The following is a 113,346-nucleotide window of genomic DNA, read 5'->3' on the forward strand; positions in this document are numbered from 1 at the left end:
CCCCCGGCCCCCCCCCCCCCCCCCCCCCCCCCCCCCCCCGCCGGCGGCCCGGCCCCCCCTCAATCAGGACGTGGCCTCGGAGCGGGCTGTCCGGAGTCCGTCGTCTGCCGGCGTGCCGAGGTTACGGCTGCGGACAATGGCCCCGGCGGCGCTGACGCCGCACGCCGCCGCGGACACGGCAAAGGCCAGCCCGAAGCCGGACACTTCAATGAGGGCCCCGGTCAGGGCTGCCCCGGCGGCCTGCCCCAGGATGAGGCTGATGAACAGGGCCGATGTGCCGGCGGCACTGCTGCTCGCCGTGGCGGTGGCCCAAATAATAAGGACCGACGTCGCGGCGGTGTAGGCCAGCCCGAACAGTGCGGCCGTGGCGAAGGAGATCCCGGTGCTCCCCGGTGCGAGTGCCATAACACCGGTGGCCGCCGCCGTGGCCAGCACCGTAACCGGCCAAGTGAGGCGGATCGAGTGCCGGGCCAGCCAGGGGGCGGTCAGGACTGCGGCCGCGCCGCCGACACCAAGGGCAATCCAGGCTCCGGCAGACAGTGCGACGGGCATGCCGCCCTGATCCTCGAGCAGGGTGCGTCCGTAGACCCAGACCGCGGCGCAGCCGATGCCGTAGATGAAGGCTGCAGCGAGCGGCCATTTCAACGCGCCCAGGCCCAGCCCCCGCTGCCGGCTTCCGTCGCGCTGGGGGCGCCCGGCGTCGTCGTTCCCGCCCGCGCCTGCTGTGCCGCCCGTGCCTCCTGCACTCCCGCGGACGCGCGAGACGTCCCCCAGGAGCACCCCGACCACGCCCGCCACCGCGATCACCGCGATCAGCATCCACGCCAGCCGCCACGAGGACCCCAGCAGCAGGGCCAGCAGTCCGGCTGCGACTACCCCGAAGCCGGTGCCGGAGTTCACCACCGACTGCCGCTTCGCCGCCCGGAACGGCTTCGTGTTGCGCTGCACCAGTTCCACGAGGGCAGGGGAGGCGAACCCTGCACCCATCCCGGCCAGCAGCACGGCCGCGGCGAAGAACCCCGTGGACGTCGCCGCGGCGATACCGGCTGAGCCGAGTGCCGCCGTCGAACCGGCCAGAATCGTCATCAGCCGCGGACGCCGCGGCGCGTAGACAAACCCCAGCCCGGCCGAGACGCAGTAGATCACCGAGGCGCCGGAGGAGAGCAGTCCGCCGACGGCCGGAGTCAGCTCAAAGGAGGCGGAAAAGGCGGGCAGGAACAGGCCGTAGCCCAGCCGCGCCAGGCCGTAGGTCGCTGCGATAAGTGTCACCGCGGCGACCGCGAAGAGCGGGCCGGCGGTCGGAGCGGAAGGCTGTAACGGTCGTTTCATTGAAACGTACGTTATATGCTGGCCGCATGGTTCTACAACCCAGTGCACGGAACCGGCTGCTCGACGCCGCCGAGGAACTCGCCTTCATGCAGGGCGTCGCGGCGACGCCGGTGGACCGGATCCTGCAGCGCGCCAACGTTGCCCCGGCGACCCTGTACGCGCACTTCGGCAACAAGGAGGGCCTGATTGCGGAGGCGCTGCGCCGCCGGCTGCAGAACTGGGACGCGGCCTGGCAACGGGAAATCGACGCCGCCGCCACGGACCGGGACCGGCTCCTGGCGGTCTTTCCCGCCCTGACCAGCTACCGGTCGGGCGCGTCCGCCGCGCGCTGGTGTGCCGCGCTTGGCGTCGCTGCCGAAACCGTTGACCCGGGCCAGCACCTCGCTGAAACCCTGTCGCAGGATACGCAGCTGCTCACCGACCGCTTCCGCGAACTTGCGGTGCCCGTCGTCGGATCGGACGACGCCGACGCGCTGGCGGCCCACCTGCTGCTGATCTTCACCGGCGTGCTGGGCATGCTGCTCCGCGGTGCCTCCCCGGAGGAAGCGGCGGCCACAGGCCGCGCCACCGCGGGCTTCGTTATCGACGGGTTCGGGTCCTCCCACCCGGCCCCGTAGTCCCCGACGACGGCCGCGAAGTCCCGGACGACGACGGCGGGGGCCGTTTGCGGGTCGAGGCTTCACCCGGGCTGAGGTACTGGACGTCGCGGCGGCCGTCCGTGAGGATCCGCAGGTCCTCGTCCAGGTTTCGCCGCAACTCCATCAGCGCGAACTGGTAGCTCCCCGGATCTGCGGCAACATCGCGCAGGTAGCGGTTGCTGGCGGCGGACATCCGCATCAATACCTCGGTGGCACCGGATCCGGGTGTGAGGTGTGCGAGCGTCTCCATGACGTTTTCGCGCAGATCCTGCACGGCGGACCGGTGCCGGGCTTCCAGCGGTCCGCCTTGTGCCGGCTGTGGATCGATTGGGGCCAGCGTCCGTTTCAGGTGCAGGTAGGTGACCAGCTCGTTGAGCGCCCGGGACTCGTGCCGCCGGTCCAGGCTCCGCTTGGTTAGCCAGCCTGCACCGAAGCCGATCAGCAGGATGGGCCAGAGAACGTTCCAGATCCACTCCATCGCAACCTCCAGGGGACGTGCAGAGAGGCTACGGCCCCGTCCGGGCGTCGGCTAGAGAACCGACGTCGGACCGGACTACTTGGTGTCCGTTCCGTCTGGTAATTGCTCCTCCGCAAGTCCTGTAGCCTTTGGGTCGATGCATTCGCATCCATATTCAACTGTCTTGTCCATGGGGGACCCTTGTCTTTTCAGCCACCTGCCCAGCCCGCGCCTGCCCGGCGCAAGTCAGTTCGCTCCACTTGGGTGGTGGGGGGACTCCTACTGTTGTTTCTAATTCCATGCCTGACTTCGGGTGACGGCGGCTTTGGAGTGTGGCTGTTCCTGACGGCTCTCGTTGTGCTCGTCTCGGCGCTATATGCCTTGGTGTTCCGCCGCCCATCGTGGGTGCGACTCACTTCTCCCGTTTCCCGGAAACGTACATTGGGCATAGCCGGTGCAATGGCGATTGTCGGACTCGTCGTCACCGGTATGACTGCTCCGGCTGCCGAGAAATCGGTGGAAGTCGTAGCTGAAAAGTCGCCGTCACCGTCGCCGTCGCCGACAAAAACGACCGCTTCGCCGACGCCGACCCCCACACAGATCGCCAACAAGGCCTGCAAGACCGCCGGTGCCACCCAGACGCAGAAGCAAGCTGCAACCGCCAGCATTACTCCCTCGCCGTCGGCATCCACCAAATCCGCCAAGGCCACGCCGTCGCCATCCCCATCGACAACGACGGCTTCGCCGTCAGCTACCCCGACGTCCCAGTCCGTGGTCTATGTCTGCACTGAGAATGACAACGGCAAGCTCGTGTGGATGGACGAAGACAAGTCCAAAAAACTAGTTGCAGACCGAAAAGCCGAAGAGGACAAGAAGGTCGCAGCGGACAAGGAAGCTGCTGATCAGGCCGCTGCCGCGGAAGAGGCAGAGCAAAAGCGGGTAGCCGACGAAGCAGCTGCGGAAGCGCAGCGGCAGGCCGACGAACAAGCCCGCCAGCAGCAAGTTGTTCCCGCTCCTGTACCGGTTGCTCCCGCCCCAGTTGCGCCTGCCCCTGCACCGGCCCCTGCGCCCGCCCCGGCTCCTGGACCCGCGGTCGTGCACCCGGGTTCATTCTGTAGCAATGGAGGTGCGGTAGGGGTCACTTCCAAGGGAACCCCCATGGTTTGTGCTCCCGGTTCGGATGGACGGCTCCGGTGGCGCTCCGCCTAGACCACTGCTAGTCGGGGTCACTTTGCTGAACCCCTAGAAGTTGCCCTTGGACCCGCCTAGCGTGGTTCCAAGGGCAGCATCCTTTAACGGCTCCGGTATCAGGACCGGTCAGGGTTGTTGCCGCATCAGAAGCCGGCCGCGGTCCGCGGATCGGGGGAGACCGGCCCGGTTCCACAGCGCTGAGGCATCATGTCGCACGAATCAACACCGGCAGCAGCTCGCTTCGATGCGTCCGTGCCGCAGCGAAGTCCCGGTCTCGGAAATCCCCGCTCAGCCTGGTTAGTCCTCGGCCTGGCGGCCGGGTTGCTCTGGGTTGCGGCACTGCAGGGGAGTCTCGGCGTCATCGTGTGGCTGCTCGCCACCGGATCGCTGTTGGTGCTCACAGCGCTGTACGCGCTGGGCTTCCGACGCCGCAGCTGGGCCAATCTGGACACGCTTGAACAGCGGAAGTTCGCCCTGTCGCTCGGGGCCGTGGTGCTGGTGGTCGGTATGGTCGCAGGAGTCGTCTCCACGCCCGATCCCGTTCCAAGTTCACTTTCCGCGGATGCCGAAGGCCTTCGGCCGCGGCCCGATCTTTTCGCCCTGCCGACGACGACGCCGCCGCCTGGGTCCGTGCTGAACCTGCCGCTCCCGTCGGGTTTGGAGGACGCCATCGACGATTCGACAGACGAGCCGGGCGACGTTGCCGTACTTGCGGATGCTTTGGTGCAGGAGCCGGTTCAGCAGGTGTCCCTTCGAAACAGCCCGTGCGCCAACGAAGGGGACGCGCGCACGGAACGCCAGGTTGAGTACCGCTGCACGCGCAATCCGGCCGGGGATCTCGTGTGGCTGGACAGTGCATCCGCGTCCCAGCAGCAGGCCGAGCAGGAGGAAAAGGCACGCCAGGCCGAAGCGGAAAGGGCGCGCCAGGCGGAGGTGGACCAGCGGGAACAGGCACAGCAACGGGTAGCCGAAGAACGCGCACGTGCTGAGGAAGCCGCCCGGAACCCCCAGCCACTGCCTCAGCAGCCACCGGTGAATCCGCCGGGCAATTCGCCACAGCCCCCGCCGATTGAACCGCCTGTTGGACCGCCGACCGACCCGGGCGAGCCGCCTACGGAGCCACCGACGGAACCTCCCACCGAACCCCCGACCTCTCCGCCGAGCCCGGACCCGACGGCACCACCCCCGGCACCGCCCACACCGCCGGGACCGCCTGAGCCGCCGGAGCCGGGAACGCCGGACCCGGACATTCCGGTCATTCCACCGGAATTCCCGTTCCCGCCCAACCCGCCGTCGCCGCCGCGGCCAACCCCGCCGCCGTCGTCGTTCGCGCCGCCGTCAGACGCAGCAGACGCACCGGACTCAACCGAGGCGGCCATCGAAGCAGTGCTGCCTGCCGCCCGGTAACCCGGACCGCCTACCGGAACGCGGCAATCCCCGTGATGTGCTGGCCCAAGATCAGGGTGTGCACCTCGTCGGTGCCCTCGTAGGTGCGGACCGATTCGAGGTTGTTCGCATGCCGCAGTGGTGAATAGTCCAAGGTGATGCCGTTGCCGCCCAGGATGGCGCGGGCCTCCCGGCAGATCGCGATCGCTTCGCGCACATTGTTCAGCTTGCCCACGGAGATCTGCACCGGTTCCAGCGTGCCCGCATCTTTGAGGCGGCCGGTGTGAATCGCCAGCAGCACGCCCTTGGAGATTTCCAGCAGCATGTTCACCAGCTTCTCCTGGGTGATCTGGTAGGCGGCCAGCGGCTTGTCGAACTGCAGCCGTTCCAGCGAGTACTTCAGCGCCTCCTCGTAGCTGTCCCGGGCAGCGCCCATCGAACCCCAGAGGATTCCGTAGCGGGCCTCGTTCAGGCAGGAGAACGGCCCGCGCAGGCCCTTGGCGCCGGGCAGCAGTGCAGAGTCGGGCAGCCGGACATCCGCCAGGAACACATCGCACTGGATGGAAGCACGCATGGAGAGCTTCGGTTCGATCGGGACGGCGGAGAAACCCGGGGTGTCCGTGGGGACGAGGAAGCCGCGGACGCCGTCGCCGGTCTGCGCCCAGATCACCGCGACGTCGGCAATGGAGGCCAGCCCGATCCACCGCTTGGCGCCGCTCAGAACCCAGCCGTCGCCGTCGTGCACGGCATGCGTGCTCATGCTCGACGGGTCGGAACCGGCGGTGGGTTCGGTGAGGCCGAAGCAGCCGATCAGTTCGCCGCGGGCCATGCCGGGAAGGTACCGGTTCTTCTGTTCCTCCGAGCCCCATTTATGGATGGCGGTCATGGCCAGCGAGCCCTGCACGGAGACGAAGGTGCGCAGGCCCGAATCGCCCGCCTCCAGTTCCATCGCGGCGATCCCGTATTCGACGGCGGAGCGCCCGGGGCAGCCGTAGCCCTCCAGATGCATGCCGAGCACGCCGAGGTCACCCAGCTCCCGGACAATCTCCACCGGGAAGACCGCGTCCTCGTACCAGTCCTTGATGTTCGGCCGGATGCGCTCGTCCACGAAGGCGCGGACCTTGGCGCGTAAGGCCAGTTCATCCTCGGTGAGGAGTCCGTCCAGGCCGAGGACGTCCGACGCCGAGCGGAGGGCCTCGAGGTCCGGCGCGGCAGGGGCGGGGGAGGCCGGGGCGGTAGACGGCGTCGTGGGCGTGCTCATGGTTCCTCCTGCGGCCGCAGCGCTGCGGCCCGAACTTGGTGTCTCACCGGGATCGGCGGCGTGTTGTCCAAGTCACATTACTATTTCGGGCGCAGTACTATTTCCAGCATGACTGAGGCTTATCTGGTGTCCGGCGTCCGCACTCCCGTCGGCCGCTACGGCGGTGCCCTCTCGAGCGTCCGCCCCGACGATCTCGCGGCCCTGGTGCTTTCCGAGGCGGTGGCCCGTGCAGGGGTGAACCCGGCTGACGTCGACGAGGTGCTGCTGGGCAACACGAACCAGGCCGGCGAGGACAACCGGAACGTGGCACGGATGGCGGCCCTGCTCGCCGGGTTCCCCGACACCGTGCCGGCGATGACCGTGAACCGGCTCTGCGCCTCCGGGCTCAGCGCGATCATCACGGCCTCGCAGATGATTAAGTCCGGTGCCGCGGACATTGTGGTGGCCGGGGGAGTGGAGTCGATGTCGCGGGCGCCGTGGGTGCTGGCGAAACCGGAGAAGGCCTTCGCGAAACCGGGGGAGCTGGCCGATTCCGCGATCGGTGCCCGGTTCACCAATCCTCGGTTCTACGACCTGCCCGGCACCACCTACTCCATGCCCGAAACCGCCGAGGAGCTGGCCGCCCGTGACGGGATCTCGCGCGAGGATTCCGACGCCTTCGCGCTGCGCTCGCATCAGCGCGCTCTCGCGGCAATTGACGAGGGGCGGTTCGCGGACGAGATCGTGCCGGTGGAGACGAAAAAGGGCGTGGTGAAGACCGACGAGGGGCCACGCCGGGAAACCAGCATCGAGGCGCTGGCGAAGCTGCGGCCCATCGTCCGGTCCGGCGGCGTGGTGACCGCCGGGAACTCGAGCTCGCTGAACGACGGCGCGTCCGCCGTCGTCGTCGCCAGCGCCGACGCCGTCCGTCGGCTCGGGTTGAACGCCCGGGCCCGGATTGTCGACGGCGCTTCCGCCGGGGTGGCGCCCGCCGTGATGGGCATCGGGCCGGTCCCTGCGACGCAGAAGGTACTGGACCGGGCCGGCTGGACGCTCGGCGACATCGAGGCTGTGGAGCTGAACGAGGCTTTCGCTGCGCAGTCGCTGGCGTGCATACGCGCCCTGAACCTGGACGAGTCCATTGTGAACCGCGACGGCGGCGCCATCGCCCTCGGGCATGCGCTGGGGTCCTCGGGGTCGCGGCTTACCGTGACGATGCTGAACCGGATGGAACGCGAGGGTGCGTCGAAGGCCCTGGTGACCATGTGTGTGGGGCTGGGTCAGGGTGTGTCGATGCTGCTGGAGCGGGTGTAGGCGCCGGCTGATAGCCGCCTACACGGAAGTAGGCGTCGGCGAGCCTGGCGCGGCCGCATGGACAGCAGGTAGCGGCTAGATTTTTGCCGTTGCCGACCCGGATGGAACGCGGGAAGCATGGACCATTCGCATATTCCTACGGGATAGGCTTTGGCAGATAATCGGTCTGTGGATATGGGGGAAGAATGCACAAGGGAAGTATTGCCGGGCTGCTGCTTATAGGTTCTCTGGGATTAGCTGGATGCTCATCCGAAGCAGCCAAACAACCCGTTTCCGCAGCTTCCCCGAGCGTATCGGCGTCGGCCAAGACCACCCCGGCCCCGTCCTCCACCGGGACAGCGTCCCCGGCCACGACACCGGCGCCTGCCCCGAAAACGTCCGCTCCCGTCGCCGACGCTGCGCTGCCGGTGACCGCGATAACCGTTGCCCAACGCCTGCAGGCAGCGGTACCGACCATCACATCCGTCATTGAAGTGACGGAAGCCAATGATTCAACCGGGTCTATCGGCCAGCCCGGCAAGTACACGTCTGCTGCGTGGATTGCCGACACCGGTGCTGCCGCGACTGAGAACAGCGTCGTGGGCGGAGCCGTGGTGGAGGTATTTGCGAGCGAAGCAGAAGCCCAGGCCCGCTTGTCCGCCCTGCAGCAGCACATCGCGCTGGGCCCGGCCTTCAACGCTGAGTACCACTATCTGCAGGGAACGGTGCTCCTAAGGGTGTCGGGAGCACTAACTCCCGAACAGGCGGCTCTCTACGAGCAGGCCTTCGCCGGCGCCACTCTCGAATAGCCGGCTTCGAATAAATCGGTCGCGAATAATTCAGTCTCAATCAGGGGGAATCGCAATGCCGTTGTTCAGCACCAAACCGATAGTGGAAAAGAAGGAACAGTGGACCGCGGCCCAGCCGCCGCAGGCCGTCCTGGACGCGTTGGCCTCGGCCTTCTCGGCCCACGGAGAGGACGTCCGGCGGGAAAAGTCCTCGCTGGAGGTGCATATTGGGTCAAACGCGTTGTACCGGACGTGGGGCAACATGACCGCTGAAGGCCGTGCGAATTTGCCGGTCGCCTTGACCTTCACTGCGTCCGAATCCGGAACCGGTGCTGCCATCGAAGTGCATGCGTTCGACACCTTCGGTTTCCGGATCGGCAGCGGAAAGTCCTTCGGTGTCCCCGAGACGTTCAACCGGCGGCTGGAGGAATTCCTCAGCTATGCAGCAGGGGTGATCGGCATCGACCGGCCCGTCAGCGGGCCTGTGCCTTCTCCGCCCCGCTTCAACTTCTAGGCGTTTCATATGTCCGGCAGGGGTGGTCGAGGTAGCGTTGCCGATGATATCCGGCATAGCGGTCAGAAAGCCCGAGGCAAGTATTTCCGGACTGCTCGTAATCGGCTGATCTTGGTTCAACCAGTCACAAACAAAAGGGGTTTATTGTGGGGCTTTTCAGCGCTGCACCGATTGTGGAGAAGAGGGAACAATGGACCACGGGGCAACCGCCGCATGCGGTTATGGCTGCGCTGACGGGTGCCTTCACATCCCATGGTGAGGACGTCAGCCGGGACGAGTCCCGGCTGGTTGTGCACGTCGGCTCGTACTGGACGTACCGGATGCTGGGCACCTTCTTCGCCGCAGGCCGTGCCAGCGTGCCGCTGACCCTGGCGTTCAGCATCTCCCCGTCCGGCTCCGGAACGGCCATCGACGTCCACGGCTACGATACGTACGGGTTCCGGATGGGCAACGGAACCCTCTTCGACGTCCCGGTGCTGTTTAACTACCGGTTGGAGGAATTCCTCAGCTATGCAGCGGGGGTGGTAGGCATTCGCCGGCCCGTTTCAGGTGCCGTTCCCGTCCCGCCGTTCCACCTTTAGGCCCGCACCAGCCCCAGCATCCGCCGGACAATTTCTTCCCCGGCCAGAATCCCGCGTGCCTCGGTGACCTGCAGGTGCGCATCGAAGTAGCCGGCGTCGTCCAGTTCGCCGTGCGCGGGACGGAAGGCGACGTCGGCGCACTCGAGCATCGGCCGGTCAAGCAGGGAATCCCCGGCCGCGATGATGCGGTCCGCACCGATCCGGCGGGCGACCTCGGCCACGGCCTGCTGCTTCGTGACCGGTGTGGGTACGCAGTAGAGCTTGCGGCCTTGCAGCGATACCGTCCAGCCGCGCGCATCGCACCAGTCCTCCAGAGCCAGCAGGAACTCGCCGGGGAGGGCATCCCGGTCCACAATCGCGTACGCGAACAGGTCCTCAGCCGAACGAAGCTTCAGAATCCACTCATGGAACTCAGGACGGCCCAGATAAGCCTCGATCTCGGCCAGCGGCGCGCACCCGGACGTGACGAGGCCGCGCACGGAGGCCTGCCAGTCGGCGTCGGGTACTCCGTGGTGCAGGATGACGCCGCCGTTGGTGGTGACGGCGTATTCCGGCGTAGGCCCGGGCAACTGGATGCGGCGGTACTGGGCCACGGTCCGCGTGGTGACGGGGACAAACACGGAGACCTCCGCGGCGGAGACGAGCAGCGCCTCGGCGGCACGGGTCATGAAGGACAGCGGCTTACCCTCATAGACTTCGGCCACCACCATGGCCGGAGCCAGGGCGTCCTCGGTGTTCAGGAACAGGGCATTCGCGGAGTAGATCAGGGTGCGGTCCAGGTCGGACGCGAGCATCGTCTTCACGCGTCGGCCCCCGGAACGGCAGCAGCGGCACCGGCGGCAGCAACCGCCCGGCCGTCCGCGCCCACGGCGCCGGCGGTGAACCGGGGGTGGATCAGGCCCACGCAGCTGAACGGCAGGTCCGGCACTTCCTCCACGGGCACGCCGCGCTGTTCGGCCAGCAGCAGCACATGCGCCACGTCTTCCAGCGCCCCGGGATGGACCAGGACCTTCCACGGCACCCGGCGCAGCAGCACGCGGGTGGTCTCGCCGACGCCGGGCTTCACCAGATTCACGTTGTGGATGCCGTATTCCTCGCTCAGGCGCTCCACTGCCTGCCACCCCACCCAGGTGGGGGTCCGGTCCGCAGCTGCGAGCGACACCGCAGCAGCCTCCGCTTCGGGGCGTACGTCGTCGAAGTGCCGTTCGATCGCCGCCAGGAAATCCCGGGACACATCGGCGCCGGCGAGATGGGCGTAGAACTTCGCGCCGTGGAAATCCTCCGGCGCAATCAGGTCCTTGTTGAAGACCGTGCGGGACACCAGCCCGGAGACGGTCGAGTTCAGGCAGGCCGACGGAATCAGGTAATCCTCCCGCGTGCCGAACAGCTCTACGGAATGGCCGGGGTCGGCCAGCACCGCAAGCTCGGAGGAGAACCGGACGCCGTCGGTTGCTTCGAACTTATCCAGCGCCGCGGTCAGCTCCCGCGTGATGGCGCCCTTGCCGGTCCAGCCGTCCACGAACAGGATCCGCTCGGGGGAGTAGGTCCGCGCCAGGTAACGCAGCGCCGTTTCGTCCATTCCCACGCCGCGCACAATGCTCATCGTGTAGTGCGGCAGGTCCAGCCCGTGCATCCTCTGCGCCCAACGGCGCATGAGGATGCCGATGGGCGTCCCGGCCCGGGCGAGCGAGACCAGCACCGGCTCGCGGTTCCGGGCGGCCAGCGCCAGTTCGGTCACGGTGCCGACAGCGGACGCGACCCGGGGCGCGGAACGGCGCAGCGCCTCCTCATACAGGTCCTGGTACTGCGCCGAGGGCAGGTACTCCATCGGCAGCGACTCGGCGTAGTTCGCCCCGCCGGACTGGATGGCGGCCTCCCGCTCGGCGGTGGGGGCCTCCAGCTTGGCGTCGCGCAGGTCCTTCAGCAGCCAGGTCACGTCCTCGGGCGCGTAGGACCCGAACTCCGGGCCGGTCAGCGGCACAGCCGCAGCAACGGAACCGGTCCAGTCCTCGGGTGCGGGGACATCGGCCGGCAACAGTACGACGACGACGGCGCCGGTCACCGTGCGCAGCGCCTCGGTCACGCTGCCCGGGCCGGTGATGGCTGCCGGGTCGGTGCCGGGTTCGGGCAGGAGCACAATGCTGTCGAAGCCGGTGTTCGAGGCGTTGCCGTCGACGGCTCGGCGGGGTCCGACGTTGTAAGCGTGCCGCGGGCCGGGACCGTCCTCGGTGACATCGTGGCTGGCGAAGTCCACGGCATTGGCAATGGCGTAGTCCGGCCGGTCAATCGGCACGATGGGGGAGCGGGTGGTGGTGGAGAACCGGACCGAGGCGCCCGGCAGGGCCTCGGCCACGGCGTTGGCGATGGTCAGCGGCACGTGGATGAATTCCTCGCAGCCCAGCACCAGCACCGATTCCGCCGAAGCGGGCAGCGCGACGGAGACGCGGGAGGCAACGAGTGCCAGGCTCTCAGCCGAGACTGCTCCGGGCAGGGCATCCGGCAGGGTGCCGAGGTATTCGGAGGAGATGCCGGCACGGTTGCCGAAGCGGTCACTGCGCAGGCTGCGTGCGGCACTGGAGTAATCCAGCACGGTCACGGTGCCGGGTTCGGAAACGGCAGCGGACAACGCGGCCGACTCAGCGCCGGCCGGCTCGTGGGTGGACAGCCCGCCGATCAGTTCCTCGGCCCGGGCCAGGATGTCCTCGCCGAGTTCGATGCTGCCGGTCCCCAGCGCGACCACGCGGATGCTGCAGCCCAGCGCGTCCGCCAGCTCGTCGAAGCGGGCACGGTCCGCGTCGGAACGCAGGTCGATCAGCGAGGCCACCACGTAGAGCGGATGCGGTGCGGCGGCATGCAGTTCGGTGATGGTGTTGATGACGGTCGCGCCGGTGCTGAGCTCGTCGTCGACCAGCACCACGGGGGCGGGGCTGTTCAGCAGGGCGGGATCCACGGGCAGCAGCCGGTGCGAGGTGGCGTGTGAATGGGCTTCCTCGAAGGCGCCGTAAGCCACCGCACCCTCCGGTGCGTGCCGGGTGGAATGGATGTAGTAGGAGCCCAGCATGTCGGCGACGAGCCGGCCCAGACCGGTGGCGGTCTCCGCGTAGCCGATGGTCACCACCTCGGGATGGGAGACCGGCAGGTCCCACAGGCGTTCGCGGGCATACTGCAGCCGGGTGCGCGGTGGGCGGGGCGCGGCGTGCCGGCCGCCGTCGTCGTTCGCCCGCCTGGACCCGGCCGTACCGTCGCCGTCCTCGAGCACCGCCGAAAGGTCGGCTGCGACGCCGCGCAGCACGGCGTCGTCCACCTTGCTGCCGAGTGCCGCTCCGGCCAGTGCGCCGAGCAGCTCTCCGGCCGCCAGGACGAGCGCCGGTTCGGTGGGTACATGTTTGGCCAGCACGCGGGACACGAGCAGGTGCGCGCGGCGGGGGTTGCGGCGCAATGCCAGTCCCACCAGGTCCTCTACCGGCAACAGTGCTGCAGGATCAGAGGTGATCCGCACTCCCAGGGCCTCGTTCACAAATCCGCCGGTCCAGGGGTGGTGCTTCAATTCATGCTCGCTTCCAGAAGGTCTACATAGGTGATGTCGGGGGCTGCGACGCCGAAGGCAGCGGCCCGGACGAGGGTGGAAGCTGCCCACGCCTGATGCGGTTTCATTTCGTTCATCTTGTTGCGGTAGGGCGACGCCGCGGCGCCGCCCCCGGCCTCGCCGGAGATGTGGAGGGCATCCAGGTACGCCTCGTGGCTGATCACGGACATGGCATGGACCAGGGGAACGTGCGAGGGGTGGATGACGGTCTTGCCGAGCAGTCCGTTGGCCTGGTCCAGTTCGATTTCGCGGATCAGTCCGTCCAGGTTTGCCGTCAGCAGCCGCTGGCGCAGGCCCAGCTCGTCGGCGTCCGCGAAGGGGGAGGACCGAAGCATCGGACGCAGCAGCCGCTCGCCGGAGCTGTAGTGTTCCCAGACCGGGCCGCTGATGACAAAGCCCCCCGGCCTGCCGAGCATGTTGACGATGTCCCCGATCACCGCGGAGACCACCTTGACGTCGTAAATGGTGAGGTCCCGGGAACGGCGCAGCCCGTAGGCGCTGGACATGTCCGTGGCGCCGATCCGTACGGACAGGATGTCCGGCCGGTTCGCTTCCAGCACCTCGAAGATGCCGCCGAGGGTATGCGTGCGGGTCTCGGCGTGGATCATCAGCGGTGACTCGAGGATCGGCATGATCCGCAGCGGCCGGGCACCGGGATCGGCGGCCCACCGGGCGTCGTTCACGTTGTGCAGGGCGTCGAGGAAGCGCTGGGCGGTGCCGGAGGTGTTCTCGAACTTCGGAATCACGAACCCGGTGAGGACGTCCAGCGTTTGTCCGCCGCGCTCGGCAAGGCTCAGCAGCTGTTCGGGCGTGCGGACCCGGATGAAGAGCATCAGGTCTTCGGGGTCGCCGGCTTTCCGGATGCCGGCAGCGTGCAGTTCGGCGAGGGCTTCCACCACGTTGGTCTCTGCGGCCGGCACCTCGGCGTCGGCAATGGAATCCTCCAGGCAGACGACCATGCTGACGGCTCCGCGGGCAGCCTGCTTGCGGATGTCCTTGACCAGGTCCGGCCGGGTTGCGGGGCAGTAAAGCGTGGCCCCGAGCGCGGTCGCCAGCAGGCGGGCGTCGGAATCGAGGGTCAGTTCCTGCGGTGCGAGGTGGAACAGGCGGGCAGTTTCCCGCTCGCTGAGGTAGGAGAAATGGCGCACCGGTTACCGCCCCTGGTAGGGGAGGCGGGTGGTCATGGTGAAGCCGAAGGCCTCCCAGATGGCTTTGAACTCCATGCCGTACGGCAGTTCCTCGGCCCGGAGTTCAAGCACGTCGTCAATGCGGATCACGGAGAGCGCGTAATAGCTGCGGTGGCCGGCCTGCGCCGGGATGGTCACCGACTTGCCGTTGTAGACCCCCACGCTCATGGGCTGCTTCGGCTTCGGGAAGAACAGTGCCCGGCGCAGCATTCGAACATGGCGCAGCGGGACCAGTGCGAGGTCATCTTCATAGCCGACCAGCGGCCGGTTGCCCGGAGCCTGGACCTGGACGCCGTCCAGGTCTTCGGGCCGGAACTCGCCGGCGGAAATGGAGCCGGTGCTGTATCCCGGGCCTTCCCACACCGCACGCACGGTGCCGGCAACCACGAGGCTGCCCACGGCGGATTCCATGGGGGTCAGGCGTACTACCGGGTTCTGCCGGTCCAGGCTGCGCAGCTCGCCCATGCCCGGTGCGGGGAAGAGCCTGTTGTGCAGGGGCTCCACCCGTACCGGTTCGGAAGTGCGGGGCGACGACGTCGGCCGTGGCGCTGCGGGGGCAGCGGCACGGCTGCTGGCCGCCTCCGCATTGGGGGACAGGCCCAGCGAAAGCGACGGGGAGACCGACGGAGCGGGCTGCTGCCGCGGCGGCGGAGACAGTGAAAGGGACCCCGGAGCCGGAGCCGGACTAGCCGGGGTGGCCGGCCGGGCGGCGGGCGCGGAAGAGTGCGGCGCGGAAGTTCGCGGCGCGGAAGCTCGCGGCGCTGCGGCAGGTGCCGGCGTCGTTCGGGGTGCGGGGGCAGTCTGGGGTGCAACCGGAGCCGCAGCGCGCGGCTTGACCCGGCGGCTCAGGAAGGGAAGGTCGGTGCGGACGGCAGACGAGCGGTTGACGGCCATCGCCTAGAGATCGAATCCGAAGTCGGCAGCCAGTCCGCGCAGGCCGGTAGTGTACCCCTGGCCCAGGGCGCGGAACTTCCAGTCGCTGCGGTGCCGGTATAGCTCGCCGAACATCATGGCGGTGATGCTGTCCCGGTTCGCCGAGGGCAGGTCGAACCGGACCAGTTCCCCGCCGTTGGGCCGTGCCACCCGGATGTAGGCGCTGCGCACGGCGGCGAAGGTGCCGGGTCCGCGCATCTCCGGGTCGGCGTACACGGCGAAGACAATCTTGGAGACCGCATCCGGCACCCGGGACAGGTCGACGTCGATCTGCTCGGTGTCGTCGTCGCCCTCGAACACGACGGAACCCTCCGGGCTGGCGATCTGGTTGAAGAAGACCAGGTGCTCGTCGGAGAGGACCCGGCCGTCGGAGCCGCACAGCAGGGTCAGCGGAACGAGTTCGGCTGCGGGCCCGCGGCTGGGGATCACATCCCAGCCCAGTCCCACCAGGACGGAGCTGAGGCCGGGGTTTTCGGCGGTGAGGGCGGCGTTGGCGCCGGCTACCAGGGTTCCCATCAGCGGTCCCCGAAGGTCAGGGAGGAGGGGGAGAACTTGTCATCGAGGAACCGTCCGTGGGTGGACAGTTCGGCAATGGCGCCGGTGCGGACCTGGTTCTCCAGGTCCCGGGCAATGCCTTCCAGGATGGTGAGTTGGTCAACGAGCAATGTGGTGGCCTCTGAACTCTCGGTCCGCTCCCGGTCGCTGAGGGCCACGTAGGCACGCAGGGGAGTAGGGAGGTAATTGGTAATGATGGCGTTGAGCAGCACGCGCTGCTCGGTGGAGGCGCCGTGGCTGCCCACGTATTCCACCAAAGGCGCCAGGATGTCGTCGATCTGCCGGACCATGGAGGACACCAGGGTCGGCAGGGCGGCGCCGGCCCTGCGCACGGCCCTGCGCAGGTTTTCCAGGGACTTCACGGTCTCCTGGTGTTCGGCGTCAGGGCCCGACGGCGTGGCCGCGGACAGCGCCGGTGGCGGTTCCGGCTCCGGCGAGTTGCCGAAGAGGGAACCGAAGAACCTGCCTACTGCCATGGCCGGCTCCTACCCACCGGTGCTGTCCTGCCCGGCATTTAGCGGGACTCGCTCTGGCGGGAGCGCTCGAGGTACGGCTTGGCCTGCGTGATGGTGGATTCCAGGGACTTCACGGTCCCTTCCATGTTGCGGGCTGCTTCCGAACGGAACGTGTCGATCGCGTCCATGGTCTGGTACACGTTGTCGAACGCCTTCTGCAGGGTTTCCACGCTCACGCCGGAGCTGGAGGCCTGCTGGTGGATCCGGGCGGTCTGGTCCTTGAGCATTTCGCTGGTGCTCAGGATCATGTTGTTCGTGGTGGTGTTCACCGCGTCGATCTGGTCCAGCACCATCTTCTGGTTGGCCAGGGCCTGGGCCACGATCACTGCGGTGCGCAGCGCGGAAATGGTGGTGGTGCGTGCCCGCTCCACGCCCTTGATCAGTTCCACGTTGTTCTTGCGGATCAGGTCCATGGCGAGGTAGCCCTGCACGGACACGGCCAGCTGGGTGAGGATGTCCTGGCGGCGCTGGCGGATGGGGAAGAGCACATCCGCTTCCAGGGCGTTGGCCTGCTCAATCTGCCCGGAGTTCTTGAGCTTGTCCACCTTTTCGACGCAGGCCGCATCCAGGGACTCGGCGAGCACGGAGTATTCGCTCAGGGTCTGCATGGTCTTCCACAGCTCCACCTTTTCCCCGGCGAGGGAGGCGTTGTCCTTGAGCAGTTCATCCTGGCCGGCCATCAGGGCCTTGATGATCTTGTCCAGCTGGACCTGCGCGGACTCGTACTTCTGGAAGTACTTGGCCAGCTTGTTGCCGCCGGGGATGATGCCGAGGATCTTGCGTCCGGTGCCCAGGTTCGCCTGGTTCGGGGTGAGGTCCTCGACGGTGCTGCGCAGGTCGCCCAGGGTGACGGCGACCTTCTTCTGCGCGTCATTGCCGGACTTCTTCGCCCCGGCCACGGAGGTGGAGGAACGGTCCAGCAGACGGGTGGAGTATCCGGCGGACTGCACCATTTCCGCACCGGCCAGCTTGTTGATGGAATCCACCTGGGCGGTGAACTCCGGGCTGCGGGCGTCCAGCTTGGAGACTTCCTCCATGAAGGACTTGGCCTGGGCGGCGATTTCGACGCGGCGTTCCTCCGGCACCGGAACCATGCCCGGAGCGCTCTCGGGAGCGACCGGAGCGGGCGGTTCCGGAGCTTTCAGCACCAGGGCGGCTTCGGTGGCGTCCGGGGGAGTCAACGGTGTGGTCATGGTCCAGCCTTTTCTTGTGAGCTGCGTATACGGATGCGGGGAGTGTCCCGGCCTGCGGAACACTCCCCGCAGGGTGTAACTGAAAAAGCGAGTCTAGCTGAGCTGCACGCCGAAATCGGTGGCGATGCCGGCCAGGCCGGTGGCGTAGCCCTGGCCGACGGCCTTGAACTTCCACTCGCCGTTGTTGCGGTACACCTCGGCGAAGATCATGGAGGTCTCCGGCGCGGCGTCCTCGCTCAGATCGAAGCGGACAATTTCGCTGTCGTTGTCCTGGTTGATGACGCGGCAGTACGCTCCGCGGACCTGGCCGAAGTTCTGGTTACGAGCCTCCGCCTGGTCGATGGAAACGACAATGACCACGCGGTCGACGTCGGCGGCCATCTGCGTCAGGTCGATCAGGATCTGCTCGTCGTCACCTTCGCCGGCGCCGGAACGGTTGTCGCCCAGGTGGGTGACGGAGCCGTCCTTGGCAGCGGGCTGGTTGTAGAAGATGAAGTCGTCGGAGGAGCGCACCTTGCCGTTGGCTGCGATCATCAGCGCCGAGGCATCCAGGTCGAAGGGTTCACCCGTGGTGGTGCGCGGGTCCCAGCCCAGGCCGACTACGGCTTTCTGGAGTCCGGGATCGGTTTTGGTGAGGGAAAGGTTGTTGCCCTTGGTGAGGGTCAGTCCTGCCATGCTGTTCAGCTCCTTGTAGACGTGGGGATTAGTCGAGGGCGATGCCGAAGTCGGTGGCAACCCCGTACAGCCCGGACGCGTAGCCCTGGCCGATGGCGCGGAACTTCCACTCTCCGCGGTTGCGGTAAATCTCGGCGAAAATCATGCAGGTTTCCGCTGCGGCGTCCTCACTGAGGTCGTAGCGGACCACCTCTGCGTCGGTGTCCTGGTTGACCACCCGGCAGTACGCATCGCGCACCTGCCCGAAGTTCTGGTGCCGCGCTTCGGCCTGGTCGATGGAGACCACAATGACCACGCGGTCGACGTCGTCGGTCAGGATGCTGAGGTCAATCAGGATCTGCTCGTCGTCGCCGTCGCCCTGGCCGGTGCGGTTATCGCCCAGGTGGACCACCGAGCCGTCCTTGGCGGACAGCTGGTTGTAGAAAATGAAGTCGTCCTGGGAGCGCACCTTGCCGTCGGCTCCGAGCAGCAGTGCGGAGGCGTCCAGATCGAACGGATCTCCGCTGGTGGTGCGCGGATCCCAGCCCAGGCCGATCAGGGCCCGTTCCAGGCCCGGGTCAGCCTTGGTGAGGGAAAGGTTGCTTCCTTTGGAAAGTGTCAGGCCGGACAAGGTGCTCTCCTTACGGACGGGCGGGTGGTTAGAGCGAGCGGGCTGCGGTGGGAATCAGGTCCATTACGGTACGGCCCTGGGCGCGTTCGCCGATGGCCTTGAAGCTCCAGCCGGAACCTTCGCGGCCCACCTTGGCCATAACCATGGCCGTGTGGGTGCCGGCGTCGGTCAGCTGGTAGCGGGCGATTTCCGGGCTGCCGGGCGTGGAGTCGTCGATCAGGCGGCAGAAGGCATTCTGCACCTGGTCGAAGGTCTGCCGGCTGTAGCTGGAGATCACGAACACGATGTTCTGCACAGCGGGGGAGACGGCTGCCAGGTTCACCAGGATGACCTCGTCGTCGCCCTCGCCGGCGCCGGTGAGGTTGTCGCCGGTGTGCTTGGTGGAGCCGTCCTTGCTGGCGAGCTGGCCGTACCAGACCTGGTCAACAGCGTTGCCGTTGGCGTCGAAGAAAATGGCCGAGGCATCGAGGTCCACTTCCGCGGTCTTCTTGCCGCCGAACAGGCCGCGCTTGACCGGGGCAGCGGAATCCCAGCCCAGTCCCAGACGGGTCTTGCTCAGCGCTCCGCCATCCTTCTTCGTCAGTGACAGCGACTGACCTTTTTCCAGGCTCAGGCCCATGATTCTCCCTCGTTAGTTTGTGTAGACAGGATCTTTTGATGCACCGGCGGACTTCGCTGCGCGCTTGTTGCGCACAATCGAGGAGGTCAGCGACGCGAGGATGAAGACCACGCCGATCAGGCCGGTGATGACCTCGTTGATTTCGATCTCGATGGTGAGCAGGAGGATGGTCGCCAAGGCGCCGATGGCCCAGTGGGCACCGTGGTCCAGGTAAACGAACTCGTCCAGGGTGCCCTGCTTCACGAGGAACACGGTCAGGGACCGGACGAAGATCGCACCGATGAGGCCAAGGCCCAGGGCAATGATGATCGGGTCCGAGGTGATGGCGAAGGCGCCGATGACGCCGTCGAAGGAGAAGGACGCGTCAATGACTTCCAGGTAGAGGAAGAGCATGAAGGCGGCCTTGCCGGTGGCCTTCACCAGGGCGCCGTTGCCGGACTTCGGGGCACGTGCCTCGACGTCGTCGGCATCGAAGTCCCCGTCGCCGTCGACGTCGAACATGTCACCCAGGCCGGTAACCAGCAGGTAGGTGATCAGGCCGGCGGCGCCGGCGACGAAGACGTCAGTGGTGTGGGAGGGGTCCGAGAGGGCACCGGCGGCCAGCAGGGCACCGAGGCCGACGATCAGGGAGGCGCCGTTGATCTTGCCGACCTTGGCGAACGGGGTTTCCAGCCAGCGCAGCCAGCGGATGTCGCGGTCTTCGAACATGAAGTCCAGGAAGATCATCAGCAGGAACAGGCCGCCGAAGGAGGCGATCTGCGGGTGGGCTTCATGCAGGAGGTAGCCGTAGCTGCCGGGCTCGTCCGGATCGCCCTTTTCGAGGGCCAGCTGCAGGGCTTCGATCGGGTTGATGCTGGCGGTGACGCCCACAATCACCAGCGGGAAGACGATGCGCATACCAACGACGGCGATGAGGATGCCCACGGTGAGGAACATCTTCTGCCAGAAGGGGCTCATTTTTTCGAGGATGCGCGCGTTGACCACGGCATTATCGAAGCTAAGGCTGATTTCGAGAACGCCCAGGATGGCGCAGAGGATAAGTGCCTCTACCCCGCCGTAGAAGAACGCCGTTACCAGCGCGGCGGCCGTTATTACAAACGACCAACCGAAAGTTTTGAAAAACACTCTGCTTGCAGCTCCTTCAGTTCCTGCGCGCAGCCGGTGGGGGCGGAAAGGGCAAAAACTAGGTAGAGGATGGCTTCATCCGAATCGAATTAGGCTTCAGTATGTCGCACCCCGGACACCGCGGGCAACTACCGGCGGTGACGTTCGCGGAGAGGGTAGAGCCAGGGGAGTGCAGGGCGCCAGAGCGGCGGCCGACTGCGGCAGTGGGTTGAGTCCCTTGACGAGGCGGCGGCGATTGGGCGGCGGCCCTCGTGGTCTGAAAGAATAATGGAAAGCCTGCTTACTCAGGCACCCATTTGAAGGAGGACTGCATGCAGGACGAAAAGTTTGGGAACGGAAATCCGGAACCGGTTATGAACATTCCGGCAGCAGACGTCGTCAACGGCGGCGCATCCGCCGCCCCGCCCGCGCAGGTGGACCCCGCCGAGGTTGCCATCCTTGCCGAGGCCGAAGATCCGGGCACCGACCCGCTCCGGCTGCAGGAACTGGCCACCGACTATCCGCTGGCCCGCCCCGCGGTGGCCGCCAACCCCGCTGCCGGCCCGGAGCTGCTTTCCTGGCTCGGCGCACTTGGCGACGCCGGCGTGAACGAAGCACTGGCGCGCCGCGGCGGCCGCTAGCCTCCACTCCACTCGGAACGTCCCGCTGCACGAAGTCGATGCGGCGGGACGTTCCGTTTAAAGGGCAAGCCTAGATCTCGGCGACGGCCACCAGCGGGAACGTGGGCGTGGCGGACCCGCCCGCAGGCTCAACCGTCAGGGCCACGGCTCCGGCCTTGGCGACGTCGCCGCTGAGCCAGACGCTGACGTCCCCTCCGGAAAAGTGCGTATCCGGAATGGGAGTCTCGCCCTCGAGCAGCCAGAGCTGGTACTCCCGTCCCTCGCCGGGATCGGGCAGGGTGTCCGCGACGAACAAGGCGGCATCCTCCTCCCGCGAAACAACCAGGGTGGCCGGTTGGCCGTTGACGTCGACGCGCTGCGTGGCGACATCCGGTGCGGCCAGCAGCCGGGTTTCCCGGTCCTGTTCCTGAGCTGCCTGCTGTTCCTGCTCGCGCTGCTCCGACTGGACCCCCAGGTTCCAGCCGGCCAGGCCGATTCCGGGGAGCAGGACGGCAGCCGCTGCGGCGGCCAGGAGCCGACGCCCGCGCCGTCGTCGTCGTTCGTCCAGCGAGACGACGACGGCGGCCGGCCCCGTCCGGGGGCCAGGCAGCGGCTGGGTGCCGTGGATGGAAGACAGCACGGAGCTGCGCAGGGCAGGCGGGGGAGTCTGGGCCGTCTCCGCAGCAAGGCCGGCGGTGACTTCGGCATATTCGGCGACCTCCGCCTGGCAGCGGGGGCAGTCCGCCAGATGCTGTTCGAATTCTTCGCGCTCGGCCGGCTCCAGGGCGTCCACGGCATACAGCGGGGCGAGCTCATGGAGGTCCCCGGCGTTCTGGCTGTGCTGGTTCATGACTGTCCCCCCAATGCCGAGCGAAGCTTCTTCAACCCGTCACGGATCCGTGCTTTGGCTGTGCCCAACGGGATATCCAGGCGCCGGGCAACCTCCTGATAGGTGAATCCCTGGTAGTAGGCCAAGGCAACGGCTTCGCGTTGGAGCGGGGTGAGGGTGCTCAACCCGTTCTGCACCTCGTGGGTTTTCATCCCCTGCTCCACTTCCTGCCATGTCTGGTCCACTGGCGTTCCCGTCCGTTGGTCCTCGTAGGTCTGTTCCCGCTCCCGTTCACGGGCCACCTGGCGCACCCGGTCCACTGCCCTGCGGTGGGCAAGGGTGCATAACCATGCCAGCACTGTCCCGCGCGTCGGGTCGAAACGTGCGGACTGCTGCCAGGCCATCAGATAGACCTCCTGGACAACTTCGGCCGCGATTTCCGGAGACCTGGTCACCCGCACCGCCAGCCCGTAAACCTTTGCAGAGGTGGCGTCATACAGGGCGGCGAAACTGGTTTCGTCACCTTCGCCGCAGCGGCGCACCAGATCGGCGAGCCCGACCCCTCGGTCCTCCTGCCAGTCTTCCGTCGCAGGCCGAGCGGTGAAATCCGTCGGGCCGGTTCCCGAGTCAGTCATGGGCTCCCACAGGTCATCCCTTCGACGACGGCCCCCGGCCGAGGCAACGGACGGGGAGATGTTCGCTGAGAACACTGTCATACTTTCGCACCGCGCAGATACCGAGTCTCCATACCCAGTGTTCGCAGCGGGGCCGCCGATGGATGGGTGATCCCCTCATCTCCCGGGACAAGTAGCCCGCGCAGATTTCAAAGTAATTTGCCTCACGACCCATCCGGGAACGGATCGGCTCCGAACCTTCCATGTCTAACGACCGATGCACGCACCTCGATGTGCACACCGACACGACGAAGGAACCGATCATGAACAAGAAGATGCGCCTGCTTGCCGTTCCCACCCTGGCCCTGGGTGCGCTGGCCCTTTCGACGGGTCCCGCCATGGCCCATGGCGAAGACTCCTGGTCGAGCCAGGCCACGCTGAACACCATGAATAATTCCGGCACCACCGGACAGGCCATGGTGGACGTCCACGGCACCGAAGCCAAGGTAACGGTCAACGTCTCCGGTGCGGCGGAGACCTTCATGGACGGTCCCTTCCCGCACGCCCAGCACATCCACATCGCCGCCCAGGGCGTCTGCCCGGGTCCCGACGCCGACACCGACGGCGACGGCGTCGTCAACACCACCGAGGGACACCCGTTCTACGGCCACATCGGCAACTCGCTTACCACCGAGGGTGACACCAGTGCGGACTCCGCACTGGCCGTCGATCGTTTCCCGGGCGGATCCGCGTACACCTACGAGCGCACCTTCGAACTGACTCCGGAGACCGCAGCATCCCTGAAGGACGGGTCCGCGGTAGTGGTAGTCCATGGCGTGGATCCCGCGTTGATGCCCGCCGCCGCAGCGGAGAAGATGTCCGACCTCGACGAGACGCTGCCTGCCGCAGCGACCCTTCCCGCGGCCTGCGGCACCCTCACCGGTTCGCAGATGGATGCGATGCCCGAAGGCGGAGCTGACACCGGGGTGGAGACAGTAGCCGGCAACGGCAACTCCGCCGGAATTGCCGTAGCCGGCGCCGGTGTCCTGGCCCTGGCCGGTGGGGCGATGGCTATCCGCCGTCGTGCCAACGCCTAAGACTGACCGTAGCTGAAGCGTCGATTCCCATGACGGCATCCCGCCCCGGCCGCCGCGCAGGACTGATGTCCTGCGCGGCGGCCCCGCCTCTCCACCTCACCGGCAGCAGCCGCCCCGCCTGCTCTCCGGATGCAGCGGCACGGCCGCCCCGGAGACCGGAGCACCGACAACCACCACAACGACGGCGGCTGCCCCGGCTTCTCCGGCCGCCGCGCCAAGCCAGCCTGCAGCCCCGCAGGCTGACGCTCCTCCGGTGCTTTCCCCCTCCGCGCCGGTGTCCTTATCTATCCCGGCCACCGGCACCGAATCCCGGCTCCTGCATCTTGGACTGCGGGAGGACGGTTCCCTCGAGGTTCCGCCGGAGGCTCCCGGTTCGCCGGCGAGCTGGTACACGGGCTCGCCCACCCCGGGGGAACGCGGCCCCGCCGTGCTGCTGGGGCATGTCAACGCCACCGGCGGCGGCGAGGGAGTCTTTGCCGGCCTGCGGAACCTGTCGCCCGGCGACCGGCTCGAAGTTACCCGGGAAGACGGGAGCACTGCGGTCTTCTCGGTAGACCGGGGCGAGCAATACGGCAAGGACGAGTTTCCTACGCTCGCGGTGTACGGCAATACCGCCGGTGCAGAGCTGCGCCTGATCACCTGCGACGGTTTTGACCCTGCCACCGGAACCTTCGACGACAACTACGTTGTGTACGCCAGTCTCAGCCGGTGAACCTGCCCCCAGCCTGACCCCTGCCCGTGCTAGGGTCTAGTGCCGTACGTATCTGTTGGCTCGGGGGGACCATCACTTACTCCTTCCGGGTCCTTGCTGACATCCTGGGGGAGTCTTGAAACACTGCACGTCCTGCGGCGCTGAACTGCAGCCGCATTGGAAATTCTGTACCAACTGCCAGGCACCTCAGCCGGCACAGTCGGGCGGCGAAAGCACCGCACCTCAGGGCACGGAAGCCGATGCGGCCTCGAATTCCGGAACGCACCGCGCTGACTCCCCGCAGGCAGCATCCCCGCAGGCAGCCTCCTCTCAGACCGTCGACGCCCAGAGCCCGGCCGAGGCCGACCAGGCGACGCAGCGGTTCGAGCAGGCTCCGGTTCAGACTCCGGCCCCGGCCGACCAGCCGACGCAGCGCTTCGAGCAGGCCCGGGCCCAGCAGCACAGCGAACAGCAGACTGCAGCCATGCGCGCTCCGGGTGCGCCGACTTCCGTGTTCGACCCACCCTTTGTCTCGCAAGCTGCGGCCCAGTCCGGATCCGGCCAGCCAGGCTACACCGGCCCCGCCGGCTCAGGTCCCGCCTCCGGTGGCCCCAATGACGGCGCCCCCACTGGTCCGCAGGGGCCCGCCGGACCGGGCGCGCCGTCGTCGGGCGGCAAGAAGCCGTCCCGCAAGCTGACGATCATCCTGGTCTCCGTGCTGGCACTCCTGGTCATCCTGGGGCTGGCCGCGTTCTTCATCGTGCAGAACATGGTCCGCGGAGGTGCCGGGTCCGCCGAAGGCGCTGCCGACAAGGTGGTGGAGGCCATCGAGTCCAAGGACATCATTGGGCTGGCTACCATGGTGCCGCCGGAGGAACGCGAACCGCTCCAGCGCATCCAGGAGCAGCTTGAGGACAAGGCCGAGGAATTCCGGTTGGAGGAAGCGATCAACAAGGTCTCTGACGAAGACTCGGAGATTGACGACGACCTGACTTTCGACGGCATGGACATCACCTTTGAGGGTGTGGATCCCAAGGTCACCGAGATCGATGACCACACCGCCCTGATTGAGTACACCTCCGGCGAAGCACGTTTCCAGATAGATCCGGCGAAGACTACCGGAACCATCCGCTCCGCGATCGAGGCCGGAGATCTTGAGGACGAGGAAAAGATCGACGAAACCGTCCAGCTTAACGAACTCGGACCGGACGGCTCGCCCCTGACCCTGCTGGCCACCGAACGCGACGGCCGCTGGTACGTGAGCCCGATGTACAGCATTGTCGAAATGATCAACAAGAGTGAAGGCTTTGACCGCGGCAGCGTTCCCGAATCGGCGGGCGGCAGCGACAGCCCGGCAGCAGCAGCGCAGGCGGCAGTAGAGGCGGTGCCGGAGGCGGTTTCCGAAGGAAGCCTGGAGCCGCTCGCCGGCACACTGTCCATCCATGAGGGCAGCATGCTCTACCTGTACCCGGACCTGTTCGATGACCTGATGGCCGGCGCCAGCGGCGAAGAGCTGAACATCAGCGACGTGCGGTTCACGGATGGTGACAAGGACGGCGACCGTGCCGTCGCCGTCGTCGAGAACATCACTGTTGAAAGCGAATACGGCGACAAGATCACCCTGACCAGCGATTGCATCGAGGGCGAGCGGGAGTCCGACAGCATCTGCTTCGGCGATTCCGGCTACTCCATTGAGCCCTCCGTGGAGATGCTGGGCGGTGCGAAGATCATGAGCCTGACCACCATCGAGGAGGACGGCAAGTGGCGGGTGAGCCTGGGGCACACCGTCGCGGATTGGATCATCAACTGGACCGATTCCCTGACCCGTGAGCAGGCCCTGGCTATGCTGCAGCTCGCGAATACCGAGGACGCCACCGGAGATATCAGCGTGGACGAATCCACCGAGGTGGAGTTCAACTCGGCCGGCTTCGCGGTCCTCAACCTGACGGTGGACGAGGAAATGGCCCTGGAAGCAGAAGACGGCGACTTCGGCGACATGCTGGTTTACTCCGAGGACGGCAAGGAGCAGATCGCGGACCTGGGATGGGGCGATGAGGTCGAGGCGGGCAACTACAAGCTCGTGGTCTTTGCCGGCCCGGAATGGCAGGAAGAGTTCGCCGAAAAGGGCAAGGACTTCGAGTACTCCGCCGACCTGACCCTGGTTGAGGGGAAGGGCTACGACTTCTCGGATTCCTCTTCGGATGATTCGGATTACTCTGACGAGTCACTGCCTTCCGGTTCGTACATCAGCAGCGATTACGGCGTGCTCTCCACCGGGGCCTCGTCAGAGTCCGCGAAGAGCCACACCCTGTCGGGCACCGACGCCGAAGCCGACCTGGAGATCAGCGCCCTCGGCTCGACGACTTCCAAGATCGTCATCGGGATCACGCTGGACGGTAAGGAAGAGAAAGTTGAAATCCCGGCAGGGGAGCGGACCGAATACTCCATCGCTTACCCCAACGACGGCAAGGACCACGAGCTGAAAGTCCAGATACTGTCTGCCACTCCGGAGACCGACTTCGCTCTTGTGAGCTACACGGTCGCGGTCAAGACGAAGTAGCAGACACCCGGCGGCAGGTCAGCCTGCCGCCGGGTATGCCGGATCGCCGGCGTCATCAATATTTTGAAGATCCAAGGAAGGCGTTATGAAATTCTGTCCCGAGTGTGGGAAACAACAAGAACCGGGGGGCCGGTTCTGTGCGGAGTGCGGGTATGCCATAGGTGCCGCGCCCGCTTCTGCAGCCTCCGCGCCGGGTACGGAACCTGCCGCCGAACCCGCAAGACCAACCACCGGATCGGTGGAAGACCGGCAGCTCGCCGCAGTCGGGGCAGGCCAGCCCGGCCAGGCCTACGGCCAAGGTGGGTATGGTCAGCCGACTCAGCAGCGTCAAGAGCAGCAGTATCCGGGTAACCCCGGCTACGGCCAGGCCCAGGCGCAGGCTTCCTCCGGCACCAAGCGTCCGTCACCCTTCGCCGGGGTTCCGATCAGCGACTACGTCCGGGACGGCATCGCGTTCCTGGCCCTGTTCGCCTCGCTTTTCATGACCTGGACCTTCAGTACGAGTAGCTACGACGACGCCACCAAAGCGGGTGCCCGCGTTGACGTACTCCTTATTACGCTCCTGAGCATCCTGTCCCTGGGCATCAGCTACCTGTGGCGCGGCGGCGTCTTCGGCCCGACAGTCGGCTACCGGAAAGTCCAGGACATCCGTCTTCTGGCCAACCTCCCGTACGTCATCCTGGTGCTGGTGTACTTCGTCCTGAGCCTGGTATCAGGCTTCGGCGACGACAGCTACCGCTACCTGGGCGGCGCCGTCGCCTTCGGACTTGCCGGTGCCCTTCTCGCGGCACAGCCCCGGAACGGCGAAATAGCCCCGGGCGACGTCGATCATGCCCGCCACCGGCGCTGGCTGTTCGTCATGCTGGGCATTGTGGGCTTTGCCGCCGTCGTCACCGTTGTGCAGATCATCCTGTTTGTTATGGACGCGCTGGACTACTACACAGGCGCGGACGGCTGGCTGTTCCTGATAGCACAAGTCCTTGCCGCGCTCCTTTCAGTGGGAGTCCTGGGACTTGTTGCGCTGAAGGTCTTCGGCGGCTCCGACGCCTGGCGCTTTGCCGGTGCGGCACTCGGTGCGGGCGCTGCTTTCCTCGCCGTGCTCGGACTCATGGGTGTGGATTCCCTTACGGAGGGCTTCTTCCCGGGAGTTGCCGGGTTCTCCACCTTCTTCTGGATGGCCTTCGGTGCTGCGGTTTCCGCTCCGTCCGTTGCCCGCACCACGCACCGGACCGCAGTTGCCCCCGCGGACCGGCTCACGGCCCTCCGCCCCGTGGTGCTGCTAACCCTGATCCTGGCGTCGGCCCTGGCCCTCTTCATGGTGGTCGGACTGGTGCAGACCCTGGTGGAGGACCACGACGGCGTCGCCACTTGGTCCGTTGGCCTGGTCCTCGCGTTGCTGCTGGTGGCCGCCACCATAGTGGTCCGGAAGCTTGCCGCCCGCGATGAGCGGTCCGCCTTCGTGATGGGCAGCGTCTATGCGGGTGCCCTGTTTGTCCTGTCGCTGATCCTTATGATCCTTTTCGAAGTCCAGGACTTGGACTCTTCGACGACGAGCGCCGCACCGTTGCCGGTCGGAACGGTCACGACCCTGATCATGCTGCTCACCTGGGTTATGCCGTTCGTGGTTCTGGCCGTACTTTGGCTGGACAAGGCTGCGCGGGCACACTTCAAGACGCTGCCGGCTTCCGGAAACACGGGCACCGGTTTCGCCTTCGAAGGGGCTCCGGCCCGTGCACAGGTTCCCGCCATTCCGACGCCGGCCACTTTCGTTGGGGCGCAGCAACACCAGGTTCCGCAGCAGGGCCAGCCCGCCGGCCAGCCCGTTCAGCAGCAGGTTCCGGTTCAGCAGCCGGTTCAGCCGCAGCAGCAGGCTCCCGTTCAGGCGCCCGTTCAGCCGCAGCAGCAGGTTCCGGTTCAGCCCCAGCACACAGCGCCCGTCCAGGAACCGGTGGTGGAGCAGACACCCGTCCAGGAACCCGTGCAGACCGCGGCAACTGAGTCGCCGGACCAGGCTACGGACCAGGACGAAGAAGTGTCCGAGGACACCGTTCGGCGTACGCCGGCCGCTGACCCGGATGCCGCGCTCCTGGCCGAAGCCGCCGATCCGGCCACACCCCTGGTCCGGCTCCAGGAGCTGGCTACCCACCCGCGGGCCCGGGTAGTCGTGGCAGCCAACCCGTCCACCTACCCGGCACTGCTGACCTGGCTGAGCCAGCTCGGAGATCCGGCCGTGAACGAGGCGCTGGGCCGCCGTCGGTAACCGGCCCTAAGTAATAGGTATGAAGCGGCGGCCGACGTCGTTGGTACGGGTTATCACCGCCAACGACGCCGGCCGCCGGCCTTTAACTTCCACCCGCTCAAGGATTCAGGGGGCGCTCATGAAAAACTCCGCATGCGCCGGCGCGAGGCGGCGTGCAGCAGCCGGCATCGCGGGGGCCGCAATACTGCTCTCCGGGTGCTCGACCGCCCCTGCCGCCGGACCGCCGTCGGACAGCACGACGACGGCGGCAGCGGCCAGCCCCGATCCGACCCCGACCTCGAGCCCAAGCCCAACCCCAACGCCGGAACAGCCCCGCCCCTCGGGCTGGCTCGCGGAGGTAACCGGCGACGTCGGACGCCTGGCCATCCTCGGCGACTCCTTCGCTGCGGGGGAGGGGGCCGGCGATTACCAGCCTGCAGTGTCCGGCGTCCGGGATTCCTGCCACCGCAGCCTCCACCCGCCCGCTGCGGAACTGTTTGCTCCGCAGAACATTGCCAACCTGGCGTGTTCCCGGGCCACCACGGGGCACCTGACCGCGCAGCAACGGCTGGCAGTAACGGATCCAGGAGCCGGACCGAATACCGACCCCGGCACGGTCCCGGCACAGCTGGAGCAGCTGCGCGGCTTCGAACCGACCCTGGTGGTGCTCTCAGTGGGCGGCAACAACCTCGACTTCGCCGGAATCCTGCAGGCCTGCCTGCTGGAAACCACTCCCTGCAGCGACGACCCGCAACTGGCCGCCCACGCGGCAGAGCAGCTGTCCGCCCTCGAGGCCGACCTCGTGGACGCCTACGCGGGCGTGGCGGCCGCGGTCTCCGCTCCGGTGCTGGTGCTTCCGTACCCCCAGCTTTTTGATGAGCCCGGCGGCGACTGCGGCCGGCTCAGCACCGCGGAACAACGCTTCGGCCGGGACCTCATCAATGACTTGAACGCCGTCATCCGGTCCGCCGTGGACAGCTCCTCCGCGCCGAACATCTACTACGTGGACGCCGTCGAACAGGCACTGGCCGGACACGGCGCCTGCAGCCCGGAACCGTTTGTCCATGCCGCGGATGTCTCCGGTCTGCTGAAGGCCGCCGATTCGTTTACCGCCAACCAGGAGCTGCTGCACCCCACCTCTGCGGGCTACCGTGCCATGACCGCGGAGCTGGTCCGCTGGGCCGCAGAGCACCCCGTGCCGCATTGAGCCGCATCACGGCAAAGCCCGGCGGCTGCGTAATACTAGGACTGCCGGCAAGGACGCCGGCCCGCAACGAGAGGACGGGCGCACCGTGACGGAACCCCCGCAGGAGCAGACCCAGGCATTCGCAGGATTTTCCACGCTCCGGGTGACCGAGGGAGCGGACCGGGTCCACGTCCAGCTGCACCGGCCCGAGGTCCGCAACGCCATTGACGCGGCCATGGTGAAGGAACTGCATGCCGTCTGCGCCGAACTGGAGCGGCAGCCGCGGGTCCTGATCCTCTCCGGCACCGAGGCCGGCGGAAAGGGGATCTTCGCCTCCGGGGCGGACATCACCGAGCTGCGCGAACGCCGCCGCGACGACGCCCTGGCCGGCATCAACTCCGGCCTCTTCACCCGGATAGCCGCGCTGCCGCTGCCGGTCATCGCCGCACTGGACGGATTTGCGCTGGGCGGCGGAGCGGAACTGGCCTACGCCGCGGACTTCCGGCTGGGCACACCACGGCTGAAGATCGGCCAGCCCGAAGCAGGGCTGGGAATCATGGCGGCTGCCGGAGCCACCTGGCGGCTGAAGGAGCTGGTGGGCGAGCCGCTGGCCAAGGACATGCTGCTGGCCGGACGGATCCTGTCCGGGGAGGAAGCCCTGGCCGTCCGGCTGATCACCGAACTCCACCACCCCGCCGGCCTGCTGGCCGCCGCCCACGCGCTCGCGGACCGCATCACCGCCTCCGATCCGCTGGCCCTGCGCCTGACCAAAGCTGCCTTCGCCGCCCCGCGTGACGCCCATCCGCTGATCGACAACCTCGCCCAGGGAATCCTCTTTGAATCCGAGGCGAAGTTGAACCGCATGCAGGCCTTCCTCGACCGCAAGGAGAATTCCCGTGGCCTTCGAGAGCGCTGACATCGGCACCGTCCCGGCACGGGTAGGGGTGCTGGGCGGCGGACGCATGGGAGCGGGCATAGCCCACGCCTTCCTTCTCGCCGGAGCGGAGGTGGTGGTGGTCGAACGGGACCGGGAAGCCGCCGACGCCGCCCGCACCCGGGTCACCGGGTCTCTCGGCAAAAGCGTGGAACGCGGGGACACGGATGAAAGCGCCCAAGAGCTCGCTGAGCGTGCCGCCTTCGCCGTGGATTATGGACAGTTTGCGGGCTGCGGCCTGGTGGTGGAAGCGGTGCCGGAGGACTTCGCGCTGAAGTCCGCGGCCCTGCGCGCTGTGGAGGAACAGCTCGACGACGGCGCCTGGCTGGCGACCAACACGTCCTCGCTGTCCGTGGACCGGCTGGCTGCGGGTTTGAAGCAGCCGGAGAACTTCTGCGGCCTGCACTTCTTCAATCCCGTGCCGGCTTCCCGCTTGGTGGAACTGGTCCTCGGCGCCCGGACGTCGGAGCAGCTGGCCGCCAGCGCACAGGAATGGATCGAAGCCCTGGGCAAGGCCGCCGTCGTCGTCCGCGATGCGCCTGGTTTTGCGTCCTCCAGGCTCGGCGTCGCCATTGCCCTGGAAGCCATGCGGATGGTCGAGGAGGGGGTGGCATCCGCCGAGGACATCGACGCCGCCATGACGCTGGGCTACCGCCATCCCACCGGCCCGCTGCGCACTACGGACCTGGTGGGACTGGACGTCCGGCTGGGCATTGCCGAGTACCTGCACTCGACACTGGGGGACCGCTTCGCGCCGCCGCAGATCCTCCGCGACAAGGTGGCCCGCGGCGAACTCGGACGGAAGACCGGGCAGGGCTTCTTCAGCTACGAATAGCCTCGCCCGGAGCCACCGTGTCCAGGAAAGTCCGGACCATGGCGGGGTGGTCCAGCGCCATGGCCACCGAAATCACCGGTGCCGGTGCAAGCAGCCCGTGCACCGCGTCCTCGCCGGCGATCCTCCGCCGGTCCACCAGGGTTTGCCCGCGGCTGTGCCCGGCAAGCTCCACCCGCACCGGGTAATCCTCGAGGACCACGGTTTCCGGTGCGGCGATCAGGCAGGCGGCACCGGCGTCGCCGATGGTCATGGGCTCGAGGGTGCCGTCGTTGGCGCTCACCGTGGGAAGCGGCTCCGCGCCCAGGACGCCTCCGGCCACCCGGGTCCGCGCGCCCAAAGCCAGCAGCGAGCCCACGAGCCGGGCACCGGGATCCGTGGAGGCTTCCAGCAACAGGTACTGCGGCGCATCGAGGGTCGCCAGCATAAAGACGTCCAGCCCGTACATAGTCACGGGCACGCCGCTCTCCAGCACCACGGCCAGCGCCTCCGGATCATGCCAGGCATTGAACTCGGCATGCGAGGTGGCATTGCCCATCCCGGCCGATCCGCCCATAAACACAATCCGCTCCAGCTTCCGGGCCGTGAGCGGGTAGGCACGCAGGAACACCGCCAGGTTGGTCAGCGGGCCGATGCCCAGCAAGGTCACCGGTTCCGGAGAGTCTTCGATGGTGCGGTGCAGCAGTTCGACGGCGGCCAGGGGCGAAGCCGATGCACTGGCGGCCGGCAGCTGCAGCCCGCCGATCCCGTTGGCGCCGTGGAAGGCGTGTGCGTTGCGGGGCTCGTTGATCAGCGGCCGCTCCGCCCCGCGGGCCACCGGCACGTCCGGCCGGCCGGCAAGGTCCAGCACGTCCAGGGTATTGCGCAGTACCTGGTCGACGTCGGTGTTCCCGGCCACGCAGGTCACTGCGCGCAGGTCGATGCGCGGGCTGCGGGCCAGGAAGGTCAGGGCCAGGGCATCGTCCACGCCGGTGTCGACGTCGGCAATCACCGGGATGCGGCGCGATTGATCGGGGGAGGAAGAAGAATGCACGGCGCCGTCTTTCGCTTAACCTGCTGGAAATTACCTGACAAGGTAACCAGAGAATTAAACCCTGCGGTACTTCAAGAAGGGGAAAGGCATGCCGAACACGCTTCCGCCGGATACCGTCGCCGTCCTGGGCGGCGGAGTGCTGGGACTTTCCACTGCGGTGCAGCTGCTGCGCGGCGGCGCGGACGTGCTGCTGGTGACGGAAGCGGAAGTGGGCAGCGGAGCCTCCGGGCGCTCGCTGTCCTGGCTGAACGCCGGCGGGAGTTACGGCGAAGATTACTACCGGCTGCGGATGGCAGGTATCGACCGGTACCGGACCCTGCTGGCGCAGAATCCCGGCATCGACTGGCTTGCCTTCGACGGCGGCCTGTACTGGGACGATGACCCGTTCGTTGTCGTTGAGCGGCACAACGAACAGACCCGGCAGGGCTACGAGGCCCGGATGCTGGAACGCGATGACGTTCCAGGCATGGTGCCCGGCGTGGACCCGGGGGTGCTGCCCCACCGGGTGCTGGTCAACCCGGGTGAAGGCTGGGTGTCGCTGCCGCACCTGGTCCGGTACCTGGCCGAGGAGTTCACGATGCGCGGCGGCACGATGATCGAACACACCGGAATGTGCACTCTTACCCGCGCGCTTCCGGGCGGCGCCGGGTCCGACGGCGGCATCAGGGCACGCGGGATCCGCACCGCCGGCGGGGAAGAATACGCGGCCGACGCCGTCGTCGTCGCCTGCGGAGCCGGCACGCCCGCAGTGCTGGCCGAGGCCGGCGTCCACCTGCCCGATGCCTCCGACCCGGCCATGCTGGTGATCAGCGAACCGGTGGACCACGGACTGCGGGCCGTGCTGAACACGCCGCGGATTTCGCTGCGCCCGCACCCCGGCGGGCGGCTCGCGATGGATTCCACCTGGTACCTGGACCGCGTGCAGTGCCTGGAGGACGGCAGCTGGAGTGTGGATTCCGAGGTGCCGGCCGAGCTGGCGGCCGAGGCGAGCCGGGTGCTGGCCGGGCATCCGGAGGTGGTGCCGCAGAGCCGGCAGCCGGGGTTGAAACCGGTGCCGGGGGACGGTGAACCGGTGCTCGGCGAGCTTGCCGCGCTGTCCGGCTGCTGGACCGCCTTCACGCACTCGGGGGCCACACTGGGCCTGATCGCAGGGGAGTTGGTGGCCGCGGAAATCCGCACCGGCCGGCGGCATCCGCTGCTGGAACCGTTCCGGCCCGAGCGGTTCAGTTTCGGCTGGGACTCCTAAGCCGGAAGGTTACTAAGCCGGCCGGTTCCTAGGCCGGGCGCGGCGCGGCCAGCACCGGAGCGAAGGCCAGCTCCGCGGCGCCGACCAGCAGCAGTTCCGAACGCAGCGCCGCCCGGCGCAGCTGTACCCGCCGGCCCAGGCCCGCGACCGCCTCGGCGGCAACGGCGTCGGTCAGCCGCTCGGGGTTGGAAGCGAACAGGGTGCCGAGGAAACCGCCCAGGACAATCGTGTCCGGATTGAAGATGTTCACGAAGTTCGTCAGCGCCACTGCCAGCTGATCCAGCTGCCGGTCCGCCTCGGCGCGCACTGCTGCGGTCTGCTGTTCGGCCATCGCCGCGTCCAGTGTGTCCTGGTCCGCGCGGTCCAAGCCCAGCACCTCCAGCAGGCCGGCCAGGTTCACTTCCGTTTCCAGGCAGCCGCGGCGGCCGCAGTGGCACCGCTCGCCGTCGCTGCGGACCAGCGTGTGCCCGAGCTCGCCCGCGTAGCCGTCCGCCCCTCGCAGCGGCCTGCCGGCGACGATGATCCCGCCGCCGATCCCGCTCGCGCTGCCGTTGAGGTACACGGCATTGTCGGTATCGACGGCGGCACCGAAGAGACTCTCGGCCACCGAACCCAGGGTGGCGTCGTTGCCGGCGAAGACCGGCAGGTCCAGCGCCTCGGCCAGGGGAGCGGCCAGCGGCTCGTTCCGCCAACCCAGGTGCGGTGCCAGCAGCACCTGGCCGTCGGAGGTGCGGGTGAGCCCCGGAACGGCCACGCCGACCCCGGTAATCCGGTCCATCCCGGCCAGGTCCGGAGCCATCCCGGCCAGCACGGCGCGGGTGATGCTTACGGTCTCGGCCACGCTCGGCCGCGAAACGGTGTCATGGCGGACCCGGCGGTGCACCCGCCCGCCCAGCCCCACCAGGCCTACGGTCACGGCGTCGACGTCGGGATGGACCACTACGGCGGCCACCCGCTCGTTGGGGTGGACCAGCGGGCTGGGCCGGCCGACCCGTCCGGCGGGCGGATCGGTCTCGTAAGCCAGCCCCATGCCGGCCAGTTCGCCCACCAGGGCACCGATGGTGGAGCGGTTGAAGCCGGTAAGCCGGGTCAGGTCCGCGCGGGAGAGCTGCCCGTTCCGGTGCAGCAGGGTCAGGATGCGGGAGAGGTTGGTGGACCGCAGGTTATCGGTGCCGCGGCCTGCCGGTGCAGGGGCGCTGATAATGCCGCTTTCCACGTCTTTGTTTCCTCTCCGGTTACTGGTCATCCTCCAGCCTACCTGTCGCCACTGCGATTTGGTTGGGGCCGGCAACAAAGTGCCTCCGAGCGGTCGCACCTCGTGAGAGACGGAAGCTTTTTCGTCCGGGAACCATTGACACGGGAGAGCCACCCGAATATGTTGTTGCTTCCAACTAATACTTGATCTGGAGCTATCGTGACAATGACGCCATCGCCTTCCGACCGCTTTACCTTCGGCCTCTGGACCATCGGCTGGACCGGAACCGACCCCTTCGGCACACCGACGCGGGCCGCATTGGATCCCATCAAGGGCATGCATAAGCTCGCTGAACTGGGCGCCTACGGGGTGACCTTCCACGACAATGACCTGGTTCCCTTCGACGCCACGGCGCAGGAGCGGGACATCATCATCAAGAACTTCACCAATGCCCTGGCCGAAACCGGCCTCAAGGCACCCATGGTGACCACCAACCTGTTCACGCACCCGGTGTTCAAGGACGGCGGCTTCACCTCCAATGACCGCTCCGTCCGCCGCTTCGCACTGCGCAAGGTGCTGCGGAACATCGACCTCGCGGCGGAGCTCGGCGCGGAAACCTTCGTGATGTGGGGCGGCCGCGAAGGCAGCGAATACGACGGTTCCAAGGACTTCTCCGCAGCCTTTGACCGCATGCGTGAAGGCATCGACACCGCTGCCGGCTACATCAAGGAGAAGGGCTACGGGCTGCGCATCGCCATCGAGCCCAAGCCCAACGAACCGCGCGGCGACATCTTCCTGCCGACCATCGGCCACGGCCTGGCATTCATTGCCCAGCTCGAGCACGGTGACATTGTCGGACTGAACCCGGAGACCGGGCACGAGCAGATGGCCGGGCTGAACTTCACCCACGGCATCGCCCAGGCCCTGTGGTCCGGCAAGCTGTTCCACATTGACCTCAACGGCCAGAAGTCCATCAAGTTCGACCAGGACCTCGTCTTCGGGCACGGCGACCTCACCAGCGCCTTCTTCACCGTGGACCTGCTGGAGAACGGTTTCCCCAACGGCGGACCGCGCTACGAAGGCCCGCGCCACTTCGACTACAAACCGTCCCGCACCGAGGGCTACGAGGGCGTCTGGGAATCCGCCAAGGCCAACATGGACATGTACCTGCTGCTCAAGGAACGTGCCCTGGCCTTCCGCGCTGATCCCGAGGTGCAGGAAGCCATGCAGTACGCCGGCATCACCGAGCTGGCACAGCCCACGCTGGCTGCCGGTGAATCCGTCACGGACCTGCTTTCCGACGCCGCGTCCTTCGAGGACTTCAACGCCGACGCCGCCGCGGACCGCGACTTCGGTTTCGTGAAGCTGAACCAGCTTGCGCTGGAACACCTGATGGGTGCCCGCTAGGCTACCTGCGCACGACGCGCAAACCATCACCGAATCGTGCTGCCGCCGGGCCCTGGGGGACCGGCGGCAGCACCCGTTGAAAGGCTCGACATGCCACTCGTTGCCGGAGTCGACAGCTCCACCCAGTCCTGCAAGGTAGTCATCCGCGATGCCCAGACCGGCGCGCTGCTGCGCGAAGGCACGGCCCGCCACCCGGCTGGTACCGAGGTGGACCCGGAAGCGTGGTGGGCAGCGTTCCGAGAAGCATCGGCGGCTGTCGGGGGACTGGACGACGTCGCCGCTGTCTCGGTAGGCGGGCAGCAGCACGGCATGGTCTGCCTGGACGAAACCGGTGCCGTGGTCCGCCCGGCCCTGCTCTGGAACGATGTCCGCTCCGCCGCCGCCGCGGACAAGCTCATTGCCGACGCCGGACCCGACGGCGCCCGGTACTGGGCCGACACCACGGGCTCCGTGCCGGTGGCCTCGTTCACCGCGACGAAACTGCGCTGGCTGGCCGAAAACGAACCGGAAAACGCTGCCCGCACCGCCGCCGTTTGCCTGCCGCACGACTGGCTGAGCTGGCGCCTGGCCGGTTACGGGCCGGGCAGCGGCGCGGAAGGGCTGGCCGCCCTGACCACCGACCGGTCCGATGCCTCCGGCACCGGCTACTGGTCCCCGTCCACCGGCGAGTACCTCCCCGAAATCCTGGAGCAGACCCTCGGCCACGTGCCGCAGCTGCCCCGCGTCCTGGGCCCGCTCGAAGCGGGCGCCCGCACCCCCGCCGGCGCGCTGATCGGACCCGGCGCCGGTGACAACGCCGCCGCCGGACTGGGCGTCGCTGCCGGGGTGGGGGACGTGGTGGTCTCCATCGGCACCTCAGGCACCGTGTTCGCCGTCGCCGACAATCCGACGTCGGACGCCACCGGACTTGTGGCCGGCTTTGCCGATGCGACCGGCCACTTCCTCCCGCTGACCGCCACCCTGAACGCCTCCCGCGTCCTGGACGCCACCGCTGCCCTGCTCGGGGTGGAACTGAACGAACTGACGCGGCTGGCCCTCTCCGCTCCGGCCGGTGCCGACGGCCTGGTGATGGTGCCCTACTTCGAAGGGGAACGCACCCCCAACCGGCCGGACGCCACCGGGTCCCTGCACGGCATGACGCTGCGGAACTTCACTCCCGCCAACCTGGCCCGGGCCGCCGTCGAGGCCGTGGCCTGCTCCCTCGCGGACGGCTTCGCGGCGCTGAAGAACACGGGAGTGTCCGCGCAGCGCGTGATCCTGGTGGGCGGAGCTGCCCGGTCCGAGGCGATCCAGCAGGTCATCGCCGCTGTCTTCGAACTTCCCGTCACCGTCCCGCGGCCGGGGGAGTACGTGGCCGACGGCGCCGCCCGGCAGGCCGCTGCCATTCTCACCGGTGCCTGGCCCGCGTGGAACGACGGCGCGTCCGTGGTGGTCACGGCCGATCCCACTCCGGGGGTGCTGCAGCGTTACCGGCAGGCGGCGGGAAGCCCTGCGCTGCCGGCTGCCGGATAGGATCGGGCCCATGACTTCCTCTTTCGGCCCCAACGGCCATCCCGTTTTCCTGGCCGCCGGGGATTACCGGGCCACCATCCTGCCGGTCGGTGCCACGCTCGCCGGGCTGACCTTCGGCGGCCGGGACGTGGTGCTGCCGCTTGCGGAAGACGAAATTCCGCAGGCCTTCACCGGCAAGGTGCTGATGCCCTGGCCCAACCGGATTGTCGGCGGCCGCTACACCTTCGACGGCACCGAGTACCAGGTGCCGGTCAACGAGCCCGAGACCGGCATGGCCCTGCACGGACTGGTTGCCTGGGATGCCTGGGACGTTGTCGAAACCTCGCCCGAGCGCGTGGTCCTGAAGCACCGGCTGATGGGACAGCCCGGCTATCCGTTCCAGCTGGAATTGCAGGCGGTCTATGCGCTTGATGCCGAAACCGGGCTAAGTGTGGAGTTGTCTGCCGCCAATGCGGGCACGTCGTCGGCACCGTACGGCGTTTCCGCCCACCCCTACCTCACTGCCGACCGGGTGCCGGTGGACCGCTGTGTGCTGGACGTTCCCGCCGCGCGGGTCCTCGGCGGTCCGGAGCAGTCCGGGAGCCCCCTGGACCTGAGCGAACTGCGGGACACCGAGGGAACCGTGCTCGCCTTCAACGCTCCGGAACCGATCGGCGCCCGCACTGCGGACCATGCCTTCACCGGCCTGCCCGACGGTGACTGGCAGGTAACGCTCACCGACCCGGAGACCGGCTTCGGTGCTGTCCTGTCCGCCACCGGCAAGGAGGCGCCGTGGCTGCAGGTCTATTCCGGCGAGAAGATGGACCGGCTGGGCGTGGGCGTAGAGCCAATGACCTGCCCGCCGGATGCCTTCAATTCCGGGGAGGGACTCATTGTGCTGGCGCCCGGCGAGGAGCACCGGCTGGCTTACCGGATCGCGGGGGCGTAAGCGGCCGCGGCTCTGTTGTCCTGCCGGCACCCGGCCTAAGCTTCCAGGCATGACCCAGGACCCAGTCCAGTCCAATCCGGACCACTACAAGGTGGTATTCGAAAACGAGCGGGTGCGTGTGCTCGAGTACCGGGATACGCCGGGGCACATCAGCAAACCGCACCGGCATCCGGACAGCGTGATGCTGACCGCCAGTCCGTTTCACCGGCGGCTGCACACGAGCGGCGGGCCGGGCGGTCCTGGCGGTCCGGGCGGTCCGGGACCGGGTGGCCCGGCACCGGGCGGACCGGGCGGGCCGACACCCGCTCCCGGCGGCGGAATGGACGTGGAACTGCCCGCCGGTGCCGTCCGTTGGCTTCCGGCCCAGGAGCACTACGGCGAAAACACTGGAGAGACGGAAACCCACGTGTTTTTCGTGGAACTCAAAGAGCCGAACCCGTCGGGCGCGGCGCCGGGCGGGCCGGGGCCGGCCGGCCCCTGACCTGCTCTTTCAGCCGCTGTAGACTTCCCGGATGCTGACCCTGGAAACGCCCCGGCTGACCCTGCGCCCTTACACTTCCGAAGACGCGGACTTCGTTCTGGACCTGTACTCCCGCATGGAGGTGCAGCGCTTTCTGGGCGCCAACCCTAAGTTGATGCGGGACCGGGCCGAGGCGCTCACCCTCATTGAGGCGTGGTCCCGCAGGGATGACGGAACCTGCGGCATCTGGGCGGTGCAGGAGAAGACGGTGCAGGACCAGGACACCGGGAACCTAACCGGAACGCTGCTGCTGAAGCCCATCCCGGCGTCGGGCCCGGAGCGGAAGCCTTCGGGCGACATCGAGATCGGCTGGCACTTCCATCCCGACAGCTGGGGCAAGGGGTACGCGTCGGAGGCCGGTGCCGCTGTGCTGGCACACGCGTTCGCGGCGGGCCTGCCGCAGGTTGTGGCCGTCACTAACCCTGCCAACACGGCATCGATGCGGGTCTGCGGGAAGATCGGGTTGCAGCACCAGAGCAGCACGGACCGGTACTACAACACCGTCTGCGAACTGTTCACCGCCGAGAACCCGAACTAACCCGCCAGCTGCTTCTGCAGGAACGCCAGCGCGGCGACGTCGTCCTCGATGGCCCCGGCTTCGTGCCCGTTGAACGGCCACACCGTCAGTTCCTTCGGACCGGCGTAGCTGTTGTACGCGGCGTAGACCGTGGACGGGGGAGTGATGGTGTCCATCAGCGCCACCGAGAACAGTGCAGGGGCGGTTGAGCGCGGAACCAGGTTCACGGCGTCGAAATAGGCCAGTGTCTCCATCACCGTCTCCGCCTGCCCACGCTGGACCGCAAGGTAGTCCCGGATCTCGCGGTACGGATAAGAATCGGTGACGGTCACGGCCCGCGGGAGATCGGACAGGAAAGGAACGAACGCGACGACGGCGGCCACGTCCGGGCAGAGCGCCGACGCCGCGAGGGCCAATGCCCCGCCCTGGCTCTGTCCGAGCACGGCCACCCGCGCCGGATCCACCTGCACCGACGACACCTCCGACAGGGAGCGCATCGCCTCCACCGCGCGGACCGCGTCGGTGAACAGCCGCCGGTAGTAATAGGTGTGCGGGTCGAGCACGCCGCGGGTCATCACGCCCGGGACCTGCGGTCCGGCGCTGCCGGCGGCGTCGGGCGTGGTGCCCTTGCTCCAGCCGGCTCCCTGCCCGCGGGTATCCATCTGCAGGTGCGCGAACCCGGCCGAGGCCCAGAACAGATTCTCGTGCGCATCCCCGCGTCCGCCGCCGTAACCGACAAACTGCACGACGCCGGGCATCGGACCGTCGCCGCCGATGCTCCGGGCCGGCAGCCGCAGCCAGGCCCGGATGGGTTCACCGCCGAAGCCCGGAAACACCACATCGTAGAGCTCCACGGTCCGCAGCCCGCTGGGGTAGGGGGTGGCCTCCACCGCCAGCGGGTGCTGCCGTGCCTCGTCCAGGGTGTCCGCCCAGAACCGGTCCAGGTCCTCCGGGGTACGGGTGCTGCCTCGATAGGCGGCCAGCTGGTCGGCGGGCAGGTCGGAGTACATGCTGTCTCCCGGGTTGAAGGAAAAGGAACTCAGCCCAGCGGTGCCACGTCCGCCGGGCAGTGCAGCCGCCGGGTGTGGTCCACTACCCGCACGGTTCCGGTCAGGCTAACACCGGCCGTACCGCGGATATCGGCGCTCGACGCCCCGAGCCGCAGCTCCAGGTCCCCGGGCTCCACAATGCGCTGCCCGTCCCGCCCGGTGAAGGACGCGGCGTCGGCCGGAACCGTGAACCGCACCTTCGCCGCTTCTCCGGAGCGCAGCGGGACCCGGGCAAAGCCGGCCAGCCGCTGTACCGGGCGCACTACCGAGGCCACCGGATCGTGCAGGTAGAGCTGGACGATCTCGACGCCGTCGCGCTCGCCGGTGTTGGCTACGGTCACGGAAACGGACGTTTCGCCGTCGACCCCGAACTCCGCCGGACCGTCCAGGGCGACGTTCGACCACTCGAAGCTGCTGTAGCCCAGCCCGTGGCCGAACGCGAAGGCAGGAGTCGGGTCGATGCTGGACACATCGCTCATCTGCGCGAGCGGAGCAGCCAGATAGGTGGACGGCTGCGCACCGGGGGACGCCGGAACGCTGACCGGCAGCCGGCCGCTGGGATTCACCCTGCCGCTCAGCACACCGGCGATTGCCGGACCGCCCTCTTCGCCGGGGAAAAACGCGTGCACAATGGCGGCGGCTTCCGAAGCGGCGCGGCCCAGGGCATAGGGGCGTCCGGTCAGCAGCACCAGCACCACGGGTTTGCCGGTGTCCAGCAGTTCATTGAGCAGCTGCTGCTGCACTCCGGGCAGGACCAGCGACTCGGTATCGCAGCCCTCGCCGCTGGTGCCGCGGCCGAACAGCCCGGACCGGTCACCCAGCACGGCCACGACGACGTCGGCCTCCCGGGCGGCGGACAACGCGTCGGCAAATCCGTCTGTCTCAGGTCCGTCCACGCTGCAGCCTGCGGTCACGGTCATCGCGCTGTCGGGGAATTCGCCGCGCAGCGATGCCGCCACGGTGGGCAGCTCGATTCCCGCTGCCACCTCCGGGTGCTGCACACCCACGTGGGCGGGGAAGGAGTAGCAGCCGAGGAACGCCATCGGGTTGTCAGCATTGGGTCCGACGACGGCGATGCGGCCCGGCGCTGCCAGCGGCAGGATTCCGTTGTTGGCGGTGAGGATCAGTGCTTGCTCGGCGACCTCGGCCGCCAGGGACCGGTTCTCCGGCCGGTCCAGATCCACCGAGCCCAGCACACCGGACGAGTCCGTAAGGTCCATACCGGCCAGGGCTGAGGGCACCGGCGACCAGTCCGGATCCAGCAGCCCGAGTTCGACCTTCTGCGTCAGGACCCGCAGCAGCGCGGTGTCGATCACGGATTCGTCCAGCCGCCCGGACTGCACCTCTTCGATGAGGTGTTCGCCGAACGCATCCACGGTGGGCAGTTCCACGTCCACGCCGGCGGTCAGCGCAGCCGCAGCTGCCTCGCCGAGCGAACCGGCCACGCGATGCAGTTCCTTGAGGAAGCCGATCCCGAAGTAGTCGGCCACCACCGTTCCGTCGAAACCCCATGTCTCGCGGAGGAGCCCGGTGAGGAGTGAGCGGTCCGCAGCGGAGGGGACGCCGTCGACGTCGGTATAGGCGTGCATCACCGAGCGCGCCCCGGATTCCCGCACTGCCATTTCGAAAGGCACCAGCAGTACGTCCGCGCGTTCGCGCGCACCGACGGAGACCGGGGCCAGATTGCGGCCGGCCTTGGATGCCGAGTAGCCGACAAAGTGCTTCAACGTGGCCACCACGCCCGCGCCTTCGAGCCCGCGGATGTAGGCCGAAGCGATGCTGCCCACCAGATAGGGGTCTTCGCCGATGGTCTCTTCCACCCGGCCCCAGCGGGCGTCACGGACGACGTCGAGCACTGGTGCGAGGCCCTGATGCACGCCGACCGAGCGCATGTCGGTGCCGATGGCCGCACCGATCCGGCCGATCAGTTCCGGGTTGAACGTGGCGCCCCAGGACAGCGGCACCGGGTACGCCGTTGCGCCCCAGGCCGCGAACCCGGCCAGGCATTCCTCATGCGCCATGGCCGGGATGCCGAACCGGTTGGACTCGGCGATCCGCTGCTGCGTGCGCATCAGGGACAGGGCGCCCATGCCGGCGTCGACCGGCAGGGTGCCGAACGGCCGGGTGAGCTGGCCCAGCCCGTTCGGCAGGAGATTCTCCAGCGGCACCGGTTTCTTCATGTCGTGCTGGTGGGGTGCCACCTGGCCGCCTTCGCTGGAGGCGCCCACCCAGACGCCGAAGAGCTGGGCGGCCTTTTCCTGCAGCGTCATCTGTTCCGCCAGCCGGGCGGCGCGCTCGCGGGCGGTCAGCGACGTGTCCCGCCAGGGGAGGTGCTGAACTGTTGTTTCTGTCATGTCTACTTTCCGCCAACGCCCATAAGGCCCTGGACCAGTGCGCGGCGCGCAAAGAGGTACACCAGCAGGACGGGAATCATGGAGAGCATCACCGCGGCGAGGATGCCCGGCACATTGATGCCGTACTGGGTTTGGAAGTTGAAGAGGCCAAGCGTGATCACCTTGGTGGATTCCGACTGGGTCAGGATCAGCGGCAGCAGGAACCCGTTCCAGCCCTGCAGTGCTGCGAACACCGCAATCGTGGACAGGCCGCCCTTGGACAGCGGCAGCACCAGGCGCAGGAAGGTGCGTGTGGTGGACGCTCCGTCTACCGACATCGCCTCGTAGAGTTCCGGCGTGATGTCCCGCATGGTCCCGGAAAGGATCAGCGTGCAGATCGGCAGCGCGAAGGCGGCGGTCGGCAGGATGATGCCCAGCAGGGTGTCATACAGGCCCACCGAGTTGATCAGGTAGAACATCGGCACAATCACTGCCTGGACCGGAATAGCCAGCCCGAGCAGGAAGAACCGGAAGATCAACGTGGTGGAGCGGGACTGGCTGCGCACAATGGCGTAGGACAACGGCGGCACCACCAGCAGGACAATGCCCACCACGCCGGCCGTGACAATGAAGGTGTTCAGGAAGTACTTGCCGAACCCGCTGTCAAAAACCATCAGGAAGTTTTCGAAGGTCAGGCTGGTGGGTACGGACAGCGGGCCGTTCGCGCTGAATTCGGGGCGGGTCTGCACGCTGGCGGCAATCATGACGTACAGCGGCAGGGCAACGATCAGGAGCCAGACGGTGACGGCAGCTCCGGCAATGTAATTGGGGCGGGTACGCATCAGACTCCCTCCATGGTGCTGCGCATTTTGTCGTAGCCGGAGGCCTTCACCATGATCAGCGAGACGGCGGTGGCCACGACCACCAGGACCAGGGCGATGGCGGAGCCCATGCCGAAGTTGTAGCGGCGGAAGGCTTCCTCATACATGTAGAAGGCGGTGATGGTGGTGTCCGTTCCGGGTCCGCCGTCGGTGAGGATCAGCACCGTCTCGAAGGTGGTCAGGCCGCCGACCACCATCAGGATCACGGAGGTGATGATGCTGTTGCGCATTTGCGGCAGCGTGATGGAGAAGAACTGGCGTGCCCGTCCGGCGCCGTCGATTTCCGCGGCCTGGTACAGCACCGGCGGAACGGATTTGGCAGCGCCTTGGTAGATCAGCGTGTGGAAGGGGGTGAACTGCCACATGCCTACGAAGATGATCACGCCGATGGCGGTGGACTGGTTGCCGAAGAGGTTGCCGTCCCCGAACAGCCACTTGAGCTGTGCCGGAACCCCGAAGTTCGGATCCAGCAGGGCCCGCCACAGTACGGAGATGGCCGCGGAGGAGAGCAGCAGCGGGAGGAAGAAGATGGCGCTGAGCACGGCGCGATTGCGCTGTGGTCCTGCTGCCCAGACACCCAGCAGAATGCTCACCGGAGTCTGGGTGGCAACACCAAGCACAATGAACAGCACACTGAGCCACAGGCTCTTGAGCATTACCGAATCCCCGGCAAGGGTTTCCCAGTTCTCCATGCCGACAAACTTCGGGTCGCCCAGCCCCGTCCAAGTCATAAAGGACAGAACGACGACGGCGATCAGCGGTACAACGGCGAACAGCAGGAAAAAGACGGTGGCGGGCAGGGTCCAGGCGACACCCGGACGGTTCAGCCGGGCCCGGCCGGCCCGCACCGGACGACCCTTGGCGGGGTTGTCCGGTGCGGCCGGGGGCCGAGGTGGAAGCAGAGTGGTCATGGTCTCGGCAATCGGTCCGGCTATTTCTTCAACGACTGCATGGCTTCAATGAAGCCGTCTTCGTCGATGCCTCCTGCGAAGAAGTCGGCAACAGCGCTGTGGATGGTGGGTGTTGCGGCCGGCGGGTAGGCCTGGTCCCAGGACAGCTGGAAGTTAGGCGCATCCTGCACAAGCCCGAACTGGAAGCGGGCGTAGTCCGGGTTGGTGGCCTGGTCCAGGAACTGTTCGGTGCTGGTGGTGGTGGGCAGGTTGCCGATGGCCATCTGCTCCTGAACGAACTCGTCCGAGTACATCAGCTTCAGGAAGTCACGTGCGGCTTCGGGATAGCGGGTGTCCTTGAGGACGGAGTAGTAGTTGTTGGTGTTGCCGACCAGGTTGGCAGGATCTCCCTTGCCGCCCTCGATCTCGGGGAATTCGCTCCAGCCCAGGCCGCTGGCTGCGAACTCGGGGTTGACGTCCTGGATGGTGGAGTACTCCCAGGAGCCCATGAGTTCGAAGCCTGCCTGGCCGCTGGAGAGCAGGGTGTGGGAGCCGCCGTCGGTGAACTTCACGGACTGGAAGTTGGTGCCGAAGGCCCCGGTGTCCACCAGTTCACGCAGCATGCCCAGCGATTCCCGGCTTTCTTCGGAATCCCAGACGTCGGTGTCGCCGTCTATGGCGGACTGGAAGAGTTCCGGCCCGGCTACGCGGTCATAGACGTAGGAGAACCACATCTGGGTGGGCCATTCGTCGCCGCCGCCGAGTGCGATCGGGGTCTTGCCTGCAGCCTTGAGCTTCTCGACGGCGTCGAGCAGTTCGTCCCAGGTCTGCGGTGCTTCCTCGATGCCTGCCGAGGCGAGCACTTCCTTGTTGTGGAAGAGCATTACGGGCTGGGTGCCGCGCATCGGCACTCCGTACGGGGTGTCATCCACCGTGGCGACGTCGAACACCGAGGGAAGGAAGGCGTCCTTCAGCTTCGGATCCTCCTCGATGAAGTCATCCAGCGGCATCAGCAGGTCTGCGTCCACGAAGTCGGAGATGCTGCCTCCGCCCCAGTTGAAGAAGATGTCCGGTGCTGCGTCGGTGCTCATGACGGTCTGCAGCTTCTGCTGGTATTCGGCACCGGGGATGGTGTCCAGCACCACCTTCACGTCGGAGGTCTCATTGAAGCGTTCGACCATGGCGGATTCGACGTCGTTGCTCGCGTCTCCGTAAACGAGGACATGGATCTCATTTTCGGGACGGTCCGAGGCAGCGGAGTCGCCGCCTCCACAGCCGGCCAGGGTGAGGCCGAGCGCCAGTATGCCGGCGGTGGCCAGGACCGGGGTCCGGGACGAGGGTTTGTTCATCGTTGAACACCTTCCGAAAGTTTCGGTATATTGGTCGAAAGTTACTAGACGCCGTCAGCATAAGATGTGCGTAATGTGATGCGCAACACTTTTCGATAAACTGTTGTCCGCGCTGGCTCGAACACCCGAAGGACTACCTATGCAGTCATCACTGCCGCAGCACCCGGTCACGCTGGCAGACCTGGCCTCCGAAGCCGAGGTTTCACTCTCGACAGTTTCGAAAGTTCTCAACGGCAGAACAGACGTTTCGCGGAAAACGCGGGCGAAAGTCGAGGCGTTGCTGGAGGAGCACGGCTATCGCCGTAAAGGCGGGGCCAAGTCGCGGCTGCTGGAACTGGTGTTCCACGAACTCGAAAGCGCCTGGGCGCTGGAGATCATCCGCGGAGTGGAGAACATTGCCCGGGAGAAGGGCCTGAGCGTGGTCCTGACGGAGAGCGGAACCCGGCACGCGCCGTCGCCCGAGTGGGTGGAAGGGGTCATCGCCCGGCGGCCCGTCGGCGTCGTTCTGGTCTTTTCCGACCTGGCGCAGGACTCGCGTCGGCAGCTCGAAGCGCGGTCGATTCCGTTTGTCATCATCGATCCTGCGGGGGATCCGGCTCCGGACGTGCCGTCCGTGGGGTCGGCAAACTGGTCCGGAGGCATGATGGCCACCCGCCACCTGATCGAGCTGGGGCACACCCGGATTGCTGCGATCACGGGGCCGGAGGACATGATGTGTTCGCTGGCGCGGATTGACGGCTACCGATCTGCGCTGAACAACGCCGCGCTGCCGCTCGACCGGGATCTGATCAGGTACGGAAACTTCCACGTTGACGGCGGCCGCGATCACGCGCTGGAGCTGCTGTCGCTTCCGGACCGGCCTACTGCCATCTTTGCCGGCAGCGACCTGCAGGCGCTGGGCGTGCTCGACGCCGCCCGGCAGCTGGGTATCAGTGTCCCGGACGAACTGTCGATTGTCGGATATGACGATCTACAGGTGGCGCAGTGGTCCAGTCCTGCGCTGACCACCGTGCACCAGCCGCTGATCGAGATGGCCGAAGAAGCTGCCCGCATGGCGGTCCGGTTGTTCGAGGGGGAGCGGCCGAACAACCTGCGTCTGGATCTGGCCACGTCGTTGGTGGTGCGGCAGAGCACTGCCCGGGTGCCTGCGGCCGTCAGTTCATAGGCACGGTGGGCTCCCGGTCGTGGCCCGAGGCGCCCGGGTTGCCCACTGCTGCCGGCGTGAGCCCGGTGAGTCCGTCCGCGGTGAGCCCGCGACGCCGCGAGCCGTGAGCCCTGACCCTGTGACCCTGTGACGCCGTGAGCCCGTGAGCCCGTGAGCCCGTGAGCCCGTGAGCCCGTGAGCCCGTGAGCCCGTGAGCCCGGGCCGACACACGGACTTCCGGTCCTTGTGCCCCGCTTTCCATTCCGCTCAAAACGGCGGCGCAGCCTGGTAGGCGCTATGTTCATGGTCTGTCTGCGCATGATCCTTCCTCAGACCGGGTGGCGGCTGCTTAGGATCCGTCCGCGGGTCCGTCGGCTGCTGAGAAACCAAATCGAGAAACGGCTCGGTCCGATAAACCCGGCCGGTAGGTGAAGTCCACTCGATCACCCCGGGTGTTGGCTGACAGGCCTTCCAGAACCCGAGGGTCTTGAACCGGTGATGCCGGCGGCACAGGTGCTCCAGATTTCCGTGGTCTGTGGGACCGCCACGTGCCCAGTCGACGGTGTGGTCAATGTCCGCATTGGCGGTACTGACCCGGCAGCCGGGGAACCTGCACGTTCCGTCCCGTGCGCGAAGCCAGCGTTTTAGCCCGGCCGGGACCTTTCGGCGTCTCCCGACCCCTAAAATTTCCCCGGTTTGTGGGTCCTGGGTTAGTCCGGTCAAACCTGCAGCATTCCTAGCCAGTCTCCGGGCTTCTTCGGCGCTGATGGGACCGTAACCGTGCAGCTCTGCGGGTTCGTCGTCGGCCCCGAAAAGGGTTTCCGCGCTGATCAGGACCATGATCTCCGCCCGCGGGACAATCCCCTCGTCCGGGCCGGTTGGGCGCAGGGCAGTCCCCTCCGGGACGTCACCCAAGCCGGTTCGTTCCTCGTCTTGGGTGGCTGCATCAGTGTCAGTGTCAGTGTCAGTGTCATTACCGATGCGCCCGGTGCCGCGTCGGACTTCTGTCGCGTCTCGGGTTCCGGCCACATCCGGGGTTCCGGGCGCGGTGAAGATACCCCTGCTGCCGCCCATGAGCAGCTGGGCCAGAATATCCGCACGCAGCTGATCCGTGGTCCGGAAATCCCCTCCCGCCTGCTCACCCCGCGCCGCAGTGCTGAGAGCGGTATAGATCTGCTGCGCTTCCGCAGCACGCAGATAGGCCGACAGGCAGGACATGCCGTCCTCTTCCCGGTCCAGGGTGACTTTGCGCTGCTCGAAAGCAGTCAGGTGCCGTTTGCTTATGGTTTCCGGGAATGTCTTTTCGCGCAGCCGCCGGGCCTTAGCTGAGAACTGCGTCCGCGTCTGACCCTCCGCAGCCTTCAGCAGGTCCGCTTCGAACCCGGGGAGTTTCTCCGCGGGAACGTTCTGGCACTGTTCCAGGACCACCTGCGCATGCTGGTACGAGAAGCGGCCCTCTTCCAGCCCGGCCAAGGTCGCGGTATGGGTGCCGCACAGCTGCCCGGCCTCGCTCAGCAGCCGCTGGCCGGTCACCTGCGGAACATTCAGGATGGCGGCGCATTCGGCCGCTGCGAGGCTGAAAGCGATCCCGGATTTATCCCGCTCCGACGGGTCGAAGAAGTTGTCCCGGAAGATTTGCTCCATCCGGTGCACCAGACGAGCCTCCAGCGCCTGCGTCCACGCGAGCAGGTGCGCCATCCGGCGGAGAGCCTCTCCGACCATGTGCTCGTCGAACGATTCAAGGTTCTGCAATGCAAGGATTCCGGTGAAACCGTCCGGGTAGGCCTCAACAGGATCGGCACCGGAACCCGCGGAGCCGAAGGTACGCTCGCCAGCGACCCCGGCAGACGCTCCGGCCGCAAGTTCCGCCCTATATACAGACAAACTGACCGGGGAGCAGGGCGCATCCGCTTCGCCAGCGTGCCCCTCCGGCTGCTGGTCTTTAGTGCCTGGCACTTCGTTTGTCGGTTCGGTATTCCCGAGCTGATCCATACCTCAGGATTTCATCCGGCACTGACATTTCCGGGCCCAAACCAGCCCCTAAATGGCCTCCCCGGAAATCAAAAATACCTGTCTTTTCTGCAGCACTACCTAGCCCGGGAACCTGGCTCCGGAAGGTGCCGCCGGGGGAGCCCCCAATGCCTCGGCACCGATATCTCAGCACCCAGGTTCGACGGCCCACCTGATCATCGCTAAGGTCAGCGGGACCGATACACCGGAGAGAGAGCCGCCCAGCTATGCCGCAAAGTGTTGAAGACGTCCGCGATGAAATCCTCTCGGCCGCTTCTGCCGTCCGAGCCGCAGCGAGAGTGGACGGCGACGAGTGGCGGAGTGGGGTGGCAAACCGGATTGAGCACATGTTTGCCGGCATTACTGAGGTTTCCGACCTGCGGGAGAGAGCCGCTGACTGCCTGCGCCTGTATGGAGGGATGGGCTCCTTTGCGGACGTCGGCACCGAGGCCATGGCTGGCGCGGTCAACAAGCTGCGCGTGCCTTTGGTCCGTGCGCGCACTTTCGCGTTAGACCAGACAGGCCCGCGCTGAGCCTGTCGGACCACCCGGCGACCCGGCGACCCTGCACCCGGCGGGCTCAGCCCGCAGGCGGTGAAAGGATTTCCACCCGGTTCCCGAAGGGGTCCCTGCAATGGAACCGCTCGTAACCCTCGAAGGTGTACCGGTCAGTCCAGGAGACCTCGAAGCCATGCAGCGAGAGCCTGGCCCCCAGTTCCTCCAGTGCATTCGCAGAATCCAGCAGCAGGGCAGGGTGCGCCTTCCTGGCAGGAACAAAGGGGGAGTCCACTCCCAGATGAATCTCCGCGACGACGGCGTCGCCGTCGAACGCCCGGAACCAGCAGCCTCCCCGGCCGGCGAGCGACGGCGGCTTGCCCACCTCAGTCAGTCCCAGTGCCTCACCGTAAAACCGGCGGGCCTGGTCCTCCCCGCCTGTGGGTATTGAAACCTGTACATGGTGCAGCCGCATGAATCCCCCCCCGAGTCCCGACTGATTGCAGTAACGAACCGAATTGTGCCAGAAGGTGCCGTTGACCGGCTCCGGGGCGGGTTCCAGACTGGGAGCAGCACGTTCGCTGTCCGCCACCGAGCCCCCGCCACCGAGCCCCCGCCACTGAGCCCCCGACCGAAGGCGCTTCCCATGGACCAGAACTTCCTGAATTACCCGGACTGGCAGGCCACCGCCGATACCCTGCACCTCTACCTGCAGGTGGCGGGCAAGGTGAAACTGGAGCGCAGCTACCCCGAACCGGAATGGGGCCACGTGCGGATGCCCCTCACCGTCCAGGGCATCGGAACCGGCATCATGCCGGGACCCGATACGAACTTCGAGATCTACTTCAACCTGCACCAGCATCATGTGGACGTGCAGAACACCAATCACATCCGCACCCGGATCGAACTCAGCGACGGCCTCAGCGTGGCGGACTTCTACCGTCAGCTGATGGGGGCGCTGGAATTCATCGGGGCGCCCACAGCCATCAACACCGACCCCCAGGAATTCTACGATCCGGTGCCTTTCGACGCCGACACCAAGCACTCCACCTATGACAAGCAGGCGGTGGAGGTTTTCCTGGACAACCTGCACTTCGCGCATCGAAGCCTTGGACAGTTTCTCGGCCCGGTGCGCGGAAAGGTCTTCGCGCCGTCGTACTGGTTCGGCACCATGGACCTTTCCGGAACAATCTTCAGCGGACAGTCGGAGCCGTACCCCGGAAACGGAGTGATTGCCGTGAACTGCTTTGATGAGCGGTTCTGCGAGTTCGGGTTTTGGCCCGGCGACCCGTCCTCCACGGAACCCGCGTTTTACGTGATGCCCTATCCCTTCCTCTCCAACATCGGCAGCTACGGCACCATGCTGGCTCCGGCAAAGGCAGAATTCCTCACTAAGTCCAGCGAATTCATCCTCACGCTCAAGGACGCCTTCTCCTATGACGATCCGCAGCAGGCAGTGGTGGACTTCTGCCGCACGAGCTTCGACATCCTGCAGCGGCTGGATCCGTGGGACGACATCGACTGGATCACCGAACCGCTGACCTACTGATGGTTGGGCCGGCTAGCGGGTGAACGGCGGCAGCGGCTGCCGAAGCGCACCCTCGCGCAGGAGCTTCAGCCGGATCTGCCGCGCGGTTTCCATGTGATCGCGGGCGATGCGGCGGGCGGCCTCCACGTCCTGGCTGTCGATGGCGCGGATCAACGCGGCGTGCTCGTCGAGAGCAACGTCCCAGCGCGAGTCCACGGACAGTGTGGACTGCGGCGCATGGACCAGGTGTGTGCTGAGCCGTTCCAGCAGGTCGGTCAGCACGGGATTGTGGGCGCACTCCCAGACCGCGGCATGGAATTCCAGGTTGGTGGTTATCCGGGTTGCATCGTCGGGATCCGTAAGCCGGCGGTCCCGCTCCAGCAAGGCTTCCAACCGCATCAGGTCCGTGAATTGGCGGGCCCGTGCCGCCTGTCCGGCTGCTTCTTCCTCGAGCAGGATGCGCATGTCGTAGATCTGGATGACCTGGGCAGGTTCAATCCGGGTCACCTGCAGGCCGCGGGCAGCTCGTTCGAGCAGCCGTTCCTGGAGCAGGCGGGAGAGCGCCTCCCGGATGGGTGTCCGGGAGACGCCGAATCGTTCGGCCAGGTTTACTTCCCGCATCGCCGTGCCGGGCCGGTGCACGCCGGAGAGGATCTCACTGCGCAGAGTTGCGAAGATCGACTCGCCGTCCATGCGTGCTGATGCTGCTTGCGCCACTTAGTGTCCTAGGAAATGATGCGGAAAACTGCCGAATTGTCGGTCCCCACAATACGGGAGCTCAGGCCAGGGAGCCTGCCCTGCGGCCGAAGACGCAGCCTGCCGCCAAGCCGGAACCGCCGGGATAGTTAACGCTGAACAGCCCGCCCAGCATCTCGCCGGCCGCGTATAGCCCCGGTATATGGTTGCCGTCCACGTCGAGCACGCGGCCGTGCGTATCGCCCTTGACCCCGCCGAAAGTAAACGTGATGCCGCAGGTGACGCCGTAGGCATAGAACGGGCCGGTTTCCAGGGGAACCGCCCAGTTGCTCTTCACCGGCTCTGTCTGGGCGGAACGGCCGTCCAGGATGTTGGGGTCAAAGTCGACGCCGCGATCCACCGAGGCGTTGAACGCGGTGACGGTCTTCTCCAGGGCCTCGGGGTCGATGCCGATTTTCGCCGCGAGTTCGGCAATGCTGTCCGCGGTTTCCACGGAGACGCCGGGCATGTCGTATTCCTCGGTCCGCAGCATGGGCCGCAGCGTGGCGTCGAAAATCTGCCAGGCGACCGAGCCCGGCTGGCGGAGGATTTCCCGTCCGTATTTGGCATAGGTGTAGTTGCGGAAATCTGCACCCTCATCCAGGAAGCGCTCGCCGTCACGGTTGACGATGATGCCCAACGGATAGCTCTGCCGCGTAAGGCGGTTGGTCAGCTCGCGGTTGCTCTCATTGTTTTCGGTGAAGGCATCCCACTGCACGCTGTGGCAGGTGTTCCAGTCGCCGCCGCGTGCAGCACCCGCTTCCAAGGCCGCGAGAATCATGTCTCCGGTGTTGCAGGGAGTGCCGCGCACCTTGGCGTTTTCCCACCCCTCGCCGAGGTGTTCCCGGCGCAGTTCGGGACTGGATTCGAAACCGCCGGCGGTGAGGATCACCGATTCGGCCGAGATCTCGTATTCGCCCTCGGGACCGGAAACAACGACGCCGGTGACCCGGCCGCCGTCGAGCACCAGCCGGGTCGCCGGGCTGCCGTAGCGGATGTCGATGCCGTGCTCCAGGGCCACGCGGGTGTGGTCCGCCATCATGCCCTCGCCGCCGCCCACATTGCCGACATGCAGCCCGCCCCAGAACAGGTAGCTTCCATCGGGCCGCTGGTAGGCCTGGCGCTCGTACATCAGCCGGTACTTCAAGCCCAGGCTGTTCAGCCAACGCAGCGTGGACTGGCTTTCGGCAATAAGCACCTCGGTGAGCCCGGGATCATTGCGTCCTTCGGTGACCTTGGCCAGATCTGAGGCGTAGTTCTCCGCCGTGTACGGCGGAACCACGGTGGAGGCATGCCGGTCATCGGGTTCGACCAGCCCGGCCAGGTCCTCCAGCCCGCCGTGGACAATCCGGGTGGCGCCGGCCGTGTAGAAGCTGTTGCCGCCGGAAAGCTCCTGAGTTCCCTTTTCCAGCAGGATGACCGAACGGCCCCTTTCAGCTGCGGCGTGGGCGGCGGTAAAGCCGGCATTGCCGCCGCCCACTACTACGACATCAGTGCGGACGGGACCGGGTTTCTCTGCCATCTTTATGCTCCTGTGATTCGGTGTATACGAGTGTATACAGTGCTCCGTGGAATGGCCACGAGTCTACGAGACTTCAGCACTTCGTCAAATAACCGGACCCTAATTCGTATTGTGACTTCGCGATGACGGGGCTTATTGTGGTGAGCTACGTCACTTCCGGTATATGTATTTGAGTGTGTACAAACGTCTCCACCACAACGAAGTAATGGAACGGGAAACATGAAAAAATCTCTCCGTACGGGAGCGTTTGCCCTCGTGGTCGCCGTGGTCACCCTTCTGGCGTTCTTCAATGCAGCTGCGTCCGGCGGGACCGCCACGGCCCGCAGCAAACTCACGCTCATCGCGCCGGCCGCCCCCGGCGGCGGCTGGGACGGGTTCGCCCGGGAAGCCCAGCAGGCCCTGCGCAGCAACGGGGTGGTGAATAACCCGCAGGTAGTCAACGTCCCCGGAGCCGGCGGCACCATCGGCCTCAGCCAGTTCGTCCAGACTCCCGGACGGGAGGACGCACTCCTGGTCACCGGCGGCGTCATGGTGGGAGCCATCGAACTGGCGGACAACCCGGAGTCGATGGCCGACGTCGTGCCGATTGCCCGCCTCGCTGACGATTACGCGGCGCTTGTGGTTCCGGCGGACTCCGAGTTCCAGACACTCGACGATTTCCTGACGGCGTGGAAGGCGGACCCGGGAGCCAATTCGATCGGCGGCGGCTCTCTCGGCTCCATCGACCATCTGCTCAGCGGGCTGCTCGCACAGAAGATCGGCATGGATCCGAGCACGGTGAACTACGTGGCCTACTCCGGCGGCGGCGAGGCGCTGACCTCCCTGCTTTCCCACACAACGGCCGTCGGCATGTCCGGGTACAACGAGGTGGCAGACCAGATAGAGTCCGGCACCCTGCGTGCGCTGGCCATCTCCTCCGCGGAACGCCTCGACGGGGTGGACGTGCCCACCTTTGTGGAGCAGGGGGTGGATGTGTCCATGTCCAACTGGCGCGGCGTCGTTGCAGCTCCGGGTATTTCGGAAGAGGCGAAGGCGGAGTTCATTTCCATCGTCACGGAAATGCGCGAATCCGATGATTGGAAGGACACCTTGGAACGCAACAGCTGGACGGACAGCTTCGCCACAGGGGAAGAATTCGAAGCCTTTATCGAAGAAGAAGTCTCCACGGCCCAATCAATTGTTAAGGAGCTCGGACTATGAGTCTTGCCCAGGACAAGCCGGCTCCGCTGCAGCGGACGGCGCCGCCGCGGCGCCCCGCCCTCGAAGGGCGCAGCGAACTGATCGTGGTGGCGGTTCTCTACGCCCTCGCCGTTTTCCTCACCGTCGGCACTGTCTCCATGAATGTGCAGGGCAGCGCAGTACCGGGACCGCAGTTCTTCCCGGTGCTGGTCTGCATCGCCCTCTACGTGGTGGCCACGGCGCTGGCGATCTCCGTCATCCGGCGTCCCAACATCCCGGATACCCGCATCCACCCCGGCCGCGGCAACTTCTCCGGCGCCATGCTCGACGACCTTTCGGGCGAGCACGAGTTCTCCACCCCGCACCCCGACGCCGCGGCCTCACCCACGTGGAAAACCTACTCGGACTGGCGGACCGTGAGCCTGGTGGTGGGCGGCGTGGTGGTCTTCACCGCCGCGCTCAACATCCTGGGCTGGATCATCAGCGCCGCGTTCCTGTTCTGGGTGGTCTGCTACGCCATGGGCAGCAAACGTCCCGGCTTTGATGTTGGCGTATCCCTGCTGTTCTCCTCCATTGTCCAGCTGGCCTTCGGCGCCGGCCTCGGCCTCAACCTGCCCTCCGGCTTCCTGGGAGGGATGTTCTGATGGATCAGCTCGGACTGCTTTTTGAAGGATTCGCACACGCCCTGACTCCGGTTAACCTGCTCTGGGTCCTGATCGGTGCGGTACTGGGCACGGCCGTGGGCGTGCTGCCCGGACTCGGCTCCGCCATGGCGGTGGCGCTGCTTCTTCCGGTCACCTTCTCGCTGGAACCCACTGCCGCTTTCATCATGTTCGCCGGCATCTACTTCGGCGGGTTGTTCGGTGACTCCACGGCCGGCATCCTGCTCAACACCCCGGGCAACTCCTCGGCCATTGCCTCCACCTTCGAGGGCCACCGCATGGCTAAGAACGGCCACGCCGCCAAGGCCCTGGCCACCGCAGCCATCGGTGCCTTCATCGGCGGACTGATTGCCACGACGCTGGTGGTGTTCTTCGCACCAACGCTGGTGCGCCTCGCCACCGTATTCGGCCCGGCAGAGTACTTTGCCCTGGCGGTCTTTGCCTTCCTGGCCATCTCGGCAGTTGTCTCCGAATCCGTAATCCGCGGGGTGGCCGCGCTGTGCATCGGCCTGGCCCTCGCGCTGGTCGGCATCGACGGGCCGAGCGGCACCGCCCGCTTCACCCTCGGCCTGCCGCAGCTGTTCGACGGCATCTCCATCATCGTGATCACGGTGGGACTGCTGGCACTGGGCGAAGTGTTCCATGTGGCCTCACGGATACACCGCGACCCGGTGGCCACCCGGATCCAGGCAGGCGGCAACGCCCGGATCAACTTCCGGGACTTCCGCAAGGCCCTTCCAGCCTGGCTGCGCGGCACCGCATTCGGAGCCCCTTTCGGCCTGATTCCGGCCGGCGGCGCAGAGGTGCCGACGTTCCTGGCCTACGGCACGGAAAAGCAGCTGGCCAAGCGCCGCGGAGATCCCGAGTTCGGCACCACCGGTTCCATCAAGGGACTGGCCGCACCGGAAGCGGCATCGAATGCCACGGCAGGAACCGCCATGGGTGCGCTGCTGGCGCTGGGCCTGCCGACGTCGGCCACGGCGGCAATCATGCTCGCCGCCTTCCAGCAATACGGCATGCAGCCGGGACCGCTGCTGTTCGAGCGCAGCGGAGACCTGGTCTGGGCGCTGCTGGCCTCGCTGTTCATCGGCCTGGTGATGCTCCTGATCATCAACCTCCCGTTCGCCAGCGTCTGGGCCAAGCTGCTGAGTATTCCCCGGCACTACCTCTACGCCGGGATCACGGTGTTCTCGGTGCTGGGTGTCTATGCGGTGAGCTCGTCGCTGATCGACTTGTGGCTGCTCATCGCAATCGGCCTGGTCGGCTTCATGATGCGCCGCTACAGCATTCCGCTGGCTCCGGTGCTGATCGCCGTCATCCTCGGTCCGATGGCCGAGACTGAACTGCGGCGGGCCTTGGCCGTATCCGAGGGGGACCTGGGCATTCTGGTGGGCAGCCCCATCACCATCACCCTCTACCTGGTGCTGGTTGTGGCACTGGTTGTCAGCGGCGTCCAGCACCTGCGGCACCGGCGGGCGGACCGGCAGACGGATGAACCGACACTGGCCCCGGTGAATTAGGCCGAGGGGTAAACAGTCCGGGACCCAGTCGGCCGTGGTTCGAACGAACTGCGGCCGACTGGATCTGCGGCTGGTTCCGCAGCATACTGCCGGAGATGGAAGAATCACCTGTGAGCAACCTCATTGGCGAGGGTGTGACAAGGGGGAAACAATGGATGCGCGGGATGAACAGGCGCTTGACGCGGTCAAGCTCTATTACGGAACCGGACTGTCGCAGGGCGAGGTTGCCCAGCGGCTGGGGCTGTCGCGTCCCACTGTTTCCAAGCTCATCCAGCACGGCAAGGACCGAGGGTACGTCTCCATCCAGATCCATGACCCGCGGGAGCAGGAATCCTCACTGGCTACGGAGCTGTGCAACGCCTTCGGCCTCTCCGACGTCCGCCTCGCCGTCGTGCCGGAAAACGGACCCGACCTGGTGGGGGAGCTCGGCAAGGTAGGCGCGGCGCTGCTGGCCGAGAACGTCGACGACGGCGATTCGGTGGGCGTCACCTGGGGCTCCACCATGTACGCCGTGGCACGTAACCTTCAGCGTCAGGAACGCCGCGGGGTGGAAATCATTCAGCTCAAAGGCGGGGTTTCCTACACCACCCGGGCCACCAATGACTTCGAGACCATCACCCTGTTCTGCAATGCCTTCGGTGCGTTTGCCCGGACCCTGCCGCTGCCGGTGATTTTCGACAGCGTAGAGGTCAAGCGGCTCGTGGAGGAGGAGGAGCACATCCGGCGGGTCATCGACATGGGCCGGGAGTCCGACGTCGCCGTCTTCACCGTGGGTGCAATCCGCCCGGACGCCATGCTGTTCAACCTTGGCTACCTCAGCGAGACGGAGGAGGCAGGCATTGCCGCGCACGCGGTGGGGGATATCTGCTCCCGCTTTTTCGACGACGACGGGAACCCCTGCGTCCCGCAGCTGGACGAGCGGACGGTCGGAATCACGCTGCAGGACCTGCGCAGGGTGCCCACCCGCCTCATGGTCGCCGGCGGCGAGCACAAGGCGACGGCTATCGAAGCCGCGCTGCGTGCCGGATATGCGACGCATCTGGTGATCGATCAGGACACCGCCCGGCAGGTATTGCGGACGACCCGCCAGCGAGCCGCTTCCTAGCAGTAACAGCGGAAACTATGTCAATAGTTGGTTTGACATGTGTTCCGAGCCACTTCTACAGTGAGTGAAAACCCTCAATGAGGAGGCTCACATGTCGAAGATTTCGCAGCTCATCGATCACACCCTGCTTGCCCCGACGGCAACAGCCACGCAGATCGACACCCTGGTCCAGGAGGCCGTTGAACACGGGTTCAAGACGGTTTGCGTCAACCCGGCCTGGGTCAGCCGGGCCCGCCGTGCCGTAGAAGGAACCCCGGTCGGTGTGTGCACCGTTGTCGGCTTCCCGCTCGGCGCGTCCACCACGGCCGTAAAGGTTTTCGAAACCACCGACGCCGTCACCAACGGTGCGCACGAGGTGGACATGGTCATCAATATCGGCTGGGCACTCGCCGGCCAGTGGGATGACATTGAAGCGGAAATCCGCGCCGTCGTCGACGCCGCCGGCTCCGATGCCCTGGTCAAGGTCATCCTCGAAACCTGCCTGCTGACTGCCGAACAGACAGCGGAAGCCTCGCGCCGCTCCGTCGCTGCGGGTGCGGACTTCGTGAAGACCTCCACCGGCTTCTCCAAGCACGGCGCCACCGTCGAAGCCGTGCAGCTGATGCGCAAGACAGTGGGACCCGACCTTGGCGTCAAGGCCTCCGGCGGTGTCCGCACGCCCGAGGATCTCGCCCGGATGGTGGAAGCCGGTGCCAGCCGCATCGGAGCCTCCGCCGGCGCAGCCATCCTGGCGGGGAGCACCATCTAATGCTCTTCAAGACTTCAGCCGTCCAGCAGCCGGACGGCTACCTCAGCCGTATCCCGTGGTTCCAGTTCCTTCTGATCTCCCTGTGCTTCCCCCTGTGGGGCGCCGCGGCCAGCCTGAACGACATCCTCATCACGCAGTTCAAGTCCGTGTTCACCCTTTCGGACCTGGCCACCGCCTTCGTCCAGTCGGCGTTCTACGGCGGCTACTTCGTCATCGCGATTCCCGCCTCCCGCATCATCCGCCGGTTCACGTACAAGACGGGCATCCTGATCGGCCTCGGCGTCTACATCGTCGGCTGCGCGGCATTCTTCCCCGCGTCGCACATGGCCACGTACAGCATGTTCCTGGTGGCCCTGTTCGCCATCGCCATCGGCCTGAGCTTCCTGGAAACGGCCGGCAACACGTACTCCACCATGCTTGGCCCGAAGCCCACCTCCACGCTCCGGCTCAATATCTCCCAGACCTTCACGCCGCTGGGTTCCATCCTGGGCATCCTGCTGGGCAAGTACCTTGTCTTTACCGACGGCGACACCCTGGACGCGCAGATGGCCGGCATGACCATGGAGGAGAAAACGGCCTTCAGCGCCGAAATGCTGCAGCGGACCCTGCTGCCGTACCGCTACATCATCATGATCCTGGTGGTGGTCTTCATCGTGGTGGCGCTGACCAAGTTCCCGCACTGCAAGCCGCTGGGTGACCGGACGCATTTGGCCACTGCCCGTGTGGGGGAGACCCTGGCGTATCTGGCCCGCAACAAGGAATTCCTGCGCGGCATCTTCGCCCAGTTCATGTACGTGGGTATGCAGACCGCGGTATGGTCCTTCACCATCCGGCTGGCGCTGAACCTGGATGATTCCATCAACGAACGCGATGCCACCAACTACATGGTGTTCGCCTTTGCCGCCTTCTTCCTCGGCAAGGTCGTCGCCAACTTCCTGATTGCCCGCTTTGACGTAAACGCCGTCCTGATGGGCTTTGCCGCCCTCGGCAGCCTGGCCCTGGTGTACGTCATGCTGGTTCCGAACATCACCGCGGTCTGGGCCGCAGTGCTGGTCTCGGGTCTATTCGGTCCCTGCTGGGCCACCATCTTCGGCCGCACGCTGGACACCATCACGGACAAGCGCCACCAGGAAACCGGCGGTGCCGTGCTGGTTATGGCCATTGTCGGCGGAGCAGTCATCCCCGTGGTCCAGGGCCTGGTCTCGGACGCAACCGGTTCCCTGCAGTTCTCCTTCGTTGTATCCCTGGTCTGCTTCGTGACGGTCCTGCTGCACTTCGGCCGTCAGCGCCGGATAACCGGGCGCACCATCAGCACGGAAAAGGAAGCCGAGTATGTTTCGCATTAATCTGGCCCGGTCCGCCTTCTCCGCGGTTCCGGTAACCCTGGCAGAATCGGACGAATTCACGGTCACGGGTATCCGGTACCCCTCCGGCGTCGAGTCCGTCACCGTGGCCAACGCCCGCGGCCGGGTGGAAGTCCTGCCGTTCCTGGGGCAGATGGTCTGGGATGCGGAGTTCGACGGCGTGAGCCTGCGGATGGATTCGCCCTTCCGGCAGCCCTATCCCGCCACTTTGATCGAAGACACCTACGGCTGCTTCGCCTTCCACTCCGGACTGCTCGCCGCCGGTTGCCCGTCGCCGGAGGATAACCACCCGCTGCACGGGGAGTTCCCGTGTGCGGTTTTCGACGAAGCCTGGCTCGAAATCGACGCCGACTCCGTGGCCGTCTCCGGGCGCCATGAATTCGTCAAGGGATTCGGTGACCACTACGAGGCCGTTCCCGCCGTCCGCCTCCGGGCTGGTTCGGCCATGTTCGACATCGACCTGTCCGTGACCAACCTGTCCGCAGTACGCACCATGCCGCTGCAGTACATGTGCCACATGAACTACGCCTACTCGGACGGGGCGCGGATGACGCAGTCCCTGCCCGACGGCGCGTTCAAACTGCGCGGGACCGTGCCGGCGCACGTCTTCCCGACGCCGGAGTGGACGGTCCTGAACGAGGCCATCCGCAGCGGGCAGGTCGCCGCGGACGTGCTGGATGCGGCCCAGGGGTATGACCCGGAAATCGTGTTCCTCGCTGATGACCTGCCGGCGTACGGGCAGGACCTGGAGTTCCGGCTCGAGCGCACCGACGGCATCACGTTCTGCACGCGCTTCTCCAGCACGGACTTCCCGGTGGCCACCCGGTGGCTGCTGCACAACCCGGATCAGCGGGTGGCGTCATTTGTCCTGCCCGGTACATCCCGGCCCGAAGGATTCCTCGCCGCGAAGGCAGCGGGAACGTTGATTGAACTGGCTCCCGGAGCGTCCCGCTCCTTCCACGTCAGTACCGGCATTACAGAGGAGGCGTAAGCCCGTTGGATATTGCAGTAATCGGCTCAAACATGGTGGACCTGGTGTCCTATCTCAGCCGCATGCCGGACGAAGGCGAAACGGTCGAAGCTTGGGACTTCTCTATGGGCTGCGGCGGCAAGGGAGCCAACCAGGCCATGGCTGCCGCCCGCATGGGCTCCTCGGTCCTGATGCTCACCCGGATCGGCAATGACGCGTTTGGCGAAACCACTCGGAGCAACTTCGAGGCCAACGGCATCGACACCACCTATGTCCTGGAGACTGAGGCCACCAGCGGCGTCGCGCCCATCTTCGTGGATGACAACTCACGCAACTCAATAGTCATCGCCAAGGGTGCCAACGCCTTCCTGACACCGGGGGACATCGAGGATGCAGCCGAGGCGATCTCCCAGTGCTCCCTGATCGTGCTGCAGCTGGAGGTCAACCTCGAGACCGTTTATGCGGCAATCGACTTCGGCAACCGGCACGGCATTCCCGTCCTGCTGAACCCCGCTCCGGCCACGCCGGAGCTGGACTTTGCCCAGGTGGCAAAGTGCGACTACTTTGTACCCAACGAAACCGAGCTGGCCCTGCTCACCGGGATGCCGGTGGAAACCCTTGACCAGGTGCAGGCCGCGGCCGGATCCATCCTGGACCACGGCGTCAAGAACGTCATTGTGACCATGGGATCGCGCGGGGTCCTGTGGCTCTCGGCCGCCGGCCCCGTCCTGATTGAAGGCCGGACCGTCCCCGCCCTGGATACAACGGGCGCCGGCGATGCGTTCATCGGCTGCTTCAGCCACTGCCTGGTGGAATCCGGAGACGTCCCCGAGTCGCTGGCCACGGCGAACGCCTACGCTGCGGATTCCGTCACCCGGCGCGGCACCCAGACCTCTTACGCCACGCGGGAGCAGTTCGAACGGAATACGGGCAGGGCACCGGGCGCCGCCGCCTGACCGGTCCGGCTTCGGCATGAGGCTGCTGTGACACGACTCCGACCCCGGGGGGCCATTGTGTCGCAGCAGCCTTTTTTGTTGCGTGCGGGGATTCACCCTTCCACTACAATCCTTGTCCGGAATCACTTTCTGAGGCAAAAATTTTGGGGGAAATAATGCCGTATAAAAAGCCGTCCGTCTTCCTGCCTGCCATGGCGCTGTCCGCAGCACTGCTGCTCAGCGGCTGCGGGGGAAGCGACTCCGACGCCGCCAACAGCAACGGCAGCGGAGGGGAATCGAAGGAAAGCGCCAAGGGGAAGAGCGAATCGGACTTCAAGCACCTGAGTATTTTTGACGTCGAGGCGGAAGTTCCCGAGGACGTGGAGCGGGTGCCGCTCGAATTTGCCGGAAGCCCGCGTGAGGAGATGAGCGCACACGACGGGAAACTGTTCACTTACGACAACAACTCCTTGTTTGTCGCCGACTATGCCACGGGTAAGCCTCCGGCCGGGTACCCAACCTCCGACGGAGAAGGTTCGCAACACGCTGCCCTCTATCGGGGAAAGGGATTCGTCGAGTTGTTCACCCTGCCGGTGGCAGCGGACGGTTACCTGTACTTCTCGGACCGGTCGGTGGAGGGAGAGCCCGACGACGGCGAACAAGAACTGGCCCGCTTCGATCTGGCAACGGGCCTGCCCGAAGTGCTGGCAACCACTACCGAATTCCCGCAGATTACGGTGCACGACGGCGTCCTCTACTACCTGGCGGACGGTTTGCTCACCGCATTGGACACCGGCACCGGCAATCAGCTCTGGCAGGTGGACTGCGATGTGGAATCGGCCCTCGATGTGGTGCTGGCCGTAAGTGATAACGCCGTCGGAGTGATGCACACCTATACGTTTGATGCGTTCAACCTCGAAGACGGCGAGCAGGTTGTAGACCGCGACGCCGAGACCTTCTTCTTGGGTCTCGCCGCCGGTCCCGACGACTTCTACCTGGCTGAGCGCACCGAGGAGACCCAGAGCAACTATTTCACCAGCGCTTCGAACGTTTACCGGATTAACGACACCAGCGGTGACGAGGAGAAAATCGCCACTACCCGGGAAACGGACTCACCGGAACTGACGAATCTGCAGATGGCCGTACATGACGGCACCATCGTGCTTAAGAGCGATTCAGAGGTCCACGCCGTAGATGAGGCTTCCGGAGAAACCCGCTGGATCGCATCGGTCCGCGATAAGCCGTTCGATCGAGAGTTTGAGCGGGATATCCCGTACGTGGACCTTTTCGCCGCCTTCGACGCGGACACGGTGTACATCTACGCCACCGGCGAAGCGGCACCGGATGACGAGGACAGCACGAGCCGGTTGCTGGTGCTGGACATCGCCAGCGGCGAAGTGCGTGCCGCCTACGACATCGATGCTCCCCGCCAGTCAGCCGGGCCGAAGATCGACGGCGGCAACCTTCTGATCCACCACGCAGGCAGCTCACAGGCGGATGATGAGGTGCTGGTCCTGCCCACGGTCCCCTAATCCTGCCAGGGAGGGGGATTCGCCTGAACCTGCGGCATGCTGACATACTGTTGGTAAACCCGAAATGAAGGCGGATCCCTCGATGTCACCCCGCAAACTGTTCCGCACCCTTGCCCTGGCCGAAGCTGTGACCTGGACCCTGCTCCTGATCGGCATGTTCGCCAAGTACGTGCTGCATTTTGAAGCCCTGACGCCCATCTTCGGCGGCCTGCACGGCTTCGTCTTCCTGGCCTACGGCGTGGTCACCCTCTTTGTCTGGGCCAACCAGAAATGGCCGGCGCGCACCGGCATCCTCGGCCTGGCCACCACGGTGATCCCGTGGGCCACCATCCCCTTCGAAAAGTCGGTGGACCGACGCGGCATGTTGAAAGGCGGCTGGCGGATGGCCCCCGGCGGCGAAGAGCCCACCAACGGCGTGGACCGGATCGCCGCCCTGGTGCTGCGCCGCCCCGTCGCCGCCGGGGCCGTAGCCTTGGTTGCCGTGGCAGTGGTCTTCGGCGTCCTGCTCTACCTCGGCCCGCCCGTACAACTGGGGTAAGCGTTCCGAAGGGTAAGCCCTAGGACTCCGTGGCCAGCGGGGCGCCCGGCTCAGCCGGGGCAGCACCCGGAGCGGCACCGCGACGCAGTCGCCGCCGGCCCGGACGGTTGGAGCCGCCGCCGCGGTACGCCGTCGTCGCCGTGGCCAGAATGAGGACGATCAGGGCGGCGCAGGCGATGATGACCGAGACCATGGCCATCGCCCCTCCGCCGAGAATGCCGACCAGCGGGCTGATGATTCCGGCCAGACCCACCTGGAGGGCACCGATCAGTGCCGCGGCACTGCCTGCCATGTGCCCGTAGTCGTTCAGGGCGAGTATGGAGGAGTTCGAAGCGATGAAGCCGTGCATGGCCAGGACCAGCCACAGTCCGGCGGTCAGGCCGGCGGCACCGCCGAGGCCGGTCAGCACGATCACCGGCAGCAGGACGGTCAGCCCCAGCAGCAGGATCACGGCCAGCCGCAGGATGCCCATGGGGGAGTAGCGGTGCACGAGCCACGCGTTCAGCTGCGCAGAGATAACCATGCCGACGCCGTTGATCGCGAACACTCCGGCGTACTGTGCCGGGCTGAGGCCGTATTCATCCTGGAAGACGAACGGCGAGCCCACTACGTAACTCATGATCACTGCCATGCCCAGGCCGGGAATGGTGGCCAGTGCCAGGAACTGCCGGTCCTTCAGCAGGACCCGGAAGCCGCTGAAGGTACTGGCGCCGCCCTTGGACCGGCGCCGTTCCGGCGGCAGCGTTTCAGGCATCCACTTCAATACGATCGCTCCGAGGACCACGCCGATCAGCGCCAGCGCCAGGAACACCGCCCGCCAGTTCCACAGGCCCGAAACGGCCTGCCCGATGCTGGGCGCCAGCAGCGGGGCGAGGCCGATGATCAGCATCAGCCGGGAGAGCATCGCTGCGGCGGAGGAACCGGTGAACCGGTCACGGACCACGGCGAGGGCCACCACGCCGGCGGCGGCGTTGAAGAAGCCCTGCAGCAGGCGCAGCACAATCAGCGCGCCGATGTTGGGAGCCAGGAAACACAGCAGCGAAACCACCACGTGCAGGGCAATGCCGATGATCAGCGGCAGCCGCCGGCCGAACCGGTCCGAGAACGGTCCGATGACCAGCTGGCCGACGGCGGCACCTAGCAGGGTGCCGGAAAGGGTGAACTGGGCGGCGGCGGCACTGGTGTGAAGGTCCTCGGCAACCTCCGGCAGCGCGGGAAGATACATGTCGGTGGTCACGGCCGGCAGTGCGGCCAGCGCACCGAGCATCAGGATGTACTTAATGCTGGTGCGGCGTGCGGTGCGGTTTCGTGTTCCGGTCTTGGGCGGGGTATCGCTCACGGGGCTCCTGGTGCAGGTACGGTTACAAAATCCTAAGGGTGCCGGACACCGGCTCCGGCCAAAACGGCCCGGTAGCCTTCCCGGTACGTGGGGTAGGCAAACTCGAATCCGGTTCCGAGCAGCCGCCGGTTGCTCAGCCTGCGGTTGCCGCCGCGGCTGCTGGACGTTTCGCCCGCCGGCGGCAGTTCCCGGCCGAGTTCGGCAGCCAGGAAACCGAGCACCTCGGCCAGCTCCACCGGCTCCATATCCACTCCAACATAGAGCGGCGCGGGATGCGAAACCCGGGTGGCCAGATGCACGATGGCCGCGGCGGCGTCGTCCCGGTGGATCCGGTTGGTCAGCTGGGTTCCGGCAGGTACGACGGCGGTTCCGGCGCTCACGGAATCGATCAGCCGGGTGCGTCCCGGCCCGTAGATCCCGGACAGCCTCAGCACCACCGCGTCGGGGCGGCGGGCGTGCAGCAGTTGTTCGGCCTCAAGGATGACGGCACCCGTGGCCGACGCCGGGCGGGCCGGGGTTTCCTCGTCCACCTCGCCGCCGTCGGCGTCGCCGTATACCGCGGTGGAGGAAACGAACAGGATGCGGCGCGGCTCCACGCCGTCGCGCTCAAGCGCGTCCAGGACGTTGGCGGTGCCGGTGACGTAGGCGGCACGGTAGGCCTCCTCGGTCCGCTGATCGGCGGCCACCGCAATGACGACGACGTCGGTGTCCGCAGGAATGCGCGGCAGGTCGCCGGCCAGGTCCACGGCAGATCCGGTGATTTGCTTCGGCAGTTTCTCCGGGGAGCGCCGCCACCCGAGCACGGAAAAGCCGGCCGCAGCAAACCGCAGGCCGGCCTCCGTGCCCAGATCGCCGCAGCCGGCGATCAGGACCGTCATGTTCTACTCAGCCAGTGCGGAGATGACGGCCTTGGCCACATCCTCGCTGGACTGGGGGTTCTGGCCGGAAATCAGGTTCCGGTCGCGGACCACGTAGCTGGTCCAGGCGGGGCCGGTTTCGATCACGGCGCCCTTGTTCCGGAGCACTTCCTCCACGAACCAGGGGGTGTTCTCTCCGGTGCCGCCGTTCAGCTCCTCCTCGTCGGTGAAGACGGTGAGCTTGCGGCCGGAGAAGATGAACTTGCCGTCTTCGGTCTCGGCGGCCAGCAGGCCGGCCGGGCCGTGGCAGAACGGGGCAATGATCTTGCCCGCGGCGTCAGCCGCAATGAGGATCCGGCCCATGTCCTTATCGAACGCCAGGTCCGCCATGGGACCGTGCCCGCCCGGCATCACCACGGCGTCGTACTCCGACACGTCTGCGTCGGCGAGCACCAGCGGCGAGGAGAGCTCGGCGTCAATGTAGGCAATGTACTGGGTGAAGGCGGCAGCCTTTTCCGGGCTGCCGGCGGACTCGGGAGCCAGGCTGACCTGGTCCACGGTGGGCTTCACGCCGCCGGGGGTGGCGATGCGGACGGTGTGTCCGGCTTCGCGCAGTACCCGGTGGGATTCAACCAGTTCCTCGGCCCAGTAGCCGGTGGGGTGTTCGCTGCCGTCCTTCATGGTGAGGGAGTCTGCTGCGGATACAACCATCAGGATATTTGCCATGCGTTCTTTTTTCCTTTGCTTGGCGGGAAAAGCGGAAAGTGTTTTTACTTGGCCGGTGCTGCGGCGGCGCCGGCGGCGTCCAGCTCAGCGAAGGTGGCGTCGTCGAGTGAGATGTCTGCGGCACCCAGGTTGTCTTCGAGGTGCTCGATGGAGCCGGTGCCCGGGATCGGCATCATGACCGGGGAGCGGCGCAGCAGCCAGGCCAGGGCAACCTGCGAGGTGCTGGCGTTCAGGCGCTTGGCCGCTTCGTCCACGGGGCCGCCCGGCCGGGCCAGCTCGCCGGCGGAGATCGGAGCCCAGGGGATGAAGCCGATGCCGTTGTCTTCGGCGTACTTCAGCACGTCCTCGGAGGAACGGTCGGTGAGGTTGTAGCGGTTCTGCACGGTGGAGACGGTGAAGAACTTCGACGCGGCTTCCAGCTCGGCAACGGAGACCTGGGACAGGCCGAGTGCCTTCACCTTGCCCTCCTGCTGGAGATCGCGCAGGACAGCGAACTGCTCTTCGGGATCGACCTTGGGGTCAATGCGGTGCAGCTGCAGCAGGTCCAGGGAATCGACCCGCAGCTTGCGCAGCGCGAGTTCGGTCTGCTGGCGCAGGTATTCGGGGCGGCCCACCGGTACCCAGACGTCGGGCCCGGTGCGGACGAAGCCGACCTTGGTGGCGATGCGGACGCCGTCCGGGTAGGGGTAGAGCGCCTCGGCGATGATTTCTTCGCTGATGTTCGGTCCGTAGGAGTCTGCGGTGTCGATGAAGTCGACGCCCAGCTCGACGGCGCGGCGCACCACGTCGACGGCGGTGCCGCGGCTTTCCGGCTCGCCCCAGATACCGGGTCCCACAATCCGCATGGCGCCGAAGCCCAGGCGGTGGACAACGCCGAGGTCCTTGAGGTCGATGGTGGGGGACAGGGCGGGAGTGGTTTCCGTCGTATCAGTCATATTGGCGTCAACAAGGCCCGTCGCCGGGTTTATTCCTCAGCATCCTTACATAGGTGCCGGCGGCACCCTTTCGGACCCTGTTGTCCGGACCCCCGGGGTGGGCTACCTTGTACCCACCGCGGCAGGGCATTCGAAGCTGTCAGCCGGCGAGTACAGCAGCAACACGGATCAGCAGCGTCACGGATACAGCAGCGACAGATCAGCAGCAACACAGAGAGGTGTTGGCGATGACAAAGACTTCCGCCCAGGTGGTGACCGGGCTGTACATCAACGGTGAGCCCCGGAGGACGCAGGAAACCCTGGCCGTCGCGGATCCTGCCAGGCCCGGGCAGGTGGCGGGCCACGCAGCGGCTGCGTCGCCGGAGGACGTGGCGGACGCCGTCGGTGCTGCAAAGGCGGCCTTCCCCGCCTGGTCGGCGCTGTCAGCGCAGGAACGGGCAGCGCGGATGGCCGACGCGATTGCAGGCATAGCCGACCTGCGGGATGAGGACGCGGCCATCCTGTCCCGGGAGAACGGCAAAATCGTTTTGGAGAGCTGGGTGGACACCCTCGTTTTCGAGCTCCGCTGGCAGCTTGCCCTGTCCCTGGCCGATCAGGTGGATCAGGACGGTATCCTCGAACCGGCGCCGGGCATCCCCGTGACCACCACCGTGTCCTACCAGCCGCTGGGTGTGGTGACTGTGATTGTGCCCTTCAACTGGCCGGTCGCAATCCTCGGCGCGTCCCTGCCCCACGCCCTGCTGGCAGGGAACACCGCCATCGTTAAACCGCCGCCCACCGCGCCGCTGGCAACCACCCGGATTGTGCAGCGCGTTGCCGAAAAACTGCCGCCGGGAGTGCTGAACGTCGTCACCGGCCGGGACAGCGACCTGTCCGGCCTGATCCGGAACGACGACGTTGCCAAGGTCTGTTTCACCGGCAGCGTCAACGGCGGCAAACGCATCATGGAAATGGCCTCCGGGTCCTTGACCCGGGTCACCCTCGAGCTCGGGGGAAACGACGCGGCCATCATCCTCGACGATGCACTGCTGGACGACACCCGGCTGGACCGCCTCCATGCGGCGGTCTTCGATACAACGGGCCAGATCTGCATGAACGCGAAGCGGATCTACGTTCACCGCTCCCGCTTCGAAGAACTGGTGCAGGGACTGTCCGCCCGGTTGGAAAACGCCGTGATCGGCTACGGCCTCGATGAAGGAACAACCATGGGGCCGTTGCATTCACCGGCGCAGAAGGCCTTCGTGGAAGACCTGATCGAGGAGGCAGAGACTGCCGGCGCCGAGGTCCGCCGGTTCGGCACCCTTCCCCAGGATCCGGAACTGCGGGACGGCAACTTCCTGCGCCCGGCGCTGGTCCTTGATCCGCCGCCGGAACTGCGAGTGGTCACCGAGGAGCAGTTCGGGCCCGTGGTTCCAATCATTCCGTTTGATTCCGAAGACGAAGCCATTACCTGGGCGAACGACAGTTGGGCGGGGCTCTGCGGCTCGGTCTGGACCGAGGATCCGGCCAGGGCCAACGCGGTCGGTTCGCGCCTGGCCTGCGGCTATGTGTGGGTCAACGACCACGGAGCGACCCGCTTGGACCTTCGCGCACCCTTCGGCGGCATGAAGCAGTCCGGCATGGGCCGTGAACAGGGAATCCAGGGCGTCCGGGCTTTCCAGGACACCCGATCCATTGCCCACCTTGACGAGGTTGCAGCCGCGGCTGCGCACTGAGCCCCGCGAAAGGAACCGACGATGTCCCCGAATTCCCTGCAGGAGGTCCTGGACGCGTCCGGAAACGCCGTGGATTACCTGCGCAATGTGCAGGTGGGCGCCTACGTTTACCCGGTGGTCGCTGCGGAGTTCACCAATTGGCGCAACGAGGTCCGGGCCTGGCGCGAAACGGCAGTGTTGTTTGACCAGTCCCACCACATGGACAACCTGACCGTTTCCGGGCCCGGAGCCCTGAAGCTGATGTCCGATACCGCCATCAACTCGATGGAGAACTTTACCGTCAACAGGGCCAAGCAATACGTTCCGGTCACCCCCAACGGGCACGTCATCGGGGACGGAATCCTCTTCCGGGAAGCGGAGGAAGAATTCGTCTTTGTCGGCCGCTCACCTGCTGTGAACTGGCTGCTCTACAACGCGGAGCAAGGGGGATACGACGTCGAGCTGAAGACCGACCGACGCTCGCCGTCGCGCCCCATGGGCAAGCCCGTGTTTCGGGACTACTGGCGGCTGCAGATCCAGGGACCCCGCGCCTGGGACGTCATCGAGAAAGTGAACGGCGGGCCGCTGGAGCAGCTGGAGTTTTTCTCCATGGCCTCCATGTCCGTGGGCGGAACCCGGGTGCGGACCCTGCGCCACGGTATGGCGGGAGCCCCCGGCCTGGAGCTCTGGGGCCCGTACGAGGACTACGACCGGATCCGGGACACCATCCTCAGTGCCGGCGAGGAGTTCGGGCTTGAGCCTGCCGGTGCGCGCGCCTACTCCTGCAACACCCTGGAATCCGGGTGGATCCCGTCACCCCTGCCCGGCATCTACAGCGGGGAGGAACTGGCAGGCTATCGCCGGTGGTTGGGAGCGGACAGCTTCGAAGCCCGTTCCGCCGTGGCGGGGTCCTATGTGCCGGACTCGGTCGAGGGGTACTACACCACCCCTTGGGAACTGGGCTACGGGTCCTTTATCAAGTTCGACCATGACTTCATCGGCCGGGACGCGCTGGAGGCCATGGACCCGCGGGCCCAGCGCCGGAAGGTCACGCTGGCCTGGGACGGCGATGATGTGGCAACCATTCACGCCTCGATGTATTCCAAAGAGGAACTGCCCTACAAGTTCTTCGACCTGCCCAATGCCAACTACGGTGCCTCGAATTTCGACACCGTTCTGGACGACTCGGGGCGGATGGTGGGCATTTCCATGTTCACCGGTTACAGCTGGAACGAGAAACGTCCGCTTTCGCTGGCCGTGGTGAACCCGGACGTGGAGATCGGATCGCGGCTGTCGGTGGTCTGGGGCGAACCGGACGGCGGGACCCGGAAATCTTCGGTGGAACCGCACCGGCAATACAACGTCGGCGTGGACGTCAGTCCGGTGCCGTACTCCGAAGTTGTCCGCAGAACGTACACGGACGGCGGCTGGCGGAAAGCGGCGGCTGTTTAGCCGGTACCGGTTCGAGGGACAGCTGCGGTCCGGACGAATCTGCCGGACGAGGACTGAAGCTGTCCGCAGCACTGTTCCACGACGTCGTCGGCGCCCCTATCGTCAATGCCATGGACTGGAAAATCGAGCTCGTCCCCGTGCCGGTGTCCGACGTCGACGCCTCCAAGAACTTCTATGTGAACCAGGTGGGCTTCAACGCCGACTACGACGAACGCATCAATGAAAGCCTGCGCTTTGTGCAGCTCACCCCGCCGGGCTCGGCCTGCTCGGTGGTGATCGGCCCGGGGACCACGGATATGGTTCCCGGTACCCAGCGGATCCAGGTAGTGGTCCCCAGCGCTGCCGACGCCCGACAGCACCTCGTGGACCACGGTGTGGCGGCCAGCGACATCACTCCGCTGGACTGGGGAATGTTTGTCTACTTCAGCGACCCGGACGGTAATCAGTGGTCGCTGCAGGAAATGCCGGAGATCCCGCCCACCCTGCCGTCGCAGCTGTCGCAGAGGGCAACTAACCGCGCTTGACCTCAACCGCACTTGAGCCTGTTGACTTCGAGCAGCACAGCCGGAATCAACATCCTCAAGGAGCATCATTTGCAGGCCGAACACCAGGTCAATACCGGGCCCGACCGCGCCGCTTTCTGGTCTCGCCGTTACCTCCCGACCACGGTAGGGCTCTTCACCCTTGCCTTCCTGTTTGCCTTCGAATCCCTCGCCGTGGGCACAGTGATGCCGGTGGTCGCACGGGAGCTGGACGGGCTGTCCCTCTACGGCCTGGCCTTCGGTGCACCGATGGCCACCGCCGTCGTCACCATTGCGCTGGCCGGCGGCTGGACCGACGCACGGGGACCCGCCCCGGCGCTGCGGACCGGCGTCACCCTGTTCTCCGTGGGAATTGTTGCCGCAGCCCTGGCACCGTCCATGGTGATGCTGGTCCTTGGCCGGTCGCTGCAGGGACTGGGCGCAGGGCTGGCGGGAGTGGCAATGTACGTCGTTATTGCCCGCGCCTACCCGCAGTCCCTGCGGGCGAAGGCCTTCACCGTGCTCAGCAGCGGCTGGGTGTTTCCCGCGCTGGTGGGACCGGCCCTTGCCGGATGGCTGAATGACTTCCTGGGCTGGCGGTCGGTTTTCGGAGCGGCGCCGCTGTTTGCCGTGGCCGCCTATGCAGGCCTTGCACCGGTGCTCCGGAAGCTGCCGGGGAGCAAAGCCTGGCGTCCGAATTATGTGCGCACTGCATGGGCAGTCCTGGCGGCCGGGGGAGTTCTCGGCATCGGGCTGACCGGAGGCGAAGCCACGGGATGGGCACTGCTGCCGGCTGCAGCATGTGCCGCCCTGGTGCTCCTGTCCGGCCCGCGGCTGCTGCCGCGTCGGACCTGGACGATGGGCCGCGGCCTGCCGGCAACCATCCTGCTGCGCGGTTTCATCGGAGCGGCCTTTGTCGGGGCGGAGGCCTATCTGCCCCTGGCGCTGTCCGTGCACCGGGGGTTCACGCCTACGCAGGCCGGGCTGCTGCTGACCGTCTCGGCCGTGGCCTGGTTCGCCGGATCGCTGGCCGCGGCCAACCTGGCGGTCCTGGCGAACAAGGTGGCGAGGGTCCGTTTGGGGGCACTCCTCCTGGCGGTAGGCATCGGTGCGACGGCATGGAGCGTCGACCCCCGGGTGAGTATCCTGCTGCCCGTGCTGGGCTGGGCAGTTGCCGGTGCCGGCATCGGGATGGCGTTTCCCACCCTGTCGGTACTGATGCTGGATTTTTCCGCCGAGGGGGAGGAAGGCACCAACAGTTCTTCCCTGCAGGTCAACGACAACCTCGTGCAGTCCCTGTGGCTGGCTCTGGGCACGGTTGCTTTTGCCCTGATGCTGCCGGTGGCGCCGCTGGGTGCGTTCATCGGAGCCTTTGCCAGCGCCGCCGGCCTGGCCGCCGCAGCGCTGGCCCTTTCGGGACGGCTGGCCCCGGGACGGCTGGACCCGCCCCGGTCCGCGCGGTCCTAGGGTTCTGCAGTCCTAGAGTTCGGCGGCTACGGCGTTCAGGAGCTCGGCCAGGTCCGCTTTGCCCTGCCCCCAGTCCGTCACCGTAGTGGGAACCGCCGGTGTGCTCGTGGCCAGCACGCGCGTGGTGCCGGCGTCGACCGGTTCAAAGGAGAGCACAATGTTGGATCCGTAGGACTTCCAGGTCATTCCGACCGAGAACTCTGCCCGTTCCTGCCACACCCCGGTGAGCGTCATCTTGGGTACCCGGTGTGCTGCCCGCTCGACGGCGGGCGGCAAGGCAGACACCGGCGCGGAGATCACCAGTTCACCCCGGCCGCGGGCCCGCTTGGACGTTATTTCGAGACTGATTGTTTTTGCATTCCCCATGTTCGTCATGCAACAGAGAATAGCGCAGCGGTGACTGCCCAGCGGGAGGCCGGGAGGGAGGGCGCTGGGGCCGATCACGAACTTCACCCGCAGCAGGCATATCAATCGGCGGAGTTATATTGAAAGATGGTTCCACTCGAGGAGGTGCAGCGCCGCGCTTCCGCTGAAAGGCAGCCATGAAGATTGCTTTGTTCGCCACCTGCATTGTGGACGCGATGTATCCCTCCACGGCCCGCGCCACGGTTTCCATACTGGAACGGCTGGGGCACGACGTCGTGTTCCCGGCCGGCCAGGCCTGCTGCGGACAGATGCACCTCAACTCCGGGTACTTCCCGGAAGCGGTGCCCGTGGTCCGCAACCACGTAGAGGCTTTTGAGGCAGAGGATTACGACGTCGCCGTGGCGCCGTCGGGCTCCTGCGTCGCCTCGGTGAAACACCAGCATGCAATGCTGGCCCGATCCGTGGGCGATTCAGACCTCGAATCCCGGGCCGCCGCCGTCGGCGCACGGACCTACGAACTCTCCGCCCTGCTGACCGATGTCCTGGGCGTGACGGACGCCGCTGCGCAGCTGGGCTCCTGGTATCCGCACCGGATCACCTACCACCCCAGCTGCCACGGCATGCGGCTGCTGCGGCTGGGGGACCGGCAGGCGAACCTGCTCCGCACAGTGGAAGGCCTGGAACTGGAACCGCTGCCCGAAGCGGACCAATGCTGCGGCTTCGGCGGAACGTTCTCGCTCAAGAACTCGGACGTCTCCTCGGCCATGCTGGCGGACAAGAATGCGAACATCACCGCCACCGGCGCCCAGCTGTGCAGCGGCGGTGACGCCTCCTGCCTGATGCACATTGGCGGGGGCCTCTCCCGCGAAGGCAGCAGCATCACAACCCTGCACTTCGCGGAAATCCTGGCCAGCACGCACGACCACCCGGCACCGCCGCCGGGTGCCGGGCGGGACGGGGCCCGGAGCACCGCCCGCCTCACGGGAAAGGCCGGACAATGAGTTCCACATATCTGGGCATGCCGGCGGTGCCGGTTTTCGGCAGCGGCAACCTGCATACCGCTGAACCCTTTCCGGTCGCAGCGCGGCGGGAACTGGACAACGCGCAGCTGCGTGCCAACCTCGGCCACGCCACCTCCACCATCCGCGACAAGCGGCTGCGCGTGGTCGCCGAACTGCCGGACTGGGAGGAACTGCGCGAAGCCGGCAGTGCCACTAAGGCCGCTGTTATGGCGCGGCTGCCCGAACTGCTTGAGCAGTTCGAGGGGAACTTCACCGCACGCGGCGGCGTCATCCACTGGGCGCGGGACGCAGCGGAAGCCAACGAAATAGTGCGGGACCTGATCCGCGACGCCGGCGCGGACGAGGTGGTCAAGGTCAAATCCATGGCCACCCAGGAAATAGGACTCAACGAATACCTTGAAGAGCACGGCATTTCCGCGTTCGAAACCGATCTGGCGGAGTTGATTGTCCAGCTGGACCATGACAAGCCCAGCCATATCCTGGTGCCGGCCATCCATAAGAACCGCAGCCAGATCCGGGACATCTTCCTGCGCGAGATGCCGGACGTTGATCCGGACCTCACCGATACCCCGGCCCGGCTCGCCGAAGCGGCGCGGCTGCACCTGCGCCGGAAGTTCCTTTCCGCAAAGGTGGCCATCTCCGGCGCGAACTTCGCCCTGGCCGATACGGGTACGCTCGCCGTCGTCGAATCCGAAGGCAACGGCCGGATGTGCCTGACCCTCCCGGAAACCCTGATCACCGTGATGGGGGTGGAGAAGCTGCTGCCCTCGTGGACGGACCTGGAGGTGTTTATGCAGCTGCTGCCGCGTTCCTCCACGGGGGAGCGGATGAACCCCTACACCTCGTTCTGGACCGGAGTCACGGCAGGCGACGGGCCGCAGAATGTGCATCTGGTGCTGCTGGACAACGGGCGCAGCGCGGCGCTCGCGGATGAGCGAGGGCGTTCCGCACTGCACTGTATCCGCTGCAGCGCCTGCATGAACGTCTGCCCGGTGTACGAGCGCACCGGCGGGCACGCCTACGGCTCCACCTACCCCGGACCCATCGGCGCGATCCTCTCCCCGCTGCTGACCGGGATCACCTCCGAAGAGAATGCGTCCCTGCCGTACGCCTCCTCACTCTGCGGCGCCTGCTACGACGCGTGTCCGGTGAAGATCAATATCCCGGAAATCCTGGTGCACCTGCGCTCCGAGGATGTCCAGAGCCGCCGCGGGACGAAGAAGGTGCCGGGGCAGATGGATGTTGCCATGAAGGCAGCGTCCTGGCTGATGGGCTCGGGGCGGCGGATGGCCCTGGTGGAGAAGGCCCTGCCGTTGGGAAAGCTGGCGGCCGGACCGGATAGGAAAATCAAGAAGCTTCCCGGCATCGCCGCCGGGTGGACCAGGAGCCGTGACCTCCCGGCTCCGCCTGCGCAGTCCTTTCGGGACTGGTGGGCCAAAGAGCACGAAGACACTGCGTCGAAAGAGCAAGCATGAGCGCCCGTACGGAAATCCTGGACCGGCTGCGGTCCGCCCTCCACGATGCCCCGGAAGCACCGGAAATTCCACGGAAGTACCGGCACAACTCCGGCATGAACGAGGACGAACTCATCGAACTGCTCAGCGACCGGCTGCTGGATTACAAGGCCGGCGTCAGCGTGGTGGATGAAGCATCCGTGCCCGCCCGGGTGGCCGAACTGCTGGCAGGGGAGAGAACCTACGTGGTTCCCGCGGGACTCGATGAACGCTGGACGGCGCTGGCCCCGGGACGGGTGGTGGATTCACCGGAGGAGCCGCTGAGCGTGGAGGAGCTGGACGGCATTGACGCGGTGGTCACCGGCTCCGCGGCGGCGGTGGCCGAAACCGGCACCATCATCTTGGACGGCAGCCCGGGGCAGGGCCGGCGGGCGTGTTCACTGGTCCCGGACCACCACGTGTGCCTGGTCCGGGCCCGGGACATTTCCGGTGTGCTCCCCGAAGCGGTGCGGCGCCTGGACGTCACCCATCCGCTGACCTGGATCAGCGGCCCGAGTGCCACCAGCGACATTGAACTGCAGCGGGTGGAAGGCGTGCACGGGCCGAGGCGACTGGACGTGGTGATCATCCGGACCTGACAACGCAGCCCGGCTAGGCGGCGAGCAGCCCCTTCGTTCGGGCGAGGTCCTCCAGCAGGTCCTTGCCCAGGGAGATCACCTTCTGCGGCGGCTGCCCGGGCAGGGCGGATACGCCTGTCACGTCTTCCAAGAAGGCAACCGTCGAGTGCAGTGATTCCATCGCCTCGGGGCGGTGCAGCTGGAACTGATACTCGTGTCCCAGCTTCGGTTTGTAGTCCTTTGGCCAGAACCTGCAGCGTACGGGTACCCCAAGATCCTGGAGCCGGCCTGCCAGGGGCACCGACTGCGCGAGGGTCAGGTTGTCGCCGTTGCCACCGGAAATGTAGGTGGGCGGAAAGCGGTGATCCACGTGTTTCGGGATGCACATGTGGTCCGCGGCAGGGGTGGCTGCCCAGTTCCTGGACCCGGTGTAGGCCCACAGGGCCTTCCGGAGTCCCCAACCCACCGGCCCGGCCATGCGGGCCACGGATTCCAGATCGAAGACTCCGCAGTTCAGCACGATTCCGCACAGCTGCCCGGGGCCCGCCGCAGGAATAACCCCCGTGTCCCGGGCGTACTCCGGGTTGGTGATGACCAGGGCCAGCTGCGCGGCCAGCTGCGCGCCGGCGGAATCGCCGGCCAGCACAATCCGGTGGGGATCCAGCCCGTAACGGTCCGCACGTTCGCGGATGAAGCCCAACGCAGCGTTCAGCTCTTTCACCGCGGTCGGGTAGACGGCTTCGGGCGAGATCGAATACCCGACCCCCAGTACGGCGTAACCGTATCCGGCAAGGACCTTGAGATACGGCGCCACGTCTTCCTTGGAGCCAGAAATCCATGCCCCGCCGTGGACCCACATCACCACCGGGAGCGGTTTCCGGGCCGGATCGTCCGGAAGGAACAAATCGAGGGAGGGTTTGCCGGCGGACCCCAGATAATGCAGGTCCCGGTGCCTGGTCACTGTGAACCGGGGGATATGGGGAAGGACCTTCTTCACCGGAACCTTACCTGCACCGGCGAATACCCCGCGAATGAGCAGTGCAGCCGGCCGGGGACCCCGCTGCAGCACGGCAGCGGCACTGAGCCCGACAGCGGCGGCCGCTCCGGTCAGGAGCCCCGCCGCAGTAAGCGAGGAGAGCTTCATCCCCTTAAGCTAAATCCCCGGAAACAGGCCCCTTTCGGCGGGTTCCGCGCCATTGAGCGGCTCCGGGCCGGCAGCTGCGAGGAATCTCATGGCCGGTGGTGTTGGACGGCACTGCCGGCCCGCCGGGCGCTGCAGCGGGTTCCGTAAGGTCCCCGGCACCTGCAGCGCCCGGCGCGGCCCCGGTCAGGCCGGGCTGCTCCCCGTTCGCCAGCCGCCCTTGTACTCCTTCCGGACCGTTTCGGAGAACGGCACCGGGCTCACGGTTGCACGCACATCAAGCTGCCGGTGCGGTTCCACCGTTGTCTTGGCGCTGCCGCCGTCGGGCTCGCCCCACACCACCCGGAGTTCGGCACCCAGGGGCACCGACGGATCGACCGTTGCCAGCGAGAGGCCGCGGCGCTCGTTAGCCGAGTACCCGGTGAACATCGAGAGGCCCACGACGTTCCCGTCCGCATCGATGACTGAGTCGTAGTTGGAGGATCCGTAGTTGGCCAGGGGAAGGTCAAAGTGCTTGTAGGGCTCCTCCGTGCCCAAGGGCGAGGCCAGGATCTTCCCCAGGTCTTCGGCGTTCCAATCCAGCGTCACCTTGCGGCGCTGTGCCGACGGGTCCATCTGTTCCAGGGCCTCCCGGCCAATGAAGTCGTGGTCGAACTTCACGAAGGACCCGTAGCCCAGTTCCCACGGGGTCAGGTAGTAGTCCTCGATGTTCGGGCTGACAAAGCTGCCTGCAATGGCGTTGGAAGCTTCGTAGCTGTCCGCTCCGAGCCACTCCCGATACGGCCGCAGCTCTTCACCCGTGTAAATGGCCGGCAGCGGAGAGGGGATCCAGCCGGACTCGAGCGTATTGGACGGATAGGCGCGGGCGCCGACGGCGGCCATCCCGTACTCCGCGCCGACGTCCATGATGGTGTCCCGCACTTTCTCGTAGGACCCGTAATCGCCCCAGATCTCCAGCCCCGGAGCTCCTGCCATGCCGTGGCGAAGCGTCCGAACCCGTTCGCCGGCAATCGTCATATGGTCCATGTTGAAGAATTTCAGCTGCTCCACCGAGGAGCCGTTCAGCTTCTCGATAATCTGCCAGGCATTGGGGCCCTGGATCTGGAACCGCCAGTAGCGTCGGGATACCGGACGGCCCATCGGCCGTGAGGGGGAGCGCCGGTCGATCTGGACGTCGAGGTCATAGTCCCCGGTTTCGGCGTTGAAAAGCAGCCAGTTGGCCGCGGGTGCCCGTCCCACGTAGATGTATTCGTCGTCGTCCTCGTGGAAGAGGATGCCGTCACCGATCACGTGGCCTGACGGGCCGGTGGGAACGTACTGTTTCGCCTTGTTGACCGGAAAATTCGCCACACTGTTGACCGCGGTGTCGGAGATCAGCTTCAGGGCGTCAGGGCCCTTGATGAACAAGTTATCCATATGGTGGGACTGGTCAAAGAGCACGGCAGTCTCGCGCCAGGCCCGCTGTTCACTGCGCCAATTGCTGAACTCCGGCGCCACGACGGGATAGATGTACGCCCCGATCTGGGAATTGCGGAGTCGATCCACAACATTTCCGCTTGAGTCCAGGACGTCCTGCAGATTCTTAGGTGCCACGTTGAACCTCTTCTTCGCTGGGATATTGGAACGCTTCTTCTCCGGATGCGGCGCCTCCGCCCGCGGACCGCGGAATCGTCCCTGGCCCACCGGCGGAGAAGCAGCACGGATTGACCCGACCCTAGGGCCATCTTCGAGTGCTGTCGAGGGCCGCCACGGAGGAGCCCGGTGCCGGAGCCCCGGGCGCCGGGGCTCCAGCGGGCCGCCGGATACCTCGCTGGCCGAGCGGGCTAAACGCGGCTAGGGTGCAGCTACCGACAGGGCAGCCGGGACTTGGCTTGCCTCCGGCTAGTGAAAACTGGAGGGCATGATGAGGAAAACCGGTGTTGCTGCGGTCCTGGCGGCGGGCCTATTGGTCCTTATGGGATGCAGCGAAGGTTCGCCGTCGTCCGAAACCGAAAACGAAACCGAAACCAGCGGGGAACTGGTGTCCATAGAAGTGGGGGTCATCCCCATTGTGGACGTGGCGCCGATCTATCTGGGGGTGGAACAGGGCTTCTTCGAGGACGAAGGCCTGGAACTGACCCTGACGCTTGCCCAGGGCGGCGCGGCGATTGTCCCGGCGGTCACTTCGGGGCAGATGGCGTTCGGCTTCTCCAACGTAACCTCCATGATCGTGGGCAAGTCCAAGGGTCTCCCGCTCCAGATGGTGGCCCCGGGCGCCAGCACCACCGGCGATGTCGATGCGGATTTCGCGTCGGTGATGACGCTTCCCGGCAGCGGGATCGAGGAGATCGCGGACCTGGCCGGCAAGAGGGTGGGCGTGAATACGCTGAACAACATTTCAGACTCCACCATTTCGGAAGCGGTGAAGCAGGCCGGCGGTGACTACGAGAGCATCGAGTTTGTCGAGATGCAGTTTCCCGACATGCCGGCACAGCTCGACGGCGGCAACGTGGACGCCATTGCCGCAGTGGAACCCTTTGTGACCATCACCGAGGCGCAGGGCGCCGTTCCGGTGTTCTCAAACTACGCGGAGCCCATCAAGGACCTCACCGTGGCCGTTTATTTCACCTCGGACCAGTACGCGCAGGAGAACCCGGAGACCATGGAGAAGTTTGTCCGTGCGATGACGGCATCCCTGGAATATGCAGATTCGAATCCTGACGAGGTACGCGCCGTCCTGCCGACCTACACCTCGCTGGAACCCGACGTTATCGAGGAGTTGACCCTGCCCAGGTACTACGGCGAGATCAACCAGGATTCGCTGGAGGAGGTCATGCGCATCTCGCTCGACCGCGGCCTGATCGAGGAGGAACCTAATCTGGAAGAGCTCCTGCCACGGTCCGGGTGAATTCAGCTGCGGTACGCGTGTACCCAATCCGCCGTGGTCTTGATCCCGCCGAAGGTGTAGAAATGCAGCCGGACATCGCCGTGGATTGCGGGTGACAGAGCCTCGGCCAGGTCGTGGATGAACCGGTCCGGGCCTGCCGTGCCCAGCAGATTGGTCAGGGAAAACCCATACTTATGGGCGATCCCAGCCGACGAGGCAACCCCGAACCGGCGGGCGTAACCGAGGAGGCGCTTCACACCGGCGGGTCCGGGGACTCCGATCCGGACCGGTGCACTCACGCCGCGGCTGCGGAGTTCCTCAAGCCAGCCAAGGACAGGAGCCACGTCGAAGCCGAACTGGGTGGTGATCGAAGCCTCCAAACCGCTCTGGTCCAGCGCCTGGATCTTGTCTTCCAAAGCGGTCCAGAGGGTGTCGGTATCAATGTCCGGATGACCTTCGGGATAGCCGCTGATGCTCACGGCCCGGACACCGTGCCCGGGCAGCAGTCCGCTGCGGATCACGGACAATGCGTCCGGAAAGGGGCCCAGCGGAGAAACCGGGTCTCCGCCGACCACAAAAAGCTCACGCGTTGCGTCCGCTTCCTCGAGCGCCACCAGGAACTTGCCGAGGTCTTCCCGGGATTCCAGCCGCCGCGCAGAAATGTGCGGAACGGGAACGAACCCGCCTGCCCGGACGGCCGCAGCAGCGGCGACGCGCATCGGCAGGTCCTCATTACCCAGGAACGTGACGTTGATCCGCGTCCCCGAGGGAATGGAAGGCTGCGCTTCCCGGAGCGCGCCAATGTCCTTGCCGGTCATCTCCAGCGAAAAATCTGTGAGTAGTTGCGCGGGGGCGGAAGGCGTTTCAGCGGAGTCCGGAGTCATGCGCGTTACCCTAGCGACCGCGGAAACCGGTGTCCATGGTTCCGCTCCGGAGCTAGGAACCGTCCGGTTCCTCGAAGGACCCCGGAGCTACGGCAGCATCCACTCCAGGACGGGGGTGGACTGCAGATAGACCAGAATGCACAGGGCGAGCAGCAGCAGCACGCTCCAGCCGATCACCTTGCGAAGCAGCACCGATTCCTGCCCGCTCATATTGACCGCGGCCGCGCCGATGGCCAGGTTCTGCGGGCTGATCAGCTTGCCCATGACACCGCCGCCGGTGTTGGCGGCGACCATCAGCTGCGGATCCAGGCCGGCTTCAATACCGGCTGTCTGCTGCAGCTTGGCAAAGAGCGCGTTCGCGGAGGTATCCGAACCGGTCACTGCCGTGCCGATCCAGCCGAGCACGGGGGAGAGGAAAGCAAAGAAGCTGCCGGTCGCAGCGAGCCACGTACCGATTGATACCGTCTGTCCGGAAAAGTTCATCACGTACGCCAGGGCCAGCACACCAAGGATGGTCAGCGCGGCGGAACGCATCCGCACCGCCGTCGTCCAGATTTCCCGAACCGCCGCGCCCATGCTCAGCGGATACCGGCCGTTTTCATTGAAGCGGGAGTAGACCAGGGCAACAATCAGACCGGTGATCAGCAGCAAGGTACCGGGGCTGATCAGCCAGTCGAAGTTGTAGACGGTGGAGGACTGGGTCTGGCCGTTGCTGTCCAGCAGGGCTTCGTGCAGCAGAGGCCAGGGGATCTCGATGTTGGTCTTCGCCAGTGTTTCGGGCACATCGATGCCCAGTGTCCACAGGTTCACAAAACCGAAAATGACAATGACCGCCACATACGGGAACAGCGCCATCCACGCCCGGGACGGGGTGAGCCGGTCCTCGGCGGTGTCATCCGCCGCGGTCAGCACGTCCGATGCCGTGCCGGTGCCGGCCGGCGTCCAGCCGCCCGCCCGCGCTTCGGCCAGTTCCGCTTTCATCCGCTGGCCGGCTTCGCCTCCGTTGCGCGGATGCCAGAAGCGCAGGAACCCCACGGCGGCCAGCAGCGCCACGAGGGAGGCCACAATGTCGGTCAGTTCGTAGGAGAAATAGTTTGAGCAGAGGAACTGGAAGATGGAGAAAACGACGCCGGTGAACAGGGCTATGGGCCAGCAGTCCCGCAGGCCGCGGCGTCCGTCCAGGATGAACAGCAGGATCAGCGGTACAAACAGGGCCAGCACCGGTGTCTGCCGGCCCACCACGGCACCGATTTCATCTCCGGTGTAGCCGGTGAGGTTGGCGGCGGTGGTGATGGGGATGGCCAGGGCACCGAACGCCACCGGGGCGGTGTTGGCCACCAGCACGGCGGTTGCCGCGCGGATCGGGGCGATGCCCAGAGCCAGCAGCATGGTCACCGTGATGGCGACCGGTGCGCCGAATCCGGCCAGCGCCTCCAGCAGGCCGCCGAAGCAGAACGCCACCAGAATGGCCTGCACCCTCAGGTCTCCGCCGCCGATCGCGTCGAAGACCCTTCTCAGGTCCTCGAACCGGCCGCTGAGCACCGTCACCTGGTACAGCCAGACGGCCATCACGATGATCCAGACCACCGGGAACAAGCCGAAAGCCGCCCCCTGCGTGGCGGAGAGCAGAGCGAGTCCAATAGGCATGCCGAAACCGAAGACGCCGACGGCGAGGGCCACCAGCAGAGCCCACGCTCCGGCCACGTACGCCCGCGTCTTGGCGAAGGCCAGCAGGAAGAAAAAGGTCAGCAGTGGAAGCAGCGCCACGAGGGCGGACAGGGCAACGCTGTTGAGGACGGGATCTGTGCTGGGAGTAAAGCTGTCCATAGGGGCCTCCGCGTCGAGCCGGAAGCGGGCTCAACGGATGGAGCTTCCCTGCCGAACCGGAACACCGGTCAAACCGGGGAAGCGCTGGATCAAGCGTTCCTTCAAGCCTAAGGCCGGGTTCCCGGCTGGTAACCCCCGGAAGGCATCCGCAGGCCCTGAACCGGAGAGGAAATGACCTTCGGGGGTCCCGGCTCAGCCTGCCGAGACTCCTGCGCCACTGCGTTCGCGGTGGTGGCGGACGTAACCGGTCACGGCCACAGCAATCGAGATGACGGCTGAGATAGTCAATCCCAGCCAGAGCCCGACATTCAGGGCAGCAGCGCCGGCTACGGCTCCAAGCATAATCAGGGCAATCGCGAGGGCACGGCGGACCCAGTGCTTGCTGTCCCCGCCGGCCAGACGCGAGTCCGAGGCAAGCCCCGTAATGGTTGAGGTCACCACCACTGTGGTTATTTCCGCGACCTTCAACCGCTTGGCGGTCGCGGCCTGGATGCCCATGGCTATGGCGAGAGCTGACGTCGTGATGCTGCCCAAAAGGGAACTGGCCTGCACATCCACCACCGCCGTGAGGACGGCCAGTGCGGTAATGACACCGGCGACCACCATCAGTGACAGCGTGGTCCGTCCGGACCAGCCCTCCGGGCCCTTGCGCAGCATCCGGCCGGCAAGGGCGGCGCCCAGCATAAAGAAGAGAAGCGCCAGGACCGGACGCAGGATCGGCAGGTCGGCACCGCCGGCGAAGGCCATGCCCAGCAACACCACGTTGCCTGTCATATTTCCGGTGAAGACCCGGTCAAGGCCCAGATAACCGACGGCGTCCACTACCCCGGTGGAGAAAGTCAGGGCCAGCATCAGCCATAAATGCACCCGTTCGGTCGGTACGGCGTTCAGTCGCTTCACTGGCGGAATGTCTCCTTAGGCAGCCGTCCGTATACGAACGTGGCGGAAGGTCCGATTGTATTCAAAATCGCGTGATGCAAGGATTCGCCTAACTCTGTTGTCTCCCGAAAGATGCCCCATGACCTACACCGCCCCGGATTCCTTCACCACCCGGCCCACCCTGCAGGGCACCTTCGGGATGAGTGCGTCTACGCACTGGTTGGCTACGGCGTCAGCCCAGGCCGTCCTGGAGCGCGGAGGAAACGCCTTCGACGCCGCAGTAGCCGGCGGCTTTGTGCTGCACGTTGTGGAACCGCACCTGAACGGTCCGGGCGGGGACATGACCGGTGTTTTCGCGACGGCGGAGAACCCCGGCGAACCGGTGGTGCTGATGGGCCAGGGACCGGCGCCCGCCGCAGCCACCCGGGAGCACTACCTCGCCGAAGGCCTGGAACTGGTGCCCGGCGCCGGTGCCCTCGCCGCAGCCGTCCCCGCCGCCGTCGACGCGTGGCTGTTGCTGCTGCGGGAGCACGGCAGCTGGGAACTGACAGACGTTCTGGCCTTCGCCGTGGACTACGCCCGCAACGGTCATCCCGTCCTGGCCCGGGTCGGAGCCACCATCGAATCCGTGGCGGAGCTGTTCACCGACCACTGGCCCAGCTCGGCGGCCCAGTGGATGCCGGAGGGGCGCGTTCCGCGTGAGGGCGACATCATCCGCAACGAGGCCTATGCCAGTGTGCTGGACCGGCTGGTCGACGCCGGTTCCGGCGCCGGAAGCCGGGAAGACCGGATAGACGCCGCCCGGCGTGAATGGCGCGAGGGTTTCGTGGCGCAGGCAGCGGCGGATTTCGCGGCCGTACCGCACCGCCACTCCTCGGGGACGGACCATGCCGGCGTTATTACCGCCGCAGACTTCGCGGCCTTCGAAGCGGGTTTTGAACCTGCTGTCACGTTCGATTTCCGCGGCTACACCATTGCCAAGACCGGAGCCTGGGGGCAGGGGCCTGCATTGCTGCAGACCCTGGCCATCCTCGCCGGCTTCGACGACGACCGTCTGGACCCGTCCACGGCGCTGGGCGCACACACCATCCTGGAAGCCCAGAAGCTGGCCATCGCGGACCGCGAGGCATACTACGGTGACGCTCAGGTGCCCCTGGACTACCTGCTCAGCGAGGAATACGCGGCCGGCCGCCGCGCCCTGATCACCGACACCGCCTCCGCTGAATTCCGCTCCGGTACGGTGCCGGGACACACGCCCTTCGTGCCGCCGCTGCGCACGGAGTACCTGCCGCCGGCCCTGGCGGGAGCGGGCAGCGCCGGTTTTGCCGGCGTCGGCGAACCGACAGTGATGCCCACCGGCGAGACCCGCGGGGATACCTGCCACATCGATGTCGCGGACCGGTGGGGGAACATGGTTTCCGCCACCCCGTCGGGAGGCTGGCTGCAGTCCTCCCCGACCATCCCGGAACTCGGTTTCTGCCTGGGCTCGCGGCTGCAGATGACCTGGCTGGAAGAGGGCGCGCCGTCCACTTTGGTGCCGGGGAAACGGCCGCGCACCACTCTGACCCCCACGCTGGTGCTGAAGGACGGCAAACCGGTGGTTGCCCTGGGTTCGCCCGGCGGGGACCAGCAGGATCAGTGGCAGCTGCTGTACCTGCTGCGCACGATCGTCGGCGGGTACACCCCGCAGCAGGCCATTGACGCCCCCGCCCTGCACACCACGTCCATTCCCGGTTCTTTCTGGCCGCGCACCTGGACACCCGGCGGCGCGGTGGTCGAAGACCGGCTGGGGGAGGACGTGATTGCCGAGCTGGAATCCCGGGGCCATGTGGTGACCCGGGCCGGGGACTGGGCACTGGGGCGGTTGTCCTCTGTGGTCCGGGAGCCGGATTCGGGCCTCCTGCAGGCAGCAGCGAATCCGCGGGGAGCGCAGGGGTATGCAGCCGGGCGGTGAGACCGGCTTACCCCCTGCTCAGGGGGAGGGGAGTCCCGCCCGTTCCGTTCGGGTGAGCCCCGAGCCTATAGTTCAAGAGGGGTTCCTTCCTACTGTGAGCGAGGCTTCAAGATGGCCAATATCACCACCCGACCCGTCACAAAACTTGGAATCGTGGGAGCCGGAAGTGTCGGCACGTCCATGGCATACGCAGCGATCATCCGGGACACTGCCCGCCAGATTGCGATCTACGACATCGACGCCGTCCGGGCCGAGGCCGAAGGTCTGGACCTGGCCCACGGCACCCAGTTCACCGGCGCCAACACGGTCACCGGCGGAGGCAATATCGAGGACCTGGCCGGGGCGGACGTTATAGCCATCACCGCCGGAGCACGCCAGCAGCCGGGCCAGAGCCGGCTGGACCTGGCCGGCGCCAACGTGCGGATCCTGGAGAAGCTGATGCCGCAGCTGATGGAACAGGCGCCGGACGCCGTCTACATCATGGTCACCAACCCGGCCGACGTCCTCGCCGTTGCCGCACAGAAAATCGCCGGCCTGCCGCGCAACCGGATGTTTTCCTCCGGAACGGTCCTGGACACCTCTCGGCTGCGACTGCTGCTGGCCCGCGAAGCGCACGTACTGATGACCAGCGTGCACGCCACCATCATCGGTGAACACGGCGACAGCGAGTTCCCTGTCTGGTCCAACGCGACCATCGGCCCGGTGCCCATCCGGGAATGGGAAATCAGCGGGCGGCAGGTTTTCACCGATGAGTTCCTTGCCGCCGCCACGGACGACGTCGTCAACGCCGCCTACAAGGTGATCGAGGGCAAGGGAGCAACGAACTACGCGATCGGACTGGCCGGAGTGCGAATTATCGAGGCGGTGCTGAATGCCGAAAACGCAGTCCTGCCCGTTGCGGCCACGCTGGACGGGGAGTACGGGATCAGCGGTGTTGCACTGTCCCTCCCCTCCATCGTGGGCCACAACGGGGTCTACAAGATGCTCGAAATGCCGCTGGACGAGGCCGAGACCGGGAAGCTCATGGCCTCGGCCGAGACCCTGCAGGGCACTCTGAAGTCACTGGGAATCTGACGGACCCGTAAGGCGCACGGGCCTTACAGGTCCGGGGTTCCTAGCTGACTGCTGACGGCTCGGGTTCCTGTGCCGGTTCCTTCGCGAGCCGGACGGCGTCGTTGAATTCGGCGTCAACCTCCGGCGAGGGTTTGTGGGTCAGCAGGCTGACCACCACGGTGAGGGCCACGTTGATGATGAAGCCGGGAACAATCTCGTACAGGGTTCCCGAGAGCGCATCCACGCTGCCCCAGATGTAGGCCGTGAGGGCGCCGGCAATCATGCCCGTCAGCGAGCCCGCAGTACTCAGCCGCCGCCAGAACAGCGCCAGCAGGATGGTCGGTCCGAAGGAAGCGCCGAATCCGGCCCAGGCGAAGCCCACCAGGTCAAGAATGGTGTCATTGCGGCCCAGCGCAATCAGGATGGAGATCACGGAGACCACCAGGACGCCAAGCCGGCCGAGCATCATCAGGGACCGAGGGGAGGCCTCGCGGCGAAGCGCAATCCGGTACAGGTCTTCGACCAGCGCCGACGACGTCACGATCAGCTGGGAGGAAATGGTGCTCATGATCGCGGCCAGCACGGCGGCCAGGACAAAGCCGGCCACCAGCGGGTGGAAGAAGATCTGCGCCAGGCTCAGGAAAACCGCTTCGGGTTCGTCGAGGGTCAGGTTGTTCTGCTGGAAGTACGCCACGCCTACCAGCGCCGTGAGGATGGCGCCGACCACGCTGAACAGCATCCAGCCGACGCCGATCCGGCGGCCGGCTTTCGCATCGGCGGGGGAGCGCAGCGCCATGAAGCGGACAATGATGTGCGGCTGGCCGAAGTAGCCCAGCCCCCAGGCGAGTGCGGAAATGATGCCCAGCGCTGTGCCGCCGGCAATCGGGTCCAGCATGTCCGGATTCACCTCGCGGAGGGAATCGGTCATGCCGCCGAAACCGCCCACATTAACCAGGCCGACCACGGGAACCAGCACCAGGGCGGCCACCATCATCAGGCCCTGCACCACGTCGGTGTAGCTGGCCGCGAGGAATCCGCCGAAGAGCGTGTAGGCAATGGTGACGACGGCGACGATCAGCATGCCGGTCACATAGCTTGAGCCGAAGGAGCTTTCGAAGAAGACGCCGCCGGCGACCATGCCGGAGGAGACGTAGAAGGTGAAGAAGACCAGGATGATCAGGCCCGACACCACCCGTAGAAGCCGTGACCGGTCCCGAAGCCGGTTCTCCAGGAAACTGGGCACCGTGATCGAATTGTTCGCGACCATCGTGTAGGCGCGGAGGCGGGGTGCCACGAACTTCCAGTTCAGCCAGGCCCCGACGGTCAGGCCGACGGCAATCCAGCCTTCCACCAATCCCGAAACATAGATGGCGCCCGGCAGGCCCATCAGCAGCCAGCCGGACATGTCGGAGGCGCCTGCGCTGAGGGCGGCGACGCCGGGCTTCAAGTCCCGTCCCGCGAGCATGTAGTCGTCCAGGCTGTTGGTCTTGCGGTAGGCCCACCAGCCGATCGCCAGCATGGCGAGCATATAGATCGTCATGGCGATCACTTTGTACGTCTGATCTGTCATTGCTTAGTTGCCGTTCACTAGGTGCGTGTGAGGAGTACGGCGTCCAAGTATGTCAGGAATCACATAGATGTAAGTTCCCGCAGCCGCCAGGCGTTCCGGACCGCATGCCCACCGAGGTCGTTGTTGAAGTAGGCATAAACGTCCTTGCCCGCGGCGTCCCACTCGCGGATCCGGGCCGCCCACCACTGCAGGTCTTCCTCGGTGTAGGAATCGACGTAGAGCTGCTCAGGGTTCGGTCCGTGCAACCGGACGTACACAAACGGGGCGGTGGCGCGCAGGGTGCACGGCAGGTGCGCGCCGCTCATTACGGTGTAGGCGGCGCCGTGGCATTCCAGCAGCTGGAAGACCTCTTCGTCATTCCAGCTGTCGTGCCGGAACTCCACCGCCACCCTGATGTTGTCGGGGAGTTTCGCCAGGATGTAGTCCAGGCGGTCGTCGTCGCGCTCCATATCCGGGGAAAGCTGAAGAAGGAACACACCGCTGCGGTCTCCCAGCGCGGCGAAACAGCGCTCGATCCGGCCGATCCACTCATCCGGATCCCGCAGCTTCCGCCCGTGGGTGAGTCCCCGGGGAGCCTTGACCGAAAAGACGTACCCTTCCTGCAGCCGGTCCTGGTAGGCGGCGAACGCCTCCTCGCGGGGCCAGCGGTAAAAGCTGCCGTTAAACTCGACGGTGTCGAATTCACTCGCATACTTTTCCAGCCATACCCGGGCCGGCACGCCCTTGGGGTACAGCACGTTGCGCCAGTGGTTGTAGGCCCAGCCCGATGTTCCGATATGGATGCTCACACCATCCAAACTAGCCGCTGGCTGTGCACCCGGTGATGAAATAACCCGGGCGCCGTCGCCGTTGCAACTAGCGTGCCCGGACAAAAAGGCCCGGCGCGCAAGCAACTGAAAGGCAAGTCCCCCTATGAGTGTTCCGCTCTCAATTCTCGATCTCGCCATCATCGATGAGGGCGAGACCGCACGTGATTCCTTTGCGTCTTCGCTGGCGCTGGCCCAGGAAGCGGAAAAGCTGGGTTACACCCGCATCTGGTACGCAGAGCACCACAACATGCCCACCATTGCCTCCTCGGCCACCAGCGTGCTGATCGGCTACATCGCCGCGCACACCCGGAGCATTCGGCTCGGCGCCGGCGGCGTTATGCTGCCCAACCACGCCCCGCTGACCATTGCGGAGCAGTTCGGCACCCTGGAAACGCTGTTCCCGGGCCGGATTGACCTCGGCCTCGGCCGGGCTCCCGGCACGGACCAGAAGACGCTGCACGCGCTGCGCCGGGACCACATGTCCTCGGACAGCTTCCCGCAGGATGTCCAGGAACTGCAGGGATACCTGAGCGGCAACACCCTCATTCCGGGCATCAACGCGACGCCGGGAGCCGGCACCAACGTGCCGCTGTACATCCTCGGCTCCTCCCTCTTCGGCGCCAAGCTGGCGGCCGCGCTGGGACTGCCGTACTCCTTTGCCTCGCACTTCGCCCCGCAGGCACTGCAGGACGCAGTGACCATCTACCGCCGCGACTTCAAGCCCTCGGCCCAGCTGGCCGAGCCGTACGTGATTGCCGGCGTGAACGTGGTGGCCGCCGAGACCACCGAAGAGGCCCAGCAGATGTTCGCCGATTCGCAGCGCCGCCGGGTGACCCAGCTCTTCGGCCGGGACCGCACCTTCACCGATGAAGAGGCGGATGCCATCCTTCAGTCGCCGGGCGGACAGCAGGTCAAGCAGATGGGCCGCTACTCGGCCGTCGGCAACCCCGAGGAAGTCCGGGACTACCTCGACTGGTTCACGGGACATGCGCAGGCCGATGAACTGATCGTTGCCACTCAGACCGCCACGCTGGAATCGCGGCTCCGCTCCTTCCAGCTGCTCGCGGACGCGGCGCTGCCGGTCCGCGCCTGAACCATGCCTCATCCACAGCGGCCCGGAGCTGCTGTGCTAGATATGAAGGATGAGTTCTAACCTCCACGTCATCTCCTGTTCCGTCGGCATGCGCTGGGGGGACATGGATGCCTACGGGCATATCAACAATGTTGAGATCGTCCGGATGCTCGAGGAAGCACGCGTGCATGCCTTCGGCCCTCCCGGCGGAACGGGAGGGCCGGGGGACAATCCCGCCGTTCCGCTGTTCAGCGATGTTCCGCCCGGCACCCAGTCCCTCGTCGTGGAACACCGGGTCCGGTACGTAGCGGAACTGACCTACCGGAACATTCCGGCCGACGTCGACGTCTGGATCAGCGCGGTAAAGGGCGCCAGCCTGACACTCTCGTACGTGATCCATGACCCGGTGACTGGGCAGGCCTGTGTCCGGGCGGAAACCACGCTGGCCTTTGTCGACGGCGCCACGGGTACGCTGCAGCGCCTGACGCCGACCCAGCGGGAAATGGCAGCAGCCCACACAGGAGCCTCCGTTTTCGCCTGAGCTCCCCGCCGGCACGCGTCCGCCATTAACATCTTTGGTAGTCCCGGCAGGTCCAGCCCGGTAACCAAGGAGATGCACCGTGTGGCACAACCTCGGCATCACCCCGTCCGAAGCTCTTTGGGTTGTCGTGAGTGCCCTCGGCATTTACGCAGCCTTCTCCCTGCTGGTCCGCGGCTTTGGGCAGCGCGCACTGGCCAGCTGGTCCACGCTGGACCGCGCCATCGTTATTGCCCTGGGCGCTGTGCTTGGCCGGGTGGTCCTCGGCTACACGCCGACCCTTGCGGCCGGCGTCATCGGATTGGCCACGATGTTCGGGATGCTGCGGGTGGAGGGCTACCTTCGCCGGAGCCGGCATGGAGCCTACCTCACCAGCCGGCCGATCCTCCTGATGGCCGGAAGCGAGGTGGTGCAGGAGGGATTGCGTAAGGCGCACATCCTGGAGGAGGAGCTGTTCTTCAAGCTGAGGCAGTCCGGCATTCGGAACCTGACCGAAGTGGCCGTGGCGATTCTGGAACCTACGGGCGAGGTCAGCATCCTGCGCCGGGGCGAGCGCATTGATCCGCTGCTGCTGACCCGGGTCCCTAACCAATCCCGGATTCCACGGGAACTGGTGCTCCCGGAGTAGGTGTTCCGTGTCCGGGTAGGCTTCTGCGTACCTGCCCCGAGACGGGCGCCACACTCACCTAAAGGACCACGATGCCCCTTTCACTCGACAAGGTTGCCGAGAAGGCTCCTTCCCTCCTCAGCCTCGCGAAGAACGCCTCAGCTGCCGTGGACATGTCCGGCCTGAACGGTCAGACCGCCAAAGTCGCGCTTGTCCTGGACTTTTCCGGCTCCATGCACTCGCAGTACAAGTCCGGTGCCATGCAGCGGCTGGCGGAGAAGGTCCTGGCCTTAGCCACCCAGTTCGACGACGACGGCGCCATCGACTTCTTCGTCTTCGACAGCGGTGCGGCTCACCTGGGTGAAATCAGCCTCGACGATTTCAGCGACGGCGTCTCCCGCCTGATCGGTAAGCGGCGGATGGGTACCACTAACTACGCAGCGGCCTTCCTTGCCGTCCGTGACCACTTCGGGTTTCCGCCGGCTCTGAAGACGCCTACGCGGAAGGGGCTGTTCGGCGGCCCGAAGAAGGTGGAGCCGGCAGCAGGCACAGTGCCCGCCGACCAGCCCGTCTACGCCCTCTTCCTGACGGACGGCGCTCCTGACAGCAAGGCGGCGGCAGTCAAGGCGCTGACCGAGGTCAGTACAACGCCGATCTTCTGGAAGTTCCTGTCCATCGGCCGCGAGGAGATGGCTTTCCTGCAGAAACTCGATGACCTCGAAGAACGGTTCATGGACAACGCCGACTACAAGGCGGTGGGGGACACCGACCAGCTTTCCGACGTAGCCCTGTTCGACGCCATGCTCGACGAGTATCCAGCCTGGATCGCTGAGGCCCGCAGCAAGGGCCTGATCAGGTAATCGGGGGGTGCGGGGGAGTGGATTAGGCGTCCGGGCAAACCTCGTGTAGGCTGAAACGCAGTTGTTGTGTTGCGCATTTTGTATTTCAAGTGGCGAAACCCAATTGGTCTAGCTGCTTTTTCTGTAGAAGCGGTAAAGGAACACCGCGACTGAAACCGCCCGAAAGTCGGGATGTGTTTCGAATGCAGAAGGAATTAAAAAAATGGCTACAGGTACCGTGAAATGGTTCAACTCCGAAAAGGGCTTCGGCTTCATTGAGCCCGACGACGGCAGCGCCGACGTCTTCGCTCACTACTCCGCGATCAACTCCAACGGCTACAAGTCGCTGGACGAGAACCAGAAGGTTAGCTTCGACACCGAGCAGGGCCCCAAGGGCCCGCAGGCCTCGAACATCCAGGCCCTCTAATATTCTTAGAGACTTTGTAACGGCCGCTTAGCGCCGATACTACATAGAGCAGGACGGGATCTCCCGTCCTGCTCTTGTGTTTAACCGGCGTGCTCGGGACGGGTCTGTCGCGGGCAACGGTCCATGCCGGACCGGTTCGTGGTCCAGGCGCTGCTGCCGTGTCTACGGTCTGCCGTTGTCTGCCGGGCCAGGCTGCCGCCCTGCAGCTCGTCGGAGGCGGATTTCCCCTGCGGGTTGGGAAAAAACCTACGGTTTGTGTCAATTACTGCACTGCGTAGTGTGGGGATTTTCCCAAACCATGGGGATTTTCCCAAAGTGGAGGGAATCGGACAAACCGGAAAAGGCACCGGGCCGGGCCGGGGTTCGAAGGACCCCGCAGCTCCCGTGCAGGCGCCGGGGCCGTGCCTACGGTCTGCCGATGTCTGCCAACCCCGCGGCGGCGATTCCCTGCAGTTTGGGCGTTTCCCTGCAGTTTGTCCGGATTCCCGCGCTGCGCGGAGCAGGGATTGCCACAAATTGCAGGGATCCGGACAAAGCGTAGGGAATCCGGGCGCGGAAGAAGCCTTCCTAACCAACGTGTGTGGGGTTCAGTAGCGTTTGGGTGCCGTCCGGCACGTTTCCGTCCAAGACTGCGGGAGGTTGCCGGCAGCGAAGGTTCCGACAAGCCCACCCGTGCAGGCGCCCGGGTTAGGCGGCTTTAATATTCCTGCGAGCTCTGCGAGCAAGGAATTTCGTTGCCGCCGTTCCGGGCTCCGGAGCGGGAGCGGGCGCCTGAGCGGGAGGCGCAGGAGCGGGAACGGGCGCCGGACCGGGAGGCGCCGGAGCGGGAGCCGCCGGAGCAACTAGAGCTGGAGCGGTCCGCCGCAGCGCCCTCAGTCGTGAATCCGGACGGCTGCCTCGCGCAGGTACTGTTCAACCCGGCTGTACGCGTCCTGGGTCAGGGCCTTCCACAGGTTCATGCTCAGCACCGGATCCTTTTCAGCCAGCTCGTCAATCGAGTCGGCAGTCAGCACCTTGACCTTCACCGGTCCCGCCGCCTTGACGGTGGTTTCCTGGCGTTTATCCTCACCCATCGCCATTTCACCGAAGGTCATGCCCGGACCCAGCGTGGCGAGTTTGACCCTGCTGCCGTCCGGACCGGGCATGGACGTGGTGATGTGCCCGGAAACGATGAAGAAGACACCCCCGAAGCGCTGGCCCACGCGCCGGACCACGTCGCCGTCGTCGTACGCCCGGTCCTCCATCATTTGCTGCAGCAGCTGCGCTTCTTCGGGGTCCAGCGGGCTGAGCGCCGGGGAGTCGGCGGGGTCGATGCGGTCCGGCAGGACAAGCTCGGTGCCGTAGCCCTCCAGCAGCCTGTTTTCGCACCACTCGATGGCGGCGGAACGCATGGTGAAGGATGCCGTCTTCCGGTCCAGTTCCTGCAGCGCGGTCGTAACCGAACCCTCGACATCCACCAGGGCCAGTTCCCGCCCGGCACGGCGGAGCATGTCTTCCGCCTCGGCAATCAGCCGGATAGCGACGTCGGACACTTCATCCACGCTGCGCAGGTCGGCAATGACGAGTTCGACGTCGTCGGGCAGCTCGGTGAGGGCCCGGACCATGGACTCGGCCCCGGCGAAGAGGAGGTCGCCGTTGAGCTCGATGACCTGTACCCGATGGCCGTGCTGGGCCAGGATCTCCGCGGCCTCGTCCGTGCGCCGGATGCCGGAGGGGGTGGAGGTGATGTCATAGATGGCGCGGATGGCGGAGCGGCCGGTCCGTGCAGCCCGGACAAAGTGGAGGCCCAGGTCGTGGGAGAGCCGCTGGCTGACCGCCACCCCGCGCACGCTGTTGCCGTGGGCGTCCAGGGGAGGGGAAAAGACGGCCAGGCCCACCTGACCGGGGAGGACGGCAAGGATACCGCCGGCCACCCCGGACTTTGCGGGCATGCCTACGCTGCTGATCCAGGATCCCGCGTCGTCGTACATGCCGCAGGTGGTCATCACCGAAAGGACGCGTTCCACCGAGGCCAGGTCCAGGACTTCTTCTCCGGAGAGGGGATGGCGGCCGCTGTTGGCCAGGGTGGCGGCCATCAGGGCCAGGTCGCGGGTATTGACCATGACCGAGCACTGCCGGAAGTAGTCCTTGATAATCGGGGCGGGATCGGACTCGATGATTCCGAAGGAACGCAGCAGATAGGCCAGCGCGGTGTTGCGGTGGCCGGACCTCAGCTCGGAGGCGTAAATCCGCTGGCTCACGTCGAGGTCACGGCCGGCGAAGGCCGAATAGGTATCCAGGATGCGCTTGAACCGGGACCTGCCGCCGGATCCTTTGACCAGGGAGGTGGCGGTCAGGGCGCCGGCATTGATCATCGCGTTGGCCGGGCGGCCGGTACCTTCGGCCAGGGAGATTTCGTTGAAGGAGTCCCCGGACGGTTCCACGTCCACCTTCTCGTCCACCGCATCCATGCCCAGGTCTGCGAGGGCCAGGGCGTAGGTGAAGGGCTTGGAGATGGACTGGATGCTGAACTCCTCGCGGGTATCCCCAACCTCATAGACAAAGCCGTCAGCGGTGGCGAGAGCAATCCCGAAGCAATCCGGGTCCACATTGGCCATGGCCGGAATGCCGCGGTACGGGGTGCCGTCTTTCAATCCGGCTATCTCGGCGTGGATCCTGCGTAGGTAGTTCTCGATCGGGGAGTCCATACTTCAAGCCTAGGGGCTTGCGGAGGGGTGACTCTCCACGGGGTGCGCGGTATACTTTTGTTGTTGCAGTGTTGTGCAATTTGTACGTTCAAGCGGCGAAACCCAGATCTAGGGCCAGCCGCTTTTTCTGTATTTTGCATGGAAGGCACGGCAACGTGAAACTCCCCGAAGGTCGGGGCAGGTTTCGTTCAGAAGGATGATTAAAAATGGCAACAGGTACCGTGAAATGGTTCAACGCTGAAAAGGGCTTCGGATTCATCGAGCCCGATGACGGCAGCGCCGATGTTTTCGCCCACTACTCCGCTATCAACTCCAGTGGCTACCGGTCTCTCGAAGAGAACCAGAAGGTCACTTTCGACACCGAGCAGGGCCCCAAGGGTCCGCAGGCGGTTAACATCCAGGCTGTCTAATAAGACATTAGGTCCGTTTCACGGGCCGGCTTGAATCAGGAGCAGGACGGGATTAATTCCCGTCCTGCTTTTGTTTTGCCCGCCGGATTCTTTCGCTGGCCGTCCATTGCCGCCCCCGCGGGCGGCCGAGGGCACGTGAGCAATCTAACGCAGGATGACTCGCCGAATTCCGTGTGCCCCTGCCCGGATGCGAAGATAACCGGGCTCGGAGTGACGTGCACCATAGGATAAGCTCCGGCCACACGCGCACCCAAGGTTAGGAACCAGCCATGTCTGCTGACACCCCTCCCAAGAGGCCCGTAAACCACTCCGATGCAGTGGACGACGACGGCGGCGCACCCGCCAAATGGAAGGTGGTCGGTCCCGGGCTTGTGGTGGCGGCTACCGGCGTCGGCGCCGCCGATATGGTGGCCACCCTCGTTGCCGGGTCCCGCTACGGGTACGCGTTGCTCTGGGCGGTGATCCTCGGCGTCGTCCTGAAAATCATCCTGGTGGAGGGTGCCGGGCGTTTCACCCTTGCAACCGGCCTGACCATCTTCGAGGGCTGGCGGTCACTGGGTAAATGGACCACCTGGTACTTCGGCCCGTACATCATGATCTGGGGCTTCATCTATGGAGCCACCGCCATGTCCTCCGCCGCGTTGCCGCTGGCCGCCGTTTTTCCCGCCCTCCCGCTGACTGCGTGGGCAGTCCTGATGGGACTGGCCGGTTTCGTCATGGTCTGGTTCGGCCGATACGCGACCTTCGAGAAAATCACCGCAGTGCTGGTGGGGCTGATGTTCGTCACGGTGGTGGGTCTGGCCGTGATTGCCGTGCCGAATATTCCGGCGATGTTCGCCGGACTGGTTCCGATGATCCCCGAGGGCGGAGTGTTCTACACACTGGCACTCGCCGGCGGTGTGGGTGGAACCATCACCTTGGCGGCGTACGGGTATTGGCTGCGGGAAAAGGGCTGGTACACCCCCAAATGGATGCGGGTCATGCGCATCGACAATTCCATGGCTTACGTGATGACAGGCATTTTCGTGGTGGCGATGCTCATTGTCGGCGCAGAAGTGGTCCGTTCCGCAGGAGTGTCCCTTTCCAGCGGCGACGCCGGCCTGCTGGATCTGTACGACGTGCTGAAGGTGGAGTACGGAGACGTGGTCGGCACCGGGTTCCTGATCGGGTTCTGGGCCGCGTCCTTCTCCTCGATTATCGGGGTGTGGAACGGGGTCTCGCTGATGTTCGCCGATTTCTGGGGGAACATCCGCGGCAAGGAATCCGGCCATCCCGACACCCGTATCGGCGGAAAGTACTTCCGCTTCTACGTCCTCTGGCTGACCTTCCCGCCGATGATCCTGTTCCAGCTTGGACAACCCATCGGCCTGATCCTGGTCTACGGTGTGCTGGGTTCGCTGTTTATGCCCTTCCTTGCGGTGACCCTGCTTGGCCTGCTCAACGGCCGCCGCATTCCCAAGCAATGGGCCAACAAGCTCCATACCAACCTCGCCCTTGGTTTCACGGCGCTGCTGTTCATTGCGCTGGGTATCCAGCAGCTGTGGGACAACATCGCCAAGGCGCTGTAGCGGTACGGAAACATCCGGACGAGCTCCAGCAGACCGGCCCGCCGCGGACCTTTCGCGGCGGGCTAGTTTAGCGCAGCAGGCGGGCTTCCACGAGGGGTAAAACAGAGTAAAAGAAAAGTGCTTACGGGTCATCTACGCAGCGATTCTGCTCAGCTACGCTATTAGCGGCGAGAGAAGGTTGCAGGATGGAAACCAGCGCAACGGGTGGCCTCGACAGGCTCATCGCAGGCCGATACCGAGTCATCGAACCAATTGGACGCGGGGGCATGGCCACCGTCTATCGAGGCCAGGATGAAGCGCTCGGCCGCGACATTGCGGTGAAGCTCTTCCGCGCCAGTGCCGTGGCTCCGGACGACATCGGGCGGCAGGAAAACGAGATGCGCCTCCTCGCTTCACTTTCGCATCCGGGCCTGGTCACCCTGTTCGATGCGGGCAAGGACGACGCCGATCCCGGCGAAGGGAACGGCAAAGCGGGGGAGCCTCGGACCTATCTGGTCATGGAGCTGGTGGACGGGCCGGACCTGCGCAAGCGCCTGCGCGAGGGGGCCGTCCTGTCTGCGGATGTCCCCTTCATCGGGGCCGAGCTGGCGGGAGCCCTGGCCTATATCCATGACAGGGGTGTGGTTCACCGTGACGTTAAGCCGGCAAACATCCTGCTGCCGCCGGCTGTCGCGGGGACATCGCCGCGGGCCAAGCTGACGGATTTCGGTATCGCCCGGATTCTGGGCGGCGCCCGGATCACTGCTGCGGGTGCCACCCTCGGCACCGCCAACTACCTCAGCCCGGAACAGGCGTCCGGACTGGGGGCAGAACCGGCAAGCGATATTTACTCCCTTGGCCTGGTGCTGCTTGAAGCCGTCACGGGAAGGGTGGAGTTTAACGGCAGCGCTATCGAGGCGGCGGTCGCCCGCCTGAGCCGCGACCCCGCGGTTCCAGAGTCGCTGGAAAGCCATTGGCGCGGCCTGCTTTCCGCCATGACCAGCCGGGACCCGGACCTGAGGCCGACGGCGGCTGAAGTCTCCGCGACCCTGTTGGACTACCGCTGGGCGGAAGGGACGGTGCAGCCGGGACGGGTGCCGCAGCTGGCCTCGGGCCCGGGCGGACCAGCGGTGCCGCCGGTTCCCGCTGACCGGGCTCCCGCTGACCGGGCTCCCGCCGCACCGGACTGGGACCCGTGGAGCGGACCGGCAACTCAGGCGGATGTTGCCTCCGTGAAAGACAACAACGCCGCCGGGGGAGCCGGCGCCGTCGTTGCCCCAAGGGAAGTCGTCGTTGCCCCAAGGGAAGCGGACGGGACCGATGGCGGCGAGTCCCTGGGCCGGCATCCCTCGGCGCCCCTGCCTTCGGTTCCCCCGCCCATGGAGCTGCCTGCCCTGTCCGGGCAGATCACGTCTCCGCCGAGTGTCCCGCCCACCGTAGGGACGGTAGCCGCAGGGCCGTTGTCCGAGCCGACGCCGCGTGTACAGGTGCTCGCCGAACCGCGGCAGTCCTTCGCCGGACGAGCCCTGCTTGCCGTCCTGGTGATGGCCGTGCTGACGGCAGCGGTGGTCCTGATGCTCGGGCGCGTGGGGGCGCTGCCGGATGGAGGCGTCATTCCAGGGGAGATCGGGCAGAACCTGGAGCGGCTGCAGGACAGCTTCGGGCCGTAACCGGACCAGTCGCGGGATACTGGAGCGATGAGTACCTCTACACCCGTCCCGTCCACCGCTGTCACCGATGAAAGCCGGTGCCCCTGCCTCAGCGGGGAAACCTACGGGAACTGCTGCGGGCGCTTCCACTCCGGAGCCGCCACCGCCCCCACCGCAGAGGCGCTGATGCGCTCGCGGTACAGCGCCTTCGCCACCGGCAACGTCCCCTACCTGCTGGCCACGTGGCATCCGGACCACCGCCCCGCCAACCTCGAGCTGGACGCAGGGATCGAATGGCGGCGGCTGGATATCCTTTCCACCTCCGGCGGCGGCCCCCTGGACAACACCGGAACGGTTGAATTCCGTGCCCACTACCGCGAGGACGGTCAACGCGGTACACAGCAGGAAACAAGCAGTTTTGTTCGTGAACGAGGCCAATGGCTCTATGTGGAGGGCCGATAGCCCGCCGCTTCTTCCGGACAGCCACGGGCGGGACCTAGGCTTGAAAGCATCCGACGGCGGCCCCGAAACAGGCCCGCTCAGGGAAGCTCCCGAAACGCAGGCGCATCAGAGGTCCTGCACGTAAGTCGGATGAGCAGGCGAGGACACTATGAAAGCACTCGTTTACGAAGGCCCCGGCCAGAAGTCCTGGAAGGACGTTCCGGACCCTCAGATCCAAGACCCGCGGGATGCCATCGTCAAGATAGATACCACCACCATCTGCGGCACCGACCTGCATATCCTCAAAGGCGACGTTCCCGCCGTTACACCGGGCCGGATCCTTGGGCATGAGGGGGTTGGCACCGTTACGGAGACCGGGTCCGGCGTGAATGCCTTCAAGACCGGCGACAAAGTGATCCTGTCCTGCGTCTCGGCGGACGGCTCCTGCAGTTTCTGCAAGGACGGGCTCTATTCGCACTGCACCGGAGAGGAAGGGCAGTCCGGCATCGGCTGGATTTTCGGACACCTGATCGACGGGACGCAGGCCGAGTACGTCCGTGTGCCCTACGCGGACACGTCCATGTACCGGCTGCCGGAAAACGTCTCCCAGGAGCATGGTGTCCTGCTCAGTGACATCTTTCCCACCGGGTTTGAAATGGGTGTGCAGTACGGGCAGGTCCAGCCGGGCGACGTCGTCGCAGTGATCGGCGCAGGACCCGTGGGGCTGGCCGTGATTGCGACCTCGGGACTGTACGGTGCCGCGAAAATCATCGCCGTGGACCTGGACGCCAACCGGGTGGAGCAGGCCCGAAAATTCGGTGCCACCCACGGAGTGAACTCCGGGGATAAGAACTGGCGGGAACAGATCATGGACCTGACGGATGGCTGGGGCGTGGACGTCGCCGTGGAGGCCGTGGGCATCCCTGCCACGTTCGAGATGTGCACCAGTATCGTGCGGCCTGGCGGCAACGTGGCCAACGTGGGGGTGCACGGGACGCCCGTGAGCCTGGAACTGGACCGGCTGTGGATCGAGAACATCAACATCAGCATGGGCCTGGTCAACACGAATACCCTGTCCATGCTCCTGAAGTTGATTGCCGAGGGGAAGCTGCCGGCCGAGGAGTTCATCAGCCACCGCTACTCGCTGGCCGACATCCTCACGGCGTACGACACCTTCTCCCGGGCCGCCGAAACGAACGCGCTTAAGGTGATCCTGCAGGCCTGAACTTTTCTTCTGCGGGCAGGAGGGCGGCAGCCGGTTCCGGTTGCCGCCTTTTTGCGCCGCGGCGGCACTGGCAGATAATGAGAACTGCGGCCGCATCTGCCTCCGCAGTTCTGAGTTCAGAAGAGGTTTTCCATGTCTAACGGCACCATGATTGCAGGACGGCTCAACGTTGAGACCGGCACGTTCGCCATGAAGGAAGTTCCGATTCCCGATCCCGGTCCGGGCTTTGTCCGTATCAAGGTCGGAGCTGCGGGCGTGTGCCTGTCCGACGTCCACCTGATCCAGGGCATGCTGCGTCCGCAGTTCCTCGAGGGCAACGAGGTCACCCTCGGCCACGAAGTGGCCGGCACTGTGGACCTTCCCGGTGCAGGTGTCACCTCCGTTGCTCCCGGAGACCGGGTGGTGGTGCAGGCCGGGTACGAATACAACGGCGTCACGCTGACCATGGGTGTTGATTTCGACGGCGGCTGGGCCGAGTACCTCGTGGTTCCCGCCGGTGTGCTGGTGCCGCTGGGGGATGACATCCCCTTCGACCAGGCCTCCATCATTCCCGACGCCGTGTCCACTCCTTGGGCTGCCATTGCCTCCACTGCTGAAGTGCGCGCCGGTGAAGCAGTGGGCGTTTGGGGCATCGGCGGGCTCGGTGCCCACGGCGTCCAGCTGCTGCGCCTGATTGGTGCCGCGCCCATCATTGCCGTTGATCCCATCCCCGAGGCCCGCGAGCGTGCCCTGGAATTCGGTGCCGATCTGGCGCTTGATCCGATGGCGGAGGACTTCTCGGAGGCGATGAAGGCCGCCACTGCCGGCCAGGGGCTCGACGTCGCCCTGGACTTCGCCGGTGTTGACGCCGTCCGGACGCAGGCTATCAACTGCCTGGGCCGGAGCGGACGCCTCGTGCTCGTGGGTCTGTCCGGCAAGCCGATGACCATCAATGACAGCACCGGTTTCTCCTACGCACGCAAGCAGATCCGCGGCCATTACGGCTCGGACGCGCACCACGTGCCGCAGCTGGTGTCCCTGGCCCGGCTGGGCCGGCTCGATTTCGCCAAGTCCGTCAGCGCGCGCATCCCGCTGGCCGACGCCGAGCAGGCGGTCAAGGCGCTCGACGCGAAGGAAGGCAACCCGATCCGCCTGGTGCTGATCCCGTAGCTTCGTCTGCGCGGGGAAATACCTGAGTAGGTGGTCTTCACAGGGCACTTCAGCACTCTCAAAATGTCGGTGCGGGGTGATGGTCTAGGGGTATGGAAAGCCTTCCGGAATCCTCTATCGACCTTGTTGGCGGCGCCCGCGGCAGCGGTCCGCTGGGGTTTGCCGTGGAAGGCCCGTCCACGCCGGGGACGGGGGTGCACGGCGTTGTCCGGATGGATCCAGCGGCGGACATGGACCCGGCCGCTGCTCTGGACGCCCTCACGGACCTTGCCCGGCTCAAGGCCTGGACGGATGCCCAAACAGTCCTTGTGGTGGAGCGGGTCAAGGAGCTGGTAGCTCCGGCCTTGGAACAATACGGCCGCGGCCCCATGCATGTAGATGACGTCGCGGCTACTGAGGTTGCCTGTGCCCTTAACGTTTCCGGCCGGACAGCGCTGGCGTTGGTGAAGGAGTCCTATGCGCTGTCCGGCGATTTTCGGCGGACGCTGGGAGCGTTGAGCCGCGGCGAGTGCAGTTATCCCCAGGCCCGCGAAATCCTGCATGGACTCGTCGGGGTTCCTTCCGGGTGCACGGAAGGGCTTGAAGCGGAGCTGCTTGAAGCCGCCTGTGATCTGCCACCCGCCCGGCTCGCCGCCAAGGCCCGACGCCTGCGGGAAGTGCTGCACCCCGAAAGCGTCGGCGTGCGGCGCCGGAGGGCAGAATCGGACCGTTGCATCCGCCTCTTTCCGGACCAGGACGGTATGTCCTGGCTCAACGCCTACCTTCCCGCCGAGCAGGCCGAGGGGATCTTCCGCCGGCTGACAAACGCCGCCCGGTCCATGCAGTCCGGGAACGATCCGGTTCCCAGCGGGCAGCGCGGGGACCAGGACCGGAACCTCGCCCAACTCCGGGCTGACCTGTTCTGCGACCTTCTCACCGGAAGCAGCAGCGACGGGGCCGGGCTGCAAGCCCAGGTGCTGGTCACTGTTCCGGTGCTTACCTTCCTGGGGCTCTCCGGCCAGCCAGGAGATCTGGAAGGGTACGGTCCCATCGATCCGGATACCGCCCGGAAGCTTGCCGCGGGAGCAGGCTCGTTCCTTCGGCTGCTGACCGACCCGGTCTCCGGTGCGGCCCTGGCACTGGACCGAAAACGGTACCGGGTACCCAAAGATCTCCGGACTTGGATCCGGGTGCGGGACCGAACCTGTCGCTTCCCGGGCTGTGGGGTGTCGGCCGGTTCCTGCGAAGCGGACCACACGGTGCCTTGGTGTGAAGGCGGAGCCACAGATCATGGGAACCTGGGGTCGTGGTGCCGCAAACACCACAAACGCAAGAGCGAGGCTCTCTGGAAAGCGGATCAGCCCACACCGGGGGAGTTCGAGTTCCGGTCCGTCCTGGGCCGGCGTTATCAAACCCGGTCCGATCCACCGACGGCTGCGGTCCCTGCTGGTTTTCCTGCCGCGGTATTGCAGGCGGATCCGTACCCGGACCCCGGTCCACCGCCGTTCTAGGTCCGGCCGGTTGAAGTCCGGTCCGCTAAGCCACTCCCTAGCGCTGTCACTCGCCGCCGCAGCGCGGTGTGGCTTAGCGAGGCAGGTGGCTACAGCCGGCGCAGGTAGCGTTCCGGACCGTTGAGGAAACTCTTCCAATTGGTCACCAAGTCGAGTTCGTCCCACTCACGCTCCCGGAATCCCCACGGACCCAGTTCGAGGATCCGGGCTCCCGGAAGCGAGGCGAGAAGCGGCGAGTGGGTGGAGAGCAGAACCTGCGACTTGCCGTCTGCAAGCTTCTCCTTAAGCACACCCAGCAGGGCCATGCACCCGGAGAAGGACAAAGCGGACTCGGGTTCGTCCAGCACCCACAGCCCCGGGCCGCGGAACCTGTCTTCCGCCAGGGCCAGGAAGGATTCCCCGTGCGAGAGCGAATGGAACTCCACATCCAGGTGGGATGTGGAGGGGTTCTGCTCCAGGTAGGTGAAGAAGCCGTGCATCGTCTCGGCGCGCAGGAAGTAGCCCCGCTTCGTCCCGCCGGGATTACGCACCAGCTGCAGATGGCGGCTGAGCTCCGATTCGGTGCTGCGGGTGGTGTGGCGGGCGCCGGTGGAACCGCCTTCGGGGGAGAGGCCGAAAGCGAGAGCCACCGACTCGATCAGCGTGGACTTGCCGGACCCGTTTTCGCCCACAAAGACCGTGGCCTGGGCAAGGTCAAGGCCCTCCTTCAGCAGCTGGGCCACCGGCGGGAGGGTTGCTGGCCACTTCTGCCGGTCCAGAGGTTCCAAGGGGTGCTCCCGAACCTGGCGGATGGGGTATCGGTCCGTGAACATACGCAGATTCTGCCACGAACAGGCGTGCCGGATCAGGCCGGGGCTCACCCAGCAGCTGATCCTTCCACAACCGGTAGACGGGGTCGGTTTCCCGTGCGGCTTCATGCGCCGTACCCGAAAGCGCCCGGATCACGGCTCCCTCCGCCGCCAAATCCAGGCGCCGTGCGCTGCCGTCACCGGGCCTGGCGCCGCCGTTCGGATGCAGGGCCTGCGGCCGCCAACCGGCCGCCGTCGCGCTGGACAGCACCTTGGCGGTGCCCAGGACGCCGACGGCGCGGTGCCGCGTTCCGCGCAGGTCAAGGTCTTCGTACAGGTAGTCCCCGTTCGGACCGGTCAGCCGGGCGATGCTCCGCAGCGGCCCGGCCTCCTCGCCGGAGCGGCCGAGGACCAGCGTTTCGCGGATCAACAAGCGGGCGCCGGGGCCCAGCTTCACACGGGTTTCACGGAGCACGTTGGACCCGGCGGCAGCCACAAAAGGCGCTCCCTCCCAGATCATCACCGCGCCCTCAGCCAGCACCGCCTCCAGCGTCCAGCGGGACTGCTTGCCCTCGGCGTCGTAAGCCACCATGCCGGCCGGCTCGACCACCTCCAAGGTGACGCCCGGACCCACAGACACTTCAATCCGGACATCGTCTCCGCCGAGCAGCATCATGTGGATGCCGATCAGTGCCACCCGCAGCTGCCGTGCGCCGGAACCGCCGGAACCGCCGGAACCGCAGGCAACCGGACGGGGAGCCAGATAATGCCCCTGGTCCAGGAGCGCGAAGCGTGCGCCATCACCGGCGGCTTCCACCGCGATGCGGGTAGGCCGCTGCCCGGGGTGCGCACCGGCCGGTGCGGGAGCAGGCACCCGCTCAGTGCTGGTGGCGGACAGTGTCTCCCTCCCCATGCGTATGGACAAACCCGCCGTCCTCGTCCGCATGGAAATGCGGAGCCATGGGACCGGGATCCTGCGGCGTGTGCAGCCCTGACCGGTGCAGCGCCACCATCCCGCGGACCCAGGCGCAGAGTTCGTCCACGGTGTCCTGCTGTTTGCGGGAAAGGGCCAGCACCGGAGCGCCGTCCCGCGCCTCGACGGCGTCCGCCACCATCTGTTCCACGTCCACTTCCACGTACGGAGCCAGATCGATTTTGTTGATCACCAGCAGATCGGCACGGGCAATACCCGGCCCGCCCTTCCTCGCGACATCGCCGCCGCCGGCAACGTCCAGGACAAAGATCTGTGCGTCCACCAGGGCAGGGGAGAAGGTGGCAGTGAGGTTGTCGCCGCCGCTTTCGACCAGGACGAGGTCCAGCGGAGCGAAGTCCGCCTCCAGGTCCTCAACGGCAAGCAGGTTGGTGGTCACGTCATCGCGGATGGCCGTGTGCGGACAGGCACCGGTTTCCACTGCGCGGATGCGCTCCTCCGGAAGCACACCTGCGGAGCGGAGAAACCGGGCATCCTCATCCGTGTAGATGTCGTTGGTGATCACGCCGATCTGCAGCTCGCCGGCCATGGACCGGCAGATGGTGGCAATCAGCGAGCTCTTGCCGGTACCCACCGGACCGGCAACGCCCAGGCGCAGTGAACGGGTGGACGGGGCAGCAGCGGGGAACGAATTGTCAGGCAACGAACAGCCTCCTTGTTCTAGTGGTGTGGTCTTCGGCCCAGTGCTCCATCAACGGGGCACTGAGGGCGGGAATATCGTCTAAGCCGCCAATGAGCAACGACTCCACGGCGACGGCGTCGATCTCTCCGGAAGCGTCCAGGATCCAGGTGGTGGCATCCATCGGATCGATGGGCAGCAGCTTCAGGGCAGCTGCCACCACCGACTGCGCATCGTCGTAGCAGCAGAGCCGGGCGAGCTGCAGCTCTCCGACGCCGAGCGCGGCAGCGGTCACGCCCAGGGCCACCGGGCGGGTGGGGCGCGGGACGGTCCGCTGCAGCTCGATGACGGCGGGAGAGTCCGGTTTCAGCTTCCCGGCCAGGCGCAGCATGCCCCGCCCCAGTCGGCGGGAGGCTTCCCGCTGCGCAGCGGAGGGTGTCCGTGCATCGAGGGCAGCTTCGATCCGGGCAAAGCTGATGTCCGCTACGCCGCAGGCGGACCTGTGCGCCAGCACCGCGGCGGCGGTTTCCACCCGGACCACTGTGTGCAGCCGGGCGAGCAGGTAGGGATACACGCCGTCGACCCCCAGGCCTGCCAGGACCGCAGGTTCCAGGCCCGCCGAATGTGAGTACGCTCCGGAAGGCAACCGCGAATCGGCCAGCAGGAAAGCGGCAACACCGGCGTCGGGAGCTGGCAGCATCGGTTCCACTAGAAAAGCGAGTAACGCTGGGTCAGGGGCAGCTCGGACGCGGGGGCCGGTTCAATGACCTGCCCGTCGATGCTGACCATGAATGTTTCCGGGTTCACCTGGATGTCCGGCAGCGCCGTGTTGTTCGGCAATGACGCCTTGGTGACGTCCCGGGTGGAGCGGATGGCGGTCAGTGTGCGGGTCAGCCCGAGGCGGTCCGCCAATCCGTCGTCGAGCGCGGCCGGCGCCACGAAGGAGGTGGACAGATGCGGAGCCGACGACGCCGTTCCCGCCAGCGCTTCCCGCATCCAGACGGGCTGGGGCGTGGGCAGGGTGGCATTGGGATCACCCATCTGGCCGGCCACAATGGCTCCGCCCTTGATCACCAGCGTGGGACGGATGCCGAAGAACGCCGGATCCCACAGCACCAGGTCCGCCATTTTGCCGACCTCGACGGATCCGACCTCGTGGTCGATGCCGTGCGCCACCGCCGGGCAGATGGTGTATTTGGCAATGTAGCGGCGCACCCGCTCATTGTCGGCCGGAAGCTGTGACTGCGTGGCGCCCATGTACTCCTTCATAACGTGCGCCACCTGCCAGGTGCGGGTGATCGTTTCGCCGATGCGTCCCATGGCCTGGGCGTCGGAAGAGGTAATGGACATGGCGCCGAGGTCCTGGAGGACGTCCTCGGCCATCATGGTGTTGGCCCGGATCCGGGACTCGGCAAATGCCAGGTCCTCGGGGATCCGGGGGTTCAGGTGATGGCAGACCATCAGCATGTCCAGATGCTCCGCCACGGTGTTGACCGTGAAGGGGAGGGTTGGGTTGGTCGACGCCGGCAGTACGTTCGCGGCGGCAGCCACCGTGATGATGTCGGGGGCGTGCCCACCGCCGGCACCCTCGGCGTGGAACACATGGATGCCGCGCCCGTTGATCGCCCCCAGCGTGTTCTGGACATAGCCGGCCTCGTTGAGCGAATCCGCGTGCAACGCCACCTGGACGCCCCACCGGTCCGCGGCGGTCAGTGCGGCGTCGATGGCGGCCGGCGTCGAACCCCAGTCCTCGTGGACCTTGTAGCCCGCGGCTCCGGCAAGGGCCTGCTCTTCCAGCGCGGCCTGGCTCACCGTGTTGCCCTTGCCGTAAAGCAGGAAGTTCAGCGGCAGGTGGTCCAGTGCCCGGTGCATCACCTGCAGGTTCCACGCGCCCGGGGTCACTGTCGTCGCCTTGGACCCTTCGGCCGGTCCGGTGCCGCCGCCGCCCACGGTCGTGATGCCGGAGGCAAGCGCCTCCCGCAGGGCGTCGGTGCCCAGCAGATGGACGTGGGTGTCGACGCCGCCGGCTGTGAGGATCCGGCGCTCGCCGGAAATGATCTCGGTCCCGGGGCCGATGACCAGCGCCGGATCGATTCCGTCCATGATGTCCGGGTTGCCCGACTTCCCGATGCCCGCTATCCGGCCGTTCCGGACCCCGACGTCGGCCCGCACAATGCCCCAGTGGTCCACGATGACGACGTTGGTGATCACCAGGTCCAGAGCGCCCTCATCGGAGGTCCGGGTGGACTGGGCCATGGACTCGCGGATGTTCTTGCCGCCGCCGAAGACGGATTCATCCCCGCCGAAGGTGTAATCCTGTTCCGGGCTGATCCAGAGATCCGTATCGCCCAGCCGGATCGAGTCGCCCGTGGTGGGGCCGTACAGATGGGCGTATTCGTGCCTGCTGATCCGCATGTTCAGGCCCCTTCCTGCGCGGTACCCCGTAGTTGAAGGCCGGGAACCGTGCCGGTGCCCGCCAACCGGACGAGGACGACCTCGCGGGAGGCGCCAGGTTCGAAGCGGACGGCCGTACCTGCCGGGACTCCCAGCCGGAAGCCGACGGCGGCATCCCGGTCGAAGCGCAGCGCCGGATTCACGTCTGCGAAATGGAAGTGGGAGCCGATCTGGACCGGACGGTCGCCGTCGTTGGTCACCACCAGGCTGCGGGTGTCACGTCCGGCATTGATCTCCACGTCCCCCTGAGCGGTACGGATCTCGCCCGGCACCAGGCTCATGAGATCGGGTCCGTAATGGTGACCAGCTTGCGGCCGTCAGGAAACGTGGCTTCAATCTGCAGATCCGGAATCATTTCCGGCACCCCTTCCATCACGTCGTCGCGGCGCAGGACCGAGCGTCCCTCGCTCATCAGGTCGGCAACCAGCCCGCCCTCGCGTGCCCGTTCCATCACCCAGCAGGAAAGCAGGGCCACGGCCTCGGGGTAGTTGAGCCGGATGCCGCGTTCGCGGCGGTCCCGTGCCACCATGCCGGCAACACTGAGCAGCAGCTTGTCCTTATCAGCGGGAGTGAGGAACATGCGCCGATTCTGTCACCGGGTTGTTTCCGTGGTGTTGCGTAATTTGCGTAAACAGAGAAATTGGGCGCCTGCAGTTTTCCGCCATAGACTTCGGCAGTGAATTCCGGACTGCTGCTGGCCATCTTGGTCGCCGTTTTTGTTGGGGGAATCGCGCAGCGGGTTGCCGGGATTGGCTTCGGACTGCTGCTGGCGCCGTTCTTCATTGTTGCCCTCGGCCCGTACCAGGGTGTCGTGGTAACCAATGTGTGCGGCATGCTCGCCGCCGGTCTGGTGATCCGGCACGTGTGGCAGCGCATCGACTGGAAAATGTACGCCTCGCTGGCCGTCCCGGCGGCGCTCGGCGTCGTGCTGGGAACGTATGCGGCGTCGGTCCTTCCGGTGGGACCGCTGGAAATCGGAGTCGGCATTTTTATGCTCGCGGCCCTGACTTCATCCCTGGTGCTGAACCGGACCGAGATGGTGCTGCGCGGCGGTTCGCCGAAAGCTGCCGCAGGACTCCTGGCCGGGATCAGCAACTCCATGGCCGGAGCCGGGGTTCCAGCGGTGAGCGCCTACGCGGTACTGGCCCGCTGGCCGCAGGCCTCCTTCATGGCAACCATGCAGCCCTTCCTTGCCACGCTGAGCATCGTGACCCTGGCGGCGCACGCCGTGGTGGACCCGGGGGAGTGGCCGCAGCTCGCCTGGTGGATCTGGGCACTGCTCGGCATCCTCACCATGGCCGGGCTTCGAGCCGGAAGCCGGCTGGCTCCGCACGTTCCCGAGTCCACGGCGCGCCGCGTCGTCGTCGTCCTGGCATATCTGGGAGCCGTGTCCGCCCTCGTCAAGGGGATCATCGACCTGCAGTAGTCGCAGAGCCTATTTGCTGCCGTGCTTCCCGGCACGGTCCTTGGCTGCCTTGGCAACCTTCACGGCTGCAGCCGCCTTGGCGACCTTGGCCACCTTCGCGGCCTTCGCGTGCTTGTCCGCTTTGGCGGCCTTCGCAGTCTTGGCCGCTTTGGCAGCACCCTTGGCAGCACCCTTGGCAGCACCCTTGGTGCCGACCGCTGCTGCGGTACCCATCACCGGAGTCGGAACCGTGACGACCTTGACCTTGGTCTTCGGCCGCTTGCGGTCCAGGACCAGTGCGGCTGCAATCCCGGCCATCCAGGTGTCCTTCGCCAGCCCGAGGCCGTCGGGGGTGGGGCGGATGCCGTCTGCCTCGGTCATCCCCGGCGTCATGAGGTACATCCGCACCATGCCGCCCGAGAAGCAGCCGAGCATGAGTCCGGCCAGACGGCTGGGGACGAACGGGATCAGCAGGGACAGCCCGACGCAGATCTCGGCCGTGCTGATCAGCTTGCCGAATTTTGCCGGTTCAATGTCCTGTACCTGGGGAAAGGCATTGGCGGCCATCTGCTGCAGGTAAGCCGCGTTTTCGGCATCCATGTTGCGCTTGTTGAGGCCGGAGTTGAGGATGTAGGCGCCGGTAGTCAGGCGCAGGGGAATATGGCTGAGTTTCATGGGGGTCCCTTCACAGACGATGCAACTCCGAGCCTACGGCCGCCGCGGTGCCTGCGCCAGAGTAGACGCTGGAACGAACGGTGGCGAAGAGCCGGGCAAAAATGTCCGAAACGCGGGGGAACAGGTTACTCACCGGTCGCCATCTCTGCTTTCATAAAGGGGTACGCCGCAGCAGCTGTCGACACAAGAAGGTTCCGATGGAATACCTCCCGGGTGAGCATCCTCGCCCGCGTCATTTCCTCCTCCATCTCAGCGACACCCACCTGCTCGGGGGTGACAACTGCCTGTATGGCGCAGTGGACAGCCATGCCAAACTCCGTGCGCTTTTCGCCCGCCTCGAAGACAGCGGACAACGGCCCGAAGCCATTGTTTTCACCGGCGACCTGGCGGACCGCGGTGAAGCCGGTGCCTACGCCAAGCTCCGGGAGATCGTTCTCCCTGCCGCTGAGCGGATGGGTGCCCGGGTGATCTGGGCGATGGGCAACCACGACAACCGGGCGGCTTTCCGCCAGGTCCTGCTGGACGAAGCCCCGGAAATGTCACCCGTGGACCAGGTGCACCACCTCGGCGGGCTGCGGATCATCACCCTGGACACCACCGTCCCGGACCACCACCACGGGGAGCTCAGCGACGGCCAGCTTGCCTGGCTGCGCCGGGAACTGCAGACGGCCGCTCCGGAGGGAACCATCCTCGCCATGCACCATCCGCCCGTCCCCAGCGTGCAGGACCTCGCCGTCCTGGTCGAACTGCGGCAGCAGCACCGGCTTGCAGCCGTCTTGGCGGGCAGTGACGTGCGGGCCATCATTGCCGGGCACCTGCACTATTCGACGTTCGGGACCTTCGCCGGAATCCCCGTGTCCGTGGCCTCAGCCACTTGTTACACGCAGGACCTCACGACGCCGGGCACCCGGGGCCAGGACGCGGGCCAGGGCTACAACATGATCCACCTCTACGAGGATTCAGTGGTGCACTCCGTGGTGCCCTTGGCGGAAAGCCGCACCGTGGGGGAGCAGGTTGGGCCGGAGGAAACCGCTGCCCGCCTGGCGGAGGCAGGCATCCGGCTACCAGGGGCGCTCACACTGACATCGGCCTAGTCCCGGGACGGATCCGGACCCAGGTTGAAGAACCGTCCGGTGACGGTTTCGGGCACAATTTCCACGTAGCGGTACTTCTCCGTCCGAACCCAGGGCTGCAGGGGAAGGCTGTCCGCGGCTTCGATCTCGGCGCCCGTCTCCAGGAAGCGGGTTGTCCCCTTGACGACGACGGACCAGGCCTGGTCGCTGTGGACGCCGTCGGCTTCGAACGCGACGTACGTATTGACCGCCATTTCCGCCAGCTTCGTGCCCGGCGCGGTGCGAAGGAGGAGCACGCCGTCGTGGGCCAGATAGTTGATGGGATAGATGCTGGGCCGGTTCGCGACACTGACCGCCAGGCGGCCGTGGTGCGTGTGTTCCAGGTACTTCCAGCTCTGTTCATCAGACAGTTCAACGACCGGGGGACGCTCTTCATTAGTCATGCACACAGTGTGCCAACGGCACCTCCTGACCGCCACTATCAGGTTGCTTATGAACTTGACTCTCTCCCTACCCTTGCAAGAGAGTGGACTAGGTAGTATTGCCCGCCAGCAATAAACCTCACCACCGAGGAGCACACGTTATGACAGACGCAGGACAGCAGCATTCCACTACCGGCCAGAACGACGCCGGAGACCCGAAGACCCTGACCACACGCCAGGGACACCCGGTCTACGACAACCAGAACACCCGGACTGTGGGAGCTCGTGGCCCGGCCACGCTTGAGAACTACCAGCTCCTCGAGAAGATCAGCCACTTCGACCGTGAACGGATCCCCGAGCGCGTAGTCCACGCCCGCGGTTTCGTGGCGTACGGCGAGTTCGAGGCTTCCGGCAAGTGGGGCGACGAGCCCATTGCCAAGTACACCCGCGCCAAGCTTTTCTCCGAACCCGGCAAGAAGACCGATGTTGCCATCCGGTTCTCTTCCGTGATCGGCGGACGTGACTCTTCCGAGGCCGCCCGCGACCCCCGCGGCTTCGCCGTC

Annotated in this window: 108 protein-coding genes (1 of these 108 only partly in view); 59 read left to right on the plus strand and 49 right to left on the minus strand. The window is 66.1% G+C overall.

Annotated elements, in window-relative coordinates:
* Positions 1-63: 63 nt before the first annotated feature.
* Positions 64-1,329: an MFS transporter gene (locus LJ760_RS12040; RefSeq protein WP_227923298.1), complete on the minus strand. Its 1,266-nt coding sequence runs from the start codon at positions 1,327-1,329 to the stop codon at positions 64-66.
* Positions 1,330-1,355: 26 nt separating this feature from the next.
* On the opposite strand from LJ760_RS12040, the gene LJ760_RS12045 reads away from it, so the two are divergent.
* Positions 1,356-1,946, plus strand: coding sequence for a TetR/AcrR family transcriptional regulator (locus LJ760_RS12045; RefSeq protein WP_227923305.1), 591 nt, complete (start codon positions 1,356-1,358; stop codon positions 1,944-1,946).
* Here LJ760_RS12045 and LJ760_RS12050 read toward each other — a convergent pair.
* Positions 1,909-2,445: a hypothetical protein gene (locus tag LJ760_RS12050; protein WP_227923306.1), complete on the minus strand. Its 537-nt coding sequence runs from the start codon at positions 2,443-2,445 to the stop codon at positions 1,909-1,911. The genes LJ760_RS12045 and LJ760_RS12050 overlap by 38 nt on opposite strands.
* Before the next feature lie 438 nt (positions 2,446-2,883).
* Here LJ760_RS12050 and LJ760_RS12055 point away from each other — a divergent pair, with 438 nt between their 5' ends.
* On the plus strand, positions 2,884-3,633 hold the full coding sequence (locus LJ760_RS12055; RefSeq protein ID WP_227923308.1) for a hypothetical protein: 750 nt from the start codon (positions 2,884-2,886) through the stop codon (positions 3,631-3,633).
* Positions 3,634-3,822: 189 nt separating this feature from the next.
* Positions 3,823-5,022, plus strand: coding sequence for a hypothetical protein (locus tag LJ760_RS12060; RefSeq protein WP_227923560.1), 1,200 nt, complete (start codon positions 3,823-3,825; stop codon positions 5,020-5,022).
* Between the two features lie 10 nt (positions 5,023-5,032).
* Here LJ760_RS12060 and LJ760_RS12065 read toward each other — a convergent pair whose 3' ends face one another.
* A complete protein-coding gene (locus tag LJ760_RS12065; protein ID WP_227923310.1) occupies positions 5,033-6,262 on the minus strand; it encodes an acyl-CoA dehydrogenase family protein in 1,230 nt (409 codons plus the stop codon).
* A 108-nt stretch (positions 6,263-6,370) separates the two neighbouring features.
* Between LJ760_RS12065 and LJ760_RS12070 the strand changes: the two genes are divergently transcribed.
* The 4 genes from LJ760_RS12070 to LJ760_RS12085 all read left to right on the plus strand — a co-directional run bounded on the left by LJ760_RS12070 (position 6,371) and on the right by LJ760_RS12085 (position 9,417).
* Positions 6,371-7,555: a thiolase family protein gene (locus tag LJ760_RS12070; RefSeq protein ID WP_227923313.1), complete on the plus strand. Its 1,185-nt coding sequence runs from the start codon at positions 6,371-6,373 to the stop codon at positions 7,553-7,555.
* Positions 7,556-7,740: 185 nt separating this feature from the next.
* Positions 7,741-8,343 (plus strand): hypothetical protein, encoded by a 603-nt coding sequence (locus LJ760_RS12075; RefSeq protein WP_227923315.1) that lies wholly within the window; start codon positions 7,741-7,743, stop codon positions 8,341-8,343.
* Positions 8,344-8,398: 55 nt separating this feature from the next.
* The gene (locus LJ760_RS12080) at positions 8,399-8,836 is read left to right on the plus strand and encodes a hypothetical protein (protein WP_227923317.1); all 438 of its coding nucleotides are present in this window, start codon (positions 8,399-8,401) and stop codon (positions 8,834-8,836) included.
* A 146-nt stretch (positions 8,837-8,982) separates the two neighbouring features.
* Positions 8,983-9,417 carry a hypothetical protein gene (locus LJ760_RS12085; protein ID WP_227923319.1) on the plus strand — a complete coding sequence of 145 codons (435 nt, stop codon included), beginning with the start codon at positions 8,983-8,985 and terminating at the stop codon, positions 9,415-9,417.
* On the opposite strand, the gene LJ760_RS12090 is transcribed toward LJ760_RS12085, so the two are convergent.
* From LJ760_RS12090 to LJ760_RS12140, 11 genes are all read right to left on the minus strand, one after another.
* Complete coding sequence (locus LJ760_RS12090; protein ID WP_227923544.1) at positions 9,414-10,211, minus strand: HAD family hydrolase; 798 nt, start codon at positions 10,209-10,211, stop codon at positions 9,414-9,416. The two genes, LJ760_RS12085 and LJ760_RS12090, sit on opposite strands and share 4 nt — an antisense overlap.
* A 5-nt stretch (positions 10,212-10,216) precedes the next feature.
* The gene (locus tag LJ760_RS12095) at positions 10,217-12,964 is read right to left on the minus strand and encodes a phosphoribosyltransferase domain-containing protein (protein ID WP_227923322.1); all 2,748 of its coding nucleotides are present in this window, start codon (positions 12,962-12,964) and stop codon (positions 10,217-10,219) included.
* A complete protein-coding gene (locus LJ760_RS12100; RefSeq protein WP_227923326.1) occupies positions 12,961-14,151 on the minus strand; it encodes an HpcH/HpaI aldolase/citrate lyase family protein in 1,191 nt (396 codons plus the stop codon). Before LJ760_RS12100 ends, LJ760_RS12095 begins: the two co-directional genes overlap by 4 nt.
* Before the next feature lie 3 nt (positions 14,152-14,154).
* Positions 14,155-15,084 carry a hypothetical protein gene (locus LJ760_RS12105; RefSeq protein WP_227923327.1) on the minus strand — a complete coding sequence of 310 codons (930 nt, stop codon included), beginning with the start codon at positions 15,082-15,084 and terminating at the stop codon, positions 14,155-14,157.
* A gap of 3 nt (positions 15,085-15,087) precedes the next feature.
* Complete coding sequence (locus LJ760_RS12110; RefSeq protein WP_227923328.1) at positions 15,088-15,639, minus strand: TerD family protein; 552 nt, start codon at positions 15,637-15,639, stop codon at positions 15,088-15,090.
* Positions 15,639-16,154: a hypothetical protein gene (locus tag LJ760_RS12115; RefSeq protein WP_227923329.1), complete on the minus strand. Its 516-nt coding sequence runs from the start codon at positions 16,152-16,154 to the stop codon at positions 15,639-15,641. Before LJ760_RS12115 ends, LJ760_RS12110 begins: the two co-directional genes overlap by 1 nt.
* A 38-nt stretch (positions 16,155-16,192) precedes the next feature.
* Positions 16,193-17,386, minus strand: coding sequence for a toxic anion resistance protein (locus LJ760_RS12120; RefSeq protein WP_227923330.1), 1,194 nt, complete (start codon positions 17,384-17,386; stop codon positions 16,193-16,195).
* A 93-nt stretch (positions 17,387-17,479) separates the two neighbouring features.
* Positions 17,480-18,061, minus strand: a complete 582-nt coding sequence (locus tag LJ760_RS12125) for a TerD family protein (protein WP_227923331.1) — start codon at positions 18,059-18,061, stop codon at positions 17,480-17,482.
* 28 nt (positions 18,062-18,089) lie between these two features.
* Positions 18,090-18,671 (minus strand): TerD family protein, encoded by a 582-nt coding sequence (locus LJ760_RS12130; protein ID WP_227923333.1) that lies wholly within the window; start codon positions 18,669-18,671, stop codon positions 18,090-18,092.
* Between the two features lie 28 nt (positions 18,672-18,699).
* Positions 18,700-19,290 (minus strand): TerD family protein, encoded by a 591-nt coding sequence (locus LJ760_RS12135; RefSeq protein ID WP_227923335.1) that lies wholly within the window; start codon positions 19,288-19,290, stop codon positions 18,700-18,702.
* A 12-nt stretch (positions 19,291-19,302) separates the two neighbouring features.
* On the minus strand, positions 19,303-20,415 hold the full coding sequence (locus tag LJ760_RS12140; protein ID WP_227923338.1) for a DUF475 domain-containing protein: 1,113 nt from the start codon (positions 20,413-20,415) through the stop codon (positions 19,303-19,305).
* Positions 20,416-20,726: 311 nt separating this feature from the next.
* On the opposite strand from LJ760_RS12140, the gene LJ760_RS12145 reads away from it, so the two are divergent.
* Positions 20,727-21,035: a variant leucine-rich repeat-containing protein gene (locus tag LJ760_RS12145; protein ID WP_227923341.1), complete on the plus strand. Its 309-nt coding sequence runs from the start codon at positions 20,727-20,729 to the stop codon at positions 21,033-21,035.
* A gap of 70 nt (positions 21,036-21,105) precedes the next feature.
* On the opposite strand, the gene LJ760_RS12150 is transcribed toward LJ760_RS12145, so the two are convergent.
* Positions 21,106-21,864 carry an anti-sigma factor gene (locus LJ760_RS12150; RefSeq protein ID WP_227923343.1) on the minus strand — a complete coding sequence of 253 codons (759 nt, stop codon included), beginning with the start codon at positions 21,862-21,864 and terminating at the stop codon, positions 21,106-21,108.
* Positions 21,861-22,559 (minus strand): sigma-70 family RNA polymerase sigma factor, encoded by a 699-nt coding sequence (locus LJ760_RS12155; RefSeq protein ID WP_227923345.1) that lies wholly within the window; start codon positions 22,557-22,559, stop codon positions 21,861-21,863. Before LJ760_RS12155 ends, LJ760_RS12150 begins: the two co-directional genes overlap by 4 nt.
* 161 nt (positions 22,560-22,720) lie before the next feature.
* On the opposite strand from LJ760_RS12155, the gene LJ760_RS12160 reads away from it, so the two are divergent.
* From LJ760_RS12160 to LJ760_RS12190, 7 genes are all read left to right on the plus strand, one after another.
* On the plus strand, positions 22,721-23,554 hold the full coding sequence (locus LJ760_RS12160; RefSeq protein WP_331460722.1) for a hypothetical protein: 834 nt from the start codon (positions 22,721-22,723) through the stop codon (positions 23,552-23,554).
* A gap of 274 nt (positions 23,555-23,828) precedes the next feature.
* The gene (locus tag LJ760_RS12165) at positions 23,829-24,266 is read left to right on the plus strand and encodes a class F sortase (RefSeq protein WP_331460723.1); all 438 of its coding nucleotides are present in this window, start codon (positions 23,829-23,831) and stop codon (positions 24,264-24,266) included.
* Positions 24,267-24,381: 115 nt separating this feature from the next.
* Positions 24,382-26,805, plus strand: a complete 2,424-nt coding sequence (locus LJ760_RS12170; RefSeq protein WP_227923350.1) for a hypothetical protein — start codon at positions 24,382-24,384, stop codon at positions 26,803-26,805.
* Between the two features lie 238 nt (positions 26,806-27,043).
* Positions 27,044-29,065: a DUF7937 domain-containing protein gene (locus LJ760_RS12175; protein ID WP_227923353.1), complete on the plus strand. Its 2,022-nt coding sequence runs from the start codon at positions 27,044-27,046 to the stop codon at positions 29,063-29,065.
* A 118-nt stretch (positions 29,066-29,183) separates the two neighbouring features.
* Positions 29,184-30,251 (plus strand): SGNH/GDSL hydrolase family protein, encoded by a 1,068-nt coding sequence (locus LJ760_RS12180; protein ID WP_227923355.1) that lies wholly within the window; start codon positions 29,184-29,186, stop codon positions 30,249-30,251.
* An 85-nt stretch (positions 30,252-30,336) separates the two neighbouring features.
* Entirely contained in the window at positions 30,337-31,146 is an 810-nt protein-coding gene (locus LJ760_RS12185) for an enoyl-CoA hydratase/isomerase family protein (RefSeq protein WP_227923357.1), read from the plus strand.
* A complete protein-coding gene (locus tag LJ760_RS12190) occupies positions 31,127-31,999 on the plus strand; it encodes a 3-hydroxyacyl-CoA dehydrogenase family protein (protein ID WP_227923360.1) in 873 nt (290 codons plus the stop codon). Before LJ760_RS12185 ends, LJ760_RS12190 begins: the two co-directional genes overlap by 20 nt.
* Here LJ760_RS12190 and LJ760_RS12195 read toward each other — a convergent pair.
* Positions 31,986-33,029 (minus strand): nucleoside hydrolase, encoded by a 1,044-nt coding sequence (locus tag LJ760_RS12195; protein ID WP_227923362.1) that lies wholly within the window; start codon positions 33,027-33,029, stop codon positions 31,986-31,988. The two genes, LJ760_RS12190 and LJ760_RS12195, sit on opposite strands and share 14 nt — an antisense overlap.
* An 88-nt stretch (positions 33,030-33,117) precedes the next feature.
* Here LJ760_RS12195 and LJ760_RS12200 point away from each other — a divergent pair, with 88 nt between their 5' ends.
* Positions 33,118-34,275 carry an NAD(P)/FAD-dependent oxidoreductase gene (locus tag LJ760_RS12200; RefSeq protein ID WP_227923365.1) on the plus strand — a complete coding sequence of 386 codons (1,158 nt, stop codon included), beginning with the start codon at positions 33,118-33,120 and terminating at the stop codon, positions 34,273-34,275.
* A gap of 28 nt (positions 34,276-34,303) precedes the next feature.
* On the opposite strand, the gene LJ760_RS12205 is transcribed toward LJ760_RS12200, so the two are convergent.
* Positions 34,304-35,491: an ROK family protein gene (locus LJ760_RS12205; protein ID WP_227923367.1), complete on the minus strand. Its 1,188-nt coding sequence runs from the start codon at positions 35,489-35,491 to the stop codon at positions 34,304-34,306.
* A gap of 204 nt (positions 35,492-35,695) precedes the next feature.
* Here LJ760_RS12205 and xylA point away from each other — a divergent pair, with 204 nt between their 5' ends.
* The 5 genes from xylA (at position 35,696) to LJ760_RS12230 (ending at position 40,375) form a co-directional block, all read left to right on the plus strand.
* Entirely contained in the window at positions 35,696-36,877 is a 1,182-nt protein-coding gene (xylA, locus tag LJ760_RS12210) for a xylose isomerase (RefSeq protein ID WP_231709512.1), read from the plus strand.
* A 90-nt stretch (positions 36,878-36,967) separates the two neighbouring features.
* A complete protein-coding gene (locus tag LJ760_RS12215; protein WP_227923371.1) occupies positions 36,968-38,389 on the plus strand; it encodes a xylulokinase in 1,422 nt (473 codons plus the stop codon).
* Between the two features lie 10 nt (positions 38,390-38,399).
* Positions 38,400-39,317: an aldose-1-epimerase gene (locus LJ760_RS12220; RefSeq protein WP_227923375.1), complete on the plus strand. Its 918-nt coding sequence runs from the start codon at positions 38,400-38,402 to the stop codon at positions 39,315-39,317.
* A gap of 49 nt (positions 39,318-39,366) precedes the next feature.
* Entirely contained in the window at positions 39,367-39,798 is a 432-nt protein-coding gene (locus LJ760_RS12225; RefSeq protein ID WP_227923378.1) for a cytoplasmic protein, read from the plus strand.
* A gap of 31 nt (positions 39,799-39,829) precedes the next feature.
* Complete coding sequence (locus tag LJ760_RS12230; RefSeq protein ID WP_227923380.1) at positions 39,830-40,375, plus strand: GNAT family N-acetyltransferase; 546 nt, start codon at positions 39,830-39,832, stop codon at positions 40,373-40,375.
* Here LJ760_RS12230 and LJ760_RS12235 read toward each other — a convergent pair.
* From LJ760_RS12235 to LJ760_RS12255, 5 genes are read right to left on the minus strand one after another with little or no spacing between them, the layout of a single operon-like run.
* Positions 40,372-41,364, minus strand: a complete 993-nt coding sequence (locus LJ760_RS12235; RefSeq protein WP_227923382.1) for an acetylxylan esterase — start codon at positions 41,362-41,364, stop codon at positions 40,372-40,374. The two genes, LJ760_RS12230 and LJ760_RS12235, sit on opposite strands and share 4 nt — an antisense overlap.
* A 29-nt stretch (positions 41,365-41,393) precedes the next feature.
* Entirely contained in the window at positions 41,394-43,757 is a 2,364-nt protein-coding gene (locus tag LJ760_RS12240) for a glycoside hydrolase family 3 N-terminal domain-containing protein (protein WP_227923384.1), read from the minus strand.
* A gap of 2 nt (positions 43,758-43,759) precedes the next feature.
* The gene (locus LJ760_RS12245; RefSeq protein WP_227923386.1) at positions 43,760-44,578 is read right to left on the minus strand and encodes a carbohydrate ABC transporter permease; all 819 of its coding nucleotides are present in this window, start codon (positions 44,576-44,578) and stop codon (positions 43,760-43,762) included.
* The gene (locus tag LJ760_RS12250) at positions 44,578-45,528 is read right to left on the minus strand and encodes a carbohydrate ABC transporter permease (RefSeq protein WP_227923390.1); all 951 of its coding nucleotides are present in this window, start codon (positions 45,526-45,528) and stop codon (positions 44,578-44,580) included. The genes LJ760_RS12245 and LJ760_RS12250 overlap by 1 nt, the downstream gene beginning before the upstream one ends.
* Before the next feature lie 20 nt (positions 45,529-45,548).
* Complete coding sequence (locus LJ760_RS12255; RefSeq protein ID WP_227923393.1) at positions 45,549-46,856, minus strand: ABC transporter substrate-binding protein; 1,308 nt, start codon at positions 46,854-46,856, stop codon at positions 45,549-45,551.
* A gap of 139 nt (positions 46,857-46,995) precedes the next feature.
* Between LJ760_RS12255 and LJ760_RS12260 the strand changes: the two genes are divergently transcribed.
* Positions 46,996-48,021 (plus strand): LacI family DNA-binding transcriptional regulator, encoded by a 1,026-nt coding sequence (locus tag LJ760_RS12260; RefSeq protein ID WP_227923396.1) that lies wholly within the window; start codon positions 46,996-46,998, stop codon positions 48,019-48,021.
* 246 nt (positions 48,022-48,267) lie between these two features.
* On the opposite strand, the gene LJ760_RS12265 is transcribed toward LJ760_RS12260, so the two are convergent.
* Complete coding sequence (locus tag LJ760_RS12265; RefSeq protein ID WP_227923398.1) at positions 48,268-49,752, minus strand: HNH endonuclease signature motif containing protein; 1,485 nt, start codon at positions 49,750-49,752, stop codon at positions 48,268-48,270.
* A gap of 485 nt (positions 49,753-50,237) precedes the next feature.
* Here LJ760_RS12265 and LJ760_RS12270 point away from each other — a divergent pair, with 485 nt between their 5' ends.
* A complete protein-coding gene (locus LJ760_RS12270; RefSeq protein WP_227923400.1) occupies positions 50,238-50,543 on the plus strand; it encodes a hypothetical protein in 306 nt (101 codons plus the stop codon).
* A gap of 46 nt (positions 50,544-50,589) precedes the next feature.
* Here LJ760_RS12270 and LJ760_RS12275 read toward each other — a convergent pair whose 3' ends face one another.
* Entirely contained in the window at positions 50,590-50,979 is a 390-nt protein-coding gene (locus tag LJ760_RS12275) for a VOC family protein (protein ID WP_227923401.1), read from the minus strand.
* A 171-nt stretch (positions 50,980-51,150) separates the two neighbouring features.
* Between LJ760_RS12275 and LJ760_RS12280 the strand changes: the two genes are divergently transcribed.
* Positions 51,151-52,053 (plus strand): DUF5996 family protein, encoded by a 903-nt coding sequence (locus LJ760_RS12280; RefSeq protein WP_227923402.1) that lies wholly within the window; start codon positions 51,151-51,153, stop codon positions 52,051-52,053.
* A 12-nt stretch (positions 52,054-52,065) separates the two neighbouring features.
* On the opposite strand, the gene LJ760_RS12285 is transcribed toward LJ760_RS12280, so the two are convergent.
* Both LJ760_RS12285 and tcuA read right to left on the minus strand, forming a co-directional pair.
* The gene (locus tag LJ760_RS12285) at positions 52,066-52,749 is read right to left on the minus strand and encodes a GntR family transcriptional regulator (protein ID WP_227923405.1); all 684 of its coding nucleotides are present in this window, start codon (positions 52,747-52,749) and stop codon (positions 52,066-52,068) included.
* Positions 52,750-52,810: 61 nt separating this feature from the next.
* Positions 52,811-54,289 carry an FAD-dependent tricarballylate dehydrogenase TcuA gene (tcuA, locus tag LJ760_RS12290; RefSeq protein ID WP_227923406.1) on the minus strand — a complete coding sequence of 493 codons (1,479 nt, stop codon included), beginning with the start codon at positions 54,287-54,289 and terminating at the stop codon, positions 52,811-52,813.
* Between the two features lie 219 nt (positions 54,290-54,508).
* Between tcuA and LJ760_RS12295 the strand changes: the two genes are divergently transcribed.
* The 10 genes from LJ760_RS12295 to LJ760_RS12340 all read left to right on the plus strand — a co-directional run bounded on the left by LJ760_RS12295 (position 54,509) and on the right by LJ760_RS12340 (position 64,842).
* Entirely contained in the window at positions 54,509-55,489 is a 981-nt protein-coding gene (locus tag LJ760_RS12295) for a Bug family tripartite tricarboxylate transporter substrate binding protein (protein ID WP_227923408.1), read from the plus strand.
* Entirely contained in the window at positions 55,486-56,112 is a 627-nt protein-coding gene (locus LJ760_RS12300; protein ID WP_227923417.1) for a tripartite tricarboxylate transporter TctB family protein, read from the plus strand. The genes LJ760_RS12295 and LJ760_RS12300 overlap by 4 nt, the downstream gene beginning before the upstream one ends.
* On the plus strand, positions 56,112-57,650 hold the full coding sequence (locus LJ760_RS12305; protein WP_227923419.1) for a tripartite tricarboxylate transporter permease: 1,539 nt from the start codon (positions 56,112-56,114) through the stop codon (positions 57,648-57,650). The genes LJ760_RS12300 and LJ760_RS12305 overlap by 1 nt, the downstream gene beginning before the upstream one ends.
* A 151-nt stretch (positions 57,651-57,801) precedes the next feature.
* Complete coding sequence (locus tag LJ760_RS12310; RefSeq protein WP_227923422.1) at positions 57,802-58,755, plus strand: sugar-binding transcriptional regulator; 954 nt, start codon at positions 57,802-57,804, stop codon at positions 58,753-58,755.
* 91 nt (positions 58,756-58,846) lie between these two features.
* A complete protein-coding gene (deoC, locus tag LJ760_RS12315) occupies positions 58,847-59,503 on the plus strand; it encodes a deoxyribose-phosphate aldolase (RefSeq protein WP_227923424.1) in 657 nt (218 codons plus the stop codon).
* Positions 59,503-60,849: an L-fucose:H+ symporter permease gene (gene fucP, locus LJ760_RS12320; protein ID WP_227923426.1), complete on the plus strand. Its 1,347-nt coding sequence runs from the start codon at positions 59,503-59,505 to the stop codon at positions 60,847-60,849. The genes deoC and fucP overlap by 1 nt, the downstream gene beginning before the upstream one ends.
* Positions 60,836-61,858: an aldose 1-epimerase family protein gene (locus LJ760_RS12325; RefSeq protein ID WP_227923429.1), complete on the plus strand. Its 1,023-nt coding sequence runs from the start codon at positions 60,836-60,838 to the stop codon at positions 61,856-61,858. The genes fucP and LJ760_RS12325 overlap by 14 nt, the downstream gene beginning before the upstream one ends.
* 5 nt (positions 61,859-61,863) lie before the next feature.
* Entirely contained in the window at positions 61,864-62,793 is a 930-nt protein-coding gene (rbsK, locus tag LJ760_RS12330) for a ribokinase (protein WP_227923440.1), read from the plus strand.
* A 155-nt stretch (positions 62,794-62,948) separates the two neighbouring features.
* Positions 62,949-64,304: an outer membrane protein assembly factor BamB family protein gene (locus LJ760_RS12335; RefSeq protein WP_227923442.1), complete on the plus strand. Its 1,356-nt coding sequence runs from the start codon at positions 62,949-62,951 to the stop codon at positions 64,302-64,304.
* 82 nt (positions 64,305-64,386) lie between these two features.
* On the plus strand, positions 64,387-64,842 hold the full coding sequence (locus LJ760_RS12340; protein ID WP_227923444.1) for a DUF3817 domain-containing protein: 456 nt from the start codon (positions 64,387-64,389) through the stop codon (positions 64,840-64,842).
* A gap of 19 nt (positions 64,843-64,861) precedes the next feature.
* On the opposite strand, the gene LJ760_RS12345 is transcribed toward LJ760_RS12340, so the two are convergent.
* From LJ760_RS12345 to LJ760_RS12360, 4 genes are read right to left on the minus strand one after another with little or no spacing between them, the layout of a single operon-like run.
* A complete protein-coding gene (locus LJ760_RS12345; RefSeq protein WP_227923445.1) occupies positions 64,862-66,181 on the minus strand; it encodes a multidrug effflux MFS transporter in 1,320 nt (439 codons plus the stop codon).
* A 32-nt stretch (positions 66,182-66,213) separates the two neighbouring features.
* The gene (locus LJ760_RS12350) at positions 66,214-67,059 is read right to left on the minus strand and encodes an SDR family oxidoreductase (protein WP_227923446.1); all 846 of its coding nucleotides are present in this window, start codon (positions 67,057-67,059) and stop codon (positions 66,214-66,216) included.
* Between the two features lie 3 nt (positions 67,060-67,062).
* Positions 67,063-67,764, minus strand: coding sequence for a type 1 glutamine amidotransferase domain-containing protein (locus tag LJ760_RS12355; protein ID WP_227923447.1), 702 nt, complete (start codon positions 67,762-67,764; stop codon positions 67,063-67,065).
* Positions 67,765-67,808: 44 nt separating this feature from the next.
* Positions 67,809-68,699: an aldo/keto reductase gene (locus LJ760_RS12360; protein ID WP_227923448.1), complete on the minus strand. Its 891-nt coding sequence runs from the start codon at positions 68,697-68,699 to the stop codon at positions 67,809-67,811.
* A 227-nt stretch (positions 68,700-68,926) separates the two neighbouring features.
* Between LJ760_RS12360 and LJ760_RS12365 the strand changes: the two genes are divergently transcribed.
* The 4 genes from LJ760_RS12365 to LJ760_RS12380 all read left to right on the plus strand — a co-directional run bounded on the left by LJ760_RS12365 (position 68,927) and on the right by LJ760_RS12380 (position 73,833).
* Entirely contained in the window at positions 68,927-70,414 is a 1,488-nt protein-coding gene (locus tag LJ760_RS12365) for an aldehyde dehydrogenase family protein (RefSeq protein WP_227923449.1), read from the plus strand.
* Positions 70,415-70,435: 21 nt separating this feature from the next.
* Positions 70,436-71,845: a vanillate/3-O-methylgallate O-demethylase gene (ligM, locus tag LJ760_RS12370; RefSeq protein ID WP_227923451.1), complete on the plus strand. Its 1,410-nt coding sequence runs from the start codon at positions 70,436-70,438 to the stop codon at positions 71,843-71,845.
* 110 nt (positions 71,846-71,955) lie between these two features.
* Positions 71,956-72,369 (plus strand): VOC family protein, encoded by a 414-nt coding sequence (locus tag LJ760_RS12375; protein WP_227923454.1) that lies wholly within the window; start codon positions 71,956-71,958, stop codon positions 72,367-72,369.
* Between the two features lie 69 nt (positions 72,370-72,438).
* A complete protein-coding gene (locus tag LJ760_RS12380) occupies positions 72,439-73,833 on the plus strand; it encodes an MFS transporter (RefSeq protein ID WP_227923456.1) in 1,395 nt (464 codons plus the stop codon).
* Positions 73,834-73,845: 12 nt separating this feature from the next.
* On the opposite strand, the gene LJ760_RS12385 is transcribed toward LJ760_RS12380, so the two are convergent.
* Entirely contained in the window at positions 73,846-74,208 is a 363-nt protein-coding gene (locus LJ760_RS12385) for a hypothetical protein (protein WP_227923458.1), read from the minus strand.
* Positions 74,209-74,375: 167 nt separating this feature from the next.
* Here LJ760_RS12385 and LJ760_RS12390 point away from each other — a divergent pair, with 167 nt between their 5' ends.
* The 3 genes from LJ760_RS12390 to LJ760_RS12400 are packed head-to-tail and all read left to right on the plus strand — an operon-like array spanning position 74,376 to position 77,313.
* Positions 74,376-75,200, plus strand: coding sequence for a (Fe-S)-binding protein (locus LJ760_RS12390; protein ID WP_227923460.1), 825 nt, complete (start codon positions 74,376-74,378; stop codon positions 75,198-75,200).
* Entirely contained in the window at positions 75,197-76,696 is a 1,500-nt protein-coding gene (locus tag LJ760_RS12395; RefSeq protein ID WP_227923461.1) for a LutB/LldF family L-lactate oxidation iron-sulfur protein, read from the plus strand. Before LJ760_RS12390 ends, LJ760_RS12395 begins: the two co-directional genes overlap by 4 nt.
* Entirely contained in the window at positions 76,693-77,313 is a 621-nt protein-coding gene (locus tag LJ760_RS12400; RefSeq protein WP_227923463.1) for a LutC/YkgG family protein, read from the plus strand. Before LJ760_RS12395 ends, LJ760_RS12400 begins: the two co-directional genes overlap by 4 nt.
* A gap of 13 nt (positions 77,314-77,326) precedes the next feature.
* Here the strand turns inward: LJ760_RS12400 and LJ760_RS12405 are convergent, their stop codons facing one another.
* Positions 77,327-78,436, minus strand: coding sequence for an alpha/beta hydrolase (locus LJ760_RS12405; protein WP_227923465.1), 1,110 nt, complete (start codon positions 78,434-78,436; stop codon positions 77,327-77,329).
* Between the two features lie 183 nt (positions 78,437-78,619).
* Complete coding sequence (ligM, locus tag LJ760_RS12410; protein WP_227923467.1) at positions 78,620-80,026, minus strand: vanillate/3-O-methylgallate O-demethylase; 1,407 nt, start codon at positions 80,024-80,026, stop codon at positions 78,620-78,622.
* Positions 80,027-80,333: 307 nt separating this feature from the next.
* Here ligM (LJ760_RS12410) and LJ760_RS12415 point away from each other — a divergent pair, with 307 nt between their 5' ends.
* Complete coding sequence (locus LJ760_RS12415; RefSeq protein ID WP_227923470.1) at positions 80,334-81,320, plus strand: ABC transporter substrate-binding protein; 987 nt, start codon at positions 80,334-80,336, stop codon at positions 81,318-81,320.
* 2 nt (positions 81,321-81,322) lie between these two features.
* Here the strand turns inward: LJ760_RS12415 and LJ760_RS12420 are convergent, their stop codons facing one another.
* The 3 genes from LJ760_RS12420 to LJ760_RS12430 all read right to left on the minus strand — a co-directional run bounded on the left by LJ760_RS12420 (position 81,323) and on the right by LJ760_RS12430 (position 84,910).
* The gene (locus LJ760_RS12420) at positions 81,323-82,183 is read right to left on the minus strand and encodes a methylenetetrahydrofolate reductase (protein ID WP_227923472.1); all 861 of its coding nucleotides are present in this window, start codon (positions 82,181-82,183) and stop codon (positions 81,323-81,325) included.
* Positions 82,184-82,270: 87 nt separating this feature from the next.
* Complete coding sequence (locus LJ760_RS12425; protein WP_227923474.1) at positions 82,271-84,010, minus strand: L-lactate permease; 1,740 nt, start codon at positions 84,008-84,010, stop codon at positions 82,271-82,273.
* Positions 84,011-84,202: 192 nt separating this feature from the next.
* Positions 84,203-84,910, minus strand: coding sequence for a YoaK family protein (locus tag LJ760_RS12430; RefSeq protein WP_227923476.1), 708 nt, complete (start codon positions 84,908-84,910; stop codon positions 84,203-84,205).
* 118 nt (positions 84,911-85,028) lie between these two features.
* On the opposite strand from LJ760_RS12430, the gene LJ760_RS12435 reads away from it, so the two are divergent.
* Positions 85,029-86,843 (plus strand): gamma-glutamyltransferase family protein, encoded by a 1,815-nt coding sequence (locus LJ760_RS12435; protein ID WP_227923478.1) that lies wholly within the window; start codon positions 85,029-85,031, stop codon positions 86,841-86,843.
* A gap of 111 nt (positions 86,844-86,954) precedes the next feature.
* On the plus strand, positions 86,955-87,917 hold the full coding sequence (locus LJ760_RS12440; protein ID WP_227923481.1) for an L-lactate dehydrogenase: 963 nt from the start codon (positions 86,955-86,957) through the stop codon (positions 87,915-87,917).
* Positions 87,918-87,957: 40 nt separating this feature from the next.
* Here LJ760_RS12440 and putP read toward each other — a convergent pair whose 3' ends face one another.
* Both putP and LJ760_RS12450 read right to left on the minus strand, forming a co-directional pair.
* The gene (gene putP / locus LJ760_RS12445) at positions 87,958-89,466 is read right to left on the minus strand and encodes a sodium/proline symporter PutP (protein WP_227923484.1); all 1,509 of its coding nucleotides are present in this window, start codon (positions 89,464-89,466) and stop codon (positions 87,958-87,960) included.
* Positions 89,467-89,525: 59 nt separating this feature from the next.
* The gene (locus LJ760_RS12450; RefSeq protein WP_227923488.1) at positions 89,526-90,254 is read right to left on the minus strand and encodes a DUF72 domain-containing protein; all 729 of its coding nucleotides are present in this window, start codon (positions 90,252-90,254) and stop codon (positions 89,526-89,528) included.
* A 124-nt stretch (positions 90,255-90,378) separates the two neighbouring features.
* Between LJ760_RS12450 and LJ760_RS12455 the strand changes: the two genes are divergently transcribed.
* From LJ760_RS12455 to LJ760_RS12475, 5 genes are all read left to right on the plus strand, one after another.
* The gene (locus LJ760_RS12455; RefSeq protein WP_227923491.1) at positions 90,379-91,368 is read left to right on the plus strand and encodes an LLM class flavin-dependent oxidoreductase; all 990 of its coding nucleotides are present in this window, start codon (positions 90,379-90,381) and stop codon (positions 91,366-91,368) included.
* A 49-nt stretch (positions 91,369-91,417) separates the two neighbouring features.
* Positions 91,418-91,888, plus strand: coding sequence for an acyl-CoA thioesterase (locus LJ760_RS12460; protein ID WP_227923493.1), 471 nt, complete (start codon positions 91,418-91,420; stop codon positions 91,886-91,888).
* A gap of 79 nt (positions 91,889-91,967) precedes the next feature.
* Positions 91,968-92,513, plus strand: coding sequence for a DUF421 domain-containing protein (locus LJ760_RS17505; protein WP_227923495.1), 546 nt, complete (start codon positions 91,968-91,970; stop codon positions 92,511-92,513).
* A gap of 71 nt (positions 92,514-92,584) precedes the next feature.
* Complete coding sequence (locus tag LJ760_RS12470) at positions 92,585-93,352, plus strand: VWA domain-containing protein (RefSeq protein ID WP_227923497.1); 768 nt, start codon at positions 92,585-92,587, stop codon at positions 93,350-93,352.
* A gap of 202 nt (positions 93,353-93,554) precedes the next feature.
* Positions 93,555-93,758, plus strand: coding sequence for a cold-shock protein (locus LJ760_RS12475; protein WP_146362594.1), 204 nt, complete (start codon positions 93,555-93,557; stop codon positions 93,756-93,758).
* 872 nt (positions 93,759-94,630) lie between these two features.
* Here the strand turns inward: LJ760_RS12475 and glsA are convergent.
* The gene (gene glsA / locus LJ760_RS12480) at positions 94,631-96,445 is read right to left on the minus strand and encodes a glutaminase A (protein WP_227923500.1); all 1,815 of its coding nucleotides are present in this window, start codon (positions 96,443-96,445) and stop codon (positions 94,631-94,633) included.
* A gap of 206 nt (positions 96,446-96,651) precedes the next feature.
* Between glsA and LJ760_RS12485 the strand changes: the two genes are divergently transcribed.
* The 7 genes from LJ760_RS12485 (at position 96,652) to LJ760_RS12515 (ending at position 104,356) form a co-directional block, all read left to right on the plus strand.
* Entirely contained in the window at positions 96,652-96,855 is a 204-nt protein-coding gene (locus LJ760_RS12485; protein ID WP_146362590.1) for a cold-shock protein, read from the plus strand.
* A gap of 269 nt (positions 96,856-97,124) precedes the next feature.
* The gene (locus LJ760_RS12490) at positions 97,125-98,423 is read left to right on the plus strand and encodes an Nramp family divalent metal transporter (protein ID WP_227923502.1); all 1,299 of its coding nucleotides are present in this window, start codon (positions 97,125-97,127) and stop codon (positions 98,421-98,423) included.
* Between the two features lie 185 nt (positions 98,424-98,608).
* Positions 98,609-100,072: a serine/threonine-protein kinase gene (locus LJ760_RS12495; protein ID WP_227923505.1), complete on the plus strand. Its 1,464-nt coding sequence runs from the start codon at positions 98,609-98,611 to the stop codon at positions 100,070-100,072.
* Positions 100,073-100,099: 27 nt separating this feature from the next.
* Positions 100,100-100,513 (plus strand): YchJ family protein, encoded by a 414-nt coding sequence (locus LJ760_RS12500; protein WP_227923507.1) that lies wholly within the window; start codon positions 100,100-100,102, stop codon positions 100,511-100,513.
* Between the two features lie 148 nt (positions 100,514-100,661).
* The gene (locus LJ760_RS12505; protein ID WP_227923509.1) at positions 100,662-101,717 is read left to right on the plus strand and encodes a zinc-dependent alcohol dehydrogenase family protein; all 1,056 of its coding nucleotides are present in this window, start codon (positions 100,662-100,664) and stop codon (positions 101,715-101,717) included.
* Between the two features lie 132 nt (positions 101,718-101,849).
* Positions 101,850-102,866: a zinc-binding dehydrogenase gene (locus LJ760_RS12510; protein ID WP_227923511.1), complete on the plus strand. Its 1,017-nt coding sequence runs from the start codon at positions 101,850-101,852 to the stop codon at positions 102,864-102,866.
* 92 nt (positions 102,867-102,958) lie between these two features.
* Positions 102,959-104,356, plus strand: coding sequence for an HNH endonuclease signature motif containing protein (locus LJ760_RS12515; RefSeq protein ID WP_227923512.1), 1,398 nt, complete (start codon positions 102,959-102,961; stop codon positions 104,354-104,356).
* 89 nt (positions 104,357-104,445) lie between these two features.
* Here the strand turns inward: LJ760_RS12515 and LJ760_RS12520 are convergent, their stop codons facing one another.
* From LJ760_RS12520 to LJ760_RS12550, 7 genes are read right to left on the minus strand one after another with little or no spacing between them, the layout of a single operon-like run.
* On the minus strand, positions 104,446-105,168 hold the full coding sequence (locus tag LJ760_RS12520; protein ID WP_227923513.1) for an AAA family ATPase: 723 nt from the start codon (positions 105,166-105,168) through the stop codon (positions 104,446-104,448).
* On the minus strand, positions 105,050-106,057 hold the full coding sequence (locus tag LJ760_RS12525; RefSeq protein ID WP_227923516.1) for an urease accessory protein UreD: 1,008 nt from the start codon (positions 106,055-106,057) through the stop codon (positions 105,050-105,052). Before LJ760_RS12525 ends, LJ760_RS12520 begins: the two co-directional genes overlap by 119 nt.
* Entirely contained in the window at positions 106,023-106,778 is a 756-nt protein-coding gene (gene ureG, locus LJ760_RS12530) for an urease accessory protein UreG (protein WP_227923518.1), read from the minus strand. Before ureG ends, LJ760_RS12525 begins: the two co-directional genes overlap by 35 nt.
* Positions 106,771-107,454: an urease accessory protein UreF gene (locus tag LJ760_RS12535; RefSeq protein ID WP_227923521.1), complete on the minus strand. Its 684-nt coding sequence runs from the start codon at positions 107,452-107,454 to the stop codon at positions 106,771-106,773. Before LJ760_RS12535 ends, ureG begins: the two co-directional genes overlap by 8 nt.
* An 8-nt stretch (positions 107,455-107,462) precedes the next feature.
* Positions 107,463-109,169, minus strand: coding sequence for an urease subunit alpha (locus LJ760_RS12540; protein WP_227923523.1), 1,707 nt, complete (start codon positions 109,167-109,169; stop codon positions 107,463-107,465).
* Between the two features lie 2 nt (positions 109,170-109,171).
* Complete coding sequence (locus LJ760_RS12545; protein ID WP_331460724.1) at positions 109,172-109,489, minus strand: urease subunit beta; 318 nt, start codon at positions 109,487-109,489, stop codon at positions 109,172-109,174.
* Positions 109,486-109,788, minus strand: a complete 303-nt coding sequence (locus tag LJ760_RS12550; protein WP_227923527.1) for an urease subunit gamma — start codon at positions 109,786-109,788, stop codon at positions 109,486-109,488. The genes LJ760_RS12545 and LJ760_RS12550 overlap by 4 nt, the downstream gene beginning before the upstream one ends.
* 96 nt (positions 109,789-109,884) lie before the next feature.
* Here LJ760_RS12550 and LJ760_RS12555 point away from each other — a divergent pair, with 96 nt between their 5' ends.
* Positions 109,885-110,634 carry a sulfite exporter TauE/SafE family protein gene (locus LJ760_RS12555; RefSeq protein WP_227923529.1) on the plus strand — a complete coding sequence of 250 codons (750 nt, stop codon included), beginning with the start codon at positions 109,885-109,887 and terminating at the stop codon, positions 110,632-110,634.
* A gap of 9 nt (positions 110,635-110,643) precedes the next feature.
* Here LJ760_RS12555 and LJ760_RS17510 read toward each other — a convergent pair whose 3' ends face one another.
* Positions 110,644-111,288: a hypothetical protein gene (locus tag LJ760_RS17510; protein WP_331460725.1), complete on the minus strand. Its 645-nt coding sequence runs from the start codon at positions 111,286-111,288 to the stop codon at positions 110,644-110,646.
* Positions 111,289-111,485: 197 nt separating this feature from the next.
* On the opposite strand from LJ760_RS17510, the gene LJ760_RS12565 reads away from it, so the two are divergent.
* Entirely contained in the window at positions 111,486-112,382 is an 897-nt protein-coding gene (locus tag LJ760_RS12565; protein WP_227923532.1) for a phosphodiesterase, read from the plus strand.
* On the opposite strand, the gene LJ760_RS12570 is transcribed toward LJ760_RS12565, so the two are convergent.
* Positions 112,379-112,804, minus strand: coding sequence for a pyridoxamine 5'-phosphate oxidase family protein (locus LJ760_RS12570; RefSeq protein WP_227923535.1), 426 nt, complete (start codon positions 112,802-112,804; stop codon positions 112,379-112,381). The two genes, LJ760_RS12565 and LJ760_RS12570, sit on opposite strands and share 4 nt — an antisense overlap.
* A gap of 140 nt (positions 112,805-112,944) precedes the next feature.
* Here LJ760_RS12570 and LJ760_RS12575 point away from each other — a divergent pair, with 140 nt between their 5' ends.
* On the plus strand, positions 112,945-113,346 hold the beginning of the coding sequence (locus tag LJ760_RS12575) for a catalase (RefSeq protein ID WP_227923537.1). 1,272 nt of this gene lie beyond the right edge of the window; 402 of the gene's 1,674 nt are visible here — the first part of the coding sequence; its start codon is at positions 112,945-112,947; the stop codon falls past the right edge of the window.

Origin of the sequence: Arthrobacter sp. zg-Y895 (genome assembly GCF_020731025.1) — a bacterium.
Classification (GTDB): Bacteria; Actinomycetota; Actinomycetes; order Actinomycetales; family Micrococcaceae; genus Arthrobacter_B.

Excerpts from the sequence above, each read along its gene's own strand:
- LJ760_RS12040 (WP_227923298.1), bottom strand. The coding sequence starts at position 1,329 with ATGAAACGACCGTTACAGCCTTCCGCTCCGACCGCCGGCCCGCTCTTC.
- LJ760_RS12045 (WP_227923305.1), top strand. The coding sequence starts at position 1,356 with ATGGTTCTACAACCCAGTGCACGGAACCGGCTGCTCGACGCCGCCGAG.
- LJ760_RS12050 (WP_227923306.1), bottom strand. The coding sequence starts at position 2,445 with ATGGAGTGGATCTGGAACGTTCTCTGGCCCATCCTGCTGATCGGCTTC.
- LJ760_RS12055 (WP_227923308.1), top strand. The coding sequence starts at position 2,884 with ATGGCGATTGTCGGACTCGTCGTCACCGGTATGACTGCTCCGGCTGCC.
- LJ760_RS12060 (WP_227923560.1), top strand. The coding sequence starts at position 3,823 with ATGTCGCACGAATCAACACCGGCAGCAGCTCGCTTCGATGCGTCCGTG.
- LJ760_RS12065 (WP_227923310.1), bottom strand. The coding sequence starts at position 6,262 with ATGAGCACGCCCACGACGCCGTCTACCGCCCCGGCCTCCCCCGCCCCT.
- LJ760_RS12070 (WP_227923313.1), top strand. The coding sequence starts at position 6,371 with ATGACTGAGGCTTATCTGGTGTCCGGCGTCCGCACTCCCGTCGGCCGC.
- LJ760_RS12075 (WP_227923315.1), top strand. The coding sequence starts at position 7,741 with ATGCACAAGGGAAGTATTGCCGGGCTGCTGCTTATAGGTTCTCTGGGA.
- LJ760_RS12080 (WP_227923317.1), top strand. The coding sequence starts at position 8,399 with ATGCCGTTGTTCAGCACCAAACCGATAGTGGAAAAGAAGGAACAGTGG.
- LJ760_RS12090 (WP_227923544.1), bottom strand. The coding sequence starts at position 10,211 with ATGCTCGCGTCCGACCTGGACCGCACCCTGATCTACTCCGCGAATGCC.
- LJ760_RS12105 (WP_227923327.1), bottom strand. The coding sequence starts at position 15,084 with ATGGCCGTCAACCGCTCGTCTGCCGTCCGCACCGACCTTCCCTTCCTG.
- LJ760_RS12110 (WP_227923328.1), bottom strand. The coding sequence starts at position 15,639 with ATGGGAACCCTGGTAGCCGGCGCCAACGCCGCCCTCACCGCCGAAAAC.
- LJ760_RS12115 (WP_227923329.1), bottom strand. The coding sequence starts at position 16,154 with ATGGCAGTAGGCAGGTTCTTCGGTTCCCTCTTCGGCAACTCGCCGGAG.
- LJ760_RS12120 (WP_227923330.1), bottom strand. The coding sequence starts at position 17,386 with ATGACCACACCGTTGACTCCCCCGGACGCCACCGAAGCCGCCCTGGTG.
- LJ760_RS12125 (WP_227923331.1), bottom strand. The coding sequence starts at position 18,061 with ATGGCAGGACTGACCCTCACCAAGGGCAACAACCTTTCCCTCACCAAA.
- LJ760_RS12135 (WP_227923335.1), bottom strand. The coding sequence starts at position 19,290 with ATGGGCCTGAGCCTGGAAAAAGGTCAGTCGCTGTCACTGACGAAGAAG.
- LJ760_RS12145 (WP_227923341.1), top strand. The coding sequence starts at position 20,727 with ATGCAGGACGAAAAGTTTGGGAACGGAAATCCGGAACCGGTTATGAAC.
- LJ760_RS12150 (WP_227923343.1), bottom strand. The coding sequence starts at position 21,864 with ATGAACCAGCACAGCCAGAACGCCGGGGACCTCCATGAGCTCGCCCCG.
- LJ760_RS12155 (WP_227923345.1), bottom strand. The coding sequence starts at position 22,559 with ATGACAGTGTTCTCAGCGAACATCTCCCCGTCCGTTGCCTCGGCCGGG.
- LJ760_RS12160 (WP_331460722.1), top strand. The coding sequence starts at position 22,721 with ATGTCTAACGACCGATGCACGCACCTCGATGTGCACACCGACACGACG.
- LJ760_RS12180 (WP_227923355.1), top strand. The coding sequence starts at position 29,184 with ATGAAAAACTCCGCATGCGCCGGCGCGAGGCGGCGTGCAGCAGCCGGC.
- LJ760_RS12200 (WP_227923365.1), top strand. The coding sequence starts at position 33,118 with ATGCCGAACACGCTTCCGCCGGATACCGTCGCCGTCCTGGGCGGCGGA.
- xylA (WP_231709512.1), top strand. The coding sequence starts at position 35,696 with ATGACGCCATCGCCTTCCGACCGCTTTACCTTCGGCCTCTGGACCATC.
- LJ760_RS12215 (WP_227923371.1), top strand. The coding sequence starts at position 36,968 with ATGCCACTCGTTGCCGGAGTCGACAGCTCCACCCAGTCCTGCAAGGTA.
- LJ760_RS12220 (WP_227923375.1), top strand. The coding sequence starts at position 38,400 with ATGACTTCCTCTTTCGGCCCCAACGGCCATCCCGTTTTCCTGGCCGCC.
- LJ760_RS12225 (WP_227923378.1), top strand. The coding sequence starts at position 39,367 with ATGACCCAGGACCCAGTCCAGTCCAATCCGGACCACTACAAGGTGGTA.
- LJ760_RS12230 (WP_227923380.1), top strand. The coding sequence starts at position 39,830 with ATGCTGACCCTGGAAACGCCCCGGCTGACCCTGCGCCCTTACACTTCC.
- LJ760_RS12235 (WP_227923382.1), bottom strand. The coding sequence starts at position 41,364 with ATGTACTCCGACCTGCCCGCCGACCAGCTGGCCGCCTATCGAGGCAGC.
- LJ760_RS12240 (WP_227923384.1), bottom strand. The coding sequence starts at position 43,757 with ATGACAGAAACAACAGTTCAGCACCTCCCCTGGCGGGACACGTCGCTG.
- LJ760_RS12245 (WP_227923386.1), bottom strand. The coding sequence starts at position 44,578 with ATGCGTACCCGCCCCAATTACATTGCCGGAGCTGCCGTCACCGTCTGG.
- LJ760_RS12250 (WP_227923390.1), bottom strand. The coding sequence starts at position 45,528 with ATGACCACTCTGCTTCCACCTCGGCCCCCGGCCGCACCGGACAACCCC.
- LJ760_RS12255 (WP_227923393.1), bottom strand. The coding sequence starts at position 46,856 with ATGAACAAACCCTCGTCCCGGACCCCGGTCCTGGCCACCGCCGGCATA.
- LJ760_RS12260 (WP_227923396.1), top strand. The coding sequence starts at position 46,996 with ATGCAGTCATCACTGCCGCAGCACCCGGTCACGCTGGCAGACCTGGCC.
- LJ760_RS12270 (WP_227923400.1), top strand. The coding sequence starts at position 50,238 with ATGCCGCAAAGTGTTGAAGACGTCCGCGATGAAATCCTCTCGGCCGCT.
- LJ760_RS12275 (WP_227923401.1), bottom strand. The coding sequence starts at position 50,979 with ATGCGGCTGCACCATGTACAGGTTTCAATACCCACAGGCGGGGAGGAC.
- LJ760_RS12280 (WP_227923402.1), top strand. The coding sequence starts at position 51,151 with ATGGACCAGAACTTCCTGAATTACCCGGACTGGCAGGCCACCGCCGAT.
- tcuA (WP_227923406.1), bottom strand. The coding sequence starts at position 54,289 with ATGGCAGAGAAACCCGGTCCCGTCCGCACTGATGTCGTAGTAGTGGGC.
- LJ760_RS12295 (WP_227923408.1), top strand. The coding sequence starts at position 54,509 with ATGAAAAAATCTCTCCGTACGGGAGCGTTTGCCCTCGTGGTCGCCGTG.
- LJ760_RS12300 (WP_227923417.1), top strand. The coding sequence starts at position 55,486 with ATGAGTCTTGCCCAGGACAAGCCGGCTCCGCTGCAGCGGACGGCGCCG.
- LJ760_RS12305 (WP_227923419.1), top strand. The coding sequence starts at position 56,112 with ATGGATCAGCTCGGACTGCTTTTTGAAGGATTCGCACACGCCCTGACT.
- LJ760_RS12310 (WP_227923422.1), top strand. The coding sequence starts at position 57,802 with ATGGATGCGCGGGATGAACAGGCGCTTGACGCGGTCAAGCTCTATTAC.
- deoC (WP_227923424.1), top strand. The coding sequence starts at position 58,847 with ATGTCGAAGATTTCGCAGCTCATCGATCACACCCTGCTTGCCCCGACG.
- fucP (WP_227923426.1), top strand. The coding sequence starts at position 59,503 with ATGCTCTTCAAGACTTCAGCCGTCCAGCAGCCGGACGGCTACCTCAGC.
- LJ760_RS12325 (WP_227923429.1), top strand. The coding sequence starts at position 60,836 with ATGTTTCGCATTAATCTGGCCCGGTCCGCCTTCTCCGCGGTTCCGGTA.
- LJ760_RS12335 (WP_227923442.1), top strand. The coding sequence starts at position 62,949 with ATGCCGTATAAAAAGCCGTCCGTCTTCCTGCCTGCCATGGCGCTGTCC.
- LJ760_RS12340 (WP_227923444.1), top strand. The coding sequence starts at position 64,387 with ATGTCACCCCGCAAACTGTTCCGCACCCTTGCCCTGGCCGAAGCTGTG.
- LJ760_RS12350 (WP_227923446.1), bottom strand. The coding sequence starts at position 67,059 with ATGACGGTCCTGATCGCCGGCTGCGGCGATCTGGGCACGGAGGCCGGC.
- LJ760_RS12355 (WP_227923447.1), bottom strand. The coding sequence starts at position 67,764 with ATGGCAAATATCCTGATGGTTGTATCCGCAGCAGACTCCCTCACCATG.
- LJ760_RS12360 (WP_227923448.1), bottom strand. The coding sequence starts at position 68,699 with ATGACTGATACGACGGAAACCACTCCCGCCCTGTCCCCCACCATCGAC.
- LJ760_RS12365 (WP_227923449.1), top strand. The coding sequence starts at position 68,927 with ATGACAAAGACTTCCGCCCAGGTGGTGACCGGGCTGTACATCAACGGT.
- ligM (WP_227923451.1), top strand. The coding sequence starts at position 70,436 with ATGTCCCCGAATTCCCTGCAGGAGGTCCTGGACGCGTCCGGAAACGCC.
- LJ760_RS12375 (WP_227923454.1), top strand. The coding sequence starts at position 71,956 with ATGGACTGGAAAATCGAGCTCGTCCCCGTGCCGGTGTCCGACGTCGAC.
- LJ760_RS12385 (WP_227923458.1), bottom strand. The coding sequence starts at position 74,208 with ATGACGAACATGGGGAATGCAAAAACAATCAGTCTCGAAATAACGTCC.
- LJ760_RS12390 (WP_227923460.1), top strand. The coding sequence starts at position 74,376 with ATGAAGATTGCTTTGTTCGCCACCTGCATTGTGGACGCGATGTATCCC.
- LJ760_RS12395 (WP_227923461.1), top strand. The coding sequence starts at position 75,197 with ATGAGTTCCACATATCTGGGCATGCCGGCGGTGCCGGTTTTCGGCAGC.
- LJ760_RS12400 (WP_227923463.1), top strand. The coding sequence starts at position 76,693 with ATGAGCGCCCGTACGGAAATCCTGGACCGGCTGCGGTCCGCCCTCCAC.
- LJ760_RS12405 (WP_227923465.1), bottom strand. The coding sequence starts at position 78,436 with ATGAAGCTCTCCTCGCTTACTGCGGCGGGGCTCCTGACCGGAGCGGCC.
- LJ760_RS12415 (WP_227923470.1), top strand. The coding sequence starts at position 80,334 with ATGATGAGGAAAACCGGTGTTGCTGCGGTCCTGGCGGCGGGCCTATTG.
- LJ760_RS12420 (WP_227923472.1), bottom strand. The coding sequence starts at position 82,183 with ATGACTCCGGACTCCGCTGAAACGCCTTCCGCCCCCGCGCAACTACTC.
- LJ760_RS12425 (WP_227923474.1), bottom strand. The coding sequence starts at position 84,010 with ATGGACAGCTTTACTCCCAGCACAGATCCCGTCCTCAACAGCGTTGCC.
- LJ760_RS12435 (WP_227923478.1), top strand. The coding sequence starts at position 85,029 with ATGACCTACACCGCCCCGGATTCCTTCACCACCCGGCCCACCCTGCAG.
- LJ760_RS12440 (WP_227923481.1), top strand. The coding sequence starts at position 86,955 with ATGGCCAATATCACCACCCGACCCGTCACAAAACTTGGAATCGTGGGA.
- putP (WP_227923484.1), bottom strand. The coding sequence starts at position 89,466 with ATGACAGATCAGACGTACAAAGTGATCGCCATGACGATCTATATGCTC.
- LJ760_RS12455 (WP_227923491.1), top strand. The coding sequence starts at position 90,379 with ATGAGTGTTCCGCTCTCAATTCTCGATCTCGCCATCATCGATGAGGGC.
- LJ760_RS12460 (WP_227923493.1), top strand. The coding sequence starts at position 91,418 with ATGAGTTCTAACCTCCACGTCATCTCCTGTTCCGTCGGCATGCGCTGG.
- LJ760_RS12470 (WP_227923497.1), top strand. The coding sequence starts at position 92,585 with ATGCCCCTTTCACTCGACAAGGTTGCCGAGAAGGCTCCTTCCCTCCTC.
- LJ760_RS12475 (WP_146362594.1), top strand. The coding sequence starts at position 93,555 with ATGGCTACAGGTACCGTGAAATGGTTCAACTCCGAAAAGGGCTTCGGC.
- glsA (WP_227923500.1), bottom strand. The coding sequence starts at position 96,445 with ATGGACTCCCCGATCGAGAACTACCTACGCAGGATCCACGCCGAGATA.
- LJ760_RS12485 (WP_146362590.1), top strand. The coding sequence starts at position 96,652 with ATGGCAACAGGTACCGTGAAATGGTTCAACGCTGAAAAGGGCTTCGGA.
- LJ760_RS12490 (WP_227923502.1), top strand. The coding sequence starts at position 97,125 with ATGTCTGCTGACACCCCTCCCAAGAGGCCCGTAAACCACTCCGATGCA.
- LJ760_RS12495 (WP_227923505.1), top strand. The coding sequence starts at position 98,609 with ATGGAAACCAGCGCAACGGGTGGCCTCGACAGGCTCATCGCAGGCCGA.
- LJ760_RS12500 (WP_227923507.1), top strand. The coding sequence starts at position 100,100 with ATGAGTACCTCTACACCCGTCCCGTCCACCGCTGTCACCGATGAAAGC.
- LJ760_RS12505 (WP_227923509.1), top strand. The coding sequence starts at position 100,662 with ATGAAAGCACTCGTTTACGAAGGCCCCGGCCAGAAGTCCTGGAAGGAC.
- LJ760_RS12510 (WP_227923511.1), top strand. The coding sequence starts at position 101,850 with ATGTCTAACGGCACCATGATTGCAGGACGGCTCAACGTTGAGACCGGC.
- LJ760_RS12515 (WP_227923512.1), top strand. The coding sequence starts at position 102,959 with ATGGAAAGCCTTCCGGAATCCTCTATCGACCTTGTTGGCGGCGCCCGC.
- LJ760_RS12520 (WP_227923513.1), bottom strand. The coding sequence starts at position 105,168 with ATGTTCACGGACCGATACCCCATCCGCCAGGTTCGGGAGCACCCCTTG.
- LJ760_RS12525 (WP_227923516.1), bottom strand. The coding sequence starts at position 106,057 with ATGGGGAGGGAGACACTGTCCGCCACCAGCACTGAGCGGGTGCCTGCT.
- LJ760_RS12535 (WP_227923521.1), bottom strand. The coding sequence starts at position 107,454 with ATGCTGCCAGCTCCCGACGCCGGTGTTGCCGCTTTCCTGCTGGCCGAT.
- LJ760_RS12540 (WP_227923523.1), bottom strand. The coding sequence starts at position 109,169 with ATGCGGATCAGCAGGCACGAATACGCCCATCTGTACGGCCCCACCACG.
- LJ760_RS12545 (WP_331460724.1), bottom strand. The coding sequence starts at position 109,489 with ATGAGCCTGGTGCCGGGCGAGATCCGTACCGCTCAGGGGGACGTGGAG.
- LJ760_RS12550 (WP_227923527.1), bottom strand. The coding sequence starts at position 109,788 with ATGTTCCTCACTCCCGCTGATAAGGACAAGCTGCTGCTCAGTGTTGCC.
- LJ760_RS17510 (WP_331460725.1), bottom strand. The coding sequence starts at position 111,288 with ATGAAACTCAGCCATATTCCCCTGCGCCTGACTACCGGCGCCTACATC.
- LJ760_RS12565 (WP_227923532.1), top strand. The coding sequence starts at position 111,486 with ATGGAATACCTCCCGGGTGAGCATCCTCGCCCGCGTCATTTCCTCCTC.
- LJ760_RS12570 (WP_227923535.1), bottom strand. The coding sequence starts at position 112,804 with ATGACTAATGAAGAGCGTCCCCCGGTCGTTGAACTGTCTGATGAACAG.